This is a genomic window from Pseudomonas sp. Irchel s3h17 (assembly GCF_900187505.1).
Taxonomy (GTDB): Bacteria; Pseudomonadota; Gammaproteobacteria; order Pseudomonadales; family Pseudomonadaceae; genus Aquipseudomonas.
In genome coordinates this window covers 113,091-228,433 of sequence record NZ_FYDL01000002.1, presented here as the reverse complement: position 1 = coordinate 228,433, position 115,343 = coordinate 113,091, and the positions used below count along the sequence as shown (strand labels likewise).

The 115,343-nt window shown below is 61.0% G+C and carries 98 protein-coding genes and 1 pseudogene (2 of these 99 cut by a window edge); 63 read left to right on the top strand and 36 right to left on the bottom strand.

Annotation, left to right across the window (positions count from 1 at the left end):
• Together rplS and CKW25_RS03100 are read left to right on the top strand one after the other, a co-directional pair.
• Positions 1 to 109: the 3' end of a 50S ribosomal protein L19 gene (gene rplS / locus CKW25_RS03105; protein WP_003175895.1), read on the top strand. Its footprint begins 242 nt before the window's first position; 109 of the gene's 351 nt are visible here — the last part of the coding sequence; its start codon lies beyond the left edge, outside the window; it ends in the stop codon at positions 107 to 109.
• Between the two features lie 91 nt (positions 110 to 200).
• The gene (locus CKW25_RS03100) at positions 201 to 614 is read left to right on the top strand and encodes an acyl-CoA thioesterase (protein ID WP_095077592.1); all 414 of its coding nucleotides are present in this window, start codon (positions 201 to 203) and stop codon (positions 612 to 614) included.
• A gap of 22 nt (positions 615 to 636) precedes the next feature.
• Here the strand turns inward: CKW25_RS03100 and CKW25_RS03095 are convergent, their stop codons facing one another.
• Positions 637 to 2,445, bottom strand: a complete 1,809-nt coding sequence (locus CKW25_RS03095; RefSeq protein ID WP_095077590.1) for a sodium:proton antiporter — start codon at positions 2,443 to 2,445, stop codon at positions 637 to 639.
• A 106-nt stretch (positions 2,446 to 2,551) separates the two neighbouring features.
• Between CKW25_RS03095 and xerD the strand changes: the two genes are divergently transcribed.
• The 6 genes from xerD to CKW25_RS03065 all read left to right on the top strand — a co-directional run bounded on the left by xerD (position 2,552) and on the right by CKW25_RS03065 (position 9,335).
• A complete protein-coding gene (gene xerD / locus CKW25_RS03090; protein ID WP_095077588.1) occupies positions 2,552 to 3,448 on the top strand; it encodes a site-specific tyrosine recombinase XerD in 897 nt (298 codons plus the stop codon).
• 297 nt (positions 3,449 to 3,745) lie between these two features.
• Positions 3,746 to 4,477 carry a DsbC family protein gene (locus CKW25_RS03085; protein WP_095077586.1) on the top strand — a complete coding sequence of 244 codons (732 nt, stop codon included), beginning with the start codon at positions 3,746 to 3,748 and terminating at the stop codon, positions 4,475 to 4,477.
• Between the two features lie 136 nt (positions 4,478 to 4,613).
• The gene (locus CKW25_RS03080) at positions 4,614 to 5,918 is read left to right on the top strand and encodes a homoserine dehydrogenase (RefSeq protein WP_095077585.1); all 1,305 of its coding nucleotides are present in this window, start codon (positions 4,614 to 4,616) and stop codon (positions 5,916 to 5,918) included.
• Positions 5,919 to 6,067: 149 nt separating this feature from the next.
• Positions 6,068 to 7,477 carry a threonine synthase gene (thrC, locus tag CKW25_RS03075; RefSeq protein WP_095077583.1) on the top strand — a complete coding sequence of 470 codons (1,410 nt, stop codon included), beginning with the start codon at positions 6,068 to 6,070 and terminating at the stop codon, positions 7,475 to 7,477.
• Positions 7,478 to 7,597: 120 nt separating this feature from the next.
• Positions 7,598 to 8,959 (top strand): transporter substrate-binding domain-containing protein, encoded by a 1,362-nt coding sequence (locus tag CKW25_RS03070; RefSeq protein WP_095077581.1) that lies wholly within the window; start codon positions 7,598 to 7,600, stop codon positions 8,957 to 8,959.
• An 88-nt stretch (positions 8,960 to 9,047) separates the two neighbouring features.
• Positions 9,048 to 9,335 (top strand): DUF3509 domain-containing protein, encoded by a 288-nt coding sequence (locus tag CKW25_RS03065; RefSeq protein ID WP_095077579.1) that lies wholly within the window; start codon positions 9,048 to 9,050, stop codon positions 9,333 to 9,335.
• Positions 9,336 to 9,502: 167 nt separating this feature from the next.
• Here the strand turns inward: CKW25_RS03065 and CKW25_RS03060 are convergent, their stop codons facing one another.
• Positions 9,503 to 10,444 (bottom strand): TIGR02285 family protein, encoded by a 942-nt coding sequence (locus CKW25_RS03060; RefSeq protein ID WP_095077577.1) that lies wholly within the window; start codon positions 10,442 to 10,444, stop codon positions 9,503 to 9,505.
• Complete coding sequence (locus CKW25_RS03055; protein WP_095077575.1) at positions 10,398 to 11,597, bottom strand: CaiB/BaiF CoA-transferase family protein; 1,200 nt, start codon at positions 11,595 to 11,597, stop codon at positions 10,398 to 10,400. Before CKW25_RS03055 ends, CKW25_RS03060 begins: the two co-directional genes overlap by 47 nt.
• A gap of 114 nt (positions 11,598 to 11,711) precedes the next feature.
• Here CKW25_RS03055 and CKW25_RS03050 point away from each other — a divergent pair, with 114 nt between their 5' ends.
• From CKW25_RS03050 to CKW25_RS03040, 3 genes are all read left to right on the top strand, one after another.
• Positions 11,712 to 12,254: a YaeQ family protein gene (locus CKW25_RS03050; RefSeq protein ID WP_054593842.1), complete on the top strand. Its 543-nt coding sequence runs from the start codon at positions 11,712 to 11,714 to the stop codon at positions 12,252 to 12,254.
• 69 nt (positions 12,255 to 12,323) lie between these two features.
• The gene (gene recJ, locus CKW25_RS03045) at positions 12,324 to 14,033 is read left to right on the top strand and encodes a single-stranded-DNA-specific exonuclease RecJ (RefSeq protein ID WP_095077573.1); all 1,710 of its coding nucleotides are present in this window, start codon (positions 12,324 to 12,326) and stop codon (positions 14,031 to 14,033) included.
• Positions 14,034 to 14,257: 224 nt separating this feature from the next.
• Positions 14,258 to 15,364: an NADH:flavin oxidoreductase/NADH oxidase gene (locus CKW25_RS03040; protein ID WP_095077571.1), complete on the top strand. Its 1,107-nt coding sequence runs from the start codon at positions 14,258 to 14,260 to the stop codon at positions 15,362 to 15,364.
• A gap of 299 nt (positions 15,365 to 15,663) precedes the next feature.
• Here the strand turns inward: CKW25_RS03040 and CKW25_RS03035 are convergent, their stop codons facing one another.
• Positions 15,664 to 17,298 (bottom strand): glucan biosynthesis protein D, encoded by a 1,635-nt coding sequence (locus CKW25_RS03035; RefSeq protein WP_095077569.1) that lies wholly within the window; start codon positions 17,296 to 17,298, stop codon positions 15,664 to 15,666.
• Between the two features lie 448 nt (positions 17,299 to 17,746).
• Between CKW25_RS03035 and CKW25_RS03030 the strand changes: the two genes are divergently transcribed.
• Positions 17,747 to 17,932 (top strand): hypothetical protein, encoded by a 186-nt coding sequence (locus CKW25_RS03030; RefSeq protein WP_095077567.1) that lies wholly within the window; start codon positions 17,747 to 17,749, stop codon positions 17,930 to 17,932.
• A gap of 64 nt (positions 17,933 to 17,996) precedes the next feature.
• Here CKW25_RS03030 and CKW25_RS03025 read toward each other — a convergent pair whose 3' ends face one another.
• From CKW25_RS03025 to CKW25_RS02975, 11 genes are all read right to left on the bottom strand, one after another.
• Positions 17,997 to 18,287, bottom strand: a complete 291-nt coding sequence (locus CKW25_RS03025) for a type II toxin-antitoxin system RelE/ParE family toxin (RefSeq protein ID WP_095077565.1) — start codon at positions 18,285 to 18,287, stop codon at positions 17,997 to 17,999.
• Complete coding sequence (locus CKW25_RS03020; protein ID WP_095077563.1) at positions 18,250 to 18,513, bottom strand: CopG family ribbon-helix-helix protein; 264 nt, start codon at positions 18,511 to 18,513, stop codon at positions 18,250 to 18,252. The genes CKW25_RS03025 and CKW25_RS03020 overlap by 38 nt, the downstream gene beginning before the upstream one ends.
• Before the next feature lie 177 nt (positions 18,514 to 18,690).
• Entirely contained in the window at positions 18,691 to 20,553 is a 1,863-nt protein-coding gene (locus tag CKW25_RS03015; protein WP_095077560.1) for an NAD(P)/FAD-dependent oxidoreductase, read from the bottom strand.
• 61 nt (positions 20,554 to 20,614) lie between these two features.
• Entirely contained in the window at positions 20,615 to 22,099 is a 1,485-nt protein-coding gene (locus tag CKW25_RS03010) for an APC family permease (protein ID WP_095077557.1), read from the bottom strand.
• Positions 22,100 to 22,325: 226 nt separating this feature from the next.
• Positions 22,326 to 23,750 carry a gamma-aminobutyraldehyde dehydrogenase gene (locus tag CKW25_RS03005; RefSeq protein WP_095077553.1) on the bottom strand — a complete coding sequence of 475 codons (1,425 nt, stop codon included), beginning with the start codon at positions 23,748 to 23,750 and terminating at the stop codon, positions 22,326 to 22,328.
• Between the two features lie 194 nt (positions 23,751 to 23,944).
• Complete coding sequence (locus CKW25_RS03000) at positions 23,945 to 24,769, bottom strand: ABC transporter permease (RefSeq protein ID WP_095077552.1); 825 nt, start codon at positions 24,767 to 24,769, stop codon at positions 23,945 to 23,947.
• The gene (locus CKW25_RS02995) at positions 24,759 to 25,706 is read right to left on the bottom strand and encodes an ABC transporter permease (RefSeq protein ID WP_095077551.1); all 948 of its coding nucleotides are present in this window, start codon (positions 25,704 to 25,706) and stop codon (positions 24,759 to 24,761) included. Before CKW25_RS02995 ends, CKW25_RS03000 begins: the two co-directional genes overlap by 11 nt.
• Position 25,707: 1 nt before the next feature.
• Positions 25,708 to 26,745 (bottom strand): ABC transporter ATP-binding protein, encoded by a 1,038-nt coding sequence (locus CKW25_RS02990; protein ID WP_095077550.1) that lies wholly within the window; start codon positions 26,743 to 26,745, stop codon positions 25,708 to 25,710.
• Between the two features lie 232 nt (positions 26,746 to 26,977).
• Entirely contained in the window at positions 26,978 to 28,129 is a 1,152-nt protein-coding gene (gene ydcS, locus CKW25_RS02985; protein ID WP_095077548.1) for a putative ABC transporter substrate-binding protein YdcS, read from the bottom strand.
• A gap of 87 nt (positions 28,130 to 28,216) precedes the next feature.
• Positions 28,217 to 29,707 carry a gamma-aminobutyraldehyde dehydrogenase gene (locus CKW25_RS02980; protein ID WP_095077547.1) on the bottom strand — a complete coding sequence of 497 codons (1,491 nt, stop codon included), beginning with the start codon at positions 29,705 to 29,707 and terminating at the stop codon, positions 28,217 to 28,219.
• A gap of 101 nt (positions 29,708 to 29,808) precedes the next feature.
• A complete protein-coding gene (locus CKW25_RS02975) occupies positions 29,809 to 30,723 on the bottom strand; it encodes a LysR family transcriptional regulator (protein WP_095077546.1) in 915 nt (304 codons plus the stop codon).
• A 256-nt stretch (positions 30,724 to 30,979) separates the two neighbouring features.
• Here CKW25_RS02975 and CKW25_RS02970 point away from each other — a divergent pair, with 256 nt between their 5' ends.
• The 7 genes from CKW25_RS02970 to CKW25_RS02940 all read left to right on the top strand — a co-directional run bounded on the left by CKW25_RS02970 (position 30,980) and on the right by CKW25_RS02940 (position 37,375).
• Positions 30,980 to 31,960, top strand: coding sequence for a quinone oxidoreductase (locus CKW25_RS02970; protein WP_095077545.1), 981 nt, complete (start codon positions 30,980 to 30,982; stop codon positions 31,958 to 31,960).
• 23 nt (positions 31,961 to 31,983) lie between these two features.
• Positions 31,984 to 32,832, top strand: a complete 849-nt coding sequence (locus tag CKW25_RS02965; protein ID WP_095077543.1) for a TauD/TfdA family dioxygenase — start codon at positions 31,984 to 31,986, stop codon at positions 32,830 to 32,832.
• Positions 32,833 to 32,906: 74 nt separating this feature from the next.
• The gene (locus CKW25_RS02960) at positions 32,907 to 33,959 is read left to right on the top strand and encodes a 3-keto-5-aminohexanoate cleavage protein (RefSeq protein ID WP_095077542.1); all 1,053 of its coding nucleotides are present in this window, start codon (positions 32,907 to 32,909) and stop codon (positions 33,957 to 33,959) included.
• A 101-nt stretch (positions 33,960 to 34,060) separates the two neighbouring features.
• Positions 34,061 to 35,392 (top strand): MFS transporter, encoded by a 1,332-nt coding sequence (locus CKW25_RS02955; protein ID WP_095077541.1) that lies wholly within the window; start codon positions 34,061 to 34,063, stop codon positions 35,390 to 35,392.
• Positions 35,389 to 36,045: a DsbA family oxidoreductase gene (locus CKW25_RS02950; protein ID WP_095077540.1), complete on the top strand. Its 657-nt coding sequence runs from the start codon at positions 35,389 to 35,391 to the stop codon at positions 36,043 to 36,045. The genes CKW25_RS02955 and CKW25_RS02950 overlap by 4 nt, the downstream gene beginning before the upstream one ends.
• Entirely contained in the window at positions 36,042 to 36,368 is a 327-nt protein-coding gene (locus CKW25_RS02945; protein ID WP_095077539.1) for a Rieske 2Fe-2S domain-containing protein, read from the top strand. The genes CKW25_RS02950 and CKW25_RS02945 overlap by 4 nt, the downstream gene beginning before the upstream one ends.
• Entirely contained in the window at positions 36,365 to 37,375 is a 1,011-nt protein-coding gene (locus CKW25_RS02940; protein ID WP_095077538.1) for a YeiH family protein, read from the top strand. The genes CKW25_RS02945 and CKW25_RS02940 overlap by 4 nt, the downstream gene beginning before the upstream one ends.
• 264 nt (positions 37,376 to 37,639) lie before the next feature.
• Here CKW25_RS02940 and CKW25_RS02935 read toward each other — a convergent pair whose 3' ends face one another.
• Positions 37,640 to 38,662, bottom strand: coding sequence for an AraC family transcriptional regulator (locus tag CKW25_RS02935; protein ID WP_095077537.1), 1,023 nt, complete (start codon positions 38,660 to 38,662; stop codon positions 37,640 to 37,642).
• Positions 38,663 to 39,012: 350 nt separating this feature from the next.
• Here CKW25_RS02935 and CKW25_RS02930 point away from each other — a divergent pair, with 350 nt between their 5' ends.
• The 22 genes from CKW25_RS02930 to CKW25_RS02825 all read left to right on the top strand — a co-directional run bounded on the left by CKW25_RS02930 (position 39,013) and on the right by CKW25_RS02825 (position 66,973).
• Positions 39,013 to 39,579 carry an alpha/beta hydrolase gene (locus CKW25_RS02930; RefSeq protein WP_095077536.1) on the top strand — a complete coding sequence of 189 codons (567 nt, stop codon included), beginning with the start codon at positions 39,013 to 39,015 and terminating at the stop codon, positions 39,577 to 39,579.
• Between the two features lie 130 nt (positions 39,580 to 39,709).
• On the top strand, positions 39,710 to 41,722 hold the full coding sequence (locus CKW25_RS02925) for a DUF1302 domain-containing protein (RefSeq protein ID WP_095077534.1): 2,013 nt from the start codon (positions 39,710 to 39,712) through the stop codon (positions 41,720 to 41,722).
• Between the two features lie 40 nt (positions 41,723 to 41,762).
• Entirely contained in the window at positions 41,763 to 43,121 is a 1,359-nt protein-coding gene (locus CKW25_RS02920; protein ID WP_095077533.1) for a DUF1329 domain-containing protein, read from the top strand.
• A gap of 123 nt (positions 43,122 to 43,244) precedes the next feature.
• Positions 43,245 to 44,306 carry a YCF48-related protein gene (locus CKW25_RS02915; RefSeq protein ID WP_095077532.1) on the top strand — a complete coding sequence of 354 codons (1,062 nt, stop codon included), beginning with the start codon at positions 43,245 to 43,247 and terminating at the stop codon, positions 44,304 to 44,306.
• A gap of 31 nt (positions 44,307 to 44,337) precedes the next feature.
• Entirely contained in the window at positions 44,338 to 46,800 is a 2,463-nt protein-coding gene (locus tag CKW25_RS02910) for an RND family transporter (protein ID WP_095077531.1), read from the top strand.
• A 56-nt stretch (positions 46,801 to 46,856) separates the two neighbouring features.
• Positions 46,857 to 48,635: an acyl-CoA dehydrogenase C-terminal domain-containing protein gene (locus tag CKW25_RS02905; RefSeq protein WP_095077530.1), complete on the top strand. Its 1,779-nt coding sequence runs from the start codon at positions 46,857 to 46,859 to the stop codon at positions 48,633 to 48,635.
• 50 nt (positions 48,636 to 48,685) lie between these two features.
• A complete protein-coding gene (locus tag CKW25_RS02900; protein WP_095077529.1) occupies positions 48,686 to 50,341 on the top strand; it encodes a fatty acid--CoA ligase in 1,656 nt (551 codons plus the stop codon).
• A gap of 242 nt (positions 50,342 to 50,583) precedes the next feature.
• A complete protein-coding gene (locus tag CKW25_RS02895) occupies positions 50,584 to 51,270 on the top strand; it encodes a tellurite resistance TerB family protein (protein WP_095077527.1) in 687 nt (228 codons plus the stop codon).
• Positions 51,271 to 51,520: 250 nt separating this feature from the next.
• Entirely contained in the window at positions 51,521 to 53,143 is a 1,623-nt protein-coding gene (locus CKW25_RS02890) for a methyl-accepting chemotaxis protein (protein ID WP_095077526.1), read from the top strand.
• On the top strand, positions 53,143 to 53,679 hold the full coding sequence (locus CKW25_RS02885) for a chemotaxis protein CheW (protein ID WP_095077525.1): 537 nt from the start codon (positions 53,143 to 53,145) through the stop codon (positions 53,677 to 53,679). Before CKW25_RS02890 ends, CKW25_RS02885 begins: the two co-directional genes overlap by 1 nt.
• Positions 53,676 to 54,956: a protein-glutamate O-methyltransferase CheR gene (locus CKW25_RS02880; protein ID WP_095077524.1), complete on the top strand. Its 1,281-nt coding sequence runs from the start codon at positions 53,676 to 53,678 to the stop codon at positions 54,954 to 54,956. Before CKW25_RS02885 ends, CKW25_RS02880 begins: the two co-directional genes overlap by 4 nt.
• Positions 54,953 to 55,636, top strand: coding sequence for a chemotaxis protein CheW (locus CKW25_RS02875; protein WP_095077523.1), 684 nt, complete (start codon positions 54,953 to 54,955; stop codon positions 55,634 to 55,636). Before CKW25_RS02880 ends, CKW25_RS02875 begins: the two co-directional genes overlap by 4 nt.
• Positions 55,633 to 57,948 (top strand): hybrid sensor histidine kinase/response regulator, encoded by a 2,316-nt coding sequence (locus tag CKW25_RS02870; RefSeq protein ID WP_095077522.1) that lies wholly within the window; start codon positions 55,633 to 55,635, stop codon positions 57,946 to 57,948. The genes CKW25_RS02875 and CKW25_RS02870 overlap by 4 nt, the downstream gene beginning before the upstream one ends.
• Positions 57,945 to 58,955 carry a chemotaxis response regulator protein-glutamate methylesterase gene (locus CKW25_RS02865; protein WP_095077520.1) on the top strand — a complete coding sequence of 337 codons (1,011 nt, stop codon included), beginning with the start codon at positions 57,945 to 57,947 and terminating at the stop codon, positions 58,953 to 58,955. Before CKW25_RS02870 ends, CKW25_RS02865 begins: the two co-directional genes overlap by 4 nt.
• A gap of 48 nt (positions 58,956 to 59,003) precedes the next feature.
• Positions 59,004 to 60,005 carry a PleD family two-component system response regulator gene (locus CKW25_RS02860; protein ID WP_095077519.1) on the top strand — a complete coding sequence of 334 codons (1,002 nt, stop codon included), beginning with the start codon at positions 59,004 to 59,006 and terminating at the stop codon, positions 60,003 to 60,005.
• A 106-nt stretch (positions 60,006 to 60,111) separates the two neighbouring features.
• A protein-coding gene (gene prfB, locus CKW25_RS02855; protein WP_143497250.1) for a peptide chain release factor 2 occupies positions 60,112 to 61,207 on the top strand; the annotation gives its coding sequence in 2 pieces (ribosomal slippage) (positions 60,112 to 60,183 and positions 60,185 to 61,207; 1,095 coding nt in all).
• 79 nt (positions 61,208 to 61,286) lie between these two features.
• Entirely contained in the window at positions 61,287 to 62,789 is a 1,503-nt protein-coding gene (lysS, locus tag CKW25_RS02850; RefSeq protein ID WP_095077518.1) for a lysine--tRNA ligase, read from the top strand.
• A gap of 115 nt (positions 62,790 to 62,904) precedes the next feature.
• Positions 62,905 to 63,609 carry a TetR/AcrR family transcriptional regulator gene (locus CKW25_RS02845; RefSeq protein ID WP_095077918.1) on the top strand — a complete coding sequence of 235 codons (705 nt, stop codon included), beginning with the start codon at positions 62,905 to 62,907 and terminating at the stop codon, positions 63,607 to 63,609.
• 48 nt (positions 63,610 to 63,657) lie between these two features.
• A complete protein-coding gene (locus CKW25_RS02840; protein ID WP_095077516.1) occupies positions 63,658 to 64,209 on the top strand; it encodes a hypothetical protein in 552 nt (183 codons plus the stop codon).
• A gap of 36 nt (positions 64,210 to 64,245) precedes the next feature.
• Positions 64,246 to 65,523, top strand: coding sequence for a flavohemoglobin expression-modulating QEGLA motif protein (locus tag CKW25_RS02835; RefSeq protein ID WP_095077515.1), 1,278 nt, complete (start codon positions 64,246 to 64,248; stop codon positions 65,521 to 65,523).
• 209 nt (positions 65,524 to 65,732) lie between these two features.
• On the top strand, positions 65,733 to 66,647 hold the full coding sequence (locus CKW25_RS02830; RefSeq protein WP_095077514.1) for an alpha/beta hydrolase: 915 nt from the start codon (positions 65,733 to 65,735) through the stop codon (positions 66,645 to 66,647).
• Positions 66,644 to 66,973 (top strand): hypothetical protein, encoded by a 330-nt coding sequence (locus CKW25_RS02825; RefSeq protein ID WP_095077513.1) that lies wholly within the window; start codon positions 66,644 to 66,646, stop codon positions 66,971 to 66,973. Before CKW25_RS02830 ends, CKW25_RS02825 begins: the two co-directional genes overlap by 4 nt.
• A gap of 57 nt (positions 66,974 to 67,030) precedes the next feature.
• Here the strand turns inward: CKW25_RS02825 and CKW25_RS02820 are convergent, their stop codons facing one another.
• Positions 67,031 to 67,375 (bottom strand): pilin assembly protein, encoded by a 345-nt coding sequence (locus tag CKW25_RS02820; protein ID WP_095077512.1) that lies wholly within the window; start codon positions 67,373 to 67,375, stop codon positions 67,031 to 67,033.
• Between the two features lie 216 nt (positions 67,376 to 67,591).
• Between CKW25_RS02820 and ppc the strand changes: the two genes are divergently transcribed.
• The 6 genes from ppc (at position 67,592) to CKW25_RS02790 (ending at position 74,234) form a co-directional block, all read left to right on the top strand.
• Positions 67,592 to 70,222, top strand: a complete 2,631-nt coding sequence (ppc, locus tag CKW25_RS02815) for a phosphoenolpyruvate carboxylase (protein WP_095077511.1) — start codon at positions 67,592 to 67,594, stop codon at positions 70,220 to 70,222.
• A gap of 288 nt (positions 70,223 to 70,510) precedes the next feature.
• On the top strand, positions 70,511 to 71,158 hold the full coding sequence (gene adk / locus CKW25_RS02810; RefSeq protein WP_095077510.1) for an adenylate kinase: 648 nt from the start codon (positions 70,511 to 70,513) through the stop codon (positions 71,156 to 71,158).
• Positions 71,159 to 71,251: 93 nt separating this feature from the next.
• Complete coding sequence (gene tsaB / locus CKW25_RS02805; protein WP_095077509.1) at positions 71,252 to 71,926, top strand: tRNA (adenosine(37)-N6)-threonylcarbamoyltransferase complex dimerization subunit type 1 TsaB; 675 nt, start codon at positions 71,252 to 71,254, stop codon at positions 71,924 to 71,926.
• A 296-nt stretch (positions 71,927 to 72,222) separates the two neighbouring features.
• A complete protein-coding gene (locus CKW25_RS02800; RefSeq protein ID WP_095077508.1) occupies positions 72,223 to 72,519 on the top strand; it encodes a hypothetical protein in 297 nt (98 codons plus the stop codon).
• Positions 72,519 to 73,379: a DUF72 domain-containing protein gene (locus CKW25_RS02795; RefSeq protein ID WP_095077507.1), complete on the top strand. Its 861-nt coding sequence runs from the start codon at positions 72,519 to 72,521 to the stop codon at positions 73,377 to 73,379. The genes CKW25_RS02800 and CKW25_RS02795 overlap by 1 nt, the downstream gene beginning before the upstream one ends.
• A 33-nt stretch (positions 73,380 to 73,412) precedes the next feature.
• Positions 73,413 to 74,234, top strand: a complete 822-nt coding sequence (locus CKW25_RS02790) for an oxaloacetate decarboxylase (protein ID WP_095077506.1) — start codon at positions 73,413 to 73,415, stop codon at positions 74,232 to 74,234.
• 43 nt (positions 74,235 to 74,277) lie between these two features.
• Here CKW25_RS02790 and CKW25_RS02785 read toward each other — a convergent pair whose 3' ends face one another.
• Positions 74,278 to 74,898, bottom strand: a complete 621-nt coding sequence (locus CKW25_RS02785; protein WP_095077505.1) for an energy transducer TonB — start codon at positions 74,896 to 74,898, stop codon at positions 74,278 to 74,280.
• 93 nt (positions 74,899 to 74,991) lie between these two features.
• Between CKW25_RS02785 and CKW25_RS02780 the strand changes: the two genes are divergently transcribed.
• Positions 74,992 to 75,774, top strand: coding sequence for a class I SAM-dependent methyltransferase (locus CKW25_RS02780; protein WP_095077504.1), 783 nt, complete (start codon positions 74,992 to 74,994; stop codon positions 75,772 to 75,774).
• A 33-nt stretch (positions 75,775 to 75,807) separates the two neighbouring features.
• On the opposite strand, the gene CKW25_RS02775 is transcribed toward CKW25_RS02780, so the two are convergent.
• Positions 75,808 to 76,461: a TetR/AcrR family transcriptional regulator gene (locus CKW25_RS02775; RefSeq protein WP_095077503.1), complete on the bottom strand. Its 654-nt coding sequence runs from the start codon at positions 76,459 to 76,461 to the stop codon at positions 75,808 to 75,810.
• Between the two features lie 93 nt (positions 76,462 to 76,554).
• On the opposite strand from CKW25_RS02775, the gene CKW25_RS02770 reads away from it, so the two are divergent.
• From CKW25_RS02770 to CKW25_RS02760, 3 genes and pseudogenes are all read left to right on the top strand, one after another.
• A complete protein-coding gene (locus CKW25_RS02770) occupies positions 76,555 to 77,655 on the top strand; it encodes an efflux RND transporter periplasmic adaptor subunit (RefSeq protein ID WP_095077502.1) in 1,101 nt (366 codons plus the stop codon).
• Between the two features lie 6 nt (positions 77,656 to 77,661).
• Positions 77,662 to 80,727: an efflux RND transporter permease subunit gene (locus tag CKW25_RS02765; protein ID WP_095077501.1), complete on the top strand. Its 3,066-nt coding sequence runs from the start codon at positions 77,662 to 77,664 to the stop codon at positions 80,725 to 80,727.
• Positions 80,728 to 80,828: 101 nt separating this feature from the next.
• Positions 80,829 to 82,182, top strand: a pseudogene (locus CKW25_RS02760) (Fic family protein).
• A 151-nt stretch (positions 82,183 to 82,333) separates the two neighbouring features.
• Here CKW25_RS02760 and CKW25_RS02755 read toward each other — a convergent pair.
• From CKW25_RS02755 to plsB, 4 genes are all read right to left on the bottom strand, one after another.
• Entirely contained in the window at positions 82,334 to 82,738 is a 405-nt protein-coding gene (locus CKW25_RS02755) for a YbaY family lipoprotein (RefSeq protein ID WP_095077500.1), read from the bottom strand.
• A 97-nt stretch (positions 82,739 to 82,835) separates the two neighbouring features.
• Positions 82,836 to 83,471 (bottom strand): YbaY family lipoprotein, encoded by a 636-nt coding sequence (locus CKW25_RS02750; protein WP_095077499.1) that lies wholly within the window; start codon positions 83,469 to 83,471, stop codon positions 82,836 to 82,838.
• 88 nt (positions 83,472 to 83,559) lie between these two features.
• Positions 83,560 to 83,898 carry a YbaY family lipoprotein gene (locus CKW25_RS02745; protein WP_095077498.1) on the bottom strand — a complete coding sequence of 113 codons (339 nt, stop codon included), beginning with the start codon at positions 83,896 to 83,898 and terminating at the stop codon, positions 83,560 to 83,562.
• Positions 83,899 to 84,160: 262 nt separating this feature from the next.
• Complete coding sequence (gene plsB, locus CKW25_RS02740) at positions 84,161 to 86,659, bottom strand: glycerol-3-phosphate 1-O-acyltransferase PlsB (protein WP_095077497.1); 2,499 nt, start codon at positions 86,657 to 86,659, stop codon at positions 84,161 to 84,163.
• Positions 86,660 to 86,904: 245 nt separating this feature from the next.
• Here plsB and CKW25_RS02735 point away from each other — a divergent pair, with 245 nt between their 5' ends.
• Entirely contained in the window at positions 86,905 to 87,114 is a 210-nt protein-coding gene (locus CKW25_RS02735; RefSeq protein WP_019692071.1) for a cold-shock protein, read from the top strand.
• Between the two features lie 139 nt (positions 87,115 to 87,253).
• Here the strand turns inward: CKW25_RS02735 and CKW25_RS02730 are convergent, their stop codons facing one another.
• The 4 genes from CKW25_RS02730 to CKW25_RS02715 form a co-directional block, all read right to left on the bottom strand.
• Positions 87,254 to 87,631 carry a hypothetical protein gene (locus CKW25_RS02730; protein WP_095077496.1) on the bottom strand — a complete coding sequence of 126 codons (378 nt, stop codon included), beginning with the start codon at positions 87,629 to 87,631 and terminating at the stop codon, positions 87,254 to 87,256.
• Positions 87,632 to 87,729: 98 nt separating this feature from the next.
• The gene (locus CKW25_RS02725; RefSeq protein WP_095077495.1) at positions 87,730 to 88,539 is read right to left on the bottom strand and encodes a putative RNA methyltransferase; all 810 of its coding nucleotides are present in this window, start codon (positions 88,537 to 88,539) and stop codon (positions 87,730 to 87,732) included.
• The gene (gene dapE, locus CKW25_RS02720) at positions 88,539 to 89,690 is read right to left on the bottom strand and encodes a succinyl-diaminopimelate desuccinylase (RefSeq protein ID WP_095077494.1); all 1,152 of its coding nucleotides are present in this window, start codon (positions 89,688 to 89,690) and stop codon (positions 88,539 to 88,541) included. Before dapE ends, CKW25_RS02725 begins: the two co-directional genes overlap by 1 nt.
• Positions 89,691 to 89,868: 178 nt before the next feature.
• Positions 89,869 to 92,460, bottom strand: a complete 2,592-nt coding sequence (locus CKW25_RS02715) for a glycosyltransferase (RefSeq protein WP_095077493.1) — start codon at positions 92,458 to 92,460, stop codon at positions 89,869 to 89,871.
• A 218-nt stretch (positions 92,461 to 92,678) separates the two neighbouring features.
• Between CKW25_RS02715 and tcdA the strand changes: the two genes are divergently transcribed.
• Positions 92,679 to 93,491 carry a tRNA cyclic N6-threonylcarbamoyladenosine(37) synthase TcdA gene (gene tcdA, locus CKW25_RS02710; RefSeq protein WP_172736402.1) on the top strand — a complete coding sequence of 271 codons (813 nt, stop codon included), beginning with the start codon at positions 92,679 to 92,681 and terminating at the stop codon, positions 93,489 to 93,491.
• 97 nt (positions 93,492 to 93,588) lie between these two features.
• Here the strand turns inward: tcdA and CKW25_RS02705 are convergent, their stop codons facing one another.
• From CKW25_RS02705 to CKW25_RS02680, 6 genes are all read right to left on the bottom strand, one after another.
• Entirely contained in the window at positions 93,589 to 95,295 is a 1,707-nt protein-coding gene (locus tag CKW25_RS02705; protein ID WP_095077491.1) for an ABC transporter ATP-binding protein, read from the bottom strand.
• Positions 95,296 to 95,321: 26 nt separating this feature from the next.
• Positions 95,322 to 96,509 carry a YcaO-like family protein gene (locus CKW25_RS02700; protein ID WP_095077490.1) on the bottom strand — a complete coding sequence of 396 codons (1,188 nt, stop codon included), beginning with the start codon at positions 96,507 to 96,509 and terminating at the stop codon, positions 95,322 to 95,324.
• A 596-nt stretch (positions 96,510 to 97,105) separates the two neighbouring features.
• Entirely contained in the window at positions 97,106 to 97,516 is a 411-nt protein-coding gene (locus tag CKW25_RS02695) for a SufE family protein (protein ID WP_095077489.1), read from the bottom strand.
• The gene (locus CKW25_RS02690; protein WP_095077488.1) at positions 97,513 to 98,718 is read right to left on the bottom strand and encodes an aminotransferase class V-fold PLP-dependent enzyme; all 1,206 of its coding nucleotides are present in this window, start codon (positions 98,716 to 98,718) and stop codon (positions 97,513 to 97,515) included. The genes CKW25_RS02695 and CKW25_RS02690 overlap by 4 nt, the downstream gene beginning before the upstream one ends.
• 164 nt (positions 98,719 to 98,882) lie before the next feature.
• Positions 98,883 to 99,917 (bottom strand): 2,3,4,5-tetrahydropyridine-2,6-dicarboxylate N-succinyltransferase, encoded by a 1,035-nt coding sequence (dapD, locus tag CKW25_RS02685; protein ID WP_095077487.1) that lies wholly within the window; start codon positions 99,915 to 99,917, stop codon positions 98,883 to 98,885.
• A 33-nt stretch (positions 99,918 to 99,950) separates the two neighbouring features.
• Positions 99,951 to 100,259: an arsenate reductase gene (locus CKW25_RS02680; protein ID WP_371854642.1), complete on the bottom strand. Its 309-nt coding sequence runs from the start codon at positions 100,257 to 100,259 to the stop codon at positions 99,951 to 99,953.
• A 290-nt stretch (positions 100,260 to 100,549) separates the two neighbouring features.
• Here CKW25_RS02680 and CKW25_RS02675 point away from each other — a divergent pair, with 290 nt between their 5' ends.
• Complete coding sequence (locus tag CKW25_RS02675) at positions 100,550 to 102,193, top strand: Na+/H+ antiporter (protein ID WP_095077485.1); 1,644 nt, start codon at positions 100,550 to 100,552, stop codon at positions 102,191 to 102,193.
• Positions 102,194 to 102,236: 43 nt separating this feature from the next.
• Here CKW25_RS02675 and dapC read toward each other — a convergent pair whose 3' ends face one another.
• Genes dapC through map form a run of 3 tightly spaced genes read right to left on the bottom strand, consistent with a single transcriptional unit; the run spans position 102,237 to position 107,008 of the window.
• Complete coding sequence (gene dapC, locus CKW25_RS02670; protein WP_095077484.1) at positions 102,237 to 103,436, bottom strand: succinyldiaminopimelate transaminase; 1,200 nt, start codon at positions 103,434 to 103,436, stop codon at positions 102,237 to 102,239.
• A 43-nt stretch (positions 103,437 to 103,479) separates the two neighbouring features.
• Positions 103,480 to 106,182, bottom strand: coding sequence for a [protein-PII] uridylyltransferase (locus CKW25_RS02665; RefSeq protein WP_095077483.1), 2,703 nt, complete (start codon positions 106,180 to 106,182; stop codon positions 103,480 to 103,482).
• Between the two features lie 43 nt (positions 106,183 to 106,225).
• Positions 106,226 to 107,008: a type I methionyl aminopeptidase gene (gene map, locus CKW25_RS02660; RefSeq protein WP_095077482.1), complete on the bottom strand. Its 783-nt coding sequence runs from the start codon at positions 107,006 to 107,008 to the stop codon at positions 106,226 to 106,228.
• Positions 107,009 to 107,378: 370 nt separating this feature from the next.
• Between map and rpsB the strand changes: the two genes are divergently transcribed.
• From rpsB to bamA, 9 genes are all read left to right on the top strand, one after another.
• Positions 107,379 to 108,116 (top strand): 30S ribosomal protein S2, encoded by a 738-nt coding sequence (rpsB, locus tag CKW25_RS02655; RefSeq protein WP_003219330.1) that lies wholly within the window; start codon positions 107,379 to 107,381, stop codon positions 108,114 to 108,116.
• 190 nt (positions 108,117 to 108,306) lie between these two features.
• Entirely contained in the window at positions 108,307 to 109,170 is an 864-nt protein-coding gene (gene tsf, locus CKW25_RS02650) for a translation elongation factor Ts (RefSeq protein WP_095077481.1), read from the top strand.
• A 210-nt stretch (positions 109,171 to 109,380) separates the two neighbouring features.
• A complete protein-coding gene (gene pyrH, locus CKW25_RS02645; RefSeq protein WP_095077480.1) occupies positions 109,381 to 110,124 on the top strand; it encodes a UMP kinase in 744 nt (247 codons plus the stop codon).
• Positions 110,121 to 110,678 (top strand): ribosome recycling factor, encoded by a 558-nt coding sequence (frr, locus tag CKW25_RS02640; RefSeq protein WP_095077479.1) that lies wholly within the window; start codon positions 110,121 to 110,123, stop codon positions 110,676 to 110,678. The genes pyrH and frr overlap by 4 nt, the downstream gene beginning before the upstream one ends.
• 13 nt (positions 110,679 to 110,691) lie before the next feature.
• Positions 110,692 to 111,447: a polyprenyl diphosphate synthase gene (gene uppS / locus CKW25_RS02635; protein ID WP_095077478.1), complete on the top strand. Its 756-nt coding sequence runs from the start codon at positions 110,692 to 110,694 to the stop codon at positions 111,445 to 111,447.
• Positions 111,447 to 112,253: a phosphatidate cytidylyltransferase gene (locus CKW25_RS02630; RefSeq protein WP_095077477.1), complete on the top strand. Its 807-nt coding sequence runs from the start codon at positions 111,447 to 111,449 to the stop codon at positions 112,251 to 112,253. The genes uppS and CKW25_RS02630 overlap by 1 nt, the downstream gene beginning before the upstream one ends.
• Entirely contained in the window at positions 112,250 to 113,440 is a 1,191-nt protein-coding gene (gene ispC / locus CKW25_RS02625) for a 1-deoxy-D-xylulose-5-phosphate reductoisomerase (RefSeq protein ID WP_095077917.1), read from the top strand. The genes CKW25_RS02630 and ispC overlap by 4 nt, the downstream gene beginning before the upstream one ends.
• A gap of 54 nt (positions 113,441 to 113,494) precedes the next feature.
• Positions 113,495 to 114,847 (top strand): sigma E protease regulator RseP, encoded by a 1,353-nt coding sequence (rseP, locus tag CKW25_RS02620; protein WP_095077476.1) that lies wholly within the window; start codon positions 113,495 to 113,497, stop codon positions 114,845 to 114,847.
• A gap of 74 nt (positions 114,848 to 114,921) precedes the next feature.
• Positions 114,922 to 115,343, top strand: the start of a protein-coding gene (gene bamA / locus CKW25_RS02615) for an outer membrane protein assembly factor BamA (protein WP_095077475.1). It continues 1,987 nt past the right edge of the window; only the first 422 of its 2,409 coding nucleotides appear in the window; the start codon lies at positions 114,922 to 114,924; its stop codon lies beyond the right edge, outside the window.

The window sequence follows — 115,343 nt, the reverse complement described above, 5'->3', positions numbered from 1 at the left end:
AATCGACAGCATGGCTGTCAAGCGTCGCGGTGACGTACGTAAAGCCAAGCTGTACTACCTGCGCGACCTGTCGGGTAAAGCAGCTCGCATCAAGGAAAAACTGGCTTAAGTCCAGCTTCCGATGCAGAAAAAAGCAGCCTACGGGCTGCTTTTTTGTTGTCCGCAATTTATCCACAGCACCTCTGTACCAGGCCAGACTCATGACTCCCCGTGAACTAGAAATCGAACGTCGCACCGAACTCTCGGTAACCCGCGTCACCAAAGCCGTCTTTCCGTCGACCACCAACCACCACAACACCCTGTTCGGCGGCACGGCACTGGCCTGGATGGACGAAGTCTCGTTCATCGCCGCCACCCGCTTCTGCCGGCTGCCACTGGTGACCGTATCCACCGATCGCATCGACTTCAATCATGCGATTGCGGCCGGTTCCATCGTCGAGTTGGTGGGGCGAGTGATCAAGGTCGGCAACACCAGCCTCAAGGTCGAGGTCGAGGTGTTTGTCGAGAGCATGAGTTGCGACGGTCGGGAAAAGGCCATCCATGGCCAGTTCAGCTTTGTCGCGATCGATGAGGACAAGCGCCCGGTGCCTGTATTGCCCGGATTTGCGGCCTGACCCGAAACTACGGGGGAATCGGTCAGGCGTTGCTGGTCTCGGGTTGGATCAAGGCCACCAGTGTCCAGCCGGCTGCCGGTTTCAGCAGGCTGTCGGGTGTCACCACATGCACCCAGCCAGCGGTGTCGCGGGCGAACAGCAGTGTGGCGCGATCGCCATGCAGCGCCTGGTAGTCCGCCCAGCCAAAGCCGTCTGTCAGTTGGGTGGTGTAGAGTTCGGCGCCCTGGCCGAGCAGGCTGGCCAGCTTGGTGTAGGTCAGTACCTGGCTGCCCAGCAGTTGCCCGCGATGTTCGTGACTGGCCCGGTGCTTGTCGGTGCGCCGGCTTTCCTGGCCGCTGGCCAGGGAGAACATGCGCTGATGGCCGAACTCATGGCGAAAACGCATGGACGCCAGCGTGTTCAGTTCCCCCGAGGGGGACAGCGCCAGCAGATGACCGAGGCCGACCAGGTCCAGGTGGGCATCCGCGTGTTGCGAGGCCGGGTTACCGAAGTAAGTCGGCAAACCTTCCATGCGTGCCGCGCGAATGTTTTCCCAGCTCGAGTCGGTCAGCAGCACGCGACACCCCAGTTGTTGCAAGGCTTTGCCGAGGGTGCGCGAAGGACTGTTGGCACCCACGATCAGGAAGCCACTCGGTGCAGGCTCGGCGACTTTCAGCAACCGAGCGAGCGGGCGCGCAGTGGCACTTTGCAACACCACCGTGCCAATGATCACGGCAAAGGTCAGGGGAACCAGCAGCAGGGCCCCTTGATGACCGGCTTCATGCAGGCGGATGGCAAAGATCGCCGACACGGCCGCCGCGACAATCCCTCGAGGGGCAATCCAGGCCAGCAGGGCGCGCTCGCGCCAGTTCAGGTTTGAGCCAAAGGTCGATAGCACGACGTTCAATGGTCGGGCGATAAACTGAATCACCAGCAGCAGGATCAGCACGAACGGCCCGAGGGCGATCATCGCGTATAGGTCCAGGCGCGCCGCCAGCAGGATGAACAGGCCTGAAATCAGCAGGACGCTGAGGTTTTCCTTGAAGTGCAGGATATGTCGCACGTCCACACCCTTCATGTTGGCCAGCCACATGCCCATCAGGGTGACCGCCAGCAAGCCTGACTCATTCATTGTTTCATTTGCGGCAATGAATATCCCCAGTACCGCCGCGAGCGCCGCCAGGTTGTGCAGGTATTCCGGCAACCATTGCCGACGGATGACGGTGCCCAGCGCCCAGCCACCGGCGATCCCGAACAGGCTGCCACATAGAATGACTCCGCCGAACGTCAACAGGCTTTGCTGGAAGCCTTGGCCTGCACCGCTGGCGATGATGAAGCTGTAGACCACCACGGCGAGCAGTGCGCCAATCGGGTCGATGACAATGCCCTCCCAGCGCAGGATGTTGGCAATCGAGGCGTTGGGGCGCACCACGCGCAGCATCGGCACGATCACGGTGGGGCCGGTGACCAGGGTCAGGCTGCCGAACAGGATGGCCAGCAGCCAGTCGAAATCCAGCAGCCAGTGGGTGGCGACGGCGATCACGACCCAGGTCGACAGTGCGCCAAGGGTCACCAGGCGGTGCACGACACTGCCGATTTCACGCCACTGCGACAGATGCAGTGTCAGGCTGCCTTCGAACAGAATCAGCGCCACCGCCAGTGAGACTAGCGGCATCAGCAAGGGACCGAACAACTCCTGCGGATCCAGCCAGCCCAACACCGGACCTGCCAGAATGCCACTGAGCAGCAGAAACAGGATGGCCGGCAGTTTCAGGCGCCAGGCCAGCCATTGGCAGCCTAGCGCCGCCGCGCCGATGCCACCGAAAGCCAATAGAATTTGCTGCTCGTTCATTGATGCTCCCTGTTCCTTGAGTTCACCGGCTATGAAAGACTAGCGGTGGTTTTTTATCGTTCATTCTTTTTTGCGCGCAGCCCTGGCCTGCGTGTCTTGAGTACCCATGCCCGCCATCGAACACCCATTGATTGACCAGTTCCTCGACGCCTTGTGGTTGGAAAAGGGACTTTCCGATAACACCCGGGATGCCTATCGCAGTGATTTGTCGCTGTTCAACGGCTGGCTTCAGGAGCGGGGGATCGAGCTACCCAACGCGGGTCGCGAGTTGATTCTCGATCACCTGGCCTGGCGCCTCGAACAGCACTACAAACCCCGGTCCACGGCTCGATTTCTTTCCGGAGTGCGTGGATTCTATCGTTATCTGTTGCGCGAAAAGCTGATCGTGGTGGATCCGACATTACAGGTCGACATGCCACAGCTAGGCAGGCCACTGCCCAAGTCGTTGTCCGAAGCCGATGTGGAGGCCTTGCTGGCGGCACCTGACTTGAGCGAAGCGATCGGTCAGCGCGACCGCGCCATGCTGGAGGTCCTGTATGCCTGTGGCTTGCGCGTCACCGAGTTGGTCAGCCTGACGCTGGAGCAGGTCAACCTGCGCCAGGGCGTGCTGCGGGTGATGGGCAAGGGCAGCAAGGAGCGCCTGGTGCCGATGGGGGAGGAAGCGATAGTCTGGGTCGAACGGTACTTGCGCGATGGTCGTGGCGAAATGCTTGGCGGGCGTCCCAGTGATGTGCTGTTTCCCAGTATTCGCGGTGAGCAGATGACCCGGCAGACGTTCTGGCATCGCATCAAGCACCAGGCCCAGGTTGCCGGCATCGGCAAATCCCTGTCGCCCCATACGTTGCGCCATGCCTTTGCCACCCATTTGCTCAACCACGGCGCCGACCTGCGGGTGGTGCAGATGTTGCTTGGCCACAGCGACCTGTCGACCACGCAGATTTATACCCATGTTGCACGGGCACGCCTGCAGGATCTGCATGCCAGGCACCACCCGCGCGGTTAGCAAATCCCTTATGGATAAACTGTGACCTTTGTGGCGAGGGAGCTTGCTCCCGCTGGGTCGCGCAGCGGCCCCAAATCCACACACCACGGTCATTCGGGAAAATCGAGCTGCCCGTTTTGCGACTGCTTCGCAGTCGAGCGGGAGCAAGCTCCCTCGCCACAATGACTTGTGTCAGCTCCAGTCGGCCACGCGGGCCTAATGTGATAGGCTTTGCCGGTTTGCACGATGGACGGTTATGACCCGGTGTCCCGCTACGGGCGTTCTAACCGACCCATTTGTCCGCCTTCAGGAGTTCTCATGCGTCTGACCCAGATATTCGCCGCCGCAATCATTGCGTTGGTCAGCACCTTTGCCGTCGCCGATGATGCGGCCGACAAAGCCATTCGTAAAAGCCTGGAAAGCCTTGCGCTCGACACGCCGATCGAATCCATCACTGCCAGCCCGCTGGCCGGTCTCTACGAAGTCAAACTCAAGGGCAGCCGTGTCCTGTACGCCAGCGCAGATGGTCAGTACATTGTTCAGGGCTATCTGTTCCAGCTCAAGGACGGCAAGCCGGTCAACCTGACCGAGAAAACCGAACGCCTGGGTATCGCCAAGCTGATCAATGGCATTCCGGTTGCTGAAACCGTGGTTTACCCGGCCATCGGTGAAACCAAGACGCACATCACCGTGTTCACCGATACGACGTGCCCTTACTGCCACAAATTGCACGCTGAAGTGCCGGCCTTGAACAAAATGGGCGTCGAAGTGCGTTATGTTGCATTCCCGCGCCAGGGCCTGGGCTCGCCGGGCGACGAACAGCTGCAGGCCGTCTGGTGCTCCGCTGACAAGAAAGCCGCCATGGACAAGATGGTGGAAGGCAAGGAAATCAAGGCTGCGAAATGCGCCAACCCGGTTTCCAAACAGTTCGCCCTGGGCCAGTCCATCGGTGTGAACGGTACACCGGCCATCGTTTTGGCCGATGGCCAGGTGATTCCGGGCTACCAGCCAGCGCCACAAATCGCCAAACTGGCGTTGGGTGCTAAATAATCCTGTGTCGTCACGGTAAGCCTTTGACGATCATGGTGCGACGACAGACGTCGGCGTTCCATTAATAGAGAGCCGCACACCGTGTGGCTGTTTTCCACGGCCGGCCTTGAGTCGGCCGTTTTATGGGGAGTTCACAGTGAAACCGGTCAAAGTAGGCATCTGTGGGTTAGGGACCGTCGGTGGCGGTACCCTCAACGTACTTCAACGCAACGCCGAGGAAATTGCTCGTCGTGCCGGGCGTGGAATCGAAGTGGCACAAATTGCCATGCGCACGCCAAAGCCTCAGTTCCAAACGACCGGTATTGCGATTACCAACGATGTCTTCGAAGTGGCCACGAACCCTGAGATCGACATCGTCATAGAGCTGATGGGCGGCTACACCGTTGCCCGCGAGCTGGTACTCAAGGCCATCGAGAATGGCAAGCATGTGGTCACCGCGAACAAGGCATTGATTGCCGTTCACGGTAATGAAATTTTCGCCAAGGCACGCGAGAAGGGCGTGATCGTGGCTTTCGAAGCGGCGGTAGCCGGTGGCATTCCAGTGATCAAGGCGATTCGTGAAGGCCTGTCGGCCAACCGCATCAACTGGGTCGCCGGCATCATCAACGGCACCGGCAACTTCATCCTCACCGAAATGCGTGAGAAGGGCCGTACCTTTGAAGATGTGCTCGCCGAAGCCCAGGCCCTGGGGTATGCCGAAGCCGATCCTACCTTCGACGTCGAAGGCATCGATGCCGCGCACAAGCTGACCATCCTGGCGTCCATTGCCTTTGGTATCCCACTGCAATTCGACAAGGCCTACACCGAAGGCATCACCAAGCTGACCACCGCCGACGTGAACTACGCCGAGGCCCTGGGCTATCGCATCAAGCACCTGGGCGTGGCTCGCAGCACCGCCAGCGGCATCGAGCTGCGCGTACACCCGACCCTGATCCCGGCCGATCGCCTGATCGCCAACGTCAACGGTGTGATGAACGCGGTGATGGTCAACGGCGATGCGGCCGGTTCGACCTTGTTCTACGGTGCCGGCGCCGGCATGGAACCGACCGCTTCGTCGGTGATTGCCGACCTGGTGGACGTGGTTCGTGCGATGACCAGCGACCCTGAGAACCGTGTGCCGCACCTGGCCTTCCAGCCGGATTCGCTGTCGTCTCACCCGATCCTGCCGATCGAAGCCTGCGAGAGTGCCTACTACCTGCGTATCCAGGCCAAGGATCATCCAGGCGTACTGGCCCAGGTGGCGAGCATCCTGTCGGAGCGTGGTATCAACATCGAATCGATCATGCAAAAGGAAGTCGAAGAACACGACGGTCTGGTGCCTATGATCCTGCTGACGCATCGTGTGCTGGAACAACGCATGAATGACGCGATCGCGGCCCTTGAAGCGCTGCAGGGCGTGGACGGTCCGGTCGTACGGATCCGCGTCGAGCATTTGAACTGAAGCCGCTGCAGCGTCTAGCTCCAAGCTGCAAGTAAAAGCAATCAACACAGCGGCAAGCTACAAGCCGCAAACTGCAAACAAAAGGCCAATCGCTTTTAACGTGCAGCTTGCAGCTTGTAGCTTGAAGCCCAAACCGAAGGTTTGATCTTATGCGCTATATCAGTACCCGCGGCCAGGCACCGGCCCTGAATTTCGAAGACGTATTGTTGGCTGGCCTGGCCAGCGACGGCGGCCTGTACGTGCCGGAAAACCTGCCACGCTTCACCCAGGAAGAAATCGCTTCCTGGGCTGGCTTGCCGTATCACGAGCTGGCTTTCCGGGTGATGCGCCCGTTTGTGGCCGGCAGTATTCCGGACGCCGACTTCAAAAAGATTCTGGAAGCTACCTACGGTGCCTTCTCCCATAACGCGGTCGCACCGCTGCGCCAGCTGAACGGCAACGAATGGGTGTTGGAGCTGTTCCACGGCCCGACCCTGGCGTTCAAGGACTTTGCCCTGCAGCTGCTCGGTCGCTTGCTTGACTATGTGCTGGAAAAACGCGGCGAGCGCGTGGTCATCGTGGGCGCCACCTCGGGTGATACCGGCTCGGCGGCCATCGAGGGCTGCAAACACTGCGAAAACGTCGATATCTTCATCCTGCATCCGCACAACCGTGTCTCGGAAGTGCAGCGCCGGCAGATGACCACACTGTTCGGCGACAACATCCACAACATCGCCATCGAAGGCAACTTCGATGACTGCCAGGAAATGGTCAAGGCCAGCTTCGCCGACCAGAGCTTCCTCAAGGGCACGCGCCTGGTGGCAGTGAACTCGATCAACTGGGCGCGGATCATGGCCCAGATCGTTTACTACTTCCACGCCGCCTTGCAGCTTGGCGGCCCGGCGCGTTCGGTGTCGTTCTCGGTACCGACCGGTAACTTCGGCGATATTTTCGCTGGCTACCTGGCACGCAACATGGGGCTGCCGATCAACCAGTTGATCGTCGCCACCAACCGCAACGACATCCTGCACCGCTTCATGAGCGGCAACCAGTACGTCAAGGAAACCCTGCACGCCACGCTGTCGCCGTCCATGGATATCATGGTGTCGTCGAACTTCGAACGCCTGCTGTTCGACCTGCATGGTCGTAATGGTGCAGCGATTGCGGGCCTGATGGACACCTTCAAGCAAGGTGGTGGTTTCAGCGTCGAACAGGAGCGCTGGACCGAGGCGCGCAAACTCTTCGATTCGCTGGCCGTGGACGATGCACAAACCTGCGAAACCATCGCTGAAGTCTTCGCCCAGACGGGCGAGCTGCTGGATCCGCACACCGCCATCGGCGTCAAGGCCGCCCGTGAGTGCCGCCGTAGCCTGGATATTCCGATGGTGGTCCTGGGCACCGCCCATCCGGTCAAGTTTCCGGAAGCGGTGGAAAAAGCCGGTGTAGGAAAAACGCTTGAGCTGCCTGCTCACCTTTCTGATTTGTTCGAGCGGGATGAACGCTGCACCGTTCTGCCAAATGACCTGAAAGCCGTGCAGGCCTTTGTCAGCCAGCATGGCAATCGCGGCAAGCCACTCTGATCGGTAAAGACCTGTCACATTTTGAAGCCCGTCTCCTGACGGGCTTCTTCATTTCCGCATGCCACACTGCTCGTTGTTTCGCCCCTCAGGGACGGGTGAGTGATTGAGAAGGAAGTGGGCATGTCGGTTTTCACAGGATTAAAACCCGTCTGGCGTTGGGCATTGCTACTGGCTGTTCTTGGATTGAGTCCATGGGGCTTGGCCGGACAGCCCGCTGTCTTGGACGTCGGCACGTCAGCCGGGCAAAAGCCCTTTGTGCTGACGGCACGGGAGCTTCAATGGATCGCCGAAAACCGCCAGGTGATCGTCGCATCGGTGCAGGCCCCGGTGTACCTGTTCAAGGATGAGCAGGGGCAATGGAGCGGTCTGAACAACGATATCCTCACGCGCCTTTCACGGATGACCGGGCTGCTATTTGTTCACGAGGAGTCCTTTTCCACCGAGCATCTGCTGGGGTTGCTGGAAAGCGGTCGGGCGGACATGAGTACCACGCTCGCCGAAACCGACGAGCGCAGGGACTTCCTCGATTTCAGTCACGCCTTTGGCGACGCTGGCTGGATGTTTGTCACGCAGGCGGGAACTCCCCCGGTCCAGTCGCTGGAAGCGCTCTCAGGCAAGGTCCTGGTGCTACCGACCCGACATGCGCTGGAAGCCGGCATCCGGCGTGATTACCCGCAGATTCGCTTGCACTCGGTCAAAACCTACGCAGAAGCCCGTGCATGGGTGGAAAGTGGCGAAGCCTACGCAACCATCGAAAATGCAAACAGCGCCTACCTGTTCCCGGCCGGGCGACTGGCGATCGGCTCAAGCCTGGAGGGCAAATGGGAGGCTGACCACTTGGCCTTGCGCAAGGGCCAGCCGCAACTGTTGGGCATCCTCAACAAGGCCCTCGAGGCGTTCCCGCCCGCCGAGTTGCGGGCTATCCGCATGAAGTGGCTGGGCGGTGTGGTCCCCGGCCCGGCGCCATCGCCGTGGCAGCGGTTTTACCAGTGGGGCAGCTGGGGGCTGCTGTCCATCAGCCTGTTCGGATTGATTTCATGGTTGTGGGGCCGGCGTCTGCACCAGCAGGTCGAGCAGCGACTCACCGCGGAACAGGCGCTCAGCGACCAGCTCGCCCTTCGGCACGCCTTGATCAATGCCATGCCCGATCCGGTTTTCGCATGGGATCTGCAGGGGCGGTTGATCCTCTGCAACAAAAGTTATGAGGAACAGCTGTCGACCCGTTTTAACCGGGTGCAGGGCAAGCGGCTGACCGAGGTCGATGTGTTGCCAGCCTCGACCGCCACCCTGTTGCATGCCGAGCTCATGGAACAGCTCGGCAGCTGCAAGGGGCGTTTCGTCGAACGTGACGTGTTGTTCAAGAGCGGTAACAGAAGTGTCTATCAATGGACGGTTCCGTACTACGGCGCCGATGGTGCGCTGCGAGGTGTCGTGGGGGGCTGGACGGCTCCTCGCGGGCCTCGGCGTCATCAGCCTGTCTGACCTCAGGGGTGTTTTTTTACTGTCATCTTTTCCGTGCATGCTCTGTCGACCAGGCACTTCGTTTTCGGACTATTGAGTGGTGATCGAGATGGAACGTATCAACCTGTTGATGGGTGAAGCACTGAGTCCGTATCAGGTGACGCTGACGCCGTCGGGGACCCACGGCCAATGCCTGGTGACCTTGAAGAGTACCGTTGGTGCCATCGTGGTTGAACGTGAGTTCAATCAGGTGCAGTTCACCGACAAGCGCTTGCTGACGGACGTTGTCGATGGTTTGCACCGTGATGTATTGATCGCCGAAGGGCGACTGGAGCCCTGCGTCATTGCCGCTACGCGCACCGCTACGCAAGACGGGCGTCCTCCTGTCAGAAGCTGAATGTTTTTTTGCGGGAACCTTCTCGCCATCCCGTTAGTCAGACCCGGTATCAACAAGATCAAGCATTGTGCTCCGGTGCTTGTCACTTGTTGTGCGGGTCCTTGCAGACCACGTTTAACCCCGAGTTGTCTCCCCACTGCTCGGGGTTTCTTTTGTCCGGCATTTGCTCAGGGCGATTGCTCCTGAAAAAAGGTCCTGGCGTCTTCCCGGTATTCGTCACGCATCTGCGGGTCAAGCCACAGCGCGTAAAACTCCACCAGCCGGTTCTGCCTCAGCTCCCGTAGGGTCGCGTTGATACGCTGGATGGCCTGGCGACCCTGTGGGGTGTCCGAGCATGCAATATGGATCGATTGGTACTTGTCCGTGCCGCGAATCCCGTAGAACTCCAGTTCATCGGGTGATATGCCTTGTTGTTGCGCCTGATAGCGGATTTCCGGCCAATAGCCCAGCAACACAGACAAACGCCCCAGGCGCTGCATTTGCAGAAGGCTGCCCAGGGCATCGTTGCCATAATGGGCTGACAGGCTGTTGTTCGGCGCCTGTTGCAGGATGCGGTCTACCACCTGGCCATAACTGCGCTCGGCGACCACGCCGAGCTTGCCGTTTTCACGCGCCAGCAACCGCGTCAGGTCGACCTGGTTGTCGATCAGGTATGGGGCGAGTAGTCCACGGTCCTGTTGGCGTATCACAATGCCGTTGCTGCGGATTCGATAAGCCGGGATGGAGAAGGTAAGCCGTTGTGCCCGCTCCGGGCTCCAGAGCAGGGAGGGGTCGCAGGCGAAGCCAGGCTCCAGCAGCATCTGCATGCCGCGTGCGCGATTGATCCGCATGATCCGCTGTTCATATTCGGGCAGGCTGGCAATCAACAGCGGCATGAACCGGTCAATCGCCCCCTGGCTTTTCTGGGGGCCTTCGAAAATCGTCAGCGGCGGTAAATCCCGCAGCAGCCAGGTCAGTACCTCCCTGGCATGCACCGCATCGGAAAAAACCAGCAGGCAGGCCAGGAGCGCGGCTATGCCCGGCACCCGCAGGCCCCGGCAGATCGATGGCACCCTGTTCAGGCTAGATAGCCCCGTCTTCGCGCAGTCGCGCGATCTGTGCCGCGTCATAGCCAAGCTCGCGCAGCACCTGCGCATTATGTTCGCCCAGCTCGGCGCCGACCCACTCGCACGTCCCCGGCGTTTCCGACAGCTTGGGCACGATCCCTGGCATCTTGAAGTCCTTGCCATCGGGCAGCTTGGCTTGCAGGAACATTTCCCGGGCGAGAAATTGCGGGTCGCTGAACATGTCCTCGGCGCTGAAGATCCGGCTGGCGGGGACTTCGGCCTGGTTCATCTGTTCGATCACGTGATCGAGCGGCAGCGAACCGACCCACCGGTCAATGACCCCATACAGTTCGTCACGACGGCTGTCACGGCCATCGTTGCTGGCCAGGGCCGGATCCTTGGCCAGGTCGTCGCGGCCGATGGCCTGCATGAAGCGCTTGAAGATCGCATCGCCATTGGCGCCGATCTGGATGTGTTTACCGTCGGCGCTGGTGTGGATGGAGGAGGGCGTGATGCCGGGCATGATGTTGCCGGTGCGTTCACGGATGAACCCGAACACATCGAACTCCGGCACCATGCTTTCCATCATGGCAAAGATCGCTTCGTACAGTGCCACGTCGACGACTTGCCCCTGGCCGCCATTGACCTCGCGATGACGCAAGGCCATCAGCGCCCCGATCACGCCCCAGAGCGCGGCAATCGAGTCGCCGATGGAGATCCCGGTACGTACCGGTGGGCGGTCTTCGAAGCCGGTGATGTAGCGCAACCCGCCCATGGACTCACCGACTGCGCCAAACCCCGGCTGGTCTTTCATCGGTCCGGTTTGCCCGAAACCCGACAGGCGAACCATCACCAGCTTCGGGTTCAGCGCGTGCAGGACGTCCCAGCCAAGGCCCAGCTTTTCCAGCACGCCGGGGCGAAAGTTTTCGATCAGGATGTCGGCTTCAGTGAGCAACTGCTTGAGGATCGCCAGGCCGTCCGGGTGCTTGAGGTTGAGGGTGAGGGACTTCTTGTTGCGCGCCTGGACAAACCACCACAGCGAGGTGCCCTCGTAGAGTTTGCGCCACTTGCGCAATGGGTCACCGCCGTCCGGGGACTCGATCTTGGTCACATCGGCGCCGAACTCGGCGCAAATGCGCGAAGCGAAGGGTCCGGCAATCAAGGTGCCGAGTTCGATGACTTTCAGGCCGGCAAGCGGTTTGGCGGTGAGCGGCATGGGTGATCCTGTAGGACAAAGACGGAGTCGATGAAGCGTTTTAACATAGCCCGGCCCTCATCGCCCACGCATCGGTTAGACTTGCCGCCTTTCCTCGTATCAAGAAGCCCGTTCATGGCCCAGCCGTCCACGACCTACAAGTTTGAACTGAACCTCACCGACCTCGACCGCAGCGTGTACGAGAGCGTCAAGCAGACCATTGCCCGCCACCCTTCGGAAACCGAAGAGCGCATGACCGTGCGGTTGCTGGCCTACGCCCTCTGGTACAACGAACAGCTGTCCTTTGGTCGTGGTCTGTCGGAAGTGGACGAGCCTGCCCTGTGGGAAAAGAGCCTGGACGACCGTGTACTGCACTGGATCGAAGTCGGCCAGCCAGACGCCGATCGCCTGACCTGGTGCTCGCGTCGTACCGAGCGCACCAGCCTGCTGGCTTACGGCAGCCTGCGTGTCTGGGAAGGCAAAGTGGTACCGGCGGTCAAGAACCTGAAGAACGTCAACATTGCGGCCGTTCCCCAGGAAGTGCTGGAAACCCTGGCCAAGGACATGCCCCGCGTCATCAAGTGGGACGTGATGATCAGCGAAGGAACGATTTTCGTCACCGATGACCGCGGTCAGCACGAAGTCCAGTTGCAATGGTTGGCGGGCGAACGCGGCTGATTGATGCGCCGTCCAGCTGTGTGTCACCCGGTTTTATCCCACGTATTGAAGAGAAGCACCTGCCACCCCATGCGTATCGAACCTCGCCAGCTACCCGCCACCCTGCCGTTTCTCGGTGATCTGCCGCCGCTGCTGACCCGCCTGTATGCGGCACGGGGCGTGCAGTCAGAAGCCGAACTGGACAAGAGCCTGGCGCGCTTGATCCCGTACCAGCAGCTCAAGGGTATTGAGGCGGCGGTGGATCTGCTGGTGACGGCCCTGGAGCAACGCCAGCGGATTCTGATCGTTGGCGATTTCGATGCCGATGGTGCGACGGCCAGCACCGTCGGCTTGCTGGGTTTGCGCTTGCTGGGGGCTGCCCACGTCGATTATCTGGTGCCTAACCGTTTCGAGTACGGCTACGGTCTGACGCCGGAAATCGTCGCGGTGGCCTTGCAGCGTCAACCCCAGCTGCTGATCACTGTGGACAACGGCATTTCCAGCGTTGAAGGGGTGGCCGCGGCGAAACAGGCCGGGCTCAAGGTGCTGGTCACCGATCACCACTTGCCTGGCGACGAACTGCCGCTGGCGGATGCCATCGTCAACCCGAACCAGCCGGGCTGCGGATTTGCGAGCAAGGCACTGGCCGGTGTCGGGGTGATTTTCTACGTACTGATGGCCTTGCGCGCACGCTTGCGCAGCCTGGGGTGGTACGAGAGTGCGCCGCAACCCAACATCGGCGAGCTGCTCGACCTGGTGGCGCTGGGCAGCGTGGCCGACGTGGTGCCACTGGATGCCAACAACCGCATCCTGGTGCATCAGGGCCTGGAACGGATTCGAGCCGGTCGGGCCCGGCCGGGGATCAAGGCGATCCTGGAAGTGGCCAAGCGCGATCATTCACGCATCACCTCCATTGACCTTGGTTTCATCCTCGGCCCACGCCTGAACGCGGCGGGGCGCCTGGACGACATGAGCCTGGGCATCGAATGCCTGCTCACCGACGATGTGGGTGCTGCGCGTGAAATGGCCGCGCAACTGGACGGGATGAATCAGGACCGCAAGTCCATTGAGCAGGGCATGCAGCGCGAAGCCCTGGCCCAGCTCAAGGACCTGCCGCTAGAGTCGATGCCGTTCGGCTTGTGCCTGTTCGATCCGGAGTGGCACCAGGGGGTTATCGGGATCCTCGCCTCGCGCATGAAAGAGCGCTATTTCCGTCCGACCATTGCCTTTGCCGATGCGGGTGACGGCCTGCTCAAGGGCTCGGGGCGCTCGGTGCAAGGCTTTCATATCCGTGACGCGCTGAGCGTGGTGGCGGCCCAGCATCCAACGCTGATCAGCAAGTACGGCGGCCACGCCATGGCGGCGGGCCTGACGTTGCCGCAGGAGAACTTCCCGCTGTTCGCCGAAGCGTTTGATGCCGAGGTGCGTCGGCAAATGCGCGAGGAGGACCTGACGGGCCGGCTGCTGTCTGACGGCACCCTGGCCGTCGAAGAGTTTCACCTGGAACTGGCCCGTGCCTTGCGCCATGCCGGCCCCTGGGGCCAGCACTTCCCGGAGCCACTGTTCCACGGGGTGTTCCAGCTGGTCGAGCAACGGGTGGTGGGCGAGCGGCACCTGAAGGTGGTACTCAAAAGCGAATGTGGCTCGGTGAAGCTTGACGGAATTGCCTTTGGCATCGACCGTGACATCTGGCCCAACCCGACCATCCGCTGGGTCGAACTGGCGTACAAGCTCGACGTCAACGAGTTCCGTGGCCAGGAAACCGTCCAGTTGATGATTGCCCACATCGAGCCCCGGTAATGCTTTTGTGGCGAGCGAGCGTGCTCCTCGCCACGTCCGATCTGCGTCAGCATCCAGTCCTCCCTCATCCGCCGATGTGGACTAGGCTCTAAACACTGCTTGATTGGCCTTGTGACGTATCGTCCATTTTTTACCCGCGGGGGCGGGTGCCGCATCCTTTCCTGTCACTCGTCGACTTTTCAAACAGAACCCTGGAGCCTGCCCACTGATTCGAGAGGTGCCCCATGAGTCTGCTGCTTGAACCCTACACCCTGCGTCAATTGACCCTGCTGAACCGCATCGCGGTATCGCCAATGTGCCAGTACTCCAGCGTCGATGGCCTGGCCAATGACTGGCACCTGGTGCACCTCGGCAGTCGCGCCGTGGGCGGAGCCGGCCTGGTGTTTACGGAAGCCACGGCCGTCACCGCCGATGGCCGCATTACGGCCCAGGACCTGGGCCTGTGGAACGACGCGCAGATCGAACCCCTGCAGCGCATCACGCGCTTCATCACCGCCCAGGGCGCGGTAGCCGGTATCCAACTGGCGCACGCCGGACGCAAGGCCAGCACTCACCGGCCATGGCTGGGCAAACATGGCAGCGTCAAACCGGCCGATGGCGGCTGGATTCCGGTCGGCCCGTCGCCGATTGCCTTCGACCCCGAACACACCGCGCCGACGCAACTGAGCGAAGCGCAGATCCACGAGGTGATCCAGGCCTTCGTCGACGCCGCCAAGCGTGCGCTGGTCGCCGGTTTCAAAGTGGTCGAGGTGCATGCTGCTCACGGCTATCTGCTGCATCAGTTCCTGTCGCCCTTGAGCAACCAGCGACGCGACCAGTACGGTGGCTCGTTCGAAAACCGTATCCGCCTGGTGCTGCAAGTGACCGAGGCGGTTCGTGCCGTCTGGCCCGAGGCGTTGCCATTGTTTGTGCGGGTATCGGCGACCGATTGGGTCGAGGATGGCTGGAACCCGGATGAGACCGTGGAGTTGGCGCGACGCCTGAAAGCACTGGGGGTGGATCTGATCGATGTGTCGTCGGGCGGGACCGCGGTCAATGCCGAGATTCCAACCGGGCCGGGGTACCAGACACGTTTCGCCGAGCGCGTGCGCAAGGAGTCCGGGATTGCCACCGGCACTGTCGGCTTGATCACCGAACCGGCGCAGGCCGAACACATTCTGCGCACCTGTCAGGCCGATATCATCCTGCTTGCCCGTGAACTGTTGCGCGACCCTTACTGGCCGCTGCATGCCGACGATGACCTGGGAGGGCACAAGGCGATCTGGCCGTCACAGTATCAACGGGCAACCCATCGCGATCAGCCGATTCATGAGTCGGATTTGCGCGATTGACTGACGCGACAAAACTAAACCCCGGCCAACTGGCCGCAACGTTGTTCAGTTAAGGATAGGGTTGCTCAATACAGCCCCGTGGCGAGCGAGCTTGCTCGCGCTGGGCTGCACAGCAGCCCCAAAAACGATCGCCGAGTTCGTTCTGAAAGAGCGCAGTCGCTTTGTTGGGGGCGCTTCGCGCCCCAGCGCGAGCAAGCTCGCTCGCCACGGGCCCCTCACTCGCTTCAAGCGTTTCTTAAACTGAACAGCATGGCGGCCAGTTGGTCGGGGCTTGGTCTCGTCTGGCGGACGTCGCTGCCTTATGCCGCTGGCCAATCTGGATACGTGCGTTTCTCGGGTGCCGGCGGGAAGTACTGGTACAGCCAGGTCTCGCTCAATGTGCGGTCATGGGTGCGGATGAACAGCCGCAGTTCCACCGGCTCCATGCTGTCGTTGGTCGGGAACCAGTCAAAGGTGATTCGATAGCCCTTGATGTCGTCGAGCACCAGCACGTTGAAGTCCTTGACCTGGCCGTTCGAGGCGGTGATCACCGGTTCGATGCCGGTGCCCGCCGGCAAGCGGTCCAGCCCACCGCCGTTGAAGTCGACGGCAAAGCGGCGCGCCCAGACCTTCGGGTAGTGCTCGCCCGGTGCCCAGCCTTCGGTGAAGCCACCCATGCCCGAACGCGTCGCATTGACCCGCGCCAACGGCGTGCCCACGGGCGGCAGGGCACTCCAGTAGAGCTTATAGCCGTAGTTCAGGGAATCGCCGGCGGCCACTGGTTTTTTCGGAGTCCAGAAGGCCACGATGTTGTCCAGGGTCTCGCCCGTGGTCGGGATTTCCAGCAGGTCAATGGAGCCCTCACCCCAGGCGGTAGTCGGCTCGACCCACAGGCTCGGGCGCTTGCTGTACCAGTCGACGGTGTCCTGATAACTGTCGAATTCGTGGTCGGTCTGGACCAGGCCGAAACCTTTCGGATCCTTGTCGGCGAACGCATTGAATTGCAGGGTGGCCGGATTGTTCAGCGGGCGGCAGATCCACTCGCCATTGCCACGCCACATGGCCAGCCGGTCCGAGTCGTGGATCTGCGGGTGGATGGTGTCGCACATGCGCCGTTCGTGGGTGCCGCAGCTGAACATGCTGGTCATCGGGGCGATACCCAGTTGTTCGATGGCGGTGCGCGCATTGACGTGGGCGTCGACGTCCATCACCACGCGTTCGGCCTGGCAATCGATGTCAAAGCGGTAGGCGCCCGTGGCGCTCGGTGAGTCGAGCAAGGCATAGACCACGAAGCGGGTGCTGTCCTTGTCCGGGGTTTCGAACCAGAACTTGGTGAAGTCCGGAAACTCTTCGCGCTTTTTCGCGTAGGTGTCGATGGCCAGGCCGCGGGCCGACAAGCCGTACTGGCCGGTGTTATCCACCGCGCGGAAGTAGCTCGCGCCGAGGAATGACACCACGTCGTGTCTATCCAGTTCCGGGGCCTTGAACAGTTTGAAACCGGAAAACCCAAGGTCGCCCTTGAGTTGCGCGGTGTCGACGCTGGAGTTCTGGTAGTTGAACAGGGACGGACGGAAATGCACTTCTCGCGCCAGGCGGGTTTTCGGATCGACGCTGTACATGCGTACCGGTTGCTTGAAGCCCATGCCGACATGGAAGAACTGCACGTCCAGTTGCCCGTTCAGTTCATTCCACAGCGAGTGGTTGGCGTCGTACTGGATGGCATTGAAATTCTGCGGCGTCATGCTCGCCAGGGTCGGCGGCAACACTTGCTTGGTGTCCTGGTATCGGTTGCTGGCCAACTGCTTGGCCTGCGCTTTCAGCGCCTCGAAGTCAAAGGCTTGCGCCTCGCCATCGGCCGTCCCGGCCCAGGCGCGAGCGGCCAACAGTCCGGTAGCCGAGAGGCCAGTGTAGGCTGCGATGGCCATGGAGGCCTTGAGCAAATTCCTGCGGTGCATAGGACAACCTTCTTGGGCGATCCCGCGGCGTTCCCGGCTGCGTTACGGATCAGAAATGGAGGTTCGGACAAGCCTTCGGCCAAACGCTTCGGATTTTAAACGGATGCCCCGCAAGTTAAAGAGTTCGAAATAACTCGCAAAAAGATTAACGGGCGCTGCACTTGAAATTCCCGCAGGCCACGAGCCAACCGTTAGCGTGCAGCAAAATACTATGCCGGTGCTGTCCGTCTGTGTCGTGTTTGAAATGATCGTTTTTATTTTTTTGACTAATTACTCTAAAAAATGCTCGTGACGGTTTTTTTGTTTCTATTCTTAGGGGCGTCACCGGCTTCTGCCCTTGGGGCGGGTGAGCGTTCAGCAGTATTCAGGCAAGCGCCGGTATTGCTGACGGTGGGGTAGGGCGATGAGGTATCTGAAGTTTCATTTCACCTGCAGAGGGACATCGTCCATGACGAAAGTGCAAGGCATCATCGGGTTTCTGGGGATCATTTCAGGCGTGAGCTTCTCGCGCAGAGCGCGCCGGCTCAGTACAGAGGAGCAGCAGTTCGTCGAGCATTACCGCGAGTTATCGGAGAGCGACCGGATCGCCATGCGCTGCCTGATGGATGCGATGCGTAGCGTTTCGCGGTTTTGAGAGGTGCCCGCTGTCCCGGCGCGGCGCATGAGGTTGTTCGCTCGCGCCAGGGGCTGCCTGTATGTCACCACGCCTGAGTGTGCTCGCTTCGCTGATGCAGAATTCGAAGCACCTGTACCTGGCCCTGTGTCACCCGATAGGGCACAACGAAAGGGATCCGGTTCAGCACCAGCTCCCGCACATCCGGTACCTGGGATGCTCGGCCGGAGCCGGGGAACCGTTCCAGTTGATCAAAGGTGTCCAGGATACTTGCCACGACATGGCTGGCGGCGTTCGCGCCGATCAATCCACGGTAATGCTCATGAATGGCGTCCAGATCACTCTCGGCTTTCTCGGTCAGTGCGACTCTCGGCACGGGTTGCCCACTTAGCCTTCACGGCGTCCAGGTCAGTCAGTTTGCCAGCATCGGCATCGGCAATGCCCTCGCTGATGGCTTGCAGATGCCAGGATTCGGCTTCCACGTAACGCACCAGTGCACGCTTGAGGTGGTATTGACGGTCGCGATCGGTCGTAGCGGCCAGCTGATCCAGTTGCTGGGCAAGGCTCTCTTCGACTCGAAAGGACAAAACGGGTGAGGCCATGGTGGCGCTCCTGATAGGTTGTATACGTTGTAAACGACGTATACAACCTAGACTTTGCCAGGACCTCAGTCAACACATCGTTGTGTGCACCGGTTCCGAACAACCTTAGCGGCGCAATGGCTGGAGGGAGCAAGCGAAGTATTGCCAAATGAGTTGTCCCGCCATCGGTGGCAATGACTAGCCCACTTCTCCTACCGCCCTGTAGGCCTCATCTATCGCGGCATGGGCATAGGCGCTCCACGCGGCGTCCGAGTTGGCGATGCTGACATTGCCTACTGGCTGACGCGCCAGGGTCATCAGTTTTTCGCTTTCGTCGGAATCGTCGTACAGGCTGTTGGAGAAGTACGCGTAGCCGTGTGACCAGCGGTTGACGGTGATCTCGAGGATGTCGGTTTCGTGGTTGAAACCGCCAGGGCCGAGCATGCGTTGCAACTGATCGCGTAGTTGCGCTTCGAGGACCTCGAAGGATTGGCCATACAGGCGGCCACGACCGGCACGGGCCTGGTCGCGGGCGTTCATGCCACTGTTGGGGCTGGTGGGCACGTAGACCATGTGCAGGCCGATCGGCTGTGTCGGGTCCTTTGGATGATCGTAGCCGCCCATGCTCACCGGGTAGTCGAGTTTGATCCGGCTATAGGGTTGGGTCGCTGCGTAGATTTCGTGAATCCCCAGCTTCTGGAACGATTGCCAGTTGCGGATCACCACTTTGGTGTACACCAGCGGGAATTTCACGTTCTGGCTCAACGCGTGGGATTGCGCTGCCGACACATCGCGCAGCAGGTACGGAATCATCATGTTGTAGCAGGCCATGATGCAGTGCTTGCCGCGTACCTGGTTCAGTTGCCCGCCGCGGTTGTAGCCAATGTTCACGGCATTGCCGACATTGCGTACGCTGACGACGGTGCTGTTGAGGCGAATGCGTACCGGGGTTTTCGGCTGGTCGAGCCTGGCGTAGTCGAACGGGGCCAGGACGATGTCGTCCATGGTGTTCCCGGGTGCCACGGCCGGGATCAGGCTGCGCACCAGCAAGCGGGCCAGCGAGGCGTTGCCGTCGGGGAAGTGGTAGATGTAGGGCTCTTCCATTTCCGCTTGGGCTTCTTCGCTGATGGGCGCAAGTTTCATGGCGCCAAAACCTGGGAAGCCGACGTTGTAGGCGTCGTAAGCGGCCACGGCATCGATGCTCAGCGCCATGAAGTCATTGGTGCGGCTTTGGAAGTACTTCACCGCCTGTTCCGAGAGTCCGACATCCTTGAGCAGGAAGTCGCGGTAGCTGGTGGTTTCCAGATGCGCGGTTTTCTGTTCCGTGGTTTTGCCGGCCAGGTAGTCCCTGGGGGCATTGTGGACGGCAATCAGGGCTGTACGATCCGCTGCCGATAGCGGGAAGTCGTTGATGAAGTCTTCGATGGCGCGAGCGTTCAGTTGGTCCGGGGCGATGTCGTCGGCCACCATCGGCGTCGGGTCTCCGCTGACCAGTTTGTCTTCGCCGAAGTTCTCCTTGTCGAAGAACACCGCGCGCGACAGACCAAGGCCGGGGTAGAACTGGCGGTCGAAGGCAGTCTCGAAGCGCTTGATGTCCACACCAAGCTTTTTCAGCAGGCCGTTCACTTCGTTGCTGTACAGGTGGTTTGGCGACTGGAAGGCTTCGCTGCCGCCATAGCCGAGAATCATGCGACCGCCGGCGGAGAACTCGTTGCGCTTGGCGTGGCCGCCAAAGTCGTCGTGGTTTTCCAGAATCAGGATGCGTGCTTTCGGATGCTTCTCGCGGTAGAACCAGGCCGCTGACAATCCGCTCAGGCCACCACCGACCACCACCAGGTCGTACTCTTCGCTGATCGGCAGTTTGTCGGTGTCGAAGACTTTTTTCTCCCAGCCCATCTGGTGCGCCAGTTCGAACGAGCCAACGTGACTGCCTCGCAGGCCGGTGAGGGCGGGTGGGTAGTAGCGCCCGTCAGGCGCGGCCTGGAGAATGTGCAACGGGGTCATGCCGGCGGCAATAGTGATAGCGACGCCGTTGAGGAAGTCGCGGCGGGTAATGTCCATATTCAATCCTTGTGTGTGTTCCAGGCGCCCTGACCCGTTCCTACGGGGCAGGGCGTTGTCGTTACCGGCTGACTTTCCAGGCGTCGCCCGCTGGGGCGGTGCCATGGTCATAGGGTTTGCCGAGCCACATGTAGAGCAGGCCCAGGCCAATGACGATGGCCGTGCTCAGCACCATTGCATAGTTGATGTACCACGCAGCATCCGGCGAGCGCGGCCAGGCCATGTTGACGATGGCCCCGACACCATAGACCAGCGCGCCGATATTCACTGGCAGGCCCCATGCGCCCAGGGTGAATTTGCCGCTGGGTTTCCAGCCACGGGCACGGGCATAAAGGGCCGCGAGTACGATCATCTGGAAGGCCAGGTAGATGCCGATGGCGGCGAAGCTGACAATGGTGGCGACGGCATCCTGCAGGAAGAAGCCGAGGGTGATGATCAGCGCCGGCAGGATACCGGATACGAACAAGGCCGCCACGGGAACCTGGGTCGTAGGCGAAATGCGCTTGAGCAGGCCGCTGCCAATGACCATTTCGTCACGTGCGTAGGAGTACAGCAGACGGCTGGCAGCCGCTTGCAAGCTGATGACGCAGGAGATGAAGGAAATCATCACCACGCCCATCACCACTTTCGAACCCACCGGGCCAAAGGCGTTGTTCAGGATGGTGGTCACCGGGTCCTTGTCGGTGCCGTTGATCACGGCTTGCATGTCCGGTACCGCCAGAATCAGCGCCAGGCAGGCAAACATCGCGGCGATGCCGCCGATGTAGATGGTCATGCGCATGGCCACCGGAATCTGCTTGCTCGGGTTCGGGGTTTCTTCGGCCACGTCGCCACAGGCCTCGAAACCGTAGTACAGGAACATCCCGGCCAGGGATGCGGTGAGGAAGGCCGGCAGGTAGGAGCCGTCAACGCTGATGTCAAAGGTGTTGAACAGCACGCTCAGGGGTTGATGGCGTTCGAAGATCAACAGGTAGACACCGACGATCACCGCGCCGACCAGTTCGCAGAGGAAGCCGAACATGGCGATCCGCGCCAGTACTTTGGTGCCGCTGAGGTTGACCAGGGTCGCGAACAGCGTCAGCACCAGGGCAATGATGATGTTGGTGTTGTTGCTCGGTTCAAATCCCATCATTGCCGCCAGGTAGGGCCCGGCACCGACGGCAACGGCGGCGATGGTGACACACAGGGCGATGGAGTAGATCCAGCCGACCATCCACGCCCAGCGCTTGCCCACCAGGCGACGTGCCCAGGGGTAGACGCCACCGGAAATCGGGAACTGCGACACCACTTCACCGAAGATCAGGCACACCAGCAACTGGCCGCAACCGACCAGCAGGTAGGCCCAGAACATGGGCGGGCCACCCGCGGCCAGGCACAGGCCGAACAGGGTATAGACCCCGACGACTGGCGAGAGGTAAGTGAAGCCCAGGGCGAAGTTTTCCCACAGGCTCATGCTGCGATTGAAATTTGAGGTGTAACCCAGCTTGCGTAGCTGCTCGGCATCGCTGTCCGCGACGGCGACATTGAGTTCGGGTAGTGCACTCATCGTGTTGATACTCCGGAAAATCGGCAGATTTCGGATGCCAGAAACCGTGGCGGGGCCATGACGGCCTCACCCGGATCGGTGGTTATTGTTTTGATTTCTCTGGTGTGGAGCCTGGTGGTGCGTGGTGCCGGTTTCTGCCTTGAAACCGAGGTGACGCCTTCGCGCGCAAGGCCGCTCCCACAGAGACTGCGGTGACCTTGTGGGAGCAGGCTTGCCCGCGAAGCTTTTAGTGCTTGAACATCACATGCCTGACGGTGGTGTAGTCCTCCAGCCCGTACATGGACATGTCCTTGCCGTAGCCGGACAGTTTCTGACCGCCATGGGGCATTTCGCTGACCAGCATGAAGTGCGTGTTGACCCAGGTGCAGCCGTACTGCAAGCGGGCCGAGAGGCGATGGGCGCGACCGACATCGGCGGTCCACACCGACGAGGCCAGGCCGTAGTCCGAGTCGTTGGCCCAGCCCAGTACCTGGGCCTCATCGGTGAAGCGGGTCACCGACACCACGGGGCCAAACACTTCACGACGCACGATCTCGTCATCCTGCCGGGCGTCGGCCAGCACCGTGGGTTCGAAGAAGAAGCCGTTGCCTTCCACGACCTTGCCGCCAGTGATCAGGCGAATGTGCGGTTGGGCCATCGCCCGCTCGACGAACCCGGCGACACGGTCGCGATGCTGGGCGGTGATCAGCGGGCCCAGCTCGGTGGCCGGATCATCCTGCACGCCGTACTTGATGCTGCTGACGGCAGCGCCGAGCTTCTCCACAAACCTGTCGTAGATACCGTCCTGGGCATAGATGCGGCAGGCGGCGGTGCAGTCTTGCCCGGCGTTGTAGAAACCGAAGGTACGAATGCCTTCCACGGCGGCGTCGATGTCGGCGTCGTCGAAGATGATCACCGGCGCCTTGCCCCCCAGTTCCATGTGCATGCGCTTGACGCTGTCGGCGGTGCTGGAAATGATGTTCGAACCAGTGGCAATGGATCCGGTAAGCGACACCATGCGCACCTTCGGATGAGTCACCAGCGGGCTGCCAACCGTAGGCCCGCGACCGAATACCAGGTTGAGTACACCGGCCGGGAAAATCTCCGATGCCAGCTCGGCCAGGCGCAGGGCGGTCAGGGGCGTTTGTTCCGATGGCTTGAGCACTACGGTGTTACCCGCCGCCAGGGCCGGGGCGACTTTCCAGGCCACCATCATCAGCGGGTAGTTCCACGGAGCAATGGAGGCGATCACACCCACCGGGTCACGACGGATCATCGAGGTGTGACCGGGCAGGTATTCGCCACCCGCCATGCCGCTCATGCAACGGCTGGCCCCGGCAAAGAAACGGAACACATCGGCAATCGCCGGGATCTCGTCATTGAGCGCCGCGCTGTAGGGTTTACCGCAGTTGTCCGACTCCAGTTTCGCCAGTTCCTCACCGTGGGCCTGAATCGCGTCGGCCAGTTTGAGCAACAACAGCGAACGGTCTTTGGGCGAGGTCTGCGACCAGCTTTCGAACGCGTCGTCGGCGGCCCGCACGGCGGCATCCACCTGGGCTTCGCTGGCTTCGTTGATTTCCACCAGCACACGACCCAGGGCCGGGTTGAAGACGGCTTGAGGGGCGCCTTCACCATTGACCAGTTGGCCGTTGATCAAGAGTTTGGTTTGCATGTTCGTGTCCTCATTGGCGCTTTTATGTTTCTGTCGGAACCGGGACCTGTAGGAGCGAGCTTGCTCGCGAAGAACGTTAACGATGACGAGGGCTGCCTGGATGAGCGCGGTGCCCTTGCATCCTTCGCGAGCACTCGAGCGTCGACCGGCTGCTCCTACACCAAACCGTTTCCACCGTAAGAAAGGGTTGTCAGTTATTTACCACCACTGCCCGCGACGCTTTCGCCACCACGCGTCAGGTAATAGGCGCCGAGGATCGGCAGCATGGTCACGATCATCACCAGCATCGCCACCACGTTGGTCACCGGTACGTCCCGTGGGCGGCTCAGTTGATTGAGCAGCCACAGCGGCAAGGTGCGTTCGTGGCCGGCGGTGAAGGTGGTGACGATGATTTCATCGAACGACAACGCAAACGCCAGCATGCCGCCGGCCAGCAACGCCGAGCCGAGGTTCGGCAGGATGATGTAGCGGAAGGTCTGCCAACCGTCGGCGCCCAGGTCCATCGAGGCTTCGATCAGGCTGTGGGACGTACGCCGCAGGCGGGCAATGACGTTGTTGTAGACGATCACCACGCAGAAGGTCGCGTGACCGACGATGATGGTGAACATCCCCGGTTCTATCCCCAAGGTCTTGAACGTCGCCAGCAAGGCAATCCCGGTGATGATCCCCGGCAGCGCAATCGGCAGGATCAGCATCAGCGAAATGCCTTGCTTGCCGAAGAAGTCACGGCGGTACAGCGCCGCCGACGCCAGGGTGCCGAGGACCATGGCGATCAGCGTGGCAACCGAGGCGATCTGCGCCGACAGCTTGATTGCTTCCAGCACGTCGGGCCGCGAGAACGTTACGGCGATCCACTTCAGGGTGAAGCCCTTGGGCGGAAAGCTGAACGCGGCGTCTTCGGTGTTGAAGGCGTACAGGAAGATGATCAGGATCGGGAAGTGCAGGAACACCAACCCGCCCCAGGCGGCGATGCGCAAGCCTAAGGAGGCCTTACCTTGGGAGGAAGAGTCAGAGCGCATCGAAGGCCCCCAGTCGTTTGACGATGGACAGGTAGATGGCAATCAGCACGATGGGCACCAGGGTGAAGGCCGCGGCCATTGGCATGTTGCCGATCGCACCCTGCTGGGCGTAGACCATGCTGCCGACGAAGTAGCCCGGCGGGCCCACCAGTTGCGGCACGATGAAATCGCCCAGGGTCAGGGAGAAGGTGAAGATGGAGCCGGCGGCGATACCGGGAATCGACAGCGGCAGAATCACCTGCATGAAGGTCTGGCGCGGCTTGGCCCCAAGGTCGGCGGAGGCTTGCAGCAACGACGGCGGCAAGCGTTCCAGTGACGCCTGGATCGGCAGGATCATGAACGGCAACCAGATGTAGACGAACACCATGAAGCGTCCAAGGTGCGAGGTCGACAGGGTGCTGCCGCCGACACCGGGAATGCCCAGGATGAACTGCAGCACCGGCTCCAGCCCCAGGTACTGAACGAACCACTGGGCCACGCCACCTTTGGCCAGCAGCAAGGTCCAGGCGTAAGCCTTGACGATGTAGCTGGCCCACATCGGCATCATCACCGCGATGTAGAAAAACGCCTTGGTCTTGCCAGTGGTGTAGCGCGCCATGTAATAGGCAATCGGGAACGCGACGATGGCGCTGGCGATCGAGACCACGATGGCCATGCTCAGGGTGCGCAGGATGATGTCGAAATTGGACGGCTGGAACAGTGCCGTGAAGTTCGCCAGGGTCAGGTCTGGCGTGACCTCCATGGTGAAGTCGTCGAAGGTGTAGAAGCCCTGCCACAGCAAGGTCAGCAGCGATCCCAGATAGATTGCGCCGAACCACAGCAGGGGCGGCACCAGCAACATCGAGAGGTACAGGTTCGGCCGGCGATACAGCAGGTTGGAGAACCTGCGCAGCGGTGAGCCGCCGGAGGGTGTTCGGGTCAGTGCCACAGTGCTCATCTCACACCCCGCTCGCCAGGGTGTCGTGCAACGCAATCATGGCCTCGCGCGCCCAGCGTGCGCTGACGCGTTGCCCGGTCTGGTGCTGGGCGCCGCTGTCGCTCCACTGATTGTTGGCCTGGCTGATATTCAGGGTCTGGCCGTTTTCCAGCTTCAGTTCGTAGCGTGTGGCACTGCCCTGGTACTGGATATCGTGCAGCAGGCCGCTGACTTCGATCTCATGGCTGGCCAGCGGGCCTTCGGCGAAACGCACGTGTTCCGGGCGGATCGAGAAGGGGTGGGCGTTGCCGTTCAGCTGTTGCGCCAGTTCGCCACGAATCACGTTGGAGGTGCCGACGAATTCGGCAACGAAGGTGGTCGCCGGCTTCATGTACAGGTTACGCGGGGTATCGACCTGCTCGATGCGGCCCTTGTTGAACACCGCCACGCGGTCCGACATCGACAGGGCTTCGGTCTGGTCGTGGGTGACGAAGATGAAGGTAATGCCCAGTTGGCGCTGGAGCTTTTTCAGTTCGCCCTGCATTTGCTCGCGCAGCTTCAGGTCCAGTGCCCCCAGCGGTTCGTCGAGCAGCAGGACCCGGGGGCGATTGACCAGGGCGCGGGCCAGGGCCACGCGCTGACGCTGGCCGCCCGACAGTTGCACCGGCTTGCGCTCGCCGTAGCCGCCGAGGGCGACCATGTCCAGGGCCTCTTCGGCACGCTTGAGGCGCTCGGCCTTGCCGACCCCCTTGACCTTCAATCCGTAGGCGACGTTGTCGCGAACGTTCATGTGCGGGAACAGCGCGTAATCCTGGAACACGGTGTTCACGTCACGCTGATAGGGCGGTAATCCGGCGGCCTCTTCGCCGTGAATGCGGATGGAGCCGGCACTCGGTTGTTCGAAACCGGCGATCAGGCGCAGGCAGGTGGTTTTGCCCGAGCCGGATGGGCCGAGCATGGAAAAGAACTCGCCGTCCTGGATGTCGATGGAAACCCGGTCTACGGCTTTCACTTCGCCGAACAGACGGGAAACGTTGGTGAACTGGACTGCAAGCGTCATGGTGCGGTGCTCCAAAAAGGCGAGGGCTGTCACAGCGGCCCTGCCTGGACGTCTGAAAAATCTGCATCGCGATCGATATGTCAGTGAGCTTTTGTGGCGAGGGAGCTTGCTCCCGCTCGGCTGCGCAGCAGTCGTCAACCTGCAATTGCGTTTTTGCAGTCAGAACGCGATGGTCGTGTTGCGACCGCTTCGCGCTCGAGCGGGAGCAAGCTCCCTCGCCACAGGGGCGGGCTTAACGGCCGCCCATGATCGCGATGTAGTCCTGGGTCCAGCGGCTGTACGGCACGAACTTGCCGCCCTCAGCCTGCGGGGTTTTCCAGAAGGCGATCTTGTCGAACTGGTCGAAGCCGTTGGTCTTGCACCCTTCGGCGCCCAGCAGTTCGCTGCCCTGGCAGGCGGCAGGCACGGCTGGCAACGAGCCGAACCAGGCGGCGACGTCGCCCTGGACTTTCGGTTGCAGCGACCAGTCCATCCACTTGTACGCGCAGTTCGGGTGCTTGGCCTCGGCGTGCAGCATGGTGGTGTCGGCCCAACCGGTAGCGCCTTCTTTCGGGATGGTGGAGGCGATCGGCTGTTTCTCGTTCATCAGGCCGTTGACCTGATACGGCCAGGCACCGGAAGCCACCACGCCTTCGTTTTTGAAGTCACTCATCTGCACGGTGGTGTCATGCCAGTAGCGGTGGATCAACGGCTGCTGTGCCCGAAGCAAGTCGAGCACGGCCTTGTACTGGGTTTCGGTCAGTTCGTACGGGTTCTGGATGCCCAGTTCCGGCTGGGTGCTTTTGAGGTACAGCGCCGCGTCGGCGATGTAGATCGGGCCGTCATAGGCTTGCACGCGACCCTTGTTGGCTTTGCCGTCCGGCAGGTTTTGTGCGTTGAACACCACGCTCCAGCTGGTGGGCGCCTGCTTGAACACCTTGGTGTTGTACATCAACACGTTCGGACCCCATTGGTAGGGCGTGCCAAAGGTCTGTTTGTTGACCACGTACCAAGGGGCATCCTTCAGGCGTGGGTCGAGGTTTTTCCAGTTCGGGATCAGGCTGGTGTTGATCGGCTGCACGCGCTTGCCGACGATCAGGCGCAGCGAGGCGTCGCCAGAAGCGGTCACCAGGTCGTAACCGCCCTTGGCCATCAGGCTGACCATTTCATCGGAGGTGGCCGCGGTCTTGACGTTGACCTTGCAGCCGGTTTCCTTCTCGAAACCGGTCACCCAGTCGTACGCCTTGTCGCTTTCGCCCCGTTCGATGTAGCCCGGCCAGGCGACGATATCCAGCTGGCCTTCGCCAGCGCCAACAGCCTTCAGCGGTTCGGCGGCCTGAACACTGGCACTGGCCAGCAGTGCGGTGGCGATTGCACTAAACAGTGCGGTCTTGTGCACGAACATGGGGTTTCCCTCTTCTTTAAATTATGGTCGGGGCAGTGTTGAGCGTGATGTAACTGGCCTATTCGGCTTGTTATTAGCTTAGTAGTGTTATTTCAGGTCATTACCGTGACGCGCCATGATGTGTCGCACCACGCTGTAGTCCTGCAGCGAATCGCTGGACAAGTCTTTGCCGTAACCCGAGCGCTTCAAGCCGCCGTGGGGCATTTCGCTGACCAGCATGAAGTGACTGTTGATCCAGGTGCAGCCGTACTGCAGGCGCGCTGCGACCTGCATGGCCTTGTCCAGGTTCTGCGTCCAGATCGACGAGGCCAGGCCGTATTCCGAATCGTTGGCCCAGTCCACGGCCTGTTCCAGCTCATCGAAACGGGTCACGGTGACCACCGGCCCGAACACCTCGCGCTGGACGATTTCATCGCTCTGCTTGCAACCGGCCAGCAGGGTCGGCTGGTAATAGAAACCGGCGCCCGAATGCACCGCCGCGCCGGTCACCCGCTCGATGTGCGGTTGGCCCAGTGCGCGCTCGACGAAGCTGGCCACGCGATCACGCTGGCGGGTGCTGATCAGCGGGCCGATCTCGTTGTCGGCATCGCGCTTGCCGGCAAAACGCAGGCTGCCCACGGCGGCGCCGAGTTCGGCCACCAGTTTGTCGTGAATCCCGGCCTGGGCGTAGATCCGGCAGGCGGCGGTGCAGTCTTGCCCGGCGTTGTAGTAGCCGTAGTTGCGCACACCCTCGACCACCGCTTGCAGGTCGGCATCGTTGCAGACAATCACCGGTGCCTTGCCACCGAGCTCCAGGTGGGTGCGCTTGAGGGTCTTGGCGGCGGCCTGGAGAATCTTCTGCCCGGTGACGATGTCGCCGGTCAGCGAGACCATGCGCACTTTCGGGTGGCTGACCAGATGGCTGCCGACGCCTTCGCCACCCCCGCAGATGATGTTGATCACCCCACGCGGAAGGAGATCGGCCAGTGCCGGTGCCAGGGCGAGAATCGACAGCGGGGTATGTTCGGACGGCTTGAACACCAGGGTGTTGCCGGCGGCCAGTGCGGGGGCGATTTTCCAGGCGGCCATCATGATCGGGTAGTTCCACGGCGCGATGGAGGCGACCACCCCGATGGGGTCGCGGCGCACCATGCTGGTGTAGCCCGGCAGGTACTCGCCGCTGAGCTGACCGGTCTGGCAGCGCACGGCACCGGCGAAGAAGCGGAAGACGTCGACCGTAGCGCTCAGGTCGTCCTGGCGGGCCAGGTGCAGGGGTTTGCCGCAGTTCAGCGACTCCAGGCGGGCGAGCAGGTCGGCCTGTTTTTCGATGGCGTTGGCGATGCCGAGCAAGATGTTCGAGCGCTGTTGCGGCGTGGTTCGCGACCAGCCGGGGAAGGCTCGGTGGGCGGCGAGGATGGCGGCTTCGACTTGTTCGGTGCTGGCTTCGGCAATGTGCGTCAGCACTTCACCGGTGGCCGGGTTGAGGATGGGCTCGACGAAGCCCTGGCCGGCGACCAATTCACCATCGATCAGCAATGCGGTGGACAACGGAGTCTGCGCGCCAGCCATTTTACCGGTTCTCTTTTCTTGTATGGCCATGGTGCTCCCTGTGACTGGGGGCCCGACCGTCTTATAGATGTACAGAGACTAGTGGTCGGACTTGAGGACGACAAATACCAAATACTGAATGCAGCATTCGATTAAATAGATGGCTTGCGCCCGCCATGGGGCTGTTCACGCGCGACGGTCAGGAAGGGGTCGACCAGCGCCGGGCGCGCCGCACCGCGCCGCCAGGCGAGGCCGACGTCCAGGGTCTGGTTGAGGTCGGCAATGGGGCGGGCTTCGATGATGTCGCCTTCCAGCGACCAGGGGCGGTACGTCATGTCGGGCTGGATCGACACGCCCAGGCCGGCGGCCACCAGGCTGCGCACGGCTTCGGTCGAGGCCGTGCGCAGGGTGATGCGCGGTTGCAGGGATGCCGCTCGCCACATGCGCTGGGCGGTACGGTCCATTTCATCGACGTTCAACTGAATCAGCGGCTCGCGGGCGACATCGGCGAGGTTGATGCTGTCGTGCTCCAGCAACGGGTGCTGGGCGGGCAGCCACAGGCGATGGGGGGAGTGGGTCAGTACCTCGGTCTGCAAGGCATGGCGATCCTCGAGGTTGGAGAGGATCAGTACCCCGACGTCGATCTCGCCGCTGACCAGCAAATGTTCGATATAGGGCCGTTCGTCTTCCATGACGCGAATGTCCACGTTGGGGTAGGCGCGTTGAAAGCGGGTGAGCAAGTCGGCGAGGTAATAACCGGCGACCAGGCTGGTGACGCCAACGGTCAACTGGCCGGCGACCTGGTCGGTGCTTTGCTGGAGGCTGCGCTTGGCGTTGTCGACCGTGGCCAGGATCAAGTGTGCCTGGCGCAGGAACTGATGGCCCTGGTGGGTCAGGGTCATGCCTTTGGCGTGGCGATTGAACAGGCAGACGCCGATTTCCTGTTCAAGTTGCTGGATGGCCAGGGTCAAGGTGGATTGGGAGATGTACACCGCTTGCGCGGCGGCCGAGATCGAGCCGGTCTCAGCCACGGCGATGAAGTGACGGATCTGACGCAGGGTCATCATGGGGAAATACCCGGTGGGCTGTTTTTATAGATTTGCCCGAGTGTATATCTTTTTTTCTGAATGGCAGCGCCGACTCACGGGGTCGTGGTGACGGTGAAATGATCAGCCCCGCCGGCCTCGAAACCCTCGTGGAACCTTGTCATGAAATGAAAAGCCCTTGTCGTCTGATGAGAAGCATTCGGTCAGCCTGCGGCCTACAGTCCAATCAACGCAATTCCAGGCATACGCCAAAATCGCAGATTGGAGAAAAACAGGCATGGCCAAAGCCGTACGCTTCTACGAAACCGGTGGTCCCGAAGTCCTTCGCTATGAAGATGTCGAGGTAGGCGACCCAGGTCCGGGTCAGGTTCGACTTCGTCACGTGGCGGTCGGGCTGAACTATGCCGACACCTACTTCCGCAACGGTACCTACCCGATCCCGCTCGCCAACGGCATGGGAGTCGAGGCTTCCGGTGTGGTGCAGGCCGTCGGCGAGGGCGTGACCCATGTCGCGGTTGGGGATCGTGTCACCTACACGGGCTTTCTCAACACCCTGGGTGCCTATAGCACCGAACGCCTGATTCCAGCGGCACCGCTGATCAAGCTGCCTGAAACCATCAGTTTCGAGACCGCCGCGGCCATGACCATGCGCGGCTTGACATCTTCGTACCTGATGCGTCGTCTCTACGACTTCAAGCCTGGGGACACCCTGTTGCTGCACGCCGCCGCCGGTGGTGTGGGCATGATCGTCTCGCAGTGGGCCAAGCTGCTCGGCCTGACGGTGATCGGTACCGTCTCCACCGAAGGCAAGGGCGAAATCGCCAAGGCCCACGGCTGCGACCACATCATCAATTACAGCCATGAAGACGTCGCCCCGCGCGTTCGCGAGCTGACTGACGGCGTTGGCGTCAACGTGGTGTTCGACAGCGTCGGCAAGAACACTTTCATGGGCTCGCTCGACTCGCTCAAGCGCCGTGGTTTGATGGTGTGCGTGGGTACCGCGTCCGGTCCGATCCCGGCCTTCGACCCAGTGCTGCTGGCAATGAAAGGATCGCTGTTCCTGACCCGTCCGGCGCTGGCCGACTACATCGCCGATCCGGCGGAAAAAGCCGCCCTGGCTGGCGAGTTGTTCGATCACGTGGGCAGCGGTCGAATCAAGATCGAAATCAACCAGCACTACGCCTTGCAGGATGCCGTACAGGCCCACCGTGACCTGGAGTCTCGCAAAACCACGGGGTCGTCGATTTTCGTTATCTGAGGAATCTGAGGAAGCCGGTTGCCATGAAAGTAGAACAATTAACTTGCAACATTGGTGCACAACTCATAGGCGTCAACCTTGCTGACGCCATCCACGACGACGGCCTTTTTGCCGAAATTCGTGCCCAGCTGGTCAAGCACCGTGTGGTGTTCCTGCGTGACCAGGACATCACCCGCGCCGAACACGTTGCCTTCGCTCGCCGTTTCGGCGAGCTGGAGGATCATCCGGTCGCCGGCAGTGATCCAGAGCACCCGGGCCTGGTGCAGATCTACAAGCGCCCGGACCAGCCGATGGATCGCTACGAAAACGCTTGGCATACCGACGCTACCTGGCGCGAGGCACCACCGATGGGGTGCGTGTTGCGCTGCGTGGAATGCCCGCCGGTGGGCGGCGACACCATGTGGGTGAACATGGTACAGGCCTACGATCGCCTGCCCGAAGACGTGAAGGTGAAGATCGCCGGCCTGCGCGCCCGCCACAGCATCGAAGCGAGTTTCGGCGCGGCCATGCCGATCGAAAAGCGCCTGGCGCTCAAAGCCCAATACCCGGATGCCGAGCACCCAGTGGTGCGCACCCATCCGGAAACCGGTGAGAAGGTGTTGTTCGTCAATGCCTTTACCACCCATTTGAGCAACTACCACACCGCTGACCGGGTGCGCTACGGCCAGGACGCCAACCCGGGGGCGTCCGACCTGCTGCGTTATCTGATCAGCCAGGCCTACATCCCTGAGTATCAGGTGCGCTGGCGCTGGAGTCCCAACAGCATTGCCATCTGGGACAACCGCAGTACCCAGCATTACGCCGTCATGGACTACCCGCCCTGCCATCGCAAGATGGAACGTGCCGGCATCATTGGCGACAAGACCTACTGAACGCCAGCCCCTGCTCTTGGTCTGCCCCGGCAAAGTCTGCCGGGTGCCTTACAATAAAAACACTGGAGTAACTCATGCAATTCTTCGACGATTCCCTGCACCCAGAAAACATGGAAAAGGTGGTGATCACCGTTGCCCCTTACGGCCCTGAATGGATGCCGGAAGACTTCCCGGAAGACATTCCGCTGACCATGGACGAGCAGGTGCAGAAGGCAGTTGACTGCTACGAGGCCGGCGCCACCGTGCTGCACTTGCACGTGCGCGAGCTGGACGGCAAGGGCTCCAAGCGCTTGTCCAAGTTCAACGAACTGATTGCCGGTGTGCGTGAAGCGGTGCCGGACATGATTATCCAGGTCGGCGGCTCGATTTCCTTCGCCCCCGAAGGCGATGGCGAGGCGGCCAAATGGCTGTCCGACGACACCCGCCACATGCTCGCTGAGCTGACGCCAAAACCGGACCAGGTCACGGTGGCGATCAACACCACCCAAATGAACATCATGGAGCTGCTGTATCCGGAATACCTGGAAGGCACCTCCCTGGCCAACCCGGCCTACCAGGCCGCCTACAGCGAGATGACCGTACCGGCCGGCCCGGCCTGGGTCGCAGAGCACCTCAAGCGCCTGATGGCCAACGGTATCCAGCCGCACTTCCAGCTGACCGGCATGCATGCGCTGGAAACCCTCGAGCGCCTGGTTCGCAGGGGCGTCTACAAGGGCCCGTTGAACCTGACCTGGATCGGCATTGGCGGTGGTTTCGACGGTCCTAATCCGTTCAACTTCTTCAACTTCATCCACCGTGCGCCGGACGGTTGCACCGTGACCGCCGAGTCGCTGCTGAAAAACGTATTGCCGTTCAACACCATGGCGCTGGCCATGGGCATGCACCCACGGGTGGGTATCGAAGACACGATCATCGATCACCACGGCAAGCGTTTCAGCTCCGTACAGCAGATCGAGCAGACCGTGCGTGTCGCTCATGAGTTGGGCCGCGAAATCGCCAGCGGCAAGGAAGCGCGGGAAATCTACCGCATCGGTGTGCAGTACGAGACCGTCGAGGAAACCCTGCTGGCCAATGGCATGGCGCCAAACCGCAAGGCTGGCCAGAAAGGAGTACCACAACGCGGTTGATGAACTGCGGGGCAAGCGACAGGCATCGCTTGCCCCGTAATGATGTAACAAGGTCCACATGCCCTATAAAAACAAATACAAGTTACGCCTGAGGAGGCAGCATGGCCTTTCACCCAATTGCAGCAGGTGACGAGGATCCGGATACCGTCACGGTTGAGCGTCCTTATGCCTGGATCGTCTTCGCCCTGACCTTCGGCCTGTTGATTTCAGACTACATGTCGCGGCAAGTGCTTAACTCCGTGTTCCCCATGCTCAAGAGCGAGTGGGCGTTGAGCGACGGTCAACTCGGCCTGCTCAGCGGCATCGTCGCCTTGATGGTCGGTCTGCTGACGTTCCCCCTGTCCTTGCTGGCAGATCGTTTCGGTCGGGTCAAAAGCCTGGCGCTGATGGCCATACTCTGGAGCGTGGCGACCCTCGGCTGCGCGCTGGCCGAGAACTATCAGCAAATGTTCCTTGCCCGCTTCATGGTGGGTGTCGGCGAAGCGGCCTATGGCAGCGTGGGTATCGCCGTGGTTATTTCCGTGTTTCCCAAGCATATGCGGGCTACGCTGGCCAGCGCCTTCATGGCGGGTGGCATGTTCGGCGCAGTGTTGGGCATGGCCCTGGGCGGCGTGATCGCGGCCAAGCTGGGCTGGCGTTGGTCGTTCGCCGGCATGGCCCTGTTCGGCTTGCTGCTGGCGTTGCTGTATCCGGTTATCGTCAAGGAGGCGCGCATCGCCCCACGACGTGCCATGGCGGCGGCGAACAAGGCTGCGGCGGCGGTCAAGCGCCCGCTGCGCACGCTGTATTGCAGTCGCTCGGTGGTCAGTGCCTATATCGGCAGCGGCCTGCAGTTGTTCGTCGGTGCCACCGTGGTGGTGTGGATGCCGAGCTACCTGAACCGTTACTACGACATGGGGACTGACAAGGCCGGTGCCCTGGCGGCGCTTATCGTACTGTGCAGCGGCGCGGGGATGATTCTGTGCGGCATTCTCAGCGACCGGCTCAGCCAGCAATCGCCGGAGCGCAAGGTGACCCTGGCCATCGCGTATTGCCTGGGCAGTTGCCTGCTGCTGTCGATCGCCTTTGCCCTGCCGGCGGGGCCCGCGCAATTGGTGCTGATCTGCCTGGGCATGCTGATTGCCACGGGGATCACCGGCCCTGCGGGAGCCATGGTCGCCAACCTGACCCATTACTCGGTGCATGGCACCGCCTTTGCCACGCTGACCCTGGTCAACAACATGCTCGGGCTCGCCCCGGGCCCGTTCGTGACCGGCAAGGTATCGGACCTGATCGGCCTGCATGCGGCCTTCCAGTTGGTACCGCTGATCAGCATCGCGGCAGCGGCGGTGTTCTTTTATGCCAGGTGCCATTATCACAACGACATTGCTCGCCTTAACGGTGAGCGCGGCAACACGCCGGTCGCAGATGTAGCGTTAGAGGTGAGATCGTGAGTCATCGTTTGCACGTCGAAGTGTTCTTCGATTTTATTTGCCCCTGGTGCCTGATCGGCAAGCGCCAACTGGACGTTGCATTGGACCGGTTGCGCAGCGAGCGGCCGGATGTCGAGGTTGTCCTCGCATGGCAGGGCGTTCAGTTGCTGCCCCATCTGCCGCCCCAGGGTGAACCCTTTGCCGAGTTCTACCTGCAGCGCCTGGGCAGTGTCGAGGCCGTGCGCATGCGTCAGGCCCAGGTGCAGCAGGCGGCGGCCGCGGTCGGTGTCAGCATCGACCTGCGCGGTATCGAGCGGATGCCCAACACCGCCGACGCCCATCGCTTGATGGAGCAGGCGGCTGCACTGGGCAGTGCTGCCCAGCGTGATGCCCTGCTGGAGCGTCTGTTCAGCGCCTACTTTGTGCGCGGTGAAGACCTGGGGTGTGCCGATACACTGCTGGCCATTGCCGAAGGGTGCGGTTTCGACCGTGGCGCCCTGGCCGGCTGCCTGAGCGGTGATGCCCGTCCGTACCTGGGCAGCGACACAAGGCCGGTCAAGAGCGTGCCGTACTACCAGTTCGACCGGCGCCTGGCGATCAGCGGGGCGCAACCTGCCGAGGCGCTGTTCGGTGCGATGTGTGAAGCGCTGCAGCAAGAGCGGCAACCTTCATGAGCCAGCGTGTACCCGTGCCTGCCGGCAAGCTTCCGCAGGCCGGAGGACGGTCGCTGTTCGAATTCGCCGACAAGAGCCTGGCGCTGTTCAACGTCGACGGCAGGCTCTACGCCATCGACGACAGTTGTCCGCATCAAGGCGCCTCGCTGTGTGGCGGTCGCCTGGAAGGGCGAGTGATTCAGTGCTGTGCCCATGGCCTGCGTTTCGACCTGGCCAGCGGCTACCTGCTCAACTCCGACAAGCTCAAGGTTGCCAACTACCCGGTCGAGGTCGTCGACGACCAGGCCTATATCGTGATCGTTCCTGAGGAGTCCGCGCCATGAGCGCCATCGCTCTGACCAGTATCCATAGCCGCGCGCGCGAACTGGCGCCGGGTTTTATCGTCAGCCTGACCGTGGCCGCGGCGGCGACTTTCTTGTCCGAACACTACGGTGCACCGGTCATGTTGTTCGCCCTGCTGCTGGGCATGGCCTTGAACTTTCTTGCCGGTGACAGCAAATGCAAGGCCGGCATCGAGTTCACGGCGCGCACCGTGCTGCGTATCGGTGTGGCGCTGCTGGGGATGCGCATCACCCTCGAGCAGATCGCCGCCCTCGGCTGGAAGCCGGTGGCCCTGGTGGTGATCCTGGTGGTGGTGACCATCGGCGTCTCGGTGCTGGCGGCCAAGGCCATGGGCTTCCAGCGCCTGTTCGGCATGCTCACCGGTGGCGCGACGGCGATCTGCGGCGCTTCGGCGGCGTTGGCGCTGGCAGCGGCACTGCCCAACCACCCGCAGAAAGAGCGCGCGACCCTGTTCACCGTGATTGGTGTCTCGGCGCTGTCCACCCTGGCCATGATCGTTTACCCGATGATCGCCAACTGGTTCGGCTTGTCACCGCAAATGGCGGGGGTGTTTCTCGGCGCGACGATCCATGACGTGGCCCAGGTGGTCGGTGCCGGTTACAGCATGTCGACCGAGACCGGCGACACGGCCACGGTGGTCAAGTTGATGCGGGTCGCGATGCTGCTGCCGGTGATTCTGTGCGCCGCCATGATCACCCGCATGCAGGGGGCCGACACTACGGGCAAGCGGCCGCCGTTGCTGCCGTGGTTCGCGGTTGGATTCCTGTTGCTGGCCTGTATCAACAGCACCGGCTGGGTGGCGCCGGTGGTGCAGGGCGGGGTCAATGAATTGTCGCGCTGGTGCCTGGTGATTTCCATCAGTGCCCTGGGCATGAAGACCCAGCTCAAGGAGCTGGCGGCCGTCGGCATCAAGCCCATCTTGCTGATGGTTGGGGAGACCGTGTTCCTCGTCGCCCTGGTGCTGTTGTTGCTGCATTGGGGGCTGTAAGCCTAATGCCCGTCAGTTAATTGTAGGAGCGAGCGTGCTCGCTCCTACAAGGGGCGTGGCGCCCGGTCTTTCCACGCAAGTACTGCACGAGCAGCGCTGCGCTACGTTGCCTCCATGGCGTAGCGCGGCACTCGACCGGGCCACTGGCATCGGTTTTTTTGCGGCGGCTGTGAAGACAGCCGACCGCTTTTTTTGGTTCTTCCCGGTAATCCGTGAAGAACCTTTTTTTCTGTTGGATTCCTGCCGGCCGAGGAGGGTGCCTGTTCAGTCAGGCATCCTGGACGGGGCATTCTTGTGCGTGCTGCGCCAGGAGGCAGGCGGCATGCCGAACTGCGCGATGAACCAGCGGGTGAACGAACTCGCCATGGAGTAACCGAGCATGTCGGCGATACGCCCCAGCGAATAACTCGGGTTCTCCAGGTAGCGCAGGACCAGGTCGCGACGCACATCGTTGATCACGTCGTTGAACGTGCAATTGTCCTCTTTCAAACGTCGCTGCAGGGTGCGCACGTTCATGCCCTGGGTCTGGGCTATCTGCTCGATGGTGGCGTGCCCCATCGGTAGCAGCAGGTAGATGGCCTTGCGGATTTCAAACAGGGTCGACGGCCCCTGGTCGCCTTGCAACGAATCGAGATAACGCTGGGCGTGACGCGCCATCGCCGGGTCGGCATGGGGGTTGGTCATGTCCAGGTTGGCGTTGGGGCAGACAATGCCATTGAACTCGCTGCCGAACTCCAGCTTGCAGCCGAACAGGCGTCGATGCAGTTGCAGGTTGTCGGGCGCCTGGTGCGTGAAGTTGACGCTGTAGGGTTGCCAACTGGAGCCGAGCAGGGCAGCGCAGAGCCGGAACATCACGCCGATCGCCAGCTCATTGGCCTGGCGGCAGGGCATTGGTACCTCGGTCACCACTTCCTCGCGGATGATCACCATCTTGCCGGCTTCTTCGATGAAGATGGCCAGCGAATCGTTGAGCAGATGTCGGTAGTGCACCACCACCTGCAGTGCATCGCGCAGGGTTCGCTGGTGAGTCAGCAGCAGGCTGACGACGCCGAAGTCGGAGAGCTGGCGCGATTCGGCCATGCTCAGGCCAAAACTCTGGCAACCGCTGGTAGTGGCCGAGTCCTCCAGCAAGCGTACGGCCGCATCGATCGCAATGCGGTGTTCGGGCACTTGCAGCCGATTTTTGTTCAAGCCGACGGAGGCCAACAAATCGTGTGGGTTGAACCCCAGGTAGTGGGCCACCTCCAGATAGTTGGTCAGGACGGCGGCACGAACGAGCTTGGTCATTCAGTGGTATTTCCTAGTGTTGTTTTTATGGAAATAAGCCGCTCGACTATAAGCCAGCGCGTCATGAAATGAAAAATACTTTGATGTGAGTCACCCGTTACATCCGTGTACTAGACACCTCGAGGCCCCGTCCACGGCCGCCTCCACGATAAATGACATGGCGTCACTTTCCATTCCCGGCATTGGCTGCTGAACTGCTTGAACGCATGAGCGGTAGGCATCTGTCATCAAAAGAAAAGTGACTGACGTCAAATGAAAAGCGCACCGGATGGGGGGTCTTTAAGGTCAGTACTACAAAAAAGTTCTGGCCAACGAGCCAGTCGAGTCTTCGAGAAGCCGAGGGTGTTCAAGTGGACAAACTGCAAACTGCCGCAACCGTTCTGATCGTGCCTGGCCTGCGTGAGCACGTGGCCGAGCATTGGCAAACACTGTTGGAAGCCCGCTTGGGCAAGGTACGTAGCGTACCGCCACTTGAAACCGACAAACTCGACTGCGCGGCCCGGGTCCGGGCGATCCAGCAGCAGCTGGAACAGATCGACGGCCCGGTGATCCTGGTGGCCCACAGCGCCGGAGTCTTGATGGTGGCGCACTGGGCTGCGAAACATGACCGTCCGATCAAGGGCGCTCTGTTGGCCGCGCCACCGGACCTCGATGCCGCCTGGCCACAAGGCTATCCCACCCCGGACAGCCTGCGCGCCAATGGCTGGGATCCCCTGCCCAAAGACCCGCTGCCATTCCGCAGCCTGGTGGCCGCCAGCACCAACGATCACCTTGCCAGCCTGGATGCCGTCACTCGCATGGCCCAGGGCTGGGGGGCTGAACTGCGCAATCTTGGCCAGGTCGGCCATCTCAATCCCGCGTCGGGCTTTGGCTACTGGCCAGAGGCTGAAGCACTCATCCTGGAGCTGGATCGCTAGTTCAGGAACCGGTTTGACTACACGCCAACCGGTAATTGCCCTCACTCCTGAATATCGCAGGTGCCTTGATCAAAGGATTGCGCGAGGGCTGCTGCGCTTAAAACAAATACAAAAAGGCGGAGACAACACAATGCATAACAATAAGAGTCACGGCTTCACGCCCACGTGTCACACATTGCTGGCCTCGGCCATTCTGGCTGCCGCCATGCCAGGTGCCTATGCCTTCGAATTGGATACCGGTAACCCGGACCTGGCCGTGCGCCTGGACAACACCGTCAAGTACAACTACGGCGTGCGTACCGAAAGCGCGGACAAGCGCATGCTGGCGACACCGAACAACAACGATGGCGATTACAACTTCCGCAAGTCCGGCACCAACATCACCAACCGTGTCGACCTGCTGACCGAGATGGACGTGGTCTATCAAGACCACATGGGCTTTCGCGTCAGTGCCGCCAGCTGGTACGACAAGGCCTACGAGAACACCGGTTCCAACTCCAACCCGTTCGTCAACGGTAATGACGCACGGTCCGGCCTGATCGCCAACGACCCGCGCCTGGCCGGCGTCACCGGGGACAATGTCGGTAACGGCAGCCCGCACCTGAGCAACTACGCCCAGCGTTATTACACCGGACCCTCGGGCGAAATCCTCGATGCCTTCGTGTTCTACAGCACCGAAGTGGGCGAAGAGTCGCTGTTCAGCGTCAAGGCCGGCCAGCACAACGTGTTCTGGGGCGAGACCTTGCTCAACCCTGTGCACTCGGTCAGCTTCGGCCAGTCCGGCCTTGACCTGGCCAAGCTGGCGGCATCCCCTGGTACCGAGGCCAAGGAGCTGTTCGTTCCGCGCAATCAGGTCTCGACGTCTTTCACCGTCAACCAAGAGTTGACCGTCGGTGCCCAGTACTTCCTGGATTGGGATGCCGCGCGCCTACCTGAGGCCGGTACGTACTACGGCGGTTCCGACCTGGTGGGGTCTGGCGCGCAGTCGTTCCTGCTCGGCAACACCAACGGTGTGGTACCTGGCAGCCCATTGGGGTGTGGCCTGGCGCCTTGCAACGCCTTGACCAACGTCCGCCGTGGCCATGATCTGGAACCGGACAAGCGGGGCGACTGGGGCGTGATGGCCAAGTGGTCGCCGCAATGGCTCGACGGCACCCTCGGCGTCTACTACCGCAAGACCTCGGACATCCTGCCGCAGGCCTGGTTGAACGCCACAGGGCTGAGCTCGGCGAACGCCAACGGCACACGCCCAGCGGGCCAGGTGCCGGCGGTGGTCAATACCCTGAACTCGTTGAGCTCGGCCACCTATCAAATGGCCTATGGCGGTGACATCGACATCTTCGGCCTGAGCCTGTCCAAGGATGTTGGTGGCATCAGTGTCGGCAGTGACTTGAACATCCGCCACAACATGCCGTTGGCCAGTATCCCGGCCATCCTCAGCTCCACCAGCCCGCTGGGGCTGGGTAATGGCCTTGGCCTGTTGCCGCCGCGTACCGACGCCACTGGCATCGTCTATGACGCCCCCCACCATGGGGACAGCATGAGCGCTACCGGTGAAACGCTGCACTGGACCCTCAATGGCCTGATGACCATTCCCAAGACGTCGCTGTTCGATTCGGCCGTCCTGCTCTCCGAGCTCTACTACAGCAACCTGCTCAAGCTCGATGGCAAGAACGAGGCGCTCTACAAGGGCAAGGGCAGTTACCGCGGCATCGATGCCCCGACCCGTGACAACTGGGGTCTCGCGGTCAACTTCACGCCGACCTGGTACCAGGTGTTCCCGGGTGTGGATATGACCTTGCCGCTGTCCGTCAACGTCGGCCTTGATGGTGTTTCGCCGGTTTCCGGCGGTGGCGCGGAAGACACCGGCAACTATGCGGTTGGCGTCGGTGCCGCCGTTTACAACAAGTACTTTGTCGACCTCAAGTACGTGGACTCCTTCGGCCAGACTGACAAGTGCGATGTCAGCGGCCTGAGCACCGGTGCGGCCAACGCCGGGAGTGGCGATGGCTCGACGCCGAACGCCTTCAGTGGCAACGAGAACTATGCCTGTTACGCCGGTGGCTACTCGGCCTTCTCGGGCGGCGGCGCGACGGCGGAAGACCGTGGTGCGCTGTACCTGACGCTGAAAACCACCTTCTGATTCACCCATTGCTTAGTCATGTAAGCAGGAGAACAACAAAATGAAATTCGTGAAAACGCTGCTGGCCACTTCCCTGGCCATGATGCTTGTCGCTCAGGCACAGGCCGCCGTATCGGAACAGGAAGCGGCCAAACTGGGTACCAGCCTGACCCTGCTGGGCGCGGAAAAAGCCGGCAACGGCGACGGCTCGATTCCTGCCTACAGCGGCGGCCTGACCACCGCCCCGGCAAGCTTCAAGGCGGGCGACAGTATGCGCCCGGACCCTTACGCCAATGAAAAGCCGCTGCTGGTGATCGATGGCAAGAACGTCGACCAGTACAAGGGCATGCTCACCGCCACTTCGGTTGAGCTGGCCAAGCGCTTTCCCACTTACCGCATCGATGTCTACCCGACCCACCGCTCCGTGGCACTGCCCCAGGCCATCCTCGACAACAGCCGGAAAAATGCCAGTGGCGCCAAGTCCCTTGAGGGCGGGTTGGCCATCGACAACGTTCTGCCGGGCGTGCCGTTCCCGATCCCGCAATCGGGCAGCGAAGCGATGTGGAACTTCCTGCTGCGTTATCAGGGGGTCAACATCAACTCCAAGTACGACTCCTGGAACGTCGACTCGGCCGGCGTGGCGAGCCTGGCCACCACCGGGCAGGCGTTCATCACCTACCCGATCTACGAGAACCTGTCGCAGCCAATCACCAGCTCCGATGTGTACTACCAGATGAAGCTGTACTACACCGGCCCCGCACGCCGGGCCGGCGAGGCGCTGATGCTCAAGGACGCGGCCAACCCGCTCGAGCAGCCGCGCCGCGCATGGCAATACCTGCCTGGCCAGCGCCGGGTCAAGCTGGCACCGAACCTGGCCTACGACACGCCTAACCCGGGTACCGCCGGTGCCGGGACCTTCGACGATGTCTTCGTGTTCAACGGTGCGCTGGACCGCTACGACTGGAAGCTGGTGGGCAAGCAGGAAATGATCGTGCCCTACAACACCTACAAGCTGACCTATGCCCAGGATCCCAAGTCGCTGACCACCCCGAACCACCTTGCACCTGACTTCGTGCGCTGGGAGAAACACCGCGTCTGGGTGGTGGAGGGCAACCTCAAGGCTGGCGCGCGCCACATCTACCAGAAGCGTCGCTTCTACCTGGATGAAGACAGCTGGGCCGCTGTGGCTTCGGACCAATACGACGCACGTGGCCAACTCTATCGCGGTTCGTTTGCGTTCCTCAGCCAGAGCTATGACAAGCAGGTACCGGACACCACGCCTTTCATGATCTACGACCTGGTGGGCGGTTCCTACAACATCAACGGAGTGGTGGGCCCTTACGGTGGTATCCGTTACATCGACTCGCTGTCCAAGGCGCAATGGTCGCCCGAGTCCCTGGCGGGTGCCGGCATTCGCTAATGCTGTGACAAGGCGCCCTGCGGTCCACTGACGGTGGAATGGCCGCATGCCGTGGGCGCCTGACTCCAACGCCGGGTTGCACCCTGGGGTGCTCCCGGCGCGGCTTTTTCAAGAGGACGCAGTATGGGTTCGTACAAGAAGTGCGTATTGCTGGCACTGGTGTTGTGGCAAGGAGTCGCTCAAGCCGCCAGCTTCGTCGACGTGCTGGACCAACCGGCCCGGCTCAGTGCCCTGGCCGTGAGCAGCCCCCTGCTCGCCGCGGCCCGTGCGGGTGAGCGCCTGGTTGTCGTGGGGCAGCGTGGTCACATTCTTTATTCCGATGATTCAGGCCGGCAGTGGCAGCAGGTGAACGTGCCGGTCAGTGCCGACCTCAATGCCGTGTCTTTCCCGACGGCGGAGCAAGGCTGGGCCGTTGGCAGCGATGGCGTGGTGCTGCACAGCAGCGATGCGGGCCTGACCTGGAACAAACAACTGGACGGCCGTGAGATCGGCGCGTTGCTGGTCAAGCACTACGGCGCCCTGGCCAAGGCTGAGCCGGCCAACGAGCAATGGGCGCTGCGTGTCGAAGAGGGCCAGCGGCTGATTGAAGAGGGCGCCGACAAGCCGCTCCTCGATGTCTGGTTTGCCAATGACCAGCTCGGTTATGTGGTGGGTGTGTTCAACCTGATCCTGCGCACGGAAGACGGTGGCAAGCACTGGATCCCCTTCCAGGACCGTATCGACAACCCGCAGGGCTTTCACCTCAATGCTATCGCCTCCACGGGCGACGCGCTGTACATCGCCGGCGAACAGGGCCTGCTGCTCAAGTGGGATGACGCGCAGCAGCGTTTCCTGGCCGTGCACTCGCCTTATCAAGGCAGCTTTTTCGGGGTCGTGGGCAAGCCGGGTGAAGTCCTGGCCTACGGCCTGCGCGGGCATGTGTTTCGCAGCATCGATGGCGGCGCCAGCTGGAGCCCGCTGAGCACCGGCCTGCAGGTCAACATTACCGCCGCCACCCTGGACGCCAATGGGCGCTACGAGCTGTTCACCCAGGCCGGGCACCGGCTGGTCAGCCTGAAGGATGGCAGTGGCCTGCAATTGCAGGCGCAACAAAACCAGTCACCCGTCGCGGGCGCCACCCTGGCCGCCGATGGCGCGCTGGTGCTGGTTGGCAGCCGTGGTGCGCGTGCGCTGGGCCAAGAATAAGAACTGAACCCATTAGAGTGAGTACCCAGACATGGGCAATATAAAGCAGGACACCATGCCGGTGATTTGCGACTTGCATGACTTCGACCGAAGCTCCGGCAACCGGCTGGAACGTTGGGTGTTCAATCATCGTCCGCTGTTCATGCTGCTCATGGCACTGATCACTCTGGTGCTGGGCTACATGATGGCAACCCGCCTGGAGTTGCGCCCCAGCTTCGAGAAAATGATTCCGCAGAGCCAGCCGTACATTCAGAATTTCCTGGAAAACCGCAAGTCACTGCGCGGCCTGGGCAGCTCGGTACGGGTGGTGATCGAAAACACCGAGGGCGATATTTTCGACCCTGAGTACCTGAGCCTGCTCAAGCAGGTCAATGACGAGTTGTTCCTGACCGAAGGCGTCGATCGCGCCTGGATGAAGTCCCTCTGGAGCCCGTCGGTGCGCTGGACCGAAGTCACCGAGGAAGGCTTCCAGGGTGGCCCGGTGATGCCCGATACCTATCAGGGGTCGACCAAGGATATCGAACAGCTGCGCCAGAACATCAACCGCGCCGGCATCGTCGGTAGCCTGGTGGCCAGCGATTTCAAATCGACCATGCTGATTGTGCCGCTGCTGGACACGGCGACGGCCACGGGCCATGGCATCGATTACCATGCTTTCGCCCAGCAACTGGAACAGCAGTTGCGCGACCAGATCGAATTCGGCGGCGACAGCAGGGCGCGCAAGGCCGGGGAGGAGGGCGAGGGCAAGTACAAGGTGCGGGTGATCGGTTTCGCCAAGTTGATGGGCGACCTGATCGACGGCCTGATCCAGGTGATGATGTTCTTCGGCCTGGCCGTGGTCACCTCGTTCGTCATCATCTACCTCTATACCCGTTGCATCCGCAGCACCCTGCTGGTGATCTTCTGCTCGCTGACGGCGGTGGTCTGGCAGTTGGGCATCGTCGCCTGGCTGGGTTACGCCCTCGATCCGTACTCGATCCTGGTGCCTTTCCTGATCTTTGCCATCGGTGTGTCCCACGCGGCGCAGAAGATGAACGGCATCATGCAGGACATCGCCCGCGGCACCCACAAGCTGATCGCGGCGCGCTACACCTTCCGCCGCCTGTTCATCGCCGGTGTCACCGCGCTGCTGGCCGACGCCGTCGGTTTCGCCGTGCTGATGCTGATCGACATCCCGGTGATCCAGGACCTGGCCATTACCGCCAGTATCGGCGTGGCGGTACTGATCTTCACCTCGCTGTTGTTGATGCCGGTGGCGCTGTCCTATATCGGCGTCGGCACCAAGGCGGCCGAGCGTGCCTTGAAGATCGATTCCCGGGCCGACAATCACCGCGGTTTCGGCAAGCTGTGGGACCTGCTCGACCGGTTCACCACGCGCAAGTGGGCCACCGGCATTGTCATCGGCGCCCTGGTGCTGGGCATCGCAGGTTTCGTGGTCAGCCTGCAACTGAAAATCGGCGACCTCGACAGTGGCGCCCCGGAGTTGCGCGCGGACTCGCGCTACAACCGTGACAACGCCTACATCACCAGCCACTACGCACTGTCCAGCGACCTGTTCGCGGTGATGATCAAGACCCCGGCCGAAGGCTGCCTGAACTACCAGACACTGATCCTCGCCGACCGCCTGGCCTGGGAACTGCAGCAGTACCCGGGCGTGCAGGCGACCTCATCGCTGGTCAACGCGGTGCGCCAGATCACCGCGGGCTCGTTCGAAGGCAACCCCAAGCTCAACAACATCCAGCGCAACCAGGACGTCCTGAACTACGCCGCGCAACAGGCCTCGGTCAATGCGCCGGAACTGTTCAACAACGATTGCTCGGTGATGCCGGTGATTGCCTACCTCAAGGACCACAAGGCCGAGACCCTGGACGCGGTGGTGGCGATCGCCGACCGCTTCGCCAAGGCCAACAGCACCGAGGATCGCCAGTTCCTGCTGGCCGCCGGTACCGCGGGCATTGAAGCGGCAACCAACATCGTGGTGCGCGAAGCCAACCGCACCATGCTGATCTATGTCTACCTGGCGGTGATTGTGTTCTGCCTGATCACCTTCCGCAGCTGGCGCGCGGTGCTGGTGGCCCTGCTGCCGCTGGTGCTGACCTCGATTCTCTGCGAGGCCTTGATGGTGGTGATGGGTATCGGCGTGAAAGTCGCGACCCTGCCGGTGATCGCCCTGGGGGTGGGTATCGGTGTGGACTACGCGCTGTACCTGCTCAGTGTGCAGCTGGCCTATCAGCGCAGCGGCATGCCATTGGCCGAGGCCTATCGCAACGCGGTGTCCTTCACGGGGCGGGTGGTCGGCCTGGTCGGCGTCACCCTGGCCGCCGGCGTGGTGTGCTGGGCCTGGTCGCCGATCAAGTTCCAGGCCGACATGGGCATCCTGCTGACCTTCATGTTCCTCTGGAACATGCTCGGAGCCTTGATCCTGATTCCGGCGCTTTCCTACTTCCTGCTGCGCGATACCGGCATGCCGGCCCGCGTCGCCAAGCGTGCGTGACTCTTTTTATCCATCAGGGCAGCCTCTTGCCCTGACATTGCCTGAGTGTTTGAAACATGTCTGATTACAAAGCTCCCCTGCGCGATATGCGTTTCGTACTCAACGAGGTCTTTGAAGTCTCCCGGTTGTGGGCTTCCATGCCAGCCCTGGCCGAATTGGTCGATGAAGACACGGCCACGGCCGTGCTCGAGGAAGCCGGCAAAGTGGCTGCAGGCCTCATTGCCCCGCTCAATCGCAATGGCGATGAGCAGGGCTGCACCTGGAGCGACGGCGCGGTGACCACGCCGGATGGTTTTCCCGCCGCCTACCGAGCCTTTGCCGAAGGCGGCTGGGTCGGCGTGGGCGGTGACCCGGCCTACGGCGGCATGGGCATGCCCAAGGTGATCGGCGCCCAGGTCGAGGAAATGGTCAATGGCGCCAACCTGTCCTTCGGCCTGTACCCGATGTTGACCGCCGGTGCCTGCCTGTCGCTCAAGGCCCACGCCAGCGAAGAGCTGAAGGCGGCTTACCTGCCGAACATGTACGCCGGCGTCTGGACCGGCTCCATGTGCCTGACCGAGCCCCACGCCGGTACCGACCTGGGGATCATTCGCACCAAGGCCGAACCTCAGGCCGATGGCGCCTACAAGGTCAGCGGTACCAAGATCTTCATCACCGGCGGCGAGCAGGACCTGACCGAGAACATCATTCACCTGGTGCTGGCCAAGCTGCCGGACGCGCCGGCCGGGGCCAAAGGCATCTCGCTGTTCCTGGTGCCCAAGTTCATGGTCAATGCCGACGGCAGCCTGGGGGCGCGCAACCCGGTCAGTTGTGGCTCGATCGAGCACAAGATGGGCATCAAGGGTTCGTCCACCTGCGTGATGAACTTCGACGAAGCCGTGGGTTACCTGGTCGGCGAGCCGAACAAAGGCCTGCTGGCGATGTTCACCATGATGAATTACGAACGCCTGGGGGTGGGTATCCAGGGCCTGGCGACCGCCGAACGCTCCTACCAGAACGCCGTGGAATACGCCCGCGATCGCCTGCAGAGCCGGGCGCCGAGCGGACCGCAAGCCAAGGACAAGGTGGCTGACCCGATCATCGGGCACCCGGACGTGCGCCGCATGTTGCTGACCATGAAGGCCTGCAACGAAGGCGGCCGGGCGTTTTCCACCTACGTGGCGATGCAGCTCGATACGGCCAAGTACAGCGAAGACCCGGCCACGCGCAAACGCGCCGAAGAGCTGGTGGCGCTGCTGACCCCGGTCGCCAAGGCATTCCTCACCGACCTGGGGCTGGAAACCACGGTGCACGGCCAGCAGGTGTTCGGCGGCCACGGCTACATCCGTGAGTGGGGCCAGGAACAACTGGTGCGTGACGTGCGGATCACCCAGATCTACGAAGGCACCAACGGCATCCAGGCCCTGGACCTGGTGGGACGCAAGGTGGTGGGCACGGGCGGTGCGTACTACCAACTGTTCGCTGACGAGATCCGTCATTTCACGGCCACGGCAGACGCGGCGCTGGGCGAGTTCGTCAAGCCGCTCGATGCGGCCCTGGATCGCCTCGACGAACTGACTGCCTGGGTGCTGGACCGTGCCAAGGGCAACCCGAACGAAATCGGCGCGGCGTCGGTGGAGTACCTGCATGCCTTCGGCTACACCGCCTACGCCTACATGTGGGCGTTGATGGCCAAGGCCGCACTGGGCAAGGAAGCGCAGGATGACTTCTACGCCAGCAAGCTCGGGACTGCGCGCTTCTATTTCGCCCGTTTGTTGCCGCGCATCGAGTCGCTGTCCGCATCGGTCAGGGCCGGCAGCGAGTCGCTGTACTTGCTCGACGCCGAACAGTTCTGAGCCCGAGTATCGCAGACGACCTGCAACCTACAGAATCAGGAAGCCCCACCGTGTCGAAAACAAAAATAATCGCGCCCGCAGAAGGCGCTTACAGCTATCCCTTGTTGATCAAAAGCCTGCTGCTTTCGGGGGCTCGTTATGCGCCCGAGCAGGAGATCGTCTATGCAGACAAGCTGCGCTACAACTACCGCACGCTCAATGAGCGGATCAGGCGCCTGGCCAATGCGCTGGTCAACGCCGGCGTCAAGGCAGGGGATACCGTGGCCCTGCTCGATTGGGACAGCCACCGCTACCTGGAGTGTTTCTTTGCCGTGCCGATGATTGGTGCGGTGTTGCACACGGTCAACATCCGCCTCTCGCCCGAGCAGGTGCTCTACACCATGAATCACGCCGAGGATGACGTGGTGCTGGTGCATGATGATTTCCTGCCGTTGATGGAGCAGATTCATGGCGAGCTGACGACCGTCAAAGGCTTTATCCAGCTCAGCGACGTCGGCGCACCCGCCACCGGGTTACCGGTGCTGGGTGAGTATGAAGCGCTGCTGGCCAAGAGTGAGCCGCACTTCGACTTCCCCGACTTCGACGAGAACTCGGTGGCGACCCTGTTCTACACCACCGGCACCACGGGCAACCCCAAGGGGGTGTATTTCAGCCACCGCCAGTTGGTGCTGCATACCCTGAACGCCGTGGGCACCCTGGGCGTGTACCAGGGCTTGCCGTTGTTGCGCTCGGACGACGTGTACATGCCGATCACGCCGATGTTCCATGTACACGCCTGGGGCGTGCCGTATGTGGCAACGCTGATGGGGATCAAGCAGGTTTACCCGGGCCGCTATGAACCCAACAGCCTGGTCAGGCTGCACCGCGATGAGAAGGTCACCTTTTCCCATTGCGTGCCGACGATTCTGCAGATGATCCTCGATTGCAAGGAAGCGACGCAGGCTGACTTCACGGGTTGGAAGTTGCTCCTGGGTGGCAGTGCCCTGACCCATGGCGTCGCTGCCCAGGCGACGGCAAAAGGCATGCTGGTCCATAGTGGCTATGGCATGTCCGAGACCTGTCCGTTGATTTGCCTCACGCACTTGCGTGAGCCGGAATCCGCGCAAAGCGCGCAGGACCAGGTGGCTGCCCGGATCAAGACCGGGGTGGCGGTGCCGATGGTCGAGATGAAAATCATCGATGCCTTCGGTAACGAGGCACCTCACGATGGCGAATCCCAGGGCGAGATTGTGTTGCGTGCGCCCTGGCTGACCCAGGGTTACCTGAAAGAGCCGGAGCAGGGCGCCCAGCTCTGGGAAAACGGCTGGATGCATACCGGTGACATCGCCTCGATCGACGCGCTGGGCGTGGTGGAGATCAAGGACCGTCTTAAGGATGTGATCAAGACCGGGGGCGAGTGGATCAGCTCGCTGGAACTGGAAAGCCTGATCAGTGAGCACCCGGCGGTTGCGTCGGTCGCGGTGGTTGGCATTCCTGACCCGCAGTGGGGGGAGCGGCCGATTGCCCTGGTAGTGGGTGTGCCCGGTGAAGATATTGCGCCCGAGCAGTTGGAGGTCCACCTGCATCACTATGTCGAGAGTGGGCGCATCAACAAGTGGGCGATCCCCAAGCAGATCAGGATCGTGGACGATATCCCCAAGACCAGTGTCGGCAAGATCAACAAGCGCCTTATCCGGCAAGAGGAACTGGCCCGCCAGGACCAGTGAACCCTGCGTCAACCCGGTGATTGCCGGCGCCCCTTCGGGGCGTCCGGCATCCCGTCAATTGCAGTGTGGCCGGGGCGGCATTCACCAGGCACCGAAGCGTGCTTCGGCTCATGGCCTGGTGATGTCGCCCTGCCGTGTTTTTCACAACATTTTGAAGCACTCTCGCTGCCAAGCCCCGGGCACTTTAGATCTAGACTGGCGACCCTATTTATTCGGTAACGTCTTTTTTCTGGAGGCTGCACATGAACACCCGTGGTTTGCTCGATCAGCTACTCAAGTCCGGTCAGGAGATGTTGCAGAACAAGACCGGCACCCCTCAGCGTAACGCCTCAGGCTCGAGCGGATTGAGCAGTCTGTTGTCCGGCGCTACCGGCGGTGCGTTGGCCGCCGGTGCCATGGGCCTGCTGCTGGGCAGCAAGAAGGCTCGTAAATATGGCGGAAAGGCGGTGACCTATGGTGGTCTCGCGGCCTTGGGCGTCGTGGCCTACAAGGCTTATGGCAATTGGCAGGCCCAGCAGGGCACGGCGCCACTCTCCGCACCACAAACCCTTGACCGCTTGCCGCCCGCGCAGGTCGAGGAGCACAGCCAGGCCATCCTCAAGGCGCTGGTGGCGGCGGCCAAGGCCGATGGTCATGTCGACGAGCGCGAGCGTGCGCTGATCGAAGGCGAATTCACCCGGCTGGACAACGATCAGGCGCTGCAGCACTGGCTGCACGCCGAACTCAACAAGCCACTCGACCCGGCCGACGTCGCGCGCGCCGCCAGCACCCCGGAAATGGCGGCCGAGATGTACATCGCCAGTGTGATGATGGTGGACGAAGAGAGCTTCATGGAAAAATCCTACCTCGACGAACTGGCACGCCAGCTCAAGCTGGAACCGGGGCTCAAGGCCGAACTGGAGCGGCAGGTGCGCCTGGCGCAGGCCTGACGGCCGTGCCTGCCTGAGCTCACTGCACGTCGGAGGCGTGGCCATTGGGGGATGCCGTCCTCAATGGCCAATCCACGGCCTGTTTCTACACAACTATCGCTGGTAGCTCGTGGCTTGTCTGGCGGAGAGTAGCCGTCCCGGTGCATTCAAGGGTTTTCGCCCGGGATGAGACGCAGTGCGCAACCGCTGATTATTCGTGGTGCGCCCTCGGCTATACTCCCCAGCATTTGAATGGCCCCGAGGACTGACTGTGAAGAACTGGACGTTACGCCAACGCATATTGGCGAGTTTTGCGGTGATCATCACCATCATGTTCCTGATGGTTGTTGTCTCCTATTCACGGTTGCTGAAGATCGAGGCCAGTGAAAACAGCGTGCGTGACGAGGCGGTGCCCGGGCTTTATTACAGTTCGATGATTCGCAGCGCCTGGGTCGACAGTTATTTGCAGACTCAGAAAATGCTGGGCCTGGAGGAAGGCCAGGGCGTCACCGCGGAAAATATCGCTGAATTCAAGTCCTATGAGCAGCATCTTCAAACGCTGATGGCTGACTACGCCGCCACCATTCATGGCAACGAGGACCGCAAGGAATTCGACTTGTTCGAGAAGGCGCACCAGAACTACGCCATCATTCTGGCTTCGGTCCTGGAGTTGCATAGGAACAACCAGGAAGCCGAAGCGACCAAAATGTTCACCGAACAACTGACGCCGGCCTGGACTGCAGGTCGTGTGAAGCTCAATGAGATCATCGGCGAGAACAAGGTCGTGGCCGACCATGCCACGGCGGCCATCGACGATGCCGTGTTCGCGGCAAAAATCAGCATGGGCCTGTCGCTGCTGGTGGCGATCTTCGTCGCTGGGCTCTGCGGTCTGCTGCTGATGCGCGCGATCATGTCGCCGATGAACCGCATCGTGAATATCCTCGAAACCATGCGCACCGGAGACCTGAGCAATCGCCTGAACCTGGATCGCAAAGACGAATTCGGGGCGGTGGAAGCCGGTTTCAACGACATGATGACCGAGTTGACCTCACTGGTGTCCCAGGCACAGCGCTCCTCGGTACAGGTCACCACCTCGGTGACGGAAATTGCCGCGACGTCCAAGCAACAGCAGGCCACCGCCACCGAGACCGCCGCGACCACCACGGAAATCGGCGCCACCTCGCGGGAAATCGCCGCGACCTCCCGTGACCTGGTGCGCACCATGACCGAGGTGTCCACGGCGGCCGACCAGGCTTCGGTACTGGCCGGTTCCGGTCAGCAAGGGCTGGCGCGCATGGAAGACACCATGCATTCGGTGATGGGCGCCGCCGACCTGGTCAACGCCAAGCTGGCGATCCTCAACGAGAAGGCCGGCAACATCAATCAGGTGGTGGTGACTATCGTCAAAGTCGCCGACCAGACCAACCTGCTGTCGCTCAACGCGGCGATCGAAGCGGAAAAGGCCGGTGAATACGGACGCGGTTTTGCCGTAGTGGCCACCGAAGTCCGGCGCCTGGCCGACCAGACCGCTGTCGCGACCTATGACATCGAGCAAATGGTGCGCGAGATCCAGTCCGCGGTGTCGGCCGGTGTGATGGGGATGGACAAGTTCTCCGAAGAAGTGCGCCGTGGCATGTCCGAAGTGCAGCAGGTCGGCGAGCAGTTGTCGCAGATCATTCATCAGGTCCAGGCGCTGGCGCCTCGGGTGTTGATGGTCAACGAAGGCATGCAGGCCCAGGCCACGGGTGCCGAGCAGATCAATCATGCGCTGGTGCAGTTGGGCGATGCCAGCGGCCAGACGGTCGAGTCCCTGCGTCAGGCCAGTTTCGCCATCGACGAGCTGAGCCAGGTGGCCGTCGGGCTGCGCAGCGGCGTCTCGCGATTCAAAGTCTGATGAGCGAGCTCGTGGTCAAGCGGGGCACTGGCGTGGCACCGAAGCAGTCGCTGTTCCTGGTGTTTCGCATCGGTGAGGAGCGTTATGCCGTGCAAGCGGTGGAGGTGGCTGAAGTGCTGCCCTGCCTGCCGCTCAAACCCATTGCCAGGACCCCGCCGTGGGTCGCCGGCGTGTTTGCCTATCGCGGCCTGATCGTGCCGGTGATCGATGTGGGCGCCCTGGCGTTCGGCCAGCCGGCCCAGGCACGCACCAGTACGCGCCTGGTGTTGGTGCACTATCGGCCGGACGAGACGGAACCCGCGCAACTGCTGGGTCTGATTCTTGAACAGGCCACCGATACCCTGCGGTGCGATCCCGAGGAGTTCCAGCCCTATGGCCTGGACAACCGCCAGGCGCCGTATCTGGGGCCAGTGCGCGAAGATGCCCGGGGGTTGTTGCAATGGGTGCGGGTGGCGGACCTGCTGGACGCGCAGGTGCGGGCGCTGCTGTTTCCATCGCCCCCTCTGGATCTGGCGATGCTCGAGGAGGGCGCATGAGCAGCGACCAGCGTTTTTTCGACTTCCTCAAGGAGCGCATCGGCCTGGACGTGAGCTCGGTCGGGCCGGCGATCATCGAGCGCGCGGTACGCCAGCGCACGGCAGCGCAACAGGTGGAAACCTCCGATGAATACTGGCACCACCTGCAAGGTTCGCGCGAGGAACAGCAAGCGCTGATCGAAGCGGTGATCGTTCCCGAAACCTGGTTTTTCCGCTACCCGGAGTCCTTTGCCACCCTGGTCAGGCTGGCGACCAAGCGCCTGGCCGAGATCAAGGGCATGCGCGCGTTGCGGATTCTCAGCTTGCCGTGCTCCACCGGCGAGGAGCCGTACTCGATCGCCATGGCGTTGCTCGATACCGGGCTTGCGCCCCATCAGTTCAAGGTCGAAGGCCTGGATGTCAGCCCGTTGTCGGTCGAGCGAGCCAAGCATGCGTGCTACACCAGGAACTCCTTTCGTGGGCAGCCCATGGATTTTCGCGAGCGACATTTCACTGTCGAAGGCGAGCGCTATCACCTCAGTGAGCGGGTGCGCGAGCAAGTGCGCCTGCAAGTGGGGAATCTGCTGGACCCGACGCTGCTGGCCGATGAAGCGCCCTATGACTTCGTGTTTTGCCGCAATCTGCTGATCTATTTCGATCAGCCCACCCAGCAGCAGGTTTTTCAAGTGCTCAAGCGCCTGACCCATGAGGACGGCGTGCTGTTTATCGGTCCGGCCGAAGGCAGCCTGCTGGGGCGCCTGGGCATGCGCTCGATCGGGATCGCCCAGTCGTTTGCCTTCAGTCGTCACAGTGCCCCTACACCTGAGCCGCCGACCTTTATCGCGCCACCGCTGCCGGTCAGTTTGCCTGTGCGTAACACTGCGCCGCCGACGGTTCGCAGTCGCCCTTTCGCTACGCAAGCTCCTGCACCTGCGGCACCGCGTAGCTTTGATAAAACGCCGAGCACTGATGCCGCAGTGCTGTTGGCAAACATTGCGACCCTGGCCAACGAAGGCAAGAGCCTCGAGGCGCGAGCGGCTTGCGAAGACTATTTACGTGGCCACGGGCCGGTGGCGCAGGTGTTCTATTGGCTGGGGCTGCTCAGCGATGTCGCCGGCAGCGTGCTGGAAGCCCAGGGTTACTACCGCAAGGCGTTGTACCTGGAGCCGCAACACCCGGAGACCTTGATGCACCTGGCGGCATTGCTGGCGTCCCAGGGCGATGCGGCGGGCGCCCGTCGCTTGCAGGAGCGTGCCGCCCGCAACGAACGTACCGCTGACAGTGAGCGTAAACGATGACCGGTTCTGTTTCATTGAACGTGACCCATGAAGATGCCCAGGCCATCGACGACTGCTGGAACCGCATCGGTATTCACGGCGACAAGTCCTGCCCATTGCTGTCCGAACATATTCATTGCCGTAACTGTGCGGTGTACTCCGCTGCGGCTACGCGGTTGCTGGATCGTTATGCCCTGCAGCAAGACGATGAGGCCCATTCGTCTGCCACCGTCGAGGCGGATGTCGTCACGCGTTCGTTGCTGATGTTCCGCCTGGGCGAAGAATGGCTGGCGCTGAGCACCCGCAGCCTGGTGGAAGTGGCGCCCTTGCAGGCGATTCATTCCTTGCCCCATCAACGTTCGCGGGCCCTGATGGGGGTTGCCAATGTGCGCGGTGCGCTGGTGGCCTGCCTGTCGCTGGTGCAGTTGCTGGAGCTGGAAGTCACCGCGGGCGTGGCATCAACCGCACGGGTCATGCCGCGCATGCTGATCATCGCGGCACACGGTGGCCCGGTGGTGGTACCGGTGGATGAGGTGGACGGGATTCACGCCATCGATGAGCGAATCCTCGACCGCGCTTCCCGCTCGGGGCCGCAGGCCGGCGCCAAGTACACCCGGGGCGTGCTGCCGTTCAAGGGCCATAGTTTGCGCTGGCTGGACGAAGAGCAGTTGTTGTCCGCCGTGACCCGGAGCCTGACATGACCCCAGATCAAATGCGCGACGCCTCATTGCTGGAGCTGTTCAGTCTCGAGGCCGAAGCCCAGACCCAGGTCCTCAGCGCCGGCCTGCTGGCGCTGGAGCGCGACCCGACCCAGGCCGATCATCTGGAAGCCTGCATGCGCGCGGCCCATTCGCTCAAGGGCGCCGCGCGGATTGTCGGGGTGGATGCCGGGGTCAGCGTTGCCCACGTCATGGAAGATTGCCTGGTCAGTGCCCAGGAGGGGCGACTGTTCCTGCATCCGGAGCACATCGATGCCTTGCTGCAAGGTACCGATCTGTTGATGCGCATTGCCACGCCGGGCAGCGCCAACACCGGACCGAACGACATTGATGGCTACGTGGCGTTGATGGGCCGGTTGCTTGACCCCGCTGCGGTTGCGGCGCCGGTCATGGCGCAAACTCTGTTATCCGCCACTGCGCCGATGGCCGAGTTGCAACTCGACCCTCCAGCGCCGCCAGCGCCAACGATGGAGTCGCCAGACACCGCGTCATTGCTGGCCACGCCGGCGGAGGCTGTGCACAAGACCAAGCGCGTCACCGAGAGTGGCGAGCGCGTATTGCGGGTCACGGCCGAACGCCTGAACAGCCTGCTCGACCTGTCGAGCAAGTCGCTGGTGGAAACCCAGCGCCTGAAACCCTACCTGTCGACGATGCAGCGCCTCAAGCGCATACAGAACAATAGCCTGCGAGCCCTCGAAAACCTCAACGTCCACCTCAAAGAACAGGCCCTGGGCCTTGAGGCGCAAGAGGCACTCGACGATGCGCGGCGGCTGCTGGCCGAGTCCCAGCAACTGCTGGCCGAGAAAACGGCCGAACTCGATGAGTTCGCCTGGCAGGCCAGCCAGCGCGCCCAGGTCTTGTATGACACGGCGTTGGCCTGTCGCATGCGGCCGTTTGCCGATGTGCTCACTGGCCAGGCGCGGATGGTGCGTGACCTGGGCCGCAGCCTGGGCAAGCAGGTCCGGTTGGAGATCGACGGGGAGAAAACCCAGGTCGACCGCGACGTCCTGGAAAAGCTGGAAGCCCCGCTGACCCATTTATTGCGTAACGCTGTCGATCACGGCATCGAAATGCCCGAGCAGCGGTTGCTGGCCGGCAAGCCGGCCGAAGGCTTGATTCGCTTGCGCGCCTCCCACCAGGCGGGTTTGCTGGTGCTGGAGTTGAGCGATGACGGCAATGGCGTGGACCTGGAGCGGGTCCGGCGCAGCATTGTCGAGCGTCAGTTGTCGCCGAGCGAGACCGCCGCACAGCTGAGTGAGGAGGAGCTGCTGACCTTCCTGTTCCTGCCTGGCTTCAGCCTGCGCGACACCGTCACCGAGGTGTCGGGGCGCGGCGTCGGTCTGGACGCGGTTCAGCACATGGTCCGCCAGCTGCGGGGCGCGGTGGTGCTGGAGCAGAAAGCGGGCGAGGGCAGTCACTTCCACCTTGAGGTGCCGCTGACGCTGTCGGTGGTACGCAGCTTGGTGGTGGAGGTCGGTGAAGAGGCCTACGCCTTCCCGTTGGCGCATATCGAGCGCATGTGCGACCTGGAACCGGACGAAATCGTTCAGGTGGAAGGTCGCCAGCACTTCTGGCACGAAGGCCGGCACGTTGGTTTGGTCGCGGCCAGTCAGTTGCTGCAGCGACCGGCGAGCCAGACCAGCCCGGCAACGCTCAAGGTGGTGGTCATTCGCGAACGGGATGCGGTGTACGGCGTGGCCGTCGAGCGGTTTATCGGTGAGCGGACCCTGGTGGTACTGCCGCTGGATGAGCGCCTGGGCAAGGTTCAGGATATCTCCGCCGGCGCCTTGCTCGATGACGGTTCGGTGGTGTTGATTGTCGACGTCGAAGACATGCTGCGCTCGGTGGAGAAACTGCTCAACACCGGGCGCCTGGAGCGGATCGCACGCCACAGCCAGCAGGCGGCGCAAGTGGCACGCAAACGGATCCTGGTGGTCGACGATTCGCTGACGGTGCGTGAACTGCAGCGCAAGCTCCTGCTTAATCGGGGATATGACGTGGCGGTTGCCGTGGATGGCATGGACGGCTGGAACGCCCTGCGCTCCGAAGACTTCGACCTGCTGATTACCGATATTGATATGCCGCGCATGGACGGGATCGAACTGGTCTCGCTGCTGCGTCGCGACAACCGGTTGCAATCGCTGCCGGTCATGGTGGTGTCCTACAAGGATCGCGAAGAGGATCGGCGTCGTGGACTGGAAGCGGGGGCCGACTATTATCTAGCCAAGGCCAGTTTCCACGACGATGCCCTGCTCGACGCGGTGGTTGAGCTCATAGGAGGAGCGCGGGCATGAAAATCGCAATCGTCAATGATATGCCAATGGCCGTGGAGGCCCTGCGTCGAGCCCTGGCGTTCGAGCCGGCGCATCAGGTGGTGTGGGTGGCGGGTAATGGCCTGGAAGCGGTGCAGCGCTGCGCCGAGTTGACCCCGGACCTGATCCTGATGGACTTGATCATGCCGGTCATGGACGGGGTCGAGGCCACCCGCCGGATCATGGCCGAGACCCCTTGTGCGATCGTCATTGTCACGGTCGATCGCCAGCAGAATGTCCACAGGGTGTTCGAGGCCATGGGCCACGGCGCGCTGGATGTGGTGGATACGCCGGCACTCGGGGCCGGCGATCCGAAGGAAGCCGCAGCACCGTTGCTGCGCAAGATCCTGAATATTGGCTGGTTGATCGGTGACCGCGGCAATCGCGTGCGCTCAAACCCGGTACCGCCGCGCAGCCCGGGGCAGTGTCAGCGCCTGGTGGCCATCGGCTCGTCCGCCGGAGGGCCCGCGGCGCTGGAAGTCTTGCTCAAGGGCCTGCCCCCCGATTTTCCGGCCGCCATCGTGCTGGTGCAGCATGTCGACCAGGTGTTCGCCGCCGGCATGGCCGAGTGGCTCAGCAGTTCCAGCGGCTTGAACGTCCGCCTGGCCGAGGAGGGCGAACCCCCGCAAAACGGTACGGTTTTGCTGGCGGGCACCAACCACCACATTCGGTTGTTGAAAAATGGCACGCTGGCCTACACCGCCCAACCGGTCAACGAGATCTATCGACCGTCGATCGACGTGTTTTTCGAAAGCGTGGCCAGTTACTGGAATGGGGATGCAGTGGGTGTGCTGCTTACCGGTATGGGCCGTGATGGGGCCCAGGGACTCAAATTGATGCGCCAGCAGGGTTACCTGACCATCGCTCAGGATCAGCACAGCAGTGCGGTGTACGGCATGCCGAAAGCCGCCGCCGCCATCGATGCCGCTGTGGAAATCCGCCCGCTGGAGAAAATAGCGCCACGATTGCTGGAGATCTTTGCAAAATGAACGACATCAGCAGCGGTACTGGCCAGGTAGTAATTCAGGTGAATGCCCATGGATGATTTACAGCTCGACGATTTTAAAACCGATGAAAATGCCGCCATGGTGCTGCTGGTCGACGACCAGGCCATGATCGGTGAAGCCGTGCGTCGTGGATTGGCGAGCGAAGACAACATCGACTTCCATTTCTGTGCCGATCCGCACCAGGCCATTGCCCAGGCCGTCCGGATCAAGCCGACCGTGATCCTGCAGGACCTGGTCATGCCGGGCCTGGATGGCTTGTCGCTGGTGCGCGAGTATCGCAATCACCCGGCGACCAAGGACATTCCGATCATCGTGCTGTCGACCAAGGAAGATCCCTTGATCAAGAGCGCGGCCTTTGCGGCCGGGGCCAACGATTACCTGGTGAAACTGCCGGACAACATCGAGCTGGTGGCGCGCATTCGTTACCACTCACGCTCCTACACCACGCTGATCCAGCGCGATGCCGCCTACCGGGCGTTGCGAGTCAGCCAGCAGCAGTTGCTCGACACCAACCTGGTGCTGCAACGGTTGATGAACTCCGACGGCCTGACCGGCCTGTCCAATCGCCGTCACTTCGACGAATACCTGGAGCTGGAATGGCGCCGGGCCATGCGTGACCAGAGCCAACTGTCGCTGTTGATGATCGATGTCGACTATTTCAAGTCCTACAACGACAACTTCGGCCACCTGGAAGGTGACGAAGCCCTGCGCAAGGTGGCCGCGGCGATTCGCGAGGCCAGCAGCCGACCGTCGGATCTGCCGGCCCGTTATGGTGGCGAAGAGTTTGCGTTGGTGCTGCCCAATACCTCGCCGGGCGGCGCCCGGCTGGTGGCGGAAAAGCTGCGCCAGACCGTGGTAGCCCTGAAAATCCCGCACATTGCGCCGGCCGAGGGAGGCTGCCTGACCATCAGCATCGGACTCTCGACCATCACCCCGCAACCGAGCAGTGACAGCCGGCAATTGATCTCGGCGGCGGACAAGGGGTTGTACCAGGCCAAAAACAATGGGCGCAATCAGGTGGGGATTGAATGAGCCAGGCTGTTCATTCGTAGCTAAAGCCGCCAGGCGGGCTGCCGTGACGGCCTGATTACGTTATACTCGTCGGCTTTCAAAAGTTCGCCAACGAGTGCTGCCCGCCATGGAAATCAACCCGATCCTTAACAGTATCAAGGACCTGTCCGAGCGCTCCGAAACTATTCGGGGGTATCTTTGACTACGATCAAAAGCATGAGCGTCTGACTGAAGTCAATCGCGAGCTTGAAGATCCGAATGTCTGGAACAACCCGTCGTACGCTCAGGAACTGGGCCGCGAGCGGTCGCTGCTAGCTCAGATCGTCGAAACCCTCGACGAAATGCACAGCGGTCTGGCCGATGCCAAAGACCTGCTGCTGATGTCCGCCGAAGAAGAAGACCAGGCCGCCGTCGATGACGTCGCTGCCGAAGTCGAGCGCCTGCGCGAGTCCCTGGAAAAACTCGAATTCCGTCGCATGTTCAGCGGTGAGATGGACGCCAACAACGCTTACCTGGACATCCAGGCCGGCTCCGGCGGTACCGAGGCCCAGGACTGGGCCAACATCCTGCTGCGCATGTACCTGCGCTGGGCCGACAAACGCGGTTTCGACGCGACCATCATGGAACTGTCGGCCGGTGAAGTCGCCGGGATCAAGGGCGCCACCGTGCACATCAAGGGCGAATACGCCTTTGGCTGGCTGCGCACCGAAATCGGTGTACACCGCCTGGTGCGCAAGAGCCCGTATGACTCCGGCAACCGTCGTCACACCTCGTTCTCGGCCGTGTTCGTGTCGCCTGAAATCGATGACAACATCGAAATCGACATCAACCCGTCGGACCTGCGCATCGACACCTACCGCTCCTCCGGTGCCGGTGGTCAGCACGTAAACACCACCGACTCGGCCGTACGTATCACCCACGTACCGAGCAACACCGTGGTCTGCTGCCAGAACGAACGCTCCCAGCATGCGAACAAAGACACCGCGATGAAAATGTTGCGGGCGCGCTTGTACGAGCAGGAAGTGCAGAAACGCAACGCCGCCTCGCAAGCGCTGGAAGACACCAAGTCGGACATCGGCTGGGGTCACCAGATCCGCTCCTATGTACTTGATGCATCGCGGATCAAGGATCTGCGTACCAACATCGAGCGCAGCGACTGCGACAAGGTGCTCGACGGCGACATCGACGAGTACCTGGTGGCGAGCCTGAAGCAAGGCCTGTAAGACACTCTGTAGGAGCGGGCTTGCCCGCGATCCCCGGCCGCAGGCCGGGGGCAACGAACCTGATGGAATATTTAAAGACATGAGCGACCTAGAACTCGATCCGCAAGCCCTGCAACAGGAAGAAAACTCCCTGATCGCCCTGCGCAAGGAAAAGCTTGCTGCCGAGCGCGCCAAGGGCAATGCCTTCCCGAACGACTTCCGCCGCGAAAACTACTGCGATGCCCTGCAGAAGCAATACGCGGACAAGACCAAGGAAGAGCTCGCAGAGGCTGCAATCCCGGTCAAGGTTGCCGGTCGCATCATGCTCAACCGTGGCTCGTTCATGGTGATCCAGGACATGACCGGGCGGATCCAGGTTTACGTCAACCGTAAGACCCTGTCCGAAGAAACCCTGGCCTCGGTGAAAACCTGGGACATGGGCGACATCATTGCCGCCGAAGGCACCCTGGCCCGTTCCGGCAAGGGCGACCTGTACGTTGAAATGACCCACGTGCGCCTGCTGACCAAGTCGCTGCGCCCGCTGCCGGACAAGCACCACGGCCTGACCGACACCGAGCAACGCTACCGCCAGCGTTACGTTGACCTGATCGTCAACGATGAAGTGCGCCAGACCTTCCGCGTGCGTTCGCAAGTGATTGCCCACATCCGCAGCTTCCTGATGCAGCGTGACTTCCTGGAAGTGGAAACGCCGATGCTGCAAACCATTCCGGGTGGTGCGGCGGCCAAGCCGTTCGAAACCCACCACAATGCCCTGGACATGGAAATGTTCCTGCGCATCGCACCGGAGCTGTACCTCAAGCGCCTGGTGGTCGGTGGTTTCGAGAAGGTGTTCGAGATCAACCGCAACTTCCGTAACGAAGGCGTTTCGACTCGTCACAACCCTGAATTCACCATGTTGGAGTTCTACCAGGCTTACGCCGACTACGAAGACAACATGGACCTGACCGAAGAACTGTTCCGTGAACTGGCGCAGCTGGTTCTGGGCAGCACCGACGTGCCGTACGGCGACAAGGTGTTCCACTTCGGCGAGCCGTTCGTGCGCCTGTCGGTGTTCGACTCGATCCTCAAGTACAACCCCGAGCTGACCGCCGACGACCTGAACGACATCGACAAGGCCCGCGCCATTGCCAAGAAAGCCGGCGCCAAGGTGCTGGGTTTCGAAGGCCTGGGCAAGCTGCAGGTGATGATTTTCGAAGAACTGGTCGAGCACAAGCTGGAGCAGCCGCACTTCATCACCCAGTACCCGTTCGAAGTGTCGCCGCTGGCCCGTCGTAATGACGATAACCCGAACGTCACCGACCGATTCGAGCTGTTCATCGGTGGCCGTGAAATCGCCAACGCCTACTCCGAGCTCAATGATGCCGAAGACCAGGCCGAGCGCTTCATGGCTCAGGTGGCCGACAAGGACGCCGGTGACGACGAAGCCATGCACTACGACGCCGATTTCGTACGTGCGCTGGAGTACGGCATGCCGCCAACGGCCGGTGAAGGGATCGGCATCGATCGCCTGGTGATGTTGTTGACCAACTCACCGTCGATCCGTGATGTGATCCTGTTCCCGCACATGCGCCCGCAAGCGTAAACGTTTCAGTAAAAAAGCCGCCTAAAACAGGCGGCTTTTTATTGCCTGTCTGGTACAAATGTATCAATTGGTTACTTTTGCAGATTAGAGAGGAATACCTGTCGTGAACCGTGCAATTGCTCAAGAAGGTGCAGCGGGCATCGCCACTGCGGTCGCGGAAAGTGTTCAGTACCAGGGCCGCAAGGCCAGCCGACAGGGCAGTGAACAGCGTCGACAGGACATTCTCGACGCGGCGATGCGTATTGTCGTGCGCGATGGCGTGCGCGCCGTGCGTCACCGCGCCGTGGCCGCCGAGGCGGGCGTGCCGCTGTCGGCCACCACTTACTACTTCAAGGATATCGATGACTTGCTCACCGATACCTTCGCCCAATACGTGGAGCGCAGTGCGGCCTACATGGCCAAGCTATGGGTGAACAACGAAGGCTTGCTGCGGGAAATGGTGGTCAGTGGCGACGGCAGCCCTGAGTCCCGCTCGCAACTGGCCGACAATATTGCGCGGCTGATGGCGGACTATGTTCAGCGGCAACTGGTCACCCGTCGCGAACATTTGATGGCCGAGCAGGCGTTCCGCCAGGAAGCGCTGCTCAATCCACGCCTGGCGCTGTTGGTGCGCTCCCATCAACAGATTCTCCTGCAAGGCACCTGCCAGCTTTTCCAGGTGTTGGGTTCGCGTGAGCCACAGCAGGATGCCAAAGTGTTGACGGCGATTATCGGACGGATGGAATATCAAGGCCTGCTCAACGAGGCAGAGCCGCAGGCGGAAGCCGAAATGCTCGGTATTCTCACGCGGTACATGCATTTGGTGCTGGCTTCGGTGTAAACAGGACCGTTGCCACATTCGCGGGTGTGTATTCATAGGGAGTATTGAATGAAGTGCTGGCGTGTCGTGATCGCTCTGTCGTTCCTGCTGCTCAGCGGCTGCCTGGTCTCGTTCAAGGAGCCGTTGCCCGCCAGTGAGGCCGCGCCTGCAGCGTTGCTCGGCATGTGGACCAGCAAGAACGCCTGGGGCGAAGCACAGAACCTGGAGCTGACGCGCATCGGCCCGGGGCGCTACCAGGCCGTCAGCTACTTCAAGGCCAATCCCAGGGAGCGTGAGGCCTATCCGTTCACGGTCTCGCGCCATGGCAACCGCTGGTACGTCTCGGCCAAGGTGCCGGCCCAGTACGGCGGTCACTTCACCATTGCCGGCTTCGAACTCACCGACCAGGACGAGCTGGTGATCTATAACCTCGATCTCGACCTGATCAACCAGGCGGTCGGGCAAAAGCACCTGGGAGGCGAAGCCTTCAAGACCGACGACGGCGAGGGGGTGCTGGTCGACAGCCCCATGGATCAAGTGTTCGCCTACCTGGATGATCCGGCCAACTCCGACGTATTCGTCGAAGCCGCACGCTACCAGCGGCGGGTAAAAACCCAATAAACGCAGCAACGCAACGGTTATCAAAGGGAGCAACCGGTGGACGAATACCAGCAGACGATACGTACCCTGTCTGATCGCATAGTGCTGGCGCAGACGCCGATCCGCGTCCTCGATGCGGTGAAGTGGGACGACAACATCCGCAACGGCTTCCTCAAGGCCAAAGGCAAGGAAATGCCGGCGGTGGACCGTGACTACTACCTCAATCGGCCGCTGTCCTTCGACTCGAGCAAGGTCAAGCTGGAGTTCCAGAACATCGAGCGTGATATCACCCGCCAGTTGGGTCAGTTCAACCCGGTCGGGCAGATCATGCGGCGCATGTGCAAGGAGTACCGCATGGTGGTGCGGATGCTCGAGGCCCGTGGCACCGAAGACTTCGGGCTGATCTCGCAGGAGCTCTATGGCGCCGCCTCCGATGCGTTCCACGCCGGTGACCCGACCCTGGCCGACCTTGGCCTGATGATGTCCGATTACCTGAACAATATCGATGGCCGGGGCGACCTGAAGGACGAGCCGAAGATCCTCACCGCCAAAGAGGCGGTGCATCTGCTGCAAACTCGCTTGAACAAGGTGTTCGGTGAAACCGAGGAAACCATCCGGGTGTTTGAGTCCGACGGTATCGTCGCCGATGCGGCGGCGGGTGCCGACTACATCAAGATCCGCGCCGATGCGATGTTCAACGACCGTGACGTGCGCGCCCTGGAGGTCCATGAAGGCCTGGTGCATGTCGGCACGACGCTCAACGGGTTGAACCAGCCGATCTGCACCTTCCTGTCCAAGGGGCCGCCGTCTTCGACCGTGACCCAGGAAGGCCTGGCGATCCTGATGGAGATCATCACGTTCGCTTCCTACCCCAGCCGCTTGCGCAAACTGACCAACCGTACCCGGGCCATTCACATGGTCGAGGAGGGCGCGGACTTCCTGCAGATCTTCGAGTTCTTCCGCGAGCAAGGTTTCGAGATGGCTGAAAGCTATGGCAATGCGAGCCGGGTATTTCGCGGTTCGGTGCCCAATGGCCTGCCATTTACCAAAGACTTGTCCTACCTCAAGGGCTTTATCATGGTTTACAACTACATTCAGTTGGCCGTGCGTAAAGGCAAGCTCGAGCAGATCCCGTTGCTGTTTTGCGGCAAGACCACCCTGGAAGACATGCGCACCTTGCGCCAGTTGGTGGATGAAGGCCTGGTGGAACCCCCCAAGTACTTGCCAGCGCAGTTCCGTGACATGAACGCGCTGTCGGCCTGGATGTGCTTCTCCAACTTCCTGAATCACCTGAGCCTGGACCGGATCGAAGCGGATTACTCCAATATTTTGTGACTGATAAGGACACCCGTGGAGAGGGAGCTTGCTCCCGCCGGCAGGTCCGCGTTCGGGCGCAGCAGTCGTAAACCAATTGAACGCGATTTACCTGACAGACTGCGATTACAGCCTTTGGGGCCGCTTCGCAGCCCAGCGCGAGCTTGCTCCCTCGCCACGGACCAGGTCAGGTCCACGAAATCAACTCTTCACTGCGAGGTTTCAAACGGATGAGAATCCTCGGCATCGTCTGCCTGCTACTGACTTTGGGCGGTTGCAGTTCGCTGCTGTTCTACCCGGAGCCGGGCCAGTCGTTCACACCGGAAAAGGCCGGGCTCGAGTACCGCGATGTCACCCTGACCACGGTCGACGGCCTCCGGCTGCACGCCTGGTGGTTGCCGGCCAAGCAGGGCGTCGAGGTCAAAGGCACGGTGCTGCACCTGCACGGCAACGGCGGCAATCTGCCGATGCACCTCGGCGGTAGCTATTGGCTGCCGAAAGAGGGTTACCAGGTGCTACTGGTGGACTATCGCGGTTACGGTCTGTCTGAAGGCGAACCGAGCCTGCCGGCGATCTATCAGGACATCGACGCGGCGTTCACCTGGCTGGACAAGGCGCCGGAGGTCAAAGGCAAGCCGCTGATCGTCCTCGGCCAGAGCCTCGGCGGCGCGCTGACCGTGCACTACCTGGCCGAACACCCGCAGCGTCAGCGCGAGCTCAAGGCGTTGGTGCTCGATGGCGTACCCGCCAGTTACCGCGAAGTCGGACGGTTTGCGCTCAGCACCTCGTGGCTGACCTGGCCGTTCCAGGTGCCATTGTCCTGGCTGGTGCCGGACGGTGACAGTGCGATCGGCGCCATGCCGCGGATCAATGGCGTACCGAAATTGATCTACCACAGCATCGACGATCCGATCGTGCCTCTTTCCAACGGCATCCGACTGTATCAAGCTGCGCCCCCGCCCAGGGTGCTGCAGTTGACCCGGGGCGGCCACGTGCAGACGTTCGCCGACCCGGTCTGGCGAGGCGTCATGCTGCGCTTTCTTGATGATCCGCAGCATTTCAACGGTCTGCGCCGCCTGGGTGAGATCCCCAATTACCCGGCACCCCCGAATTCAGCAATCGAACCTCCAGAGAGTCCGCAATGAGTGAAGAACGTAACGCTATCCCACTGATCATCACCGGTATCTGCAGCATCCTGGGCACCGTCGCTGCCCTGTGGTGGTACGGCTACCTGCACTTTGCCAAACCGGAAGATGCGCTGCTGCTCAACGAGTTCACCATGCTCAAGACCGTGCCGGGCGAAGACTACAAAGTCTCCCTGGAGCCGGCCGCGCAAGTCGCGCAATGCATCGATGGCGTGCTGGTGTTGTTCGACACCGAGCAGAAAGGCCTGACCGGTGTGCTGATCAATGCCAAGAAAAAGGCCGTGCGTTGCATGGGCCAGGAAACCCCGCAAAAGCTCGAGCCATAACGGCGGCGATGCGAAGCCTTGTGGCGGGGGCGGCGACGCCCTCGCCACAGCGGTTCATCAGTGTTTCTGCTTGTCGCTTGTCGCCGACAATTGGTGCAGATGTTGCCGCGACAGGGCGAGGAAACGTGGCGTAGGTCCGACGTCCTCGTACAGCGGATCCCCTTCTTCATCGGTGGCGACAACGTGCTGGCCCTTCACATACGGGAAGCTCGCTTCGAGCTCTTCCAGGGCCGCGCCGATCAATTCCCCCAGCAGTTCCTCGGGGCGCCGTTTCGGGTACATTTCGCTGAGCGCCGCCAGGCGGGCGGCGGTTTCGACATCCAGGTGCAGGGTGTAGCCAGTCTCGGTCAAGCGCCCTGTGGCGGTTTCTTCCCAATGCTGGGCCAGTTCACGGATTTTCATAATGACCTCAGTGTGTCCCTGCTCGTGGCAGGGCGTGATGAGTGTCCGGCCGTGGCCGGTGGCAAGCCCTGGTGTGGCTTACTTATGAGACTAGCCGCAAGCCACAGGGTTTACCGTCGATTTGTCGCTTGCTTGTAAGAACCGGCTATGGGCGGCACTCTTGGGGTTCTACGCCGGAGCCTCAAAAGCCTTCCGCCATTCGTTGGAGAACTGCTGATGACCGATATCGATGCACGCTTGCGCGAGGATGTTCACCTGTTGGGAGAGTTGTTGGGCAACACCATCCGTGAGCAATACGGCGATGGGTTTCTCGACAAGATCGAGCAGATCCGCAAAGGTGCCAAGGCCGATCGACGCGGCTCGATGGACGCGCAACTGAGTGCCAGCCTCAATCAATTGAGTGAAGACGACCTGCTGCCCGTGGCGCGCGCGTTCAATCAGTTTCTCAATCTGGCGAACATCGCCGAGCAGTATCAGCTGATTCACCGCCGTGAGGAGTCGCAGCCGGCACCGTTCGAGGCGCGCGTATTGCCTGAACTGCTGGCGCGGCTACGAGCCGAGGGGCATGGCGCGGAGGCGCTGGCCAGGCAACTGGGGCGCCTGGACATCGAGTTGGTGCTGACCGCGCACCCGACCGAAGTGGCCCGCCGCACCCTGATCCAGAAATACGACGCGATCGCCGCGCAACTGGCGGCACAGGATCATCGCGACTTGACCAGCGCCGAGCGCGAGCAGATCCGGCAGCGCTTGCAGCGGCTGATTGCCGAAGCCTGGCACACCGAGGAAATCCGTCGCACCCGACCCACTCCGGTGGACGAGGCCAAGTGGGGCTTTGCCGTGATCGAGCATTCGCTATGGCAGGCGATCCCCCATTACCTGCGCAAGGCCGATCAGGCCTTGCTGGCCGCCACCGGCCTGCGCTTGCCGCTGGAAGCCGCGCCGATCCGGTTCGCTTCGTGGATGGGCGGTGACCGGGACGGCAACCCGAACGTGACCGCCGCCGTTACCCGTGAAGTCCTGCTGCTGGCGCGCTGGATGGCGGCGGACCTGTACCTGCGCGATGTCGATCAATTGGCGTCCGACCTGTCGATGCAGCAGGCCAGCGCTGCCTTGCGGGACAAGGCGGGGGACAGTGCCGAACCTTACCGTGCGGTGCTCAAGCAACTGCGCGAGCGCCTGCGGGCGACCCGTCAGTGGGCGCAGGCCTCGCTGGCGGCGACCACCCCGGGAGGGGCTGACGTGCTGTGCCACAACCGTGACCTGCTCGATCCGCTGGAGCTGTGCTACCAGTCGCTGCACGAATGCGGCATGGGTGTGATTGCCGATGGCCCGCTGCTGGACTGCTTGCGTCGAGCGGTGACGTTCGGTCTGTTCCTGGTGCGCCTGGACGTGCGTCAGGACTCATCGCGCCATAGCTCGGCGATGACCGAAATCACCGACTATCTGGGGCTTGGCCGCTATGAAGCCTGGGACGAGGAGGCGCGCATCAGCTTCCTGATGGCCGAGCTGAACAATCGTCGCCCCCTGTTGCCCACGCACTTCAAACCCTCGGCCGACACCGCGGAAGTCCTGGCGACCTGCCGTGAGATCGCGGCAGCCCCGGCGGCGTCACTGGGGTCGTATGTGATTTCCATGGCGGGCGCGGCCTCGGACGTGCTCGCGGTGCAACTGTTGCTCAAAGAGGCCGGGGTCCAGCGGCCGATGCGCGTGGTGCCGCTGTTCGAGACCCTCGCCGACCTGGACAACGCCGGGCCGGTGATCGAGCAACTGTTACTGTTGCCGGGTTACCGCGCCCGGTTGCAGGGCCCGCAGGAAGTGATGATCGGTTACTCCGACTCGGCCAAGGACGCCGGCACCACGGCGGCGGCATGGGCGCAGTACCGGGCACAGGAGCGCCTGGTGGAGATCTGCCGTGAACAACAAGTTGAATTGCTGTTGTTCCATGGTCGCGGCGGCACCGTGGGGCGCGGCGGTGGCCCGGCCCATGCGGCGATTCTGTCGCAGCCACCGGGTTCGGTCGCGGGGCGTTTCCGCACCACCGAACAGGGGGAAATGATTCGTTTCAAATTCGGCCTGCCAGACATCGCCGAGCAAAACCTCAACCTCTACCTGGCGGCCGTACTCGAAGCGACCTTGCTACCGCCTCCGCCGCCTGCCCCGGCATGGCGAGGCGTGATGGACGAACTGGCGGCCGACGGTGTCAGCGCCTACCGCGCCGTGGTCCGGGACAACCCGCAGTTCGTCGAGTACTTCCGCCAGTCCACCCCTGAGCAGGAACTGGGGCGCTTGCCGCTGGGCAGCCGTCCGGCCAAGCGCCGTGCCGGCGGGATCGAAAGCCTGCGGGCGATCCCGTGGATTTTCGGCTGGACCCAAACCCGCTTGATGCTGCCGGCCTGGCTGGGCTGGGAAGCGGCGCTGAGCAAGGCGCTGGCCCGTGGCGAGGGTGAGTTGCTGGCGCAGATGCGTGAGCAATGGCCGTTCTTCCGCACCCGGATCGATATGCTGGAAATGGTGCTGGCCAAGGCAGACGCGGACATCGCCCGGTCCTACGATGAGCGTTTGGTGGAGCCTGATTTGCTGCCTTTGGGTGCGCATTTACGCGACCTATTGTCGCAGGCCTGTTCGGTCGTGCTGGGGCTGACCGGTCAGTCGCAGCTACTGGCCCATAGCCCAGACACCCTGGAGTTCATCCGGTTACGTAACACTTACCTGGACCCGCTTCATCTACTGCAGGCCGAGTTGCTTGCCCGTTCCCGGCAGCAGGACGTGGCACAGGGCAGCCCGGTGGAACAGGCGCTGCTGGTGTCTGTGGCGGGGATTGCCGCCGGTTTGCGCAATACCGGCTAAGGCCTTGCGGACAATTCTGGCGGCCGTTTCGCAGCCCAAGAAGAGGGCTGGGAAACGGCGGCTGGCGTTTCTCAGGCGACACTTTGTTATGGGGTTGCGACTTGGAATACCTCGTCGCAAGGGCATGGCAGGCCCGGGTTCCTCCGACTTTCGACGGCTTGTGTGGTCCGTGCCTGCTGTGTATCTTGATCAGCCTTTGGCCGTTTGGGCGGCCCACGACCCTATTTTGAGATTGGCCCCAAGCGGCGAATCCGATCGTTTATAAATAAGAAATTGAGGAGCACATCGATGCGCGTCATTCTGCTGGGAGCTCCCGGGGCCGGTAAAGGTACTCAGGCTCAGTTCATCACCGAAAAATTCGCCATTCCACAGATCTCCACCGGCGACATGCTGCGTGCAGCGGTCAAGGCTGGCACCGAGCTGGGTATCAAGGCCAAGAGCATCATGGATGCCGGCGGCCTGGTCTCCGACGATCTGATCATCGCGCTGGTCAAGGATCGTATTGCCCAACCCGATTGCGCCAACGGTTTCCTGTTCGACGGTTTCCCGCGCACCATTCCTCAGGCTGAAGCCCTGGTGACTGCGGGTGTCGAGCTGGACCACGTGGTTGAAATCGCCGTCGAAGACGAAGAAATCGTGCAGCGTATCGCCGGTCGCCGCGTTCACGAGGCCAGCGGCCGCGTGTACCACACCGTTTACAACCCGCCGAAAGTCGCCGGCAAAGACGACATCACTGGCGAAGAGCTGGTGCAGCGCAAGGACGACACTGAAGAAACCGTGCGTCATCGCCTGTCGGTCTACCATTCCCAGACCAAGCCACTGGTGGATTTCTACCAGAAGCTGTCGGCTGCCAACGGCAAGCCGGTCTACAGCCACATTGAAGGCGTTGGCTCGGTTGAAGCCATCACCGGTAAAGTGCTTGAAGCACTGAGCTGAGAAAGCTGATTTGCTGTACCTTCAACGGCCCGCTTGCGGGCCGTTGTTGTTTATACTGGCGCACTTTTGACCACCTCCCTGACGGATACATCGATGAGTACCTTGCTGGCCCTGGACACCGCGACTGAAGCTTGCTCCGTTGCCTTGCTGCATGACGGCAAAGTGACGAGCCATTACGAGGTGATCCCGCGCCTGCATGCGCAGAAGCTGCTGCCGATGATCCAGCAACTGCTGGCGGACGCCGGCACCACCTTGCAGGCCGTCGATGCGATAGCGTTCGGGCGTGGGCCGGGGGCGTTTACCGGGGTGCGGATTGCCATTGGCGTGGTGCAGGGCCTGGCGTTCGCCCTGGATCGCCCGGTGTTGCCCGTCTCCAACCTGGCCGTGCTGGCGCAGCGTGCGTTGCGTGAGCACGGCGCCACCCAAGTGGCAGCGGCCATTGATGCGCGGATGGATGAGGTCTACTGGGGTTGCTACCGCGAAACAGACGGTGAAATGCGCCTGGTGGGGGCTGAAGCCGTACTGCCACCGGAAGCGGCGGCGTTGCCGGCAGAGGCTTCGGGTGACTGGTTCGGCGCGGGCACCGGTTGGGGCTATGGCGAGCGGATTGCCGTCAGCCTGAGCGGGCAGGACGCTGGCATGCTGCCGCACGCACAGGACCTGCTGACCCTCGCGCAGTTCGCCTGGGCACGTGGAGAAGCCATCCCGGCCGACGATGCGCAGCCAGTGTATCTGCGTGACAAGGTGGCGACGCCCAAGGCCCGTTAACGCCATAGTGTTGTTTGATCAAGGCTAGGGTTGCTCACTACCGTGGCGAGGGAGCTTGCTCCCGCTGGGTCGCGCAGCGACCCCAAAATTGCACTGCCGCGTAAACTGATCTGCGGGCGCTTCGCACCCGAACGGGAGCAAGCTCCCTCGCCACAAAGAGCAAGCGATTCCAATCGTCAGTTTCTTGCCTGCGCTTTTAAACCTTTTTGCTTTTATGTGTTCTAGTTATCACTTGGCAATTTGCGCACTTCAGGAAGTGCCGCTAAATTGCCATCATTGATCGTGAGCACGCACCTATGCGCATAGACGGCTTTTCTTCCCAGTCCTATCCCATTGCGCGCAAGCCCCGTAAGGGCCATGCGTCTGTGGACGAGTGCGTCGAGGACATCGATGACGAGCAGTCAATCCCTTCCGAAGAGCAACTGGCAGCCCGTGCGGCCCAGCGCTCGAGTAATCTTCCCGCCCGTCCGCAAGACCTGCTTTACCAGCGCGCCATGAGCAAAACCGTGGCGATGGCCCTGGCCAGCTACCTCAGCACCGCCACGTTTGTCGACTGGGATACGGAAGTGCTGGGTCTCGACCTGCACATCTGATGCGGCTGCCTTATTACCTCGGTTGCCCGTCCTGGAGCGAAAACGCCTGGCGCGACTACCTGTATCCACACAATGCCCGCCCCCATGAACTGCTTGGCCTGTACACCCAGGTGTTCAACGCTGTCGAAGGCAACACCACGTTTTATGCACGTCCCGCCCCGGCGACGGTAGAACGCTGGGTGCAGACCATGCCCGAGCACTTTCGCTTCACCGCCAAGTTCCCCAGTGACGTCAGTCACGGCGGCGACCTGCGCGAGCAAATCACCGCGGCCGATAGCTTCGTGCAGCTTCTCGCTCCGCTCGGTGAACGGGTCGCACCGCTGTGGTTGCAGCTGTCGGCGGCGTTTACCCCGCAGCGCATCGCTGAACTGGCCGGCTTTATCGATGGCTTGCAACGGCCCTTGGCGGTTGAGGTCCGGCATCGGGACTTCTTTGCCAAGGGCGATGCCGAGCGGATGCTCAATCGCTTGTTGCTGGACCGTGGCGTGGAGCGCATCTGCCTGGATCCTCGGGCGTTGTTCAGTTGCACCTCGACCGAGCCTTCGGTGCTCCATGCGCAAGCCAAGAAGCCCAATGTGCCGCCCCGCCCGGCGGCCTTCACCCGGTTCCCGCAGGTGCGCTTCATCGGTCATCCAGTGCTGGAGGCCAACGAGGTCTTTCTCACGCCCTGGGTCGAGAAAATCGCCCAATGGATCGAGGAAGACCGTACGCCGTACATCTTCCTGCACACCGCGGATAACCTGTTGGCCGCCGCATTGGCCCAGCGCTTTCATACCCGGTTGATGGCACGCCTGCCTGGCTTGCCGGCCCTGCCTGAGCTATACAGAGAGCCCGTCGCGGAGCAACTGGGCTTGCTCTGACGACGGGTCATTCCCTTCTACAGGAGCGAGCCAATGGATGCGCAAACCCTTAGAGCTCAAGCGTTCAAGGCCTTGCACGAAGGTGCCGGGGCCTTTGTAATCCCCAACCCATGGGACGCCGGTTCGGCAAAAATGCTCGCCAGCCTGGGTTATCAGGCGCTGGCGACCACCAGTGCCGGTTATGCCTTTTCGATGGGCCGTCCGGACGGTGCGTTGAAACTCGAGGACACCCTGGCCAACGTCCGGGCGATTGTCGCGGCCACGAATCTTCCGGTAGCGGTCGATCTGGAAAACGGCTTCGCCGACGACCCGCAACAGTCCGCACAAAGTGTGCTGGGCGCCGCCAGTGCCGGTGCCGTCGGTGGCTCGATCGAGGATGCGACCGGTCGTGCAGGCGCGCCGATCTACTGCTTCGACCATGCGCTGGCGCGGATTGACGCGGCGGTCGCGGCCGCGCGCAGCCTGCCATTCCCGTTCACCCTGACGGCCCGTGCCGAAAACTACCTGCACGGCAATCCGGACCTGGCCGATACCATTCGCCGCTTGCAGGCCTTCGCCGAAGCCGGTGCCGATGTGCTGTACGCGCCGGGCCTGCGCACGGCCGAAGAGGTGCTGGCGGTGGTGCGTGCGGTGGCGCCGAAGCCGGTCAATGTGCTGATGTCCGGTGGCCTGAAGCTGAGTGTGGCGCAGCTCAGTGAAATGGGGGTCAAGCGCATCAGCGTTGGCTCGGCCCTGGCACTGGCGGCTTACGGTGAGTTCTACCGGGCAGCCCGGGAGATTCACGATCAGGGGACCTTTACCTTCACCGAGCGAACCATGCCGTATTCGCAGGCCAATCAATTGTTCAAGGGTTGAGAGGCGTCGTGGCCAGGCGGGGCAGGAGCGTGCCTGGCCCGGCTCAGGCGGCGAGGCGCAGGTTGTGCAGGACGATCGGGCGCGCCCAGCGGCTGTCGAAATCGAATTGTTGCTGTTGCTCCTGCAGTTCTTCAGGGGCAAAGGGCTGCGCGGGAGGCGGCAGCAGTTCGAGTTCGAACTCGGCAATCGGCAGGAACAGCGAGCGAGGTGCCGGCGCCGGGCCCGGTTCAGGCAATGGCTGGCCGGCCGTGAGCACCAGTGGGCGTACCCATTTGCTGTCGAACTCCTGCTGCGATTGCTGGGCAACGATCTCTTCAGGCGGGAACGGCGGGGCTGGTTTGTCGGCCAGCTCCATGTCGAATTCGGCAATGGGCAGGAACAGAGGCTCCGGCGGGCGAATCTCGGTGTCTACGACATCGCAGGCGCGTTGCGTGACGATCTTGGCCAGCAGGTCGGAACCACCTGCCGGTTCGTCCGGGCTGTCGATGACGAAGGGCGGGTATGCGTCAGCAGCGGGTAGCCCGTCACCCGACTGATCGGCCAGCGCCTGGGCAAAGAAATCCTGCCACAGGTGACTGACACCGCTCAGTGTCTGGGTGTTGTGGCGGCTGTATTCGCGGTAAGGCGTAATAAAGCCTGCGGGTACACGTTGAATGTCTGACATTTCTCTCGGTCGACGCTCAGCTCTGGCAAAATGCTCGATAGTTTGGTTATCGGCCGTTTTGGCCGATCATTAATTTTTCGAGTGTGTTTTCTGATGAGTGAGCAACCTGCGGCCAGCCGCATCAAAGTCGAGGCCCTGGCCGATGGGTTTCAGGCGCAAGCCCGGATCTGGGCCGAGCGATTGAATTTGCCGCTGCTGCTGGACGATGCCGAGTTTGCCCTGCAAGTGGGTGAGCAGGGTTTACAGCTGCAGCAGTTGGGGCCGGATGCACCAGGACCGGTGCGGGTGGATTTCGTCGAGGGCGGCGCGGCCCATCGCCGCTTGTATGGCGGTGGCAGCGGACAGATGATCGCCAAGGCGGTTGGCGTCGCCCAAGGCGTGCGCCCCAGAGTGCTGGATGCCACGGCAGGCCTGGGCAAGGATGGCTTCGTATTGGCGAGCCTGGGGTGTGAGATGAGCCTGATCGAGCGTCAGCCGTTGATCGGGGCCTTGCTCGAAGACGGCCTGGCACGCGCGGCCGAAGACTTTGAGGTGGCGCCGATTGTGGCGCGCATGCACTTGCTCAAGGGTAATTCGATTGAGTTGATGCGCAATTGGGAAGGTGAGCCGCCACAGGTCATCTACCTTGACCCGATGTTCCCTCATCGAGAGAAGACGGCGCTGGTCAAGAAGGAGATGCGCCTGTTCCGCCCGCTGGTGGGTGACGACCTGGATGCGCCGGCCCTGCTCGAAGCCGCCCTGGCGCTGGCCAGCCATCGGGTCGTGGTCAAGCGCCCGCGCAAGGCCCCGTGCATTGAAGGGCCCAAGCCGAGCCATGCGCTGGATGGCAAGTCCAGTCGTTACGACATCTATCCGAAGAAAGCGCTCAAGGCTTAAGCGGCGGGCAGTGATGTTACTTGCCGCTAGCAACTAGCGGCTTGTAACGTTCCCCGGCTGATACGCCCGCATGAACAATTCCACCACTTCCCGCACATGGGCTTCGGCGGTGTCGCCGGTCAAGGGCTCGCCGCAGCCGTAGAGCAGGCGGAAATTACCCGCACCCTTGAGCAGGCAGAAAAAATGCTCGGCGGCGTTGCGCGGTTTGTCGATGCGCAGGGCGCCCGATTGGTCGACCTTGCTCAGCAAGCGTTCCATGCCGTGCACCATCCGTTGCGGACCGGCTTCGAAAAAGATCTGCGCCAGCTTCGGGTCCTGGCTGCCCAGCGTGATCATCAGGCGGTGCAGGTTCACCGATTCATCGCTGTTGATCAGCAGATGAAAGCCCCGGGCGATGTTCAACAACACGCTCTCGATCGGCATTTCGTCGGGCAGTTCGAAAAACAGGGTAGGCAATTGTTCTTCGCACTTGGCCATGACGGCCGAGGAGAACAGCGTCTCCTTGTCTGTGAAGTGGCTGTAGACGGTCAACTTCGAAACCCCGGCCTCAGCCGCTACCGCATCCATGCTGGTGTTCGCGTAACCATTGCTCAGAAACAGGCGCTTGGCTGCCCCGAGGATAGCTTCGCGCTTGGCGAGATCCTTTGGGCGGCCAGGGCCGTTGGATACAGAAAGATTCTTGGACATTCTTCGCTTTAATACTGGACTGGTGAGTTTGCTATTAATAACATACTGGTCAGTATAATTATTCCAAGCACCATTAGCGAAAGGTCCTTCGCCATGTTCCGCTATGCCTTGCCTCTCGTGTTGCCAGCCAGCCTGGCGTTTTTGTTGGCTGCGTGTGGTCACGAAGAACCGGTGCAAGTCGCCGTTCGCCCGGCCATGGTGGTTCAGCCAGAGCCCTCCGCACAGGCGATGGACAGCTATCCTGGCGAAGTCCGCGCACGCTATGAGCCGGACCTGGCCTTTCGCATTGGCGGCAAAGTCAACCGACGACTGGTCGAGGAGGGGGAGCGGGTCAAAGCCAATCAGGCACTGGCCGAACTCGATCCCGAGGATGTACGGCTGCAGTTGGAAGCAACCCGTGCCCAAGTGGCGGCGGCCACTGCCAATCTGAACCTGGTGCGCACCGAGCGTGATCGCTACAAGACCCTGATGGAGCGTCAGTTGGTCAGCCGCTCGCAGTACGACAACGCGGAAAATCTCTACCGATCCGGTGAAGCACGTCTCAAGCAGATCAAGGCTGAGTTCGATGTCGCCAACAATCAGGCCAGCTACGCCGTCTTGCGCGCGCCGCGTGACGGGGTGGTGGCCAAGCGCGCCGTGGAAGTCGGCCAGGTCGTGGCCGCGGGGCAAACCGTGTTCACCCTGGCTACCGACGGCGAGCGTGAAGTCTTGATCAGTCTGCCGGAGCAAGGGTTTGGCCGGTTCAAGATCGGCCAGCCGGTCACCGTTGAGCTGTGGAGCCAGCCGGGGCAGCGCTTTGCCGGCAGCATCCGCGAGTTGTCGCCAGCCGCTGATCCCAAATCCCGCACCTTTGCCGCCCGCATCGCTTTCAGCGCCGGCAAGGTGGCGGCCGAACTCGGTCAAAGCGCTCGGGTATTCATTCAAACCACGGACGTGGTGCCCCTTTCAGTGCCGCTCTCGGCACTCACCGCTGAAAACGGTGCGACCTACGTCTGGGTGGTGAACGCCGACAGCACCGTGCGCAAGGCGCCGGTTCGCGTCGGGGCCTTCGGTGAGAAAAGCGTACCGGTGCTTGAAGGACTGACGGCCAGCGACTGGGTGGTGGCGGCCGGTGTCCATGTGCTCCACGACGGCCAGCCAGTGCGGCCGGTGGATCGCTCCAACCGCGCGGTCAACCTGGCGGTCAAGGAGTAATTCCCGATGGGTTTCAATCTATCCGAATGGGCGCTGCGTAATCGCCAGATCGTATTGTTTCTGATGATCCTGCTGGCCGTTGTCGGCACCTTGTCCTACACCAAACTGGGGCAGAGCGAGGACCCGCCGTTCACCTTCAAGGCCATGGTGATCCAGACCAAGTGGCCGGGTGCGACAGCCCAGGAAGTCTCGCGGCAGGTCACCGAGCGTATCGAAAAGAAGCTGATGGAAACCGGCGAGTATGAGCGGATCGTGTCGTTCTCCCGCCCCGGTGAATCCCAGGTGACGTTCATTGCCCGGGACTCGATGCATTCGGTGGACATTCCCGAACTCTGGTATCAAGTGCGCAAGAAGGTCGGCGATATTCGCCCGACCTTGCCACCGGGTATCCAGGGGCCGTTCTTCAACGACGAGTTCGGTACCACCTTCGGCAATATTTACGCGCTGACGGGGGAAGGTTTCGACTACGCGGTACTCAAGGACTATGCGGACCGCATCCAGATCCAGCTGCAACGGGTCAAGGATGTGGGCAAGGTCGACCTGCTCGGGCTGCAGGACGAGAAAATCTGGATCGAGCTGTCCAACCTCAAGCTGGCCACGCTGGGCTTGCCATTGGCGGCTGTGCAACAAGCCCTGGAGGAGCAGAACGCGGTGTCCAACGCCGGGTTCTTCGAAACCACCAGCGAGCGATTGCAGTTGCGGGTGACGGGTAACTTCCAGACGGTCGAGCAGATTCGCGGTTTCCCGATCCGCGTCGGTGATCGAACCTTCCGTATCGGCGACGTGGCGGACGTGCGCCGTGGTTTCAACGATCCACCGGCACCGCGCATGCGCTTCATGGGCGAGGATGCGATCGGCCTGGCGGTGGCCATGAAGGACGGCGGCGATATCCTGGTGCTGGGCAGTGCGTTGGAGCGCGAGTTCAAGCGGATCCAGGACAACCTGCCGGCCGGCATGCAGCTACGCAAGGTGTCTGACCAGCCGGCGGCGGTAAAAACCAGCGTCGGCGAGTTCGTCCAGGTACTGGTCGAGGCGTTGGCGATTGTGTTGCTGGTGAGCTTTTTTTCCCTGGGTGTGCGCACCGGCATGGTGGTCGCCCTGGCGATACCGCTGGTATTGGCCATGACCTTTGCCTGCATGTACTACCTGGGCATTGGCCTGCACAAGATCTCCCTGGGCGCGTTGGTGCTGGCCCTGGGCTTGCTGGTGGATGACGCGATCATTGCCGTGGAGATGATGGCGATCAAGATGGAGCAGGGCTTCGACCGGGTCAAGGCTGCCAGTTATGCCTGGACCAGCACGGCATTCCCGATGCTCACCGGCACCTTGATCACCGCCGCCGGTTTCCTGCCGATCGCCACCGCGCAATCGAGCACGGGCGAGTACACCCGCTCGATCTTCCAGGTCGTGACGATCGCGTTATTGGCCTCATGGATCGCCGCTGTGGTGTTTGTACCCTATCTGGGGGAAAAGCTGCTGCCGGACCTGGCCAGGCTCCATGCGGCCAAGCACGGTGCCGGTCAGCCGGATCCTTATGGAACGCCTTTTTATCAACGGGTGCGGCGTCTGGTGGAGTGGTGTGTGCGTCGGCGTAAAACCGTGATTGCGTTGACCATCCTGCTGTTCCTGGCTTCGGTAGTGCTGTTCCGTTTCGTGCCGCAGCAGTTCTTTCCGGCCTCGGGTCGCCTGGAACTGATGGTTGACCTGAAACTGGCGGAAGGCGCTTCGTTGAGCAATACCGCCGGTGAGGTGAAGCGCCTGGAAGCGATGCTCAAGGAGCACGCCGGTATCGAAAACTATGTGGCGTACATCGGCACCGGTTCGCCACGTTTTTACCTGCCCCTGGATCAACAGCTGCCGGCGGCCAGCTTCGCTCAGTTTGTTGTCCTGGCGGACACCATCGAGGAGCGTGAAAGCCTGCGCAGCTGGCTGATCGGAACCCTCAACGAACAATTTCCGGCGTTGCGCTCGCGGGTTACGCGCTTGGAAAACGGCCCGCCCGTGGGGTATCCGGTGCAGTTCCGGGTGACCGGCGAGCACATTGAAGAAGTTCGCGCCCTGGCCCGTAAAGTCGCCGCCAAGGTGCGCGAGAACCCCCATGTGGTCAACGTGCACCTGGATTGGGAAGAGCCCAGCAAAGTGGTGTACCTGAACGTCGATCAGGACCGTGCACGGGCCCTGGGCGTGAGCACCGTGAACCTGTCGAGGTTTTTGCAGAGTTCGCTGACCGGCTCCAGCGTCAGCCAGTACCGTGAAGACAACGAGTTGATCGAAATCCTCTTGCGCGGCACCGTGCACGAACGCTCTGAACTGTCGCAGTTGTCGAGCCTGGCGGTGCCGACCGACAACGGCAAGAGTGTGGCGTTGTCCCAGGTCGCGACCCTGGAGTATGGCTTTGAGGAGGGCGTCATCTGGCACCGTAACCGTTTGCCGAACGTGACGATCCGCGCCGATATCTATGGCAAGGAGCAACCGGCGACCCTGGTCAAACAGATTCTGCCGACCCTTGAGTCGATTCGCGCTGAACTGCCGGACGGCTACTTGCTGGATGTGGGCGGTACCGTGGAGGACTCGGCTCGCGGACAGAACTCGGTGAAGGCCGGTGTGCCGTTGTTCATCGTCGTGGTACTGACCTTGCTGATGGTGCAACTGCGCAGCTTCTCGCGCACGGCGATGGTGTTTTTGACCGCGCCGCTGGGGCTGATCGGCGTCACCCTGTTCCTGCTGGTGTTTCGTCAGCCGTTCGGGTTCGTGGCCATGCTCGGTACCATTGCCCTGTCGGGGATGATCATGCGCAACTCGGTGATCCTGGTGGACCAGATCGAGCAGGACATCCTCGCCGGGCTCAAACCCTGGCAGGCGATCATCGAAGCCACGGTACGCCGCTTCCGGCCAATCGTACTCACCGCCCTGGCCGCCGTGCTGGCGATGATCCCGCTGTCGCGCAGTGTGTTCTTCGGGCCGATGGCCGTGGCAATCATGGGCGGCCTGATCGTGGCGACCGCGTTGACGTTGCTGTTCCTGCCGGCGTTGTATGCGGCGTGGTTCAGGGTCAAGCAAGAGGCGGTGTGATCCGATGGCCTACAGCTATCTCAGTTTTTGCTGATATTGAGACCAGGACGTCACTATGTTGTACTCAAGACTCAGTTTCATGAGCTATTGAGACAGTCATGATGAAAGCCCCTCCACCCTTGGGGCCCAGTGTGTTGGACGCGCTGGGGAAATCGCCCCACAAGGAAAGGCTCGCCGATTACCTGGCATTGCTCAAGCCATTGGACGATCAGGGGCGATACCTGCCGTTCGATGAGCTGCGCTATCGCTGGCAGCCAGGGCTGGATACGACACTGTGCTGGGCCTTGGTGAAAAAGGCTCGCGCGGCACAGTACATTCGTTTGCTGCCGTTGGGTGAGCCGAGTCGATGGGGGCGGTTCATGCTGACGCCGCTGGCGCAGAAAACCTTGTCGGTGGTTGATCGTCAGGCAACCACTGCGGCTCTGGAGTACATGACTCACCACATTGGTGAGACAGCGCACTTCAGTTATCTGCTCAATGATTTGATCGAAGACGAAGCCATCAGCAGCAGCCAGCTTGAGGGGGGCCGCGACCACTACGCAGGTGGCCAAGGACATGCTCAAGCGTAATCGGCTGCCGCGCTCTGCGGATGAACGAATGGTCATCGGTAACTACAAGATGATGATCTTCGCCTGGGACAATCGTCTTGAGCCGTTGAGTGTCGAGTTGATCAAGCAGCTTCACCGTGTCGGTGTCGAGGGTATCGATGACGAGCAATATTCTCCGGGGTATTTTCGCAACAATGATCAAGTCGTTGTGCAGGATGGCGAGGGCAACACCGTCCATACACCGCCGCCGGCAGCTGGCATCAACGATCGGCTCGATGAATGGGTGAACTGGGTCAACCAGTCTGGTAGCGACCCACTGCAAGTCGATGACCTTCACCCGATGATCAAGGCCATCACCCTGCATTTCGCCCTGGGCTACGAACACCCGTTTCGTGATGGTAATGGCCGGGTGGCTCGGGCGTTGTTTTACTGGTTCATGTTCAAAAATGACTACTCGGCATTTCGTTACATTGCCATCAGTATCCTGCTGCGTAATGCGCCGGTGAAATACGGCTGTTCTTACTTGTATACCGAGATGGACGAGTTGGACCTGACGTACTTCATCGATTTTCAGTGCTCAGTGATTCTGCGCGCGGTCAGCGAGTTCGCGGGGGCTTATCGCAAAAGTCTGGTCTATGCCGAAGGGTTTGATCGCTGGTTGGAAGAGTCCGGGCTTTTTACGCAATTGACGGATAAGCAGCGAATGCTTTTCCAGGTGGCCAAGAGCGGTATGGCCAAGGAGTTCACGGCGGTCAATGTGAAGGAGAACCTAAACTGCGCCTACAACACAGCCGCCACTGCACTGAAGGGGCTGGTTGAGTTGAAGGTGTTCGAGAAGAAAAAGCTGGGACGTGAGTGGGTTTACTTCCTGCGTGATCCATCGAGCATCAAAACGGACTGGATATAGATACCGTCTTGACCTTCATTGCGCAGCTGTGATGTGTGGGCCAAACGAGACCCACAAGGCTGCGCTTACACGTTTTTCACCAGGCCCACACTCAGCCCGGCCAGCGAGAGACAGGACGCTGCCTGGCAGCGTCCTGGTTCGGTACTGCCTCTCAACGAACCGCGTCGACGCGAACCTTGACTGGCTGTGGATCGCTCCCGTCCAGTTGCACGGCATGATTCTCGGTGGTGATGAACATCAGTTTGCCATCGACCTCAATGCGCGCATTCACCGAGTAGCGGTGGGTGGGCTCGACCTGCATCGGGTCGTAGCTGAGGTGGAAGGCCAAGGGTACCTGGCCTTTGATCGGGCCTCTTTGCTCGTCAAGGGTCTTTGCCGGAGCATCGGCCAGTGTCACGTCCTGCAGGCTGACGCTCAGGATTGCTGTCGGTGGCAGTGCCATGCGTTGCAAGTAGAAGACTTCGCCGTCCAGGGTTGCTTTAGGCACCGGTGACGGGCTTTGGCAGGCCGTCAGCAGGGTGGCGGCAGCGAGCAGGGCAAGCGTGTTTCTCTTCATCGTGGATCTCCGTATCGAGGAAACGCCAGCAGCAGGCCGGCGCCCCTCGGGAGTCTAGCGGATTTTATGCCGGGCATCGGCCTAGGGTATTCTGCCTTCAGCTGCCGAATACCGGAGCCTGTAGCGGTGCTGGCAGCAGGACCAGCTCTTTGGGAGACAGACCCAGTGACAGGCGTCCCTGGCCATGGGTTTCGAAGGTACCGGTCAATGCATAGCGCTGCCCCGGCTTGACCAGGAGCGGGTCATAGTGCAGGTAGAAAGGCTGGATGTCCTGGGTCAGGTGCTGGCCCTCACTCAGAACGATGCCCGGACTGCCGTCAGGCGTTTTTTCAAGCAGCGTCACAAACAGTTTTGAATCCTCCGGGTAACCGATCCTGGGCATCCAGGTTTTCTGGATCGCGATCCAGCCCACAGGGCTCAGGTGGAGATCGACAGTGTGATCATCGCCTTTCCAGCTGAAACGCTGTTCGATATCCAGCAAGAGCGCAGTCCCTCGATGGGTGATGCGCGCATCCATGGAAAAACGTGCTCCGACATTGGCCAGGTCCGAGTCGATGTTGAAAGTGAACTGGATGGGGAGTCCCAAGGGCAACTTGTTGCTGCCCCATGTGCAGTGAGGGTAAGTGGAGTTACTGTCGGTTATGTTTCGGATGTTTATGTCTATGCTGCAGTCTTCGGGCAGTTTGTAGTCTGGAGGGAAGTGCAGGGTGGTAGTCAGGGTGTGTTGGGTCATGATGACGTCCTTATCATTCGCGTGACGTAAAAGTGTGCTGTTTTTTAAACAGGCATGACTCCACTGAAATCATGCCTGCCAGGCTTCATCAGGCTCTTCGCACCAGAATGTCCAGTGGCTGCAAGTAGCTGGCGCACGGGTCAACGCTGTGCCGGTCCTGGGTGATGAAAATGAGCTCGTTGTTGGCTTCGATGCGCACACTGATCGCGTAGCTATGGCCATCTATAACCGCGGATGCCGGTACGCTGAACTCAAAGCAAAGGCCGGCTTCACTGGCGTCGGGGATCACGCAGTGTGCAATTTCCCTGGCGGGGGCGTCTGCCAGGCTGACGTCCTGCAGGGAGGCGTAGAGGGCCGAATTGGGCAGCAAAGCAATCCTTTCCAGGTAGTAGGCTTTGCACGGGATGGAATAATAGTGTTCGGTCATCTGGATATCCTTATTCTGATGTAGCGCCCCGAGTGGGCGCGTGATCAAGGATAAAAAGTGACCCGGGTCATTGATGTAGGACGAATCAACTATTCGATGGCGCTGGACGATTCGGTTGTTTATTGATGTTTCGCTACTGGATAAATCATTCAAGCGAAATATTGAATGCAGGGACCGGTCTGTTTAAAACCATTCCAGGTAATGACAGTACCGCCGTCCAGGATTTCAACCGGTTGAATCCTGGGCGGCGGCCTTCAGGCGCTTACTGAAGGGCGGCGCTGTTCTGCTCCGCGGCATCCTCACTGCGATGCAGTGCCACCTGACGGATCGATAAGCGAATTTCCGCCGGCAACACCCGTTTGGCAGCGCCTTCGGCCAATTCACCGAGCAGTTCGTGATGGCTCAGCTTGCCGGCCTCGTCGCGACGCAGTACGTCCAGGTCCAGCAGGGTCTGGATGAAGTGGCGGAACAGGCTCTTGTCGAAGAACTCCGGGGCGTTCAGGCCATGCAGGATCGACAGGCGCTGGGCCATGACCGTGCACAGGTCTTCCAGCTCTTCGGCGCTGAGGCTGTTCTGGCCGCTGTTGAGCAGCAACGAGATGGCCATGTAGAAACGCTGCAGGGTCTGCGCGATGCTCCTGGACAGCAGGGTCAGCAGCACGAAATGCCGTGAGCTTGGCGCCGGGCGCAGGTACAGGTTGTTCTCGAAGCGCAGCAGGCCTTGCTCGACGAACGCCTCGAGCCATTGATCGATCACGGCGTCCAGTTCGTCCAGCGACCAACGAATGAACAGCTCCGATTGCAGGTACGGGTACAGCGCGCGGGTGTACCGCAGGATCTGTTCGCGGCTCATGCGCGAGCTGCTCTGGAAGAAACTGGCGAGCAAGGCGGGCAAGGCGAAAATGTGCAGGACGTTGTTGCGGTAGTAGGTCATCAGGACGGCGTTTTGCTCATCCAGATAGAGGATTTTGCCCAGCGCATCGCTTTGCTCGCACAGCAGGTCCATGTCCTTGACGTGTTCGATCAATGCACGGCCGTCGCCTTCTGGCAGCGTGGTATGCGGCGAGTAAGGGACACGGCGCAGCAATGCCAGGTACAGATCCAGCACTCGGGCCATGGCGCGATCATCCAGCGCCAGACGGCTGGTGGACAACAAGGCCAGCGCGACCAGGTTCACCGGGTTGATCGCAGCCGCTTCATTCAAGTGCCGGGCAACACGTTCGCCGAGGCGATTGGTGGTTTCGTTGAGCCAGGCGGGCCTGTACTGCGGCCCCAGTTCCTGGGAGCGCCAGTCCGGTTGTTCGCTGTCGAGGAACTCGGCCAGCTTGATCGGCTCGCCGAAGTTCACCGCCACCTGGCCGAAACGTTGTTTCAGCGCACCGATGACTTTGAAGATGTCGAAAATCGATTCTTTCTTCTTGCTCGCGCCGCGCAATTCACCCAGGTAGGTGCGGCCCTCCAGGACACGTTCGTAACCGATGTACACCGGGACGAAGACGATCGGCATGCGCGAGGAGCGCAGGAAGCTGCGCAAGGTGATCGCCAGCATCCCGGTTTTCGGTTGCAGCATGCGCCCGGTGCGCGAACGGCCACCCTCGACGAAGTACTCCACCGGGAAGCCTTTGGTAAACAGGGTGTGCAGGTACTCGTTGAACACCGAGGTGTAGAGCGGGTTGCCCTTGAATGTGCGGCGCATGAAGAAGGCGCCGCCACGCCGCAGCAGGCTGCCGATCACCGGCATGTTGAGGTTGATCCCGGCGGCGATGTGCGGCGGAGTCAGTCCGTTGCGAAACAGCAGGTAGGACAGCAGCAGGTAGTCGATGTGGCTGCGGTGGCAGGGCACGTAGATCACTTCGTGCCCCGGGGCGACCTGCTGCACGCCTTCGATGTGGTTGACCTTGATGCCGTCGTAGATTTTGTTCCAGAACCAGCTCAGCACCACTTCCAGGAAGCGGATGGCGGTGAAGGTGTAGTCCGAGGCGATCTCATTGCCGTAGCGCAGTGCCTGGGCCTTGGCTTTTTCCGGCGAAATGTTCTCGCGCTCGGCTTCATCGAGGATCGCTTGCTTGACCAGCGGCTGATTGAGCAGGCCCTTGACCAGGTTGCGGCGGTGGGAAATGTCCGGGCCGATGACCGCCGCTTTCAGGTTGCGAAAGTGCACCCGCAGAATGCGCTGGGCCATGCGCACGGTACGCTCGTGGCCCTTGTCGTGCTCGATCAACTCGCGCAGGTGGATGGGGGCGGAGAATTGCACGCGGGTCTTGCGTCCCAGGATCATGATGCTCAGCAGTCGACGCAGGCGGCCGGTCACGGCCCAGCTGTCGGCAAACAGCAGTTTCCACGGGCTCGATTCGCTGTCTGGCGATTGGCCCCAGAACACGCTGACGGGGATGATTTGCGCGTCTTCGGCGGCGTTCTGGCTCAGGGCGCTGACCAGTCGGGTCAGGGTCGGCGGCGCGCCGCGCTTGTCCTGGCGACCGAGCCAGTCGGGTGCGGGTGTCAGGTAGAAGAACGCCGCTGGCTCTAGCAGGTTACCCACCGACACCGGCAGCACCGGACGTGGCAAACCGGCCTTGGTGCACTCGGTGTCGAGCACAGCCAGGTCGGTCAACGAAGGATTTTGCAGGACGTAGAACACCGGACGACTGCGGTCGAGGTTGAGGGTAAAGGACGACTGGTTGATCGTCTCCGAGCGAACCCAGAGGTACAACAGTCGGCGCAAGGCGCCAAACACAAGACGGCGGAACGGGGAGCGGGTCATAGGCTTGCTGCTTTAGTTGAAAAAAACCGAGCAAGTGCTCGGGAGCGGTAGTGTGACGTATTCGTCGAAAATCGGCAAAAAAGCGCCGAAGTAATCTTGAGTTGAGAGTTTTTACCGCTGTCATATACTCGGCCGGCCGTTTGCCACTATCGACCCTGTTTTTGACAGTCAGTCGAGTGTGCGCACTGGCTCAGACGGCGTGTCTGTGAACAGGCCGACCAATAATAAAAAGGGAGTACCGATAGATGGCAACGCGCGAGACCGGCAACGTGAAGTGGTTCAACGACGCCAAGGGCTACGGCTTCATTCAGCGTGAAGGCGGGGCGGATGTGTTCGTGCACTACCGCGCAATCCGTGGCGAAGGCCACCGCTCGTTGGCCGAGGGCCAGCAGGTTGAGTACGCTGTGGTGGACGGGCAGAAAGGTTTGCAGGCAGAAGATGTAGTCGGCCTGTAAGTTCCGCATTCTGCGCAGTGCATGAACCCTGTGGGAGCGGGCTGGGTCCGGGCGGCTTTCCGACGAAAGCGGTGTGTCAGTCACATCAATGCTGGATGTGTCGCCGTCTTCGCGGGCAAGCCCGCTCCCACATGTTCTTTCAGGCGGTTTTCCAGGTGATCTCTTCTTCGCCGTCGACGCTGATGCGAATCCAGCGATCAGCCGACTCTTCACCCTCTTCCTCGACCCAGGTACCCGGTGCACAGCGCACTTCAACGTTCAGCGCGGCAAACGCGGCGCGGGCGCAGGCGATGTCGTCGTCCCATGGCGTCTGGTCGCTTTCCAGGTACAGGCTGTTCCATTTGCCCACCGCTTTCGGCAGCCAGGTGACCGGCACGTTGCCGGCCTTGCACTTGTAGGTCTGGCCTTTTTGAACCCAGTCGGTGCAAGGGCCCAGCGCCGCGCCCAGCCAGGCCGAGATGGCCTTGTGGTCGACGTCGGCGTCTTTGAGGTAAATCTCGATATCGGGTTGGCGCATGGATGTTCCTCACTGCGGTTTCGAAAAATCCATTCGCGGATTTAGCCGGCCTCGAGCTGCTGCCCAAGGCCAAAAGTTAAAGGGTTGCTCTCAAGCAATTACTGCAGAACGAAATAATCGTAGCGCATCGACACACTGACCTCGAATGGCTCGGCCTGTTCGATAACGGCTGCCCGGCGTTCGGCGCTGGCGCGCCAGCCATGGGGGGTCATGGCCAGCAGATTGGCACGATCCTGAGGGTTGCTCAGGGTCAGCTTGAACTCCAGGGTTTCGCTGTGTTGCAGCGACATGCCTTCGGGTACCAGGGCCAGGTGCTTGTCGTCGGTGTACTCGCGCACTTCGTCGTACAGGCGCTCGCGCAATTCCATCAAGTGACCGCTGGTCGGGCCGACTTTCATCAAACCGCCGCCAGGGCTGAGCAGGCGCTTGGCCTCCAGCCAGTCGAGGGGGCTGAACACACTGGCCAGGAACTGGCAGCTGGCGTCGGCCAGCGGTACCCGGGCCATGCTGGCAATCAACCAGGTCAGTGCCGGGTTGCGCTTGCAGGCACGCTTGACCGCTTCGCGGGAGATGTCCAGCGCATAGCCATCGGCATCGGGCAGGGCCTCGGCGATTTGTGCGGTGTAGTAACCCTCGCCACAACCGATGTCCAGCCAGCGTTGTGGCGCGCGTTCCGCGGCCAGTTCCGCCAGGCGCTTGGCCACCGGGGCATAGTGCCCGGCGTTCAGAAAGTCGCGACGGGCCTCGACCATGGCCTGGTTGTCGCCAGGGTCGCGGCTGTTCTTGTGCTGCACCGGCAACAGGTTCAGGTAACCCTGGCGGGCACGGTCGAAGCGATGCCCGGCGGGGCATGCCACGCCGTTGTCGACTGCGTTCAGCGGCGCGCTGCAGATAGGGCAGGCAAGCATCAGGCGAGCAACTTGATCAGGGTCTGGTAGTAGATTTCGGTCAGCACATCGAGGTCGCTGGCCAGGACCCGTTCGTTGACCTGGTGGATCGTTGCGTTGACCGGGCCCAGCTCGACCACCTGGGTGCCCATGGTGGCGATGAAGCGCCCGTCCGAGGTGCCGCCACTGGTGGAGGCCAGGGTTTCACGGCCGGTGATGGCCTTGATGCTGGCCGACACGGCGTCGAGCAGCGCGCCCGGTTCGGTGAGGAACGGCAGGCCGGACAGTGCCCAGTCGATGTGCCAGTCCAGGTCGTGTTTGTCGAGGATATCGGCCACGCGCTGTTGCAGGCCCTCAACGGTCGACTCGGTAGAGAAGCGGAAGTTGAACACCGCGACCAGGTCGCCCGGGATAACGTTGGTGGCGCCGGTACCGGAATTGACGTTGGAGATCTGGAAACTGGTGGGCGGGAAGAACGCATTGCCGTTGTCCCAGTGCTCGGCGGCCAGTTCGGCCAGGGCCGGGGCGGCGAGGTGGATCGGGTTCTTCGCCAGGTGCGGGTAGGCCACGTGACCTTGCACGCCGCGCACCGTGAGCTTGGCGCCCAGGGAGCCGCGGCGGCCGTTCTTGACCACGTCACCCACCAGGGTGGTGCTCGACGGTTCGCCGACGATGCACCAGTCCAGGCGTTCCTTGCGCGCAGCCAGGCGCTCGATCACCGCTTTGGTGCCGTGATGTGCCGGGCCTTCTTCGTCGCTGGTGATCAGGAACGCCACCTTGCCCTTGTGGTCCGGGTAGTCGGCGACAAAACGCTCGGCCGCCACGGTCATGGCCGCCAGGCTGCCTTTCATGTCAGCCGCGCCACGGCCGCAGAGCATGCCGTGCTCATCGATCACCGCATCGAACGGATCGATCTGCCAGGCTGCCACCGGGCCGGTCGGGACCACGTCGGTGTGACCGGCGAAGCACAGTACCGGACCTTCGTGCGTGCCGTGGGTAGCCCAGAAGTTATCCACGTCTTCGATGCGCATGGGTTCCAGGTTGAAACCGGCATCGCCCAGGCGCTGCATCATCTGCTTCTGGCAATCGGCGTCCAGCGGCGTCACGGACGGACGGCGGATCAGGTCGATGGCGAGCTGGAGGGTCGGCGAAAGGTCGGCGTGGGCCGTCATGTAGAACTCCGGAATCATGAAGTTGGCGCAGGCTAATAATGTGGGAGCGGGCAAGCCGCTCCCACAGGGGATTGAGTTCAGTCAGTAAGACCGTATATCACGTCAAGCCCTGCAAAATGGCGGTTATCTTAAAGCAAAACGGCGACCATTGGCCGCCGTTTAGTGCATCGGTAGCGATTTAGACCGCGGGTAGCGTTTCGGCCTCGGCCACAGGTTTTGGCAGCGACGACAGGAACGCCATGATCAGCGCCGCCACATAAGGCAGCGACTGCACCAGCAGCATGGTCACCCAGAAACGCATGTCGTTGCTCGGCAGGCCTTGCACCAGGAAAATCCCCAGCGCCGCGCCCCACAACAGAAACATGATGAACATCTCTTCACGGGCTTCCGAAATGGCCAGCCAAAAGCCGTGGCTGTCGGCATTTTTCGGGGTGCGGATGAATGGAATGTTGCTGGTGAAGAAGCCGTACAGCACCGCTTTGGCAATGGTGTGGGACAACGCCAGGCCCGCCAGTGCCGCGCAGAACGCGTCCTTGAGGTTAACCCCCACCGCACGACGGTAGAGGAAGATGATCTTGCCGACCTTGAACACGAACAACGCCAGGGGCGGGATCGCGAAAATCAGCAGCGGTGGATCCACCCGGTGCGGCACGATAATCATCGCCGCCGACCACAGCAGGGCGCCCACGGTGAAGAAGATGTTCATGCCATCGGCCACCCACGGCAGCCAGCCTGCCAGGAAGTGGTAACGCTGGCCGCGGGTCAGCTCGGTGTCTTTGCCGCGGATCAGGCTGGCGGTGTGCCGCTTGATGATCTGGATGGCGCCGTAGGCCCAGCGGAACCGCTGTTTCTTGAAGTCGATGAAGGTATCGGGCATCAAGCCCTTGCCATAGCTGTCGTGGTAGTACGCCGCCGACAGGCCTTTCTCGAACACCCGCAGCCCCAGCTCGGCGTCTTCACAGATGCACCAGTCCGCCCAGCCAAGTTCTTCGAGCACGGAGCGACGGGTCATGGTCATGGTGCCGTGCTGAATGATCGCGTCGCGGTCGTTGCGGGTCACCATGCCGATGTGGAAGAAGCCTTTGTACTCGGCATAGCACAGCTTCTTGAAGGTGCTTTCGTTCTGGTCGCGGTAATCCTGCGGCGACTGCACCACGGCGATTTTCGGATCGGCGAAGTGCGGCACCATGTGTTTGAGCCAGTTCGGATGCACGCAGTAGTCGGAGTCGATGACCGCGATCACCTCGGCATCCTTGGCGGTGTGCGGGATCAGGTAGTTCAGCGCACCGCCCTTGAAACCGGCCAGTGGCGCGACGTGGAAGAACTTGAAGCGCGGGCCGAGGGTTTCGCAATAGGCCTGCACCGGCTCCCAGACCGCCGGGTCCTTGGTGTTGTTGTCGATGATCAGGACTTCAAAGTCCGGATAGTCGAGGTTGGCCAGGGCGTTGAGGGTCTGTTTGACCATCTCCGGCGGCTCGTTGTAGCACGGCACGTGAATCGAGACTTTTGGCCGGTAGGTCGAATCGCCCACTACCGGCAGGAACTCGCGTCGGCGCTTGTGAATCCACACCGCTTCGGCCAGCTCGTGGGCCTCGGTCAGCAACACGATAAACACTCCGAGGGCACCGAGGGCGAGGAGGAACCCTACCGTCAGGCTGAACCAGGTGCTGTATTGCTGGCTGTAGTCGTAGCCGATCCAGACCAGCACCGACCCGCAGAGGAAGGCGGTGAAGGTCAGGAAGGTGCGGCCACGCTGGCGCAGCGCCGAGCCGTCGATCATCAGCAGGGTCAGTGACAACAGCGCCAGCACCACGGAACCGATGGCCAGCACGCGCCATTGCGGGATCGCCACCACCGGGCCTTCGAAGTTGAACTTCTGCTGGCGCGCCGCGTTGAACACGCCCCAATAGGCACCGACCGAACCTTCGTCGCTGACTTTCCAGGGCTGGTCAAAGGCCTCGATCACAAAGTAGTTGAAGCCCTGGCGGTTGAGCTTGTTCACCAGTGTGCGCAGGTAAATGGCCTGGTCGGCCGGGGTTGCGTCCGCGCCACCGCGCATGCGGCCGTTGCTCGGCCAGCCCACTTCCGAGAGCAGGAGCGGCTTTTTCGGGAACATTTTCTTCAAGTCGCGGGCGCGATCCAGGACGAACTGGCCGGCCTGGTCCATCGGGATGAACTCCCAGTAGGGCAGGACGTGGGCAGCGATCAGGTCGACGTGCTTGGCCAGCATCGGGTTTTCTTCCCACACGTGCCACTGTTCGGACGTAGTGACCGGAACCTTGACCGCGGCGCGCACACGATCGAGAAGCACGCTCAGCTGTTCGGCGGTGATTTCCTTGCGGAAGATCGCTTCGTTACCCACGACCACGCGAACCACGCTGCGCGAGTTGTTGGCGATCTCGATGGCGCGCTGGATTTCGCGTTCGTTGCGCTCCTGGTCCGGGCTGATCCAGATCCCGAGGGTCACGCGCAAGCCGAACTCTTCCGCCAGCTTGGGAATATCGCCCAGGGTGCCGTCGACCGAATAGGTCCGGATGTTGTCGGTCAGTTTGCTCATGATCTCCAGGTCACGACGCATTTCCTCATCGGACGGGAACTGGTTTTTCTGTGGGAACTGGCCTTGCTGGAACGGCGAGTAAGAAAAACCGGAGATCTGCTCTGGCCAGTTGGGGGTTGTGACCGGGCGGTTGATGAGCGCCCAGAAACCGGTGAACAGCGCGGCAATCGCCAGCACTACCACCAGGTTGAGTCCAAATTTACGCGATGACATAGCTATTTCGGGTTCCAAAGGCTGTGGAACGAAGGAACGGTCGGCCGCCGCCGAGGGGGGCGCATCCTACACCGGGTGTTCCCAGACCGTACAGCGGGCGGGGATATGCCGGACGTTAGGCAATTTACTTTGACTTAAGTTCTTTCACTTGTAGCGTGTAGCTTAAAACTTACCGCCGCGTAGCCCTATAATGCGCGCCGGTTTTTAGGGTAGTGGTCATGAGTACAGAAGATCCGCGGTTTGCTGGCATCGCCCGCTTGTATGGCATTGAAGGCCTGGGGCGGTTGCGCGCCGCCCATGTGGCAATTGTGGGCGTCGGCGGCGTCGGTTCCTGGGCGGCGGAAGCCATTGCCCGTTGTGGCGTGGGCGAGATTTCGCTGTTCGACCTGGACGACGTCTGCGTCAGCAATGCCAATCGCCAGCTGCACGCGCTGGACAGCACCGTCGGCAAACCCAAGGTCGAGGTGATGGCCGAGCGTCTACGGGGGATCAACCCGGACTGCACGGTACACGCGGTACCGGACTTCGTGACGCGCGAGACCATGGCCGAGTACATCACGCCGAACATCGACTGTGTGATCGACTGCATCGACAGCGTCAACGCCAAGGCTGCGCTGATCGCCTGGTGCAAGCGACGCAAGATCCAGATCATCACCACCGGTGGCGCGGGCGGGCAGATCGACCCGACGCTGATCCAGGTATGTGACCTGAACCGGACTTTCAACGACCCGCTGGCCTCGAAAGTGCGTTCCACCCTGCGCCGCGACTACAACTTTTCACGCACCGTGACCCGTCACTACAGCGTGCCGTGCGTGTTTTCCACGGAGCAACTGCGCTACCCGAAACCCGATGGCAGCATTTGCTTGCAGAAGAGTTTTGTTGGCGATGGCGTGAAGTTGGACTGCGCGGGCGGGTTTGGCGCGGTGATGATGGTGACGGCGACCTTTGGCATGGTTGCCGCGACCAAGGCTGTGGATAAGATCGTGGCGGGTGTGCGGCGCCCGGCGGATAAAGTAAAACCAATGGTTTAACCGTCTTCGACGGCTCCTTGTCCGAGTTCGGCGCAATTGCTGCTTATGGATATCGCCCGAGCTGCCGCAGGTTGCGATTTTTTTGGTTATATCGGCATCAAACTTCCTTATGGAGCTCGCTCAGTAGCTCCTTTATAACTGTCTTGCTGGACAGTTCGCACCATGGGCCATCGTCAACGATGGCACCGTTATGCATGACGATCACGCGATCAAAACGGTACAAGTGATCTAAATCATGGGTGGCACAAATCAACCCGCGTCCGGCGAAGGTGTCGAAAAGCAAATCCCACACCGGAATGGCCAGTTTCTGTTCGATCGATGCACTGGGCTCGTCAAACATGTTGAATCTCCCAGGCCTGTTGATTAGGCGCAGCAGTGACAAACGTTTGGCTTCTCCGCCTGAAATGTTCGAGGCGTTTTCATTGAGATTACGCTGGGAAACAATATCTTCTAGTTTCAGTCGCCGTATCGCCTGTTTCAGATCTGGCGAAGGGGCGACTCCGAACAGAACCGACCTGTCAAAAAAGCCCTCCAGAAACTGCGGTGATTGAGGGCAATACCTCAGGAGATTCAAGTGGGTCCGGGCGTTTAAGCTAGAAATCGAAATTTCGTCGATGCTTAACTGCGCTCTCACCAAAGCATTCAGCCCGGCGAGCGCTTCCATCAAGGATGTTTTACCCGCGCCACTCGGTCCGGTGATGGCAACGGATTGACCTTGAATGAAAGTGATGTCGTTCTTGATGGACAGCCGAACGGTTCCGTTGTCGGCTACTTCGCAGGGGGCGAGTACCAGTGTCGACTCACTCAGGGAAGTGATTTCGGCTTGTCGGGTGTCGTCGTCGAAGTTTGGCAAGGACAACAACTGCTGGAGTCGACGCTGGTCAGCGAGAAACTGATCAAGTACCCGATAGCCTTCGGTCAACGCAGTAATGTTGAGCAAAAAGCTACCTGCAATGGAGAATGTGGCCACTAGTTGACCGACACTGAGACTGGGCTCGCCCGACAACTGATCAAGGACGCCCCAGCCGAGTAATCCTCCCGTGGAGAGGCTTACAAACAAAATTTTTGCCCCGGTCAAGAAGCCGCCGGAGCTTGCAGTGGTTACCGCTGCTTTGGCATATAGCATGAAGGCACGGCTCAGCGGTTGAGTGGCCGTGTGTTCGGCACCTTCCAGTTTTATCGATTTTCCTGTGTTCAGGGTACTGAACAGAATGGCGCTTAATTCATCCTCTTGCTCGTTAACAGCATCAATGTGCTTTCTGCGCCACCTGATGATTCGATGGGCGACGAATAGGTAAGCGATGCCGAGGCTGGTCATTGCGAAAAAAATTCCAGAGCCACCCATAAAAATGAAAACGCTTCCTACGATCAGGAACTCCAGACATAGTGGGAATCCGATGGTGACGAAGAACGTCAATAGTTGCTCGTGTGCTGTAATTCCTCGCTCGACTGATTTTATAAAGTGGCCGATGCGCCACGAGTTGAACTGCAGGAACTCTTTACGCATCAATTGTGCAATCCAGTCAACGGATGCAGCCATTACTATCTGCTGTACCAGTCGGGATAGAAAAATTGTTTGTAGTGGGTTAATAATTGCCTGGATGCACCCGGCTAAGGTAAAGCCTACTGTAAGAAATAGTAGTGTGTTAAGCGTTGAGTCATTATCGCTGTTCAGTGCGTCGACAATCTTTCCCAGTAATAGTGGAGGGGTTAGCGTAATGACTTTTAGCGCTATTATGGTCGTAATTGTTGAGGTGAGTAGTATTGAATGCTTTCTACAGGCTGTTTTAATTAGTGTCTGCATCGAGTGCCTACTGGTGAGCTTAAGAGTCAGCGTGCCTTTGGGGTTTTACGAAGAATGGCTTGAGGAGCAACCAGATATCCATTTCTAATGATGTTGAAACGCTCTAGTCCTGGAACGTAAGCCTGGCAAACGATACCGTCGTCCGAGTATTTGGCAACGACTCTGTGGTAGAGGGTTCTGTCAGCAGTTAATAAGTTTTTTTCTAGCGCTTTCAGTTGAAGTGGAACGCTTGTTACGGAACTCGTCAGCGGCGGATCGAGGGTGGGGAGATTCAAGTTCTTTACAGGTTTGAAGTCAATAAGGTGTTTCAAGGTTTTTGAGCTTGCCAGAAAATCGAGTGTTTTTCTGTCAATTGCCTCTTGTGAGTCGTCATACAGAGCATGGACTTGAAATTGTTCTGTTACTGCTCTTTGGATGGCAATGCAAATGTCCAGTGAGCAGCCTGAGCCGATAGGTGATAGGTGAAAATCTCCTGGCCCCGACTTCGGTAATGCCACAGAAAAATAAACATTCATCACATCTTTTATGATGATGATTTGTAGTTGGTCAGCGAGTGCCAGAGCGTGAGGGTTGCCCTGTAACGCTTTTGTAAGCAACGATTTTGAAGGTGCATGCAGTTTTAGGGCGGGACCAATTGCGCAGATTGCCATGAAAAAGCAGGACAGAATGTGCCGTTCAATGACTTCGTGGGTTCCGTGCAGCAATGCCTCGGCTTTAGTGCAGCCAAATGCAATCCCCGAGTTGGATGAGTAGCGAGACAGAAATTGCATGTCTGCACGTACGCTGCTCCATGAGCTGCTCTCGATTTTTGGGCAAAGAAGGATGCTTGGGACAAAAAGCTCTTTCTTTCTATCGGTAGTAGTGAGCTTGAATGTTTCGAGTGGATCTGGGCTACTTGGAAGACTTGTCAGAAAGCCGTCGAACTCGGCAGCTTTCTGATTGGCGATAAAGTCACAGTGCTGAGTGCACAGGTTTTCTGCGTTGAACTGGAAAGTACTGAAGTGCTCGATGCTTTCGGCGAGCGCTCCGACAAGCGAGTCGGGACCTTTTCCTGCGCCGGACTCTAACAAAATGTTATTGTTGTCAAAGAGTTCGGCGATAGCGACCAGTTTGTGGCTATCGGTATGGCGTGTAATGGCGTTCAAGTTTAATGAGGTGATGATTCTCTCGATTTTTGATAATGCTTTAGATGGGATGAATTCACGCTCAGACATAAAGACCCCGTTGGATTCATGAATGCCGAAAGGGAGCCCTTTCGGCATTGTTTACAGGTGGTTTAACCGCAAGCGTCAGTTGATCAGAGAGGCAAAGAAATTTGCTTCAGTTGCCAGGAAGCCTGCTGATGTGCCCATTGTCTGCGACAGGTCATCCCAAGGGACTATCTCGGTACGTTTTTTACCCATGATCTTAACTCCATATTATTAATGTGGCAGTGCTTTTGAGTAAGTACTGCACTTGCGGTGCTTTCTTTCGCAAGTGATTAATTAATAACAGTGGGTTCTTTGTGTTGCAATCACGTAATGTCTTGAAACTTCCCGTGTTTGTGAGTGATATATCCTACGTCAGGGTGGGGTGAGTCTCTTGTGGCTTGAGCGCGGGTTATGGCCTTCGATTTTTTTTCACTGATTCAATAATTTACGATGTTTGAAGACTTTCGATGAGTGTTCGTTTTTCGGCTCAGCCGCTTTTCAGCGGTGAGCATGCTCAGCAACTAAAGTGGCGTAGTACGCTTGGTGCATCAAACAGAACCCACAGAGCTTCGTCATGGCAGCGATGACAATCGCGAAGACGCCTTCGTTTGCATGCCTGCTTACAGGAAGGTTGTCAGCTCACGCATTCGCTGTAGCACCGCATTCAAGCCATTGCTGCGTGATGGGGATAGCTGGCGGCTGAGGCCCAACTGATTGAACCACTCCGGTAAATCCACCTGCTGCAACTCTTGCGCGGACAAGCCATTGACCCGCGCCAGCAACAACGCCACCAGGCCGCGAATCAATCGCGCATCGCTGTTGGCGGCGAATTGCCAATGACCATCGTGCAGCGCCCCCACCAGCCAGACCTGGCTTTCGCAACCGTGTACGCGGTTGGCCTCGGATCGGTCGGTATCGCTCAAGGCGGGCAGGCGATCGCCCCATTGCATCAGCAAGCGCGCTCGCTGCTCCCAGCCGGCAGCGGCTTGAAAGACGTGCAGTGCGGTAACCGCGTCGGCTGGCAGGCTCATCGCAACAGCTCCAGGGCTTGATCCAGGGCTTCGAAGAAACGCTCCAGATCTTCAGAGTCGTTGTACAGCGCCAATGAAACCCGGATTGCCCCGGCCAGTTCAAAGCTCTTGAGCAGCGGCATGGCGCAGTGATGGCCGGCACGCACGGCAATGCCTTGTTCGGTCAACAGGTGTGCCAGATCCGAGTTATGGACCCCGTCCACCACAAAACTGGCCAGGGCCAGTTGCGGCTTGCCCAGCAGGCGAATGCCATTGCGTGCCTGCAAACCCTTGAGCAGGTAGTCATGCAGCGCCGCTTCGTGGGCGGACACGGCGTCCTGATCCAGTCCGGCCAGGTAGTCGAGGGTCGCGCCCAGGCCGATCACGCTGGCAATCGGCGGGGTGCCAGCTTCAAAGCCCAGCGGTGCCGGGCGAAAGCGGGCGTCGTGGTAGTTGGCATCGAGCACCATTTCACCGCCGAACTGCCAGGGACGCAGTTGCTCCAGGGCCTCGTTACGGCCAAAGACCACGCCCAGGCCATCGGGCCCGTAGAGTTTGTGGCTGGAGAACACGTAGAAGTCGCAACCCAGCGCCTGCACGTCGTGGCGACCGTGAACCACACCCTGGGCGCCGTCGACCACGGTCAAGGCGTTTTGCGCCTTGGCCAGCGCCAGCAACTGAGGCAATGGCTGCCAGGCACCCAGGACGTTGGACAGTTGACTGACCGCCAGCAATCGGGTGCGTGGGCCGATCAAGCCTGCGGCGGCCTTGAGGTCGATCAGGCCGTCGGCGTCCAGGGGTAAGACCACCAGCGTCAGCTCGCGGCGTTTTGCCAGTTGCTGCCAGGGCAACAGGTTGGCGTGGTGCTCCAGGGCGCTGATGACAACTTCATCGCCCGGGTGGAAAAGGTGTTCCAGGCCATAGGCCAGGAGATTCAGCGCGGAGGTCGCGCCGTGGGTGAAAATGATTTGCCCGCAGTGGCCGGCGTTGAGCCAATGAGCCACTTTGCTCCGGCTGTCTTCGAACGCTTGCGTGGCATGGGCGCCAGGCAGGTGTTGCGCACGATGGACGTTGGCCGCGCCATTGGCGTAGTAATGCGCCAGCGCGTCGAGCAGGGCCTGGGGTTTCTGAGTGGTGGCGGCATTGTCCAGATAGGTCTGGTCCTGCCGTTGCAGGGCGGCGATGGCCGGGAAATCGGCGCGCCAGGGTGAGGGAATCATCATGCTATCGGGCCCTGGTGACATGGGCGGGTGTACGCCTGACCCTGTAGGAGCGAGCTTGCTCGCGATGGACGTTAACGATAACGCGCGGCATCAGGCAGCACGTGTCGTCTATATGTTCTTCGCGAGCAAGCTCGCTCCTACAGGGTGGTCGTGTGACGCCCTGCTTAGTTGTGAGCGTGCAGCGCTTCGTTCAGTTCGATGGCCGATTTGTGGGTTTTGCACTCCACGGCACCGGTTTCCGAGTTGCGGCGGAACAACAGGTCGGTCTGGCCGGCCAGTTCGCGCGCCTTGACCACTTTGACCAGCTGGTTGTTCTCGTCCAGCAGGGCCACTTTGGTGCCGGCGGTCACGTACAGGCCGGACTCGACGGTGTTGCGGTCGCCCAACGGGATACCGATACCGGCGTTGGCGCCGATCAGGCAGCCTTCGCCCACCTTGATCACGATGTTGCCGCCGCCCGACAGGGTGCCCATGGTGGAGCAACCGCCGCCCAGGTCCGAACCCTTGCCGACGAACACGCCAGCGGAGACGCGGCCTTCGATCATGCCCGGGCCTTCGGTGCCGGCGTTGAAGTTGACGAACCCTTCATGCATCACGGTGGTGCCTTCGCCCACGTAGGCGCCCAGGCGGATACGGGCGGCGTCAGCGATGCGCACGCCGGCCGGTACCACGTAGTCGGTCATTTTCGGGAACTTGTCGACCGAGAACACTTCCAGCAACTCGCCCCGCAGGCGGGCTTCGAGTTGATGTTCGGCCAGTTCGCTCAAGTCGATGGCGCCCTGGCTGGTCCAGGCAACGTTCGGCAGCAGCGGGAAAATGCCCGTCAGGTTCAGGCCGTGAGGCTTGACCAGGCGATGGGACAGCAGGTGCAGCTTGAGGTAGGCCTCGGGGGTGGAACTCAACGGGGCATCTTCGGCCAGCAGCGTGGCGACCAGTGGCTTGTGGCTTTCTGCCAGGCGGGTCAGCAGGGCGGCCTGGGTCGCGTCGACGCCCTTGAGGGCTTCGGCCAGTTGCGAGGCTTGGGCGGTGCTGAACGCGATGGCCTGATTGCCTTCGGTGTAGCCCAGGATCGGGGCAATGGCGGCAACTACTTCAGCCGAAGGCTTGAGCACGGGAGCGGCGTAGAACACTTCCAGCCATGCGCCTTGACGATTCTGGGTGCCAACACCGAAGGCCAGGCTGAACAGGGTAGTGGACATGCAATTACCTCTTACGAAATTGAACGGGCGGGCTTACTTGAGCGCTGCCGCGTAGATATCTGGCTTGAAGCCAATCAGGGTTCGGTCACCGAGATCGAGCACCGGGCGCTTGATCATCGACGGTTGTGCGAGCATCAGTTCGATCGCTTTCGCCTGGTCGAGATCGGCTTTGCATTCGTCATCGAGTTTGCGAAAGGTCGTGCCTGCACGGTTGAGCACCACCTGCCAGCCGTGCTCGTTGCACCACTGGGTCAGGTGTTCACGGTCGATTCCGGCCGTTTTGTAATCATGAAAATCAAAGCTGACAGCGTGTTCATCGAGCCAGGTGCGCGCCTTTTTCATGGTGTCGCAGGCTTTGATGCCGAAAAGGTGCAACGTTTTGCTTGAAACGGTCAAGGAATTGCCCCCCTTTGGAGGTGCTGGAGATAAAAAGGTGAAGGATTATGCCATGACCGGGCGGGTTCGGCGTCGACCGGGACCCGGCATTGAGCGATTGTGCGACAGGTTGCCCGATCAGGTGCGACCTTTGTGCAAGGGCCAACCCCAAGTCTAAGCGTCTAATATGGCACTTCGACGGCAACTTGTTGCCTGATGTGTGCTGTTGCACGTCGACTGATCGGGGCTGCCGCGCGATGCAAACTGCTTATACCGTCCTCATCCTGCTGATGCTGGTGAGCCTCTCGCGCTTGGTGGGACGGGTGATTCCACTGCCTTTGCCGTTGGTGCAAATCGCCGCGGGTGCCTTGCTCGCCTGGCCGACACTGGGTTTGCATGTGGCACTCGACCCTGAGCTGTTTCTCTTTCTGTTCCTGCCACCGTTGCTGTTTTCCGATGGCTGGCGGATGCCCAAGCGCGAACTGTGGAAGCTGCGCGGGCCGATCCTGACCCTGGCGGTGGGGCTGGTGTTGTTCACCGTGGTAGGGGCCGGCTACTTCATTCATTGGTTGTTGCCGAGCATTCCGCTGGCAGTGGCCTTTGCGTTGGCGGCGGTGCTGTCACCGACCGACGCCGTGGCGGTGTCGGCGATTTCCCAGAACCGGTTGCCCCGGCCCTTGATGCACATGTTGCAGGGTGAGGCGTTGATGAATGACGCCACCGGCCTGGTGACTTTCAAGTTTGCCCTGGTGGCGGCCATTACCGGGGCGTTCTCATTGGCCAATGCCAGCCTGGCGTTTGTGCTGGTGGCCATTGGCGGCCTGTTGGTGGGCGTGTCCCTGAGCTGGCTGGTGGGGCGCTTGCGAGCCTGGATGATTGCCCGTGGCTGGGACGATCCGGCCACCCATGTGGTGTTCATGTTGCTGCTGCCGTTTGCCGCCTATGTGTTGGCCGAGCGCCTGGGCGTCTCGGGCATCCTGTCGGCGGTGGCGGCGGGGATGATGCAGAGCTGGCTCGACCTGCTGCCCCGCCAGACCAGCACCCGTTTGCTGAACCGCAGTGTCTGGTCGCTGCTGGAGTTTGCCTTCAATGGTTTGATCTTCCTGTTGCTGGGCCTGCAGCTACCGGACATCGCCAAGGCGGTGGTCAGTCACGAGCCCTCGCTTTGGCCGACGTTGCTTTATCGGGTGCTGGATGTGCTGGCGATCTTTGTGGTGCTGCTGGTGCTGCGTTTTGTCTGGGTGCAGAGCATCTGGCGGTTGTCCGGGTGGCTGCGTCGCTGGCGTGGCAAGGGCGAGCTGACGCTGGTGCCTACCGCGCGTTCCTGCTGGCTGTTGACCTTGGGCGGCGTTCGCGGTGCCGTCACCCTGGCGGGTGTCATGTCCATCCCCTTGCTGATCGGCGACGCGGCGTTCCCCGAGCGGGACCTGCTGATCTTCATTGCCGCCGGGGTGATTCTGTTGTCACTGGTCGCCGCGTGCATTGCCTTGCCACTGTTGCTGCGGGACATCCCGATCAGTCCGGATGAAAAGCGCCAGCATGAGGTGCGCGAGGCCTGGCGCAAAACCTGCGAAGCGGCGATTCATGCGCTGGAAGAGGAGGTGCTGGCAGAGTCCGCCAATCCCCAGGATGCGGCCCAAGCCGCGTTGGCCGCAGAGTTGAAGGCGCGGATCATGTCCGAGTATCGACATCAGCTGGAAGTGTTCAACGATTCGGCCGAGGCCCAGGCGCTGGCGTTTCAGATGGACTTGCTGGAGCGGCGTCTGCGGGTGAAGGCACTGCGGGCCCAGCGTCTTGAGTTGTACACGCTCAGCCGTCATCACCAGATCGGTGATGACGTGTTGCGTGAGGTGCTGGCGGATCTGGACCTCAGTGAGGCCAATCTGGGGCCGGTGAAGTGAGGCACGGGTCCGAAGGGGCGCGTGCCTGCCGCCAGGATGTCGCTTATGTGCGGCGCTGGATGAACGCGCGAATCCGCTCTGCCGCCTCGACGCATTCGGCCAGCGGCGCAACCAGTGCCATGCGCACACGCCCGGCGCCCGGGTTGACGCCGTCGACCTCACGGGACAGATAAGAGCCAGGCACGACGGTCACGTGCTCTTCGACGAACAGGTCGCGGCAGAACGCCGCGTCGTCGCCCGCAACGCTCGGCCACAGGTAGAAACTGCCATCCGGACGCTGCACGTCCATGACCGGGCCGAGGATCTCCAGCACCGCATCGAACTTCTCGCGGTACAGCGTACGGTTGGCGCGCACATGGACTTCGTCATTCCATGCCGCAACGCTGGCCAGCTGGGTCTGAACCGGCATGGCGCAGCCATGGTAGGTGCGGTACAGCAGGAAACCCTTGAGGATCTCGGCATCCCCTGCCACGAAGCCCGAGCGCAGGCCCGGCAGGTTGGAGCGCTTGGACAGGCTATGGAACACCACGCAGCGCTTGAAGTCCTGGCGGCCCAGTTGCGCACAGGCACTGAGCAGGCCTGGCGGGGGTGTCTGCTCGTCGAAGTAGAGTTCGCTGTAGCACTCGTCGGCCGCGATCACGAAGTCGTGCTCGTCGGCCAGGGCGATCAGCTTTTTCAGGGTGTCGAGGGGGATCAGCGCACCGGTCGGGTTGCCTGGTGAGCACAGGAACAGGATCTGGCAGCGTTTCCAGATGTCCGGTGAGACGGCATCGAAATCCGGGTTGAAGCCGTTTTCGTCCAGGCACGGCAGGTAGTGGGGCTTGGCACCGGCGAGGAACGCCGCGCCTTCATAGATCTGGTAGAACGGGTTCGGGCTGACCACCAGCGCGTCGTCACCCCGGTTGACCACGGTCTGGGTGAAGGCGAACAGTGCTTCGCGGGTGCCGTTGACGGGCAGCACGTTGCGGGCCGGATCGATCCAGCCTGCGGGCACGTTGAACCGACGCTCGCACCAGGCCGCAATGGCTTCGCGCAGGGCGGGAACACCCAGGGTCGTGGGGTAGACGGCCATCTGGTCCAGGTTGCTGGCCAGGGCTTCGGCGACAAAGCTCGGCGAGCGGTGTTTCGGCTCGCCGATGGACAGGGCGATAGGGCGCTTGTCCGGGTTGGGCGTCACCGCACCGAGCAGGGCGCGCAGTTTTTCGAACGGGTAGGGCTGGAGTTGGTTCAGAGCGTTGTTCATCGGTGCGCAGGTCTCACTCAAAGCGGTTAAATCATGTCGCGCGTCAGATGCTGATGCGCGACAGTTCGATTGAAGGTTGCGGGCTGACGCTCAGTTGTTCGACGATCGCATCCTGCAAGCGGCTGCACAGCTGTGGGTCGGACAATGGGTGGTTGTCGGCGTCGGTGATGAAGAACACGTCTTCGACCCGTTCGCCGAGGGTGGCAATCTTGGCGTTCTGCAGCGACAGGTCGAACTCGAGGAAGATTCGTCCGATTCGCGCGAGCAGGCCAGGGCGGTCCGGTGCGCTGAGTTCGAGCACGGTGACCGGGCGCTGGGCATCGTTGTGGATCGTCACTTGTGGTGCGAACGCAAAATGCTTGAGCTGGCGTGGCACCCGACGCTGGATGATGGTCGGGTAGTTGTCCGGGTTGCGCAGGGCTTCGGTCAGGCCGTCACGGATCTGTTTGACCCGTGCAGGGTTGTCGCCGATCGAATCGCCGTCGGTGTCGAGCACGATGTAGGTGTCGAGGGTGAACTGGCTGCTGGAGGTGATGACCCGTGCATCGTGAATGTTCAGGTTGAGCTGGTCCATCGCGGCCACGGTCACGGCGAAGAAGTCGTGCTGGTCGGGGGCATAGATGAAAATCTGCGTGCCACCCTCGAACTCCCGTTGGGTGGTCTCCTTGATCAGCACCAGCGGGCCGCCATCGGCCGGTTGCTGGAGGATCGCGTCCGAGTGCCAGGCCACGTCGCCGGCGGTGTGACGCAGGAAATAGTCATCGCCCAGTTGCGACCAGAGCTGCTCGACGTCGTCCGGGTCGGTGCCGCCGCGCACCAGAATGTCCAGGGCCGCGCTTTGGGTCTGGCGAATCTGCTCCTCGCGGTCCACCGGGTTCTCCAGGCCGCGACGCAAGGCGCGCTTGGTCTCGGTGTAGAGTTGGCGCAGCAGGCTGGCGCGCCAGGAGTTCCACAAGGTCGGGTTGGTGGCGTTGATGTCCGCGACGGTCAGCACGTAGAGGTAGTTGAGACGGGTCTCGTCGCCGACGATCTGCGCGAAGTCATGGATCACCTGCGGGTCGGACAGGTCCTTGCGCTGGGCCGTGGTCGACATGACCAGGTGGTTTTGCACCAGCCAGACAATCAGCCGGCTGTCCCAGGTCGGCAATTGATGGCGCTGGCAGAAGGCTTCGGCGTCGACGGCGCCAATATCCGAATGGTCGCCATGGCGCCCCTTGCCGATGTCGTGATAGAGCCCGGCGAGGTAGATCAGTTCAGGCTTGGGCAGCTTGCCCATGAGCTTGCTGGCCAGCGGGAATTTCTCGGACACCTGGGTGTACTGTAGCTTACGCAAGTGCTTGATCAGGTTCAGGGTGTGAGCGTCGACCGTATAGATGTGGAACAGGTCGTGCTGCATTTGCCCGACGATGAAGCCGAACTCCGGCAGGTAGCGTCCAAGAATGCCGTAACGGTTCATCCGCCTGAGGTTTCGGTGGATGCCGATCTTGCACTTGAACAGTTCGATGAACAGGCTGGTGTTGCGAATGTCGTGGCGGAAGTCGTCATCGATCAGGTGACGGTGCTCCCTTAGCAGGCGAATGGTGTCGGCGCGCACACCCTTGATTTCCGGCTGCTGGGCCATCAGCACGAAGATCTCCAGCATGGCAAACGGCGTGCGCTTGAACACGTTGTCGTTGATGGCTTCAATATAGCCGTCATGCAACTGGAAGCGAGAGTTGATCGGCTGCGCCGGCGCTTCGTCTTCCGGGGCGAGGATGATCTCCTCGAAGTGCTGGATGATCAGGTCGCTGAGCTGGGCAATGCTCATCACCACCCGGTAGTACTGCTGCATGAAGTTTTCGATGGCGTGCTTCGCGTCGTCCCCGGCAAAACCCAGCAAGCCGGCGATCGAGCGCTGGTGATCGAACAGCAGGCGGTCCTCGGCACGGCCGGCCAACATGTGCAGGGCATAGCGGACTTTCCACAGGAATTCCTGGGAGGACGCCAGCAGGGCGTTTTCGCTTTCCACCAGGAAGCCTTCGCCCGCCAGTGCGCGCAGGTTCAGCGTGCCGTACTGGCGGCGCGCTACCCACAGAATCGTCTGGATATCCCGCAGGCCACCAGGCGAGCCCTTGACGTTGGGTTCCAGGTTGTATTCGGTGTCGTTGTATTTGTGGTGGCGTGCCTTCTGTTCGGCACGCTTGGCCAGGAAGAACTCCTTGGCCGGCCACATGTGTTCGGTGCTGGTGACGTCGAGCATCCGCTGGCGCAAGCGCTCGGGACCCGCAACGGTGCGGCTTTCCATCAGGTTGGTGACCACCGTCAGGTCGGCGCGGGCTTCTTCGGCGCATTCGTCCACCGAGCGAACGCTCTGGCCGACTTCCAGGCCGATGTCCCATAGCAGCGTCAGAAAGCGCTCGATGGAGTCACGGAAGACTTCGTGGTCGGCGCTGTCGAGCAGGATCAGCAAATCGATATCGGAGTAGGGGTGCAGCTCGCCGCGACCGTAGCCGCCGACCGCGACCAGCGCGATGTCGGCGTCAGCGTTCCAGTCGAACTGCTCCCAGGCCTTTTGCAGGATGTTGTCGACGAACCAGGCTCGGTCCTCGATCAGGCGGCGGATATCCCGGCCACTGCGAAAGCGCCCGTCGAGCACCTCGCGCGCTTGGCGGATCGCCTTCTTGAAGGCTGCGATCGGGCTCGCCTTCAGGGCCAGTTCAGCCTGGAACTGGCCGCGGTCGAAGAGTTCTGGATCCACCTGCGGCATCGATTGGCTTTCCTTTCTATCTATATAGGCTCAGGACGGCAGGTCAGGCTGAAACGCGCGCGATGGTGTCATCGCCGCGCAGGGTGAAGATTTCGTAGCCGGTTTCCGTCACGAGCAGGGTGTGCTCCCATTGGGCGGAAAGCTTGCGGTCCTTGGTGATCGCGGTCCAGCCGTCGCCCAGCACCTTGGTGTCGGCCTTGCCCTGGTTGATCATCGGCTCGATGGTGAAGGTCATGCCAGCCTTCAGTTCCATGCCGGTGCCGGCGCGGCCGTAGTGCAGGATCTGCGGCTCTTCGTGGAACACCTTGCCGATACCGTGGCCGCAGAACTCGCGGACGACGGAGAAACCGTTCTTTTCCGCGTGCTTCTGGATCACTTCGCCGATATCGCCCAGGCGGCAGCCCGGCTTGACCAGTTCGATGGCCTTGTACATGCATTCCTGGGTGACTTTCGACAGTCGTTCGGCCCAGACCGGTACGTTGCCGACGTGGAACATGCGGCTGGTGTCGCCGTGGTAGCCGTCCTTGATCACGGTGACGTCGATGTTCAGCGTGTCGCCGTCCTTCAGGGCCTTCTCGTTCGGGATGCCGTGGCAGACCACGTGGTTGATCGAGGTGCAGATCGACTTCGGAAAGCCCTTGTAGTTGAGCGGGGCAGGGATGGCCTTCTGCTCATTGACGATGTAATCGTGGCAGATGCGATCGAGTTCTTCGGTGGTGATCCCCGGCTTGACGTAGTCGGCAATCATTTCCAGCACGTCGGCGGCAAGTTTGCCGGCGATGCGCATTTTTGCGATGTCCTCTGGGGTTTTGAGGGTGACGGTCATACAGGCTCTCTCTACGCTCAGTGGCGCTTTCAATTCGGAATGGGCTCGGCGTGATATGGCTCGCGGCCCTGAAAAAGGCAATTCTAACAGACGCCCGGGGCAAATCTGCGCTTGCGGCATCGCTTCTCCTTATAGAATGGCGCATTCTTGGAGGATTCCAAGGGCTGGAACAACCGCGCTGACCTGGTTTTGAGAATCCGGGTTCCGTTTTCAGCCTTGCTGTGGTATAAAATGCGCCGCTTTCCGGGGATGCCCCGAAAGGCTTAAATCCACACACGTGTCGACACGATGACCTGGGTGCCTTCAGCTGAAGCTGCTGGTTGGTCATTGGGATACGTGGAGGCCAAACCCGACTTATTAAGGAACTATCATGTCCCAAGTCAACATGCGCGATATGCTGAAGGCCGGTGTGCACTTCGGTCACCAGACCCGTTACTGGAACCCGAAAATGGGTAAGTACATTTTCGGCGCGCGTAACAAGATTCACATCATCAACCTTGAAAAAACCCTGCCAATGTTCAACGAAGCTCTGACTTTCGTAGAGCGTCTGGCCCAGGGCAAAAACAAGATTCTGTTCGTCGGCACCAAGCGTTCCGCTGGCAAGATCGTTGCTGAAGAAGCAGCACGTTGCGGTTCGCCGTACGTCGATCACCGCTGGTTGGGCGGCATGCTGACCAACTTCAAGACCATCCGTGCTTCCATCAAGCGTCTGCGTGACCTTGAAGTGCAAGCCGAAGACGGTACTTTCGCCAAGCTGACCAAGAAAGAAGCGCTGATGCGCACTCGTGACCTGGAAAAGCTCGATCGTTCCCTGGGTGGTATCAAGGACATGGGCGGTCTGCCTGACGCACTGTTCGTTATCGACGTTGATCACGAGCGCATCGCGATCACCGAAGCCAACAAGCTGGGCATCCCGGTTATCGGCGTAGTCGATACCAACAGCAGCCCGGAAGGCGTTGACTACATCATCCCAGGCAACGATGACGCAATCCGCGCTATCCAGCTGTACATGGGTTCGATGGCTGACGCTGTTATCCGTGGTCGCAACCACGTTGCTGGCGGCACCGAGCAGTTCGTTGAAGAAGCTCCGGTAGCAGCAGCTGAGTAATTGACGCCTTGGCGTTGACTCAGTAAGCAAAAAGGGGGCTTGGCCCCCTTTTTGCCACCTCGAAAACCATTTGTCGGCGCCCACTGCTCTATCTGTAATGTGCGGCAGCTAACAAGGGTGGTTCGGGAAGAATTGAACGCCCGTTCGATCGGGTGGAATGGTTGATAACCTATCCAAGAGGAATTTTGAAATGGCAGAGATTACTGCAGCGTTGGTCAAAGAACTGCGCGAGCGTACCGGCGAAGGCATGATGGACTGCAAGAAAGCCTTGACCAAGGCTGGCGGCGACATCGAAAAAGCCATTGATGACATGCGTGCTTCGGGCGCCATCAAGGCTGCCAAGAAAGCGGGCAACGTGGCTGCTGAAGGTGCTATCGCTCTGAAGGAAGACGGTAAATCCGCCGTTCTGCTGGAAGTGAACTCGCAGACCGACTTCCTGGCCCTGCAGGACGACTTCAAGGCATTTGTTGCTGCAAGCGTTGAAAAAGCGTTCGCCGACAAGCTGGCTGACGTTGCTCCGCTGATCGAAGCTCAAGAAGCTGATCGCCTGGTACTGGTCGGCAAGGTTGGCGAAAACGTCAACATCCGTCGTCTGGCACGCGTTGAAGGTGACGTTGTCGGTGGTTACCTGCACGGCAACAAGATCGGTGTTGCAGTTGTCCTGAAAGGCGGCGACGTTGAGCTGGCCAAGGACATCGCTATGCACGTAGCGGCCACTAACCCTGAATTCCTGCTGCCATCGGAAGTTTCCGCTGAAGCGGTCGAGCGCGAGAAAGGCGTGTTCCTGACGCTGAACGCTGACAAGATCGCCGGCAAGCCGGAAAACATCGTTGAGAACATGATCAAAGGCCGTATCAGCAAGTTCCTGGCCGAAGCCAGCCTGGTTGAGCAGGCGTTCGTCAAGAACCCTGAAATCAAGGTCGGTGACCTGGCCAAGAAAGCCGGTGCTGAAATCGTTTCTTTCACCTACTTCAAAGTAGGCGAAGGCATCGAGAAGCCAGTGGACAACTTCGCTGAAGAAGTTGCTGCCCAACTGGCTGCCGCCAAGTCGTAAGACGGTTTTTTAACTGTCGCCCTGAAGAGGCTGCCCGCTCACGCGCGCAGCCTCTTTTCAGATGGGGATGCCGATTTATTTGGTTTCTCGTTGGAACTGGCTTACAAAGCCGTGTTCCGATGGCGCTGTGATAGCGTCAAGCTAGAGTGAACGCAGGCTGCAAACAGCCCGCAAAGAATTTTTTAAAATACGCCGCAGGAGAGATTCGCAATGGCTCAGCAGGGCAGTGGTTATCAGGCTCGCTATAAACGCATTCTACTCAAGCTTAGCGGCGAGGCCCTGATGGGCTCCGAAGAGTTCGGGATCGACCCCAAGGTGCTGGACCGCATGGCGCTGGAAGTCGGCCAACTGGTCGGTATCGGCGTTCAGGTTGGCCTGGTCATTGGCGGTGGCAACCTGTTCCGCGGCGCGGCACTGAGTGCGGCCGGCATGGATCGGGTCACCGGCGACCACATGGGCATGCTGGCCACTGTGATGAACGCCCTGGCCATGCGCGACGCGCTGGAACGTGCCAATATCTCGGCCATCGTGATGTCGGCTATTTCCATGGTGGGCGTAACCGATCACTATGATCGCCGCAAAGCCATGCGTCACCTGAACTCCAAGGACGTGGTGATCTTCGCTGCCGGTACTGGCAATCCGTTCTTCACGACCGACTCGGCAGCGTGTCTGCGAGCGATCGAGATCGATGCCGACGTGGTACTGAAAGCGACCAAGGTTGACGGTGTGTACACCGCAGACCCATTCAAGGACCCGCATGCCGAGAAGTTCGATCATCTGACCTACGATGAAGTGCTGGATCGCAAGCTGGGCGTGATGGATCTGACGGCAATCTGCCTGTGCCGCGACCACAAGATGCCGCTGCGCGTATTTAACATGAACAAGCCCGGCGCCCTGCTGAATATCGTGCATGGTGGCGCTGAAGGGACCCTGATCGAGGAAGGCCAGCAATGATCAACGAAATCAAGAAAGACGCTCAAGAGCGTATGCAGAAATCCCTGGAGTCTCTGGCCCATGCTTTTGGCCAGATTCGTACCGGCAAGGCACACCCGAGCATCCTGGGTAGCGTGATGGTGCCTTACTACGGTTCGGACACTCCTTTGAGCGGCGTGGCCAACGTCACCGTGAAGGACTCTCGTACCCTGCAGGTCGTGGCTTTTGAGCGCAACATGCTCGCAGCGGTCGACAAGGCAATCCAGAGTGCTGGTCTCAACCTCAATCCAACGAACCTCGGTGAGTTGCTGTTGATCTCCATGCCAGCCCTGACCGAGGAGACCCGCAAGGGCTTCACCAAGCAAGCGCGTAGCGCAGCGGAAGATGCTCGTGTCGCCGTGCGTAATATTCGCCGTGACGCACTGGGTGATCTGAAGAAGCTGGTCAAGGATAAGGAGATCAGCGAAGACGAAGAGCGTCGTGCTGCTGCGGACATCCAGAAGCTGACCGATAAGGCTGAGGCTGATATCGACGCGGCCACCAAGCAAAAAGAAGCGGATTTGATGGCCGTATAAGGGTCGCGCTTTCATGGAAAAGACCAAGCAGCCTGTGCTGTCCACGGTGCCGCGTCACGTCGCGATCATCATGGATGGCAATAATCGCTGGGCAAAAAAACGTTTCTTGCCCGGCGTTGCCGGGCACAAGGCGGGTGTCGATGCGGTGCGCGCCGTTATCGAGGTGTGCGCTGAGTCGGGTGTCGAGGTCCTGACCCTGTTCGCGTTCTCCAGTGAAAACTGGCAGCGCCCGGCCGATGAGGTCAGCGCCTTGATGGATCTGTTTTTCAAGGCGTTGCGTCGCGAGGCCAAGCGCCTCAACGATAACAACATCGCCTTGCGCATCATCGGTGATCGTTCGCGCTTTCATCCGGAGCTTCAGGCTGCCATGCGCGAGGCCGAGGCGATGACGGCGGGTGCCAATCGCTTTGTCCTGCAGATCGCGGCCAACTACGGTGGGCAGTGGGATATCGCCCAGGCCGCACAGCGCCTGGCGCGGGAAGTCCAGGCCGGTCACTTGCGTCCCGAGGACATCACGCCCGAGTTGCTGCAGACCTGCCTGTCCACGGGAGATCTGCCGTTGCCGGACTTGTGCATTCGTACCGGCGGCGAGCACCGCATTAGCAACTTCCTGTTGTGGCAGCTGGCCTACGCCGAGTTGTATTTCTCCGACCTGTTCTGGCCGGACTTCAAACACGAAGCCATGCGCAATGCGCTGGTCGATTTCGCCTCTCGTCAGCGTCGCTTCGGTAAAACGAGCGAGCAGGTCGAAGCTGGAGCCCGGGTTTAATGCTTAAACAACGAATCATCACGGCACTGATCCTGCTGCCCATCGCCTTGTGCGGTTTTTTCCTGCTTGAAGGTTCCGGCTTTGCGCTGTTCATCGGCCTGGTCGTGACCCTCGGTGCCTGGGAGTGGGCGCGCCTGGCGGGTTTCACCGAGCAGCCGATCCGTGTGGCCTATGCGGCAGTGGTGGCGGCGATCCTGTTTGTCATGCACCTGGTGCCGGGCCTGGCGCCTTGGGTGCTGGGAGCGGCCGTGCTGTGGTGGGCGGTAGCGACTTTCCTGGTGCTGACCTATCCCGGGACCAGCGAGCATTGGGCCAGTGCGGCCTGCAAGCTGGTGATTGGCTTGTTGATCCTGTTGCCGGCCTGGCAGGGTTTGATCCTGATCAAGCAGCAGCCGTTGGGCAACTGGCTGATCATGGCGGTCATGGTACTGGTCTGGGGCGCTGACATTGGCGCGTACTTCTCCGGCCGGGCTTTTGGCAAGCGCAAGCTTGCGCCACAGGTCAGCCCGGGCAAGAGCTGGGAGGGTGTGTACGGTGGTTTGCTGCTGAGTCTGGTCATCACCCTGGTCGTAGGGCTGGTGCGCGACTGGACGCTCGGTGAGATGCTCATGGGCTTGATCGGTGCCGCCGTCATTGTCTTCATTTCGGTGGTCGGTGATTTGACCGAAAGCATGTTCAAGCGCCAGTCGGGGATCAAGGACAGCAGTAACCTGCTGCCTGGCCATGGTGGGATCCTGGATCGCATCGACAGCCTGACGGCGGCGATTCCCGTGTTTGCGGTGTTGCTGTGGATGGCGGCACCGTGAGCCGTCCACAACAGATTACCGTCCTGGGGGCGACCGGTTCCATCGGCTTGAGCACCCTGGATGTGATTGCCCGTCATCCAGAGCGCTATCAGGCTTTCGCCCTGAGCGGCTTCTCTCGCCTGAATGAGCTGCTGGCGTTGTGCATTCGTCATGTGCCGCGCTTTGCCGTTGTCCCTGATCCCGTGGCTGCTCGCGGCCTTCAGGAAGTGCTGAAGGCTGCCGGCCTGCCGACGCGGGTGCTGGTGGGGGAGGAGGGGTTGTGCCAGGTGGCCTCCGACGCCGAAGTCGATGCGGTGATGGCGGCTATTGTCGGCGCGGCGGGCCTGCGTCCGACGCTGGCGGCGGTCGAGGCGGGCAAGAAGATCCTGCTGGCCAACAAGGAGGCGCTGGTGATGTCCGGCGCCCTGTTCATGCAGGCCGTGCACAAGAGTGGGTCAGTGCTGCTGCCCATCGATAGCGAGCACAACGCAATCTTTCAGTGCATGCCTGCCGATTTTTCCCGCGGGCTCGGCGCTGTCGGGGTTCGGCGGATATTGCTGACCGCTTCTGGCGGCCCGTTCCGGCAAACCTCCATGGCTGAATTGGCGCATGTGACGCCTCAGCAGGCCTGCGCTCATCCCAACTGGTCGATGGGGCGCAAGATTTCGGTCGATTCGGCCAGCATGATGAACAAGGGCCTGGAGCTGATCGAGGCCTGCTGGTTGTTCGATGCCCGGCCGTCGCAGGTCGAAGTGGTGATCCACCCGCAAAGCGTGATTCATTCGTTGGTCGACTACGTTGACGGTTCGGTGCTGGCGCAATTGGGTAATCCGGATATGCGCACGCCCATCGCCAATGCGCTGGCATGGCCTGAGCGGATTGACTCCGGTGTCGCGCCGCTCGACCTGTTTGCCATTGCGCGCCTGGATTTCCAGGCGCCCGACGAGGTGCGTTTCCCGTGCTTGCGTCTGGCGCGTCAGGCAGCGGAGGCGGGAAACAGCGCCCCGGCCACGCTCAATGCCGCCAATGAAGTGGCGGTTGCAGCCTTTCTGGACGGGCGTGTCCGTTACCTTGAGATCGCGAGTATCATTGAAGAGGTGTTGAACCTTGAGCCTGTTGTGCCGGTCGATGATCTCGACGCGGTGTTCACGGCGGACGCCAGGGCTCGGCTGCTGGCCGAGCGTTGGTTGAGTCGTCACGGGCGATAAGTGTTGCCGCGCGGTTGCTCGCGGCGGCGCTGAATAGGATTGCGGAGAAAGTAGATGAGCGCGCTCTATATGATTGTCGGCACCCTGGTGGCCTTGGGCGTGCTGGTCACCTTTCACGAATTTGGCCATTTCTGGGTCGCGCGTCGCTGTGGCGTCAAGGTGCTGCGTTTCTCCGTGGGCTTCGGCATGCCGTTGCTGCGCTGGCATGATCGGCGTGGCACCGAGTTCGTGATCGCCGCCATCCCCTTGGGTGGCTACGTGAAAATGCTCGATGAGCGTGAAGGCGAAGTACCGGCCGATCAGCTTGATCAGTCCTTCAATCGCAAATCCGTCCGTCAGCGCATTGCCATCGTTGCGGCCGGCCCTATCGCCAACTTCCTGTTGGCCTTCGTGTTCTTCTGGGGCCTGGCGATGCTGGGCAGCGAGCAGGTGCGCCCGGTCATCGGTGGTGTCGAGGCCGGCAGCATTGCCGCCAAGGCCGGCTTGGTTCCGGGGCAGGAAATCACGGCCATCGACGGTGAGGCGACGTCGGGGTGGGCGGACGTCAATTTGCAGTTGGTCCGGCGCCTGGGTGAAAGCGGGACCGTTCACCTGCTGGTGCGAGAGCAGGGCTCCAGCGCCGACTCGCCTCGTGAACTGGTGCTGGATCAATGGCTCAAGGGTACCGATGAGCCTGATCCTATTCGCTCGCTCGGTATTCGTCCGTGGCGTCCGGCCTTGCCGCCGGTGTTGGCTGAGCTCGATCCAAAAGGGCCGGCGCAGGCCGCTGGCTTGAAAAGCGGAGACCGCCTGCTGGCGCTGGATGGCCAGACGTTGAGCGACTGGCAGCAAGTGGTGGATCAGGTTCGTGTACGTCCTGGTACCAAGATTGTGCTGCGCATCGAGCGTGACGCTGCTCAAATCGACGTCCCCGTCACCCTGGCGAAGCGCGGCGATGCGAAAGCAGCCAGTGGTTACCTGGGTGCAGGGGTGAAAGCTGTCGAATGGCCATCAGAGATGGTCCGTGAAGTCAGCTTCGGTCCTGTCGCGGCCATTGGCGAAGGTGCGCGACGCACCTGGACCATGAGTGTGCTGACCCTCGATTCGCTGAAGAAAATGTTGTTCGGTGAGCTCTCGGTAAAAAACTTGAGTGGACCGATAACCATTGCTAAAGTGGCGGGCGCTTCTGCCCAGTCGGGTGTTGCTGATTTCCTGAATTTCCTTGCTTATCTGAGTATTAGCCTGGGGGTTCTGAATTTGTTGCCCATTCCTGTACTGGATGGGGGGCATTTGTTGTTTTATCTGATCGAGTGGGCGCGTGGTCGTCCCTTGTCGGATCGGGTGCAAGGTTGGGGGATGCAGATCGGTATCAGTTTGGTGATCGGGGTGATGTTGCTTGCTCTGGTCAACGATCTGGGTCGACTGTAACGCTTCGCTGAATTGCGAATCTGCCGCATTTTGCGGCAGTTTGTTTATTGCCAGTTGGAATAAGAAAGGACTTCATGAAACGTCTGCTGCTAACTGCGGTTTTCACCGTATTGATGATCGCCGAAGTTCACGCCGAGTCCTTCACTATCTCCGATATTCGCGTCAACGGCCTCCAGCGGGTATCCGCGGGTAGCGTCTTTGGTGCCTTGCCGTTGAACGTCGGTGACCAGGCGGACGATCGTCGCCTGGTGGAATCTACTCGTGCGTTGTTCAAAACCGGTTTCTTTCAGGATATCCAGCTGGGTCGTGATGGCAATGTCCTGGTCATCACGGTAGTCGAGCGCCCGTCGGTTGCCAGTATCGAGATCGAAGGCAACAAGGCGATCTCCACTGAAGACTTGATGAAAGGCCTCAAGCAGTCCGGCCTGGCTGAAGGCGAGATCTTCCAGCGCGCGACCCTTGAAGGGGTGCGTAACGAACTGCAGCGTCAGTACGT

Bases quoted from the DNA above. Each gene is read 5' to 3' on its own strand.
- CKW25_RS03100 (WP_095077592.1), top strand. From the start codon at position 201: ATGACTCCCCGTGAACTAGAAATCGAACGTCGCACCGAACTCTCGGTA.
- CKW25_RS03095 (WP_095077590.1), bottom strand. From the start codon at position 2,445: ATGAACGAGCAGCAAATTCTATTGGCTTTCGGTGGCATCGGCGCGGCG.
- xerD (WP_095077588.1), top strand. From the start codon at position 2,552: ATGCCCGCCATCGAACACCCATTGATTGACCAGTTCCTCGACGCCTTG.
- CKW25_RS03085 (WP_095077586.1), top strand. From the start codon at position 3,746: ATGCGTCTGACCCAGATATTCGCCGCCGCAATCATTGCGTTGGTCAGC.
- thrC (WP_095077583.1), top strand. From the start codon at position 6,068: ATGCGCTATATCAGTACCCGCGGCCAGGCACCGGCCCTGAATTTCGAA.
- CKW25_RS03070 (WP_095077581.1), top strand. From the start codon at position 7,598: ATGTCGGTTTTCACAGGATTAAAACCCGTCTGGCGTTGGGCATTGCTA.
- CKW25_RS03065 (WP_095077579.1), top strand. From the start codon at position 9,048: ATGGAACGTATCAACCTGTTGATGGGTGAAGCACTGAGTCCGTATCAG.
- CKW25_RS03060 (WP_095077577.1), bottom strand. From the start codon at position 10,444: ATGACGCGGCACAGATCGCGCGACTGCGCGAAGACGGGGCTATCTAGC.
- CKW25_RS03055 (WP_095077575.1), bottom strand. From the start codon at position 11,597: ATGCCGCTCACCGCCAAACCGCTTGCCGGCCTGAAAGTCATCGAACTC.
- CKW25_RS03050 (WP_054593842.1), top strand. From the start codon at position 11,712: ATGGCCCAGCCGTCCACGACCTACAAGTTTGAACTGAACCTCACCGAC.
- recJ (WP_095077573.1), top strand. From the start codon at position 12,324: ATGCGTATCGAACCTCGCCAGCTACCCGCCACCCTGCCGTTTCTCGGT.
- CKW25_RS03040 (WP_095077571.1), top strand. From the start codon at position 14,258: ATGAGTCTGCTGCTTGAACCCTACACCCTGCGTCAATTGACCCTGCTG.
- CKW25_RS03035 (WP_095077569.1), bottom strand. From the start codon at position 17,298: ATGCACCGCAGGAATTTGCTCAAGGCCTCCATGGCCATCGCAGCCTAC.
- CKW25_RS03030 (WP_095077567.1), top strand. From the start codon at position 17,747: ATGACGAAAGTGCAAGGCATCATCGGGTTTCTGGGGATCATTTCAGGC.
- CKW25_RS03020 (WP_095077563.1), bottom strand. From the start codon at position 18,513: ATGGCCTCACCCGTTTTGTCCTTTCGAGTCGAAGAGAGCCTTGCCCAG.
- CKW25_RS03015 (WP_095077560.1), bottom strand. From the start codon at position 20,553: ATGGACATTACCCGCCGCGACTTCCTCAACGGCGTCGCTATCACTATT.
- CKW25_RS03010 (WP_095077557.1), bottom strand. From the start codon at position 22,099: ATGAGTGCACTACCCGAACTCAATGTCGCCGTCGCGGACAGCGATGCC.
- CKW25_RS03005 (WP_095077553.1), bottom strand. From the start codon at position 23,750: ATGCAAACCAAACTCTTGATCAACGGCCAACTGGTCAATGGTGAAGGC.
- CKW25_RS03000 (WP_095077552.1), bottom strand. From the start codon at position 24,769: ATGCGCTCTGACTCTTCCTCCCAAGGTAAGGCCTCCTTAGGCTTGCGC.
- CKW25_RS02995 (WP_095077551.1), bottom strand. From the start codon at position 25,706: ATGAGCACTGTGGCACTGACCCGAACACCCTCCGGCGGCTCACCGCTG.
- CKW25_RS02990 (WP_095077550.1), bottom strand. From the start codon at position 26,745: ATGACGCTTGCAGTCCAGTTCACCAACGTTTCCCGTCTGTTCGGCGAA.
- ydcS (WP_095077548.1), bottom strand. From the start codon at position 28,129: ATGTTCGTGCACAAGACCGCACTGTTTAGTGCAATCGCCACCGCACTG.
- CKW25_RS02980 (WP_095077547.1), bottom strand. From the start codon at position 29,707: ATGGCCATACAAGAAAAGAGAACCGGTAAAATGGCTGGCGCGCAGACT.
- CKW25_RS02975 (WP_095077546.1), bottom strand. From the start codon at position 30,723: ATGATGACCCTGCGTCAGATCCGTCACTTCATCGCCGTGGCTGAGACC.
- CKW25_RS02970 (WP_095077545.1), top strand. From the start codon at position 30,980: ATGGCCAAAGCCGTACGCTTCTACGAAACCGGTGGTCCCGAAGTCCTT.
- CKW25_RS02965 (WP_095077543.1), top strand. From the start codon at position 31,984: ATGAAAGTAGAACAATTAACTTGCAACATTGGTGCACAACTCATAGGC.
- CKW25_RS02960 (WP_095077542.1), top strand. From the start codon at position 32,907: ATGCAATTCTTCGACGATTCCCTGCACCCAGAAAACATGGAAAAGGTG.
- CKW25_RS02955 (WP_095077541.1), top strand. From the start codon at position 34,061: ATGGCCTTTCACCCAATTGCAGCAGGTGACGAGGATCCGGATACCGTC.
- CKW25_RS02945 (WP_095077539.1), top strand. From the start codon at position 36,042: ATGAGCCAGCGTGTACCCGTGCCTGCCGGCAAGCTTCCGCAGGCCGGA.
- CKW25_RS02940 (WP_095077538.1), top strand. From the start codon at position 36,365: ATGAGCGCCATCGCTCTGACCAGTATCCATAGCCGCGCGCGCGAACTG.
- CKW25_RS02935 (WP_095077537.1), bottom strand. From the start codon at position 38,662: ATGACCAAGCTCGTTCGTGCCGCCGTCCTGACCAACTATCTGGAGGTG.
- CKW25_RS02925 (WP_095077534.1), top strand. From the start codon at position 39,710: ATGCATAACAATAAGAGTCACGGCTTCACGCCCACGTGTCACACATTG.
- CKW25_RS02920 (WP_095077533.1), top strand. From the start codon at position 41,763: ATGAAATTCGTGAAAACGCTGCTGGCCACTTCCCTGGCCATGATGCTT.
- CKW25_RS02915 (WP_095077532.1), top strand. From the start codon at position 43,245: ATGGGTTCGTACAAGAAGTGCGTATTGCTGGCACTGGTGTTGTGGCAA.
- CKW25_RS02910 (WP_095077531.1), top strand. From the start codon at position 44,338: ATGGGCAATATAAAGCAGGACACCATGCCGGTGATTTGCGACTTGCAT.
- CKW25_RS02905 (WP_095077530.1), top strand. From the start codon at position 46,857: ATGTCTGATTACAAAGCTCCCCTGCGCGATATGCGTTTCGTACTCAAC.
- CKW25_RS02895 (WP_095077527.1), top strand. From the start codon at position 50,584: ATGAACACCCGTGGTTTGCTCGATCAGCTACTCAAGTCCGGTCAGGAG.
- CKW25_RS02885 (WP_095077525.1), top strand. From the start codon at position 53,143: ATGAGCGAGCTCGTGGTCAAGCGGGGCACTGGCGTGGCACCGAAGCAG.
- CKW25_RS02880 (WP_095077524.1), top strand. From the start codon at position 53,676: ATGAGCAGCGACCAGCGTTTTTTCGACTTCCTCAAGGAGCGCATCGGC.
- CKW25_RS02875 (WP_095077523.1), top strand. From the start codon at position 54,953: ATGACCGGTTCTGTTTCATTGAACGTGACCCATGAAGATGCCCAGGCC.
- CKW25_RS02870 (WP_095077522.1), top strand. From the start codon at position 55,633: ATGACCCCAGATCAAATGCGCGACGCCTCATTGCTGGAGCTGTTCAGT.
- CKW25_RS02865 (WP_095077520.1), top strand. From the start codon at position 57,945: ATGAAAATCGCAATCGTCAATGATATGCCAATGGCCGTGGAGGCCCTG.
- CKW25_RS02860 (WP_095077519.1), top strand. From the start codon at position 59,004: ATGGATGATTTACAGCTCGACGATTTTAAAACCGATGAAAATGCCGCC.
- lysS (WP_095077518.1), top strand. From the start codon at position 61,287: ATGAGCGACCTAGAACTCGATCCGCAAGCCCTGCAACAGGAAGAAAAC.
- CKW25_RS02840 (WP_095077516.1), top strand. From the start codon at position 63,658: ATGAAGTGCTGGCGTGTCGTGATCGCTCTGTCGTTCCTGCTGCTCAGC.
- CKW25_RS02830 (WP_095077514.1), top strand. From the start codon at position 65,733: ATGAGAATCCTCGGCATCGTCTGCCTGCTACTGACTTTGGGCGGTTGC.
- CKW25_RS02825 (WP_095077513.1), top strand. From the start codon at position 66,644: ATGAGTGAAGAACGTAACGCTATCCCACTGATCATCACCGGTATCTGC.
- CKW25_RS02820 (WP_095077512.1), bottom strand. From the start codon at position 67,375: ATGAAAATCCGTGAACTGGCCCAGCATTGGGAAGAAACCGCCACAGGG.
- ppc (WP_095077511.1), top strand. From the start codon at position 67,592: ATGACCGATATCGATGCACGCTTGCGCGAGGATGTTCACCTGTTGGGA.
- adk (WP_095077510.1), top strand. From the start codon at position 70,511: ATGCGCGTCATTCTGCTGGGAGCTCCCGGGGCCGGTAAAGGTACTCAG.
- tsaB (WP_095077509.1), top strand. From the start codon at position 71,252: ATGAGTACCTTGCTGGCCCTGGACACCGCGACTGAAGCTTGCTCCGTT.
- CKW25_RS02800 (WP_095077508.1), top strand. From the start codon at position 72,223: ATGCGCATAGACGGCTTTTCTTCCCAGTCCTATCCCATTGCGCGCAAG.
- CKW25_RS02795 (WP_095077507.1), top strand. From the start codon at position 72,519: ATGCGGCTGCCTTATTACCTCGGTTGCCCGTCCTGGAGCGAAAACGCC.
- CKW25_RS02790 (WP_095077506.1), top strand. From the start codon at position 73,413: ATGGATGCGCAAACCCTTAGAGCTCAAGCGTTCAAGGCCTTGCACGAA.
- CKW25_RS02785 (WP_095077505.1), bottom strand. From the start codon at position 74,898: ATGTCAGACATTCAACGTGTACCCGCAGGCTTTATTACGCCTTACCGC.
- CKW25_RS02780 (WP_095077504.1), top strand. From the start codon at position 74,992: ATGAGTGAGCAACCTGCGGCCAGCCGCATCAAAGTCGAGGCCCTGGCC.
- CKW25_RS02775 (WP_095077503.1), bottom strand. From the start codon at position 76,461: ATGTCCAAGAATCTTTCTGTATCCAACGGCCCTGGCCGCCCAAAGGAT.
- CKW25_RS02770 (WP_095077502.1), top strand. From the start codon at position 76,555: ATGTTCCGCTATGCCTTGCCTCTCGTGTTGCCAGCCAGCCTGGCGTTT.
- CKW25_RS02765 (WP_095077501.1), top strand. From the start codon at position 77,662: ATGGGTTTCAATCTATCCGAATGGGCGCTGCGTAATCGCCAGATCGTA.
- CKW25_RS02755 (WP_095077500.1), bottom strand. From the start codon at position 82,738: ATGAAGAGAAACACGCTTGCCCTGCTCGCTGCCGCCACCCTGCTGACG.
- CKW25_RS02750 (WP_095077499.1), bottom strand. From the start codon at position 83,471: ATGACCCAACACACCCTGACTACCACCCTGCACTTCCCTCCAGACTAC.
- CKW25_RS02745 (WP_095077498.1), bottom strand. From the start codon at position 83,898: ATGACCGAACACTATTATTCCATCCCGTGCAAAGCCTACTACCTGGAA.
- plsB (WP_095077497.1), bottom strand. From the start codon at position 86,659: ATGACCCGCTCCCCGTTCCGCCGTCTTGTGTTTGGCGCCTTGCGCCGA.
- CKW25_RS02735 (WP_019692071.1), top strand. From the start codon at position 86,905: ATGGCAACGCGCGAGACCGGCAACGTGAAGTGGTTCAACGACGCCAAG.
- CKW25_RS02730 (WP_095077496.1), bottom strand. From the start codon at position 87,631: ATGCGCCAACCCGATATCGAGATTTACCTCAAAGACGCCGACGTCGAC.
- CKW25_RS02725 (WP_095077495.1), bottom strand. From the start codon at position 88,539: ATGCTTGCCTGCCCTATCTGCAGCGCGCCGCTGAACGCAGTCGACAAC.
- dapE (WP_095077494.1), bottom strand. From the start codon at position 89,690: ATGACGGCCCACGCCGACCTTTCGCCGACCCTCCAGCTCGCCATCGAC.
- CKW25_RS02715 (WP_095077493.1), bottom strand. From the start codon at position 92,460: ATGTCATCGCGTAAATTTGGACTCAACCTGGTGGTAGTGCTGGCGATT.
- tcdA (WP_172736402.1), top strand. From the start codon at position 92,679: ATGAGTACAGAAGATCCGCGGTTTGCTGGCATCGCCCGCTTGTATGGC.
- CKW25_RS02705 (WP_095077491.1), bottom strand. From the start codon at position 95,295: ATGCAGACACTAATTAAAACAGCCTGTAGAAAGCATTCAATACTACTC.
- CKW25_RS02700 (WP_095077490.1), bottom strand. From the start codon at position 96,509: ATGTCTGAGCGTGAATTCATCCCATCTAAAGCATTATCAAAAATCGAG.
- CKW25_RS02695 (WP_095077489.1), bottom strand. From the start codon at position 97,516: ATGAGCCTGCCAGCCGACGCGGTTACCGCACTGCACGTCTTTCAAGCC.
- CKW25_RS02690 (WP_095077488.1), bottom strand. From the start codon at position 98,718: ATGATGATTCCCTCACCCTGGCGCGCCGATTTCCCGGCCATCGCCGCC.
- dapD (WP_095077487.1), bottom strand. From the start codon at position 99,917: ATGTCCACTACCCTGTTCAGCCTGGCCTTCGGTGTTGGCACCCAGAAT.
- CKW25_RS02680 (WP_371854642.1), bottom strand. From the start codon at position 100,259: ATGAAAAAGGCGCGCACCTGGCTCGATGAACACGCTGTCAGCTTTGAT.
- CKW25_RS02675 (WP_095077485.1), top strand. From the start codon at position 100,550: ATGCAAACTGCTTATACCGTCCTCATCCTGCTGATGCTGGTGAGCCTC.
- dapC (WP_095077484.1), bottom strand. From the start codon at position 103,436: ATGAACAACGCTCTGAACCAACTCCAGCCCTACCCGTTCGAAAAACTG.
- CKW25_RS02665 (WP_095077483.1), bottom strand. From the start codon at position 106,182: ATGCCGCAGGTGGATCCAGAACTCTTCGACCGCGGCCAGTTCCAGGCT.
- map (WP_095077482.1), bottom strand. From the start codon at position 107,008: ATGACCGTCACCCTCAAAACCCCAGAGGACATCGCAAAAATGCGCATC.
- rpsB (WP_003219330.1), top strand. From the start codon at position 107,379: ATGTCCCAAGTCAACATGCGCGATATGCTGAAGGCCGGTGTGCACTTC.
- tsf (WP_095077481.1), top strand. From the start codon at position 108,307: ATGGCAGAGATTACTGCAGCGTTGGTCAAAGAACTGCGCGAGCGTACC.
- pyrH (WP_095077480.1), top strand. From the start codon at position 109,381: ATGGCTCAGCAGGGCAGTGGTTATCAGGCTCGCTATAAACGCATTCTA.
- frr (WP_095077479.1), top strand. From the start codon at position 110,121: ATGATCAACGAAATCAAGAAAGACGCTCAAGAGCGTATGCAGAAATCC.
- uppS (WP_095077478.1), top strand. From the start codon at position 110,692: ATGGAAAAGACCAAGCAGCCTGTGCTGTCCACGGTGCCGCGTCACGTC.
- CKW25_RS02630 (WP_095077477.1), top strand. From the start codon at position 111,447: ATGCTTAAACAACGAATCATCACGGCACTGATCCTGCTGCCCATCGCC.
- rseP (WP_095077476.1), top strand. From the start codon at position 113,495: ATGAGCGCGCTCTATATGATTGTCGGCACCCTGGTGGCCTTGGGCGTG.